General features: G+C 42.0%; 77 protein-coding genes and 1 riboswitch (1 of these 78 running past the window's edge). Of the genes, 8 read left to right on the plus strand and 69 right to left on the minus strand.

Annotated elements, in window-relative coordinates; genetic code table 11:
* The 13 genes from GOP56_RS04885 to GOP56_RS04945 form a co-directional block, all read right to left on the minus strand.
* Window positions 1-253, minus strand: partial view of a hypothetical protein gene (locus GOP56_RS04885; protein WP_163244697.1) — the 5' portion only. Its footprint begins 236 nt before the window's first position; only the first 253 of its 489 coding nucleotides appear in the window; it begins with the start codon at window positions 251-253; the stop codon falls past the left edge of the window.
* Window positions 254-287: 34 nt separating this feature from the next.
* Window positions 288-1,403 carry an N-acetylmuramoyl-L-alanine amidase gene (locus GOP56_RS04890; RefSeq protein WP_163244698.1) on the minus strand — a complete coding sequence of 372 codons (1,116 nt, stop codon included), beginning with the start codon at window positions 1,401-1,403 and terminating at the stop codon, window positions 288-290.
* A 1,454-nt stretch (window positions 1,404-2,857) separates the two neighbouring features.
* On the minus strand, window positions 2,858-3,187 hold the full coding sequence (locus GOP56_RS04895) for a thioredoxin family protein (protein WP_163244699.1): 330 nt from the start codon (window positions 3,185-3,187) through the stop codon (window positions 2,858-2,860).
* 525 nt (window positions 3,188-3,712) lie between these two features.
* On the minus strand, window positions 3,713-4,312 hold the full coding sequence (locus GOP56_RS04900) for a class I SAM-dependent methyltransferase (protein WP_163244700.1): 600 nt from the start codon (window positions 4,310-4,312) through the stop codon (window positions 3,713-3,715).
* Between the two features lie 29 nt (window positions 4,313-4,341).
* A complete protein-coding gene (locus GOP56_RS04905) occupies window positions 4,342-4,494 on the minus strand; it encodes a hypothetical protein (RefSeq protein ID WP_163244701.1) in 153 nt (50 codons plus the stop codon).
* 237 nt (window positions 4,495-4,731) lie between these two features.
* Window positions 4,732-5,130 (minus strand): Rrf2 family transcriptional regulator, encoded by a 399-nt coding sequence (locus GOP56_RS04910; RefSeq protein WP_003337668.1) that lies wholly within the window; start codon window positions 5,128-5,130, stop codon window positions 4,732-4,734.
* Window positions 5,131-5,500: 370 nt separating this feature from the next.
* Window positions 5,501-6,166 carry an MBL fold metallo-hydrolase gene (locus GOP56_RS04915; protein ID WP_163244702.1) on the minus strand — a complete coding sequence of 222 codons (666 nt, stop codon included), beginning with the start codon at window positions 6,164-6,166 and terminating at the stop codon, window positions 5,501-5,503.
* Between the two features lie 485 nt (window positions 6,167-6,651).
* A complete protein-coding gene (locus GOP56_RS04920; protein ID WP_254068697.1) occupies window positions 6,652-7,299 on the minus strand; it encodes a hypothetical protein in 648 nt (215 codons plus the stop codon).
* A gap of 117 nt (window positions 7,300-7,416) precedes the next feature.
* Window positions 7,417-8,052, minus strand: a complete 636-nt coding sequence (locus GOP56_RS04925) for a M23 family metallopeptidase (protein WP_003337672.1) — start codon at window positions 8,050-8,052, stop codon at window positions 7,417-7,419.
* 392 nt (window positions 8,053-8,444) lie between these two features.
* Entirely contained in the window at window positions 8,445-8,804 is a 360-nt protein-coding gene (locus GOP56_RS04930; RefSeq protein ID WP_254068619.1) for a PLAT/LH2 domain-containing protein, read from the minus strand.
* A gap of 603 nt (window positions 8,805-9,407) precedes the next feature.
* Window positions 9,408-10,529: a Ger(x)C family spore germination protein gene (locus GOP56_RS04935; RefSeq protein WP_163244705.1), complete on the minus strand. Its 1,122-nt coding sequence runs from the start codon at window positions 10,527-10,529 to the stop codon at window positions 9,408-9,410.
* On the minus strand, window positions 10,526-11,629 hold the full coding sequence (locus tag GOP56_RS04940; RefSeq protein WP_163244707.1) for a GerAB/ArcD/ProY family transporter: 1,104 nt from the start codon (window positions 11,627-11,629) through the stop codon (window positions 10,526-10,528). Before GOP56_RS04940 ends, GOP56_RS04935 begins: the two co-directional genes overlap by 4 nt.
* A complete protein-coding gene (locus GOP56_RS04945; RefSeq protein ID WP_163244709.1) occupies window positions 11,626-13,101 on the minus strand; it encodes a spore germination protein in 1,476 nt (491 codons plus the stop codon). Before GOP56_RS04945 ends, GOP56_RS04940 begins: the two co-directional genes overlap by 4 nt.
* A 93-nt stretch (window positions 13,102-13,194) precedes the next feature.
* Here GOP56_RS04945 and GOP56_RS04950 point away from each other — a divergent pair, with 93 nt between their 5' ends.
* Entirely contained in the window at window positions 13,195-13,506 is a 312-nt protein-coding gene (locus GOP56_RS04950; RefSeq protein ID WP_254068621.1) for an NAD-dependent epimerase/dehydratase family protein, read from the plus strand.
* Between the two features lie 70 nt (window positions 13,507-13,576).
* Window positions 13,577-14,173, plus strand: a complete 597-nt coding sequence (locus GOP56_RS04955) for a sigma factor (RefSeq protein ID WP_163244713.1) — start codon at window positions 13,577-13,579, stop codon at window positions 14,171-14,173.
* 62 nt (window positions 14,174-14,235) lie between these two features.
* Here GOP56_RS04955 and GOP56_RS04960 read toward each other — a convergent pair whose 3' ends face one another.
* From GOP56_RS04960 to nrdI, 5 genes are all read right to left on the minus strand, one after another.
* Window positions 14,236-15,192 (minus strand): bile acid:sodium symporter family protein, encoded by a 957-nt coding sequence (locus GOP56_RS04960; RefSeq protein WP_003339409.1) that lies wholly within the window; start codon window positions 15,190-15,192, stop codon window positions 14,236-14,238.
* 27 nt (window positions 15,193-15,219) lie between these two features.
* On the minus strand, window positions 15,220-15,894 hold the full coding sequence (locus GOP56_RS04965; protein WP_163244715.1) for a GntR family transcriptional regulator: 675 nt from the start codon (window positions 15,892-15,894) through the stop codon (window positions 15,220-15,222).
* A gap of 211 nt (window positions 15,895-16,105) precedes the next feature.
* Entirely contained in the window at window positions 16,106-17,098 is a 993-nt protein-coding gene (nrdF, locus tag GOP56_RS04970) for a class 1b ribonucleoside-diphosphate reductase subunit beta (RefSeq protein WP_003337681.1), read from the minus strand.
* 15 nt (window positions 17,099-17,113) lie between these two features.
* A complete protein-coding gene (nrdE, locus tag GOP56_RS04975) occupies window positions 17,114-19,168 on the minus strand; it encodes a class 1b ribonucleoside-diphosphate reductase subunit alpha (protein ID WP_051876157.1) in 2,055 nt (684 codons plus the stop codon).
* Window positions 19,134-19,559, minus strand: a complete 426-nt coding sequence (gene nrdI, locus GOP56_RS04980) for a class Ib ribonucleoside-diphosphate reductase assembly flavoprotein NrdI (RefSeq protein WP_003337683.1) — start codon at window positions 19,557-19,559, stop codon at window positions 19,134-19,136. Before nrdI ends, nrdE begins: the two co-directional genes overlap by 35 nt.
* A 198-nt stretch (window positions 19,560-19,757) precedes the next feature.
* Window positions 19,758-19,955, minus strand: a riboswitch (cobalamin riboswitch).
* A 490-nt stretch (window positions 19,956-20,445) separates the two neighbouring features.
* Between nrdI and xerS the strand changes: the two genes are divergently transcribed.
* Entirely contained in the window at window positions 20,446-21,567 is a 1,122-nt protein-coding gene (gene xerS / locus GOP56_RS04985) for a tyrosine recombinase XerS (RefSeq protein ID WP_163244717.1), read from the plus strand.
* A gap of 169 nt (window positions 21,568-21,736) precedes the next feature.
* On the opposite strand, the gene abc-f is transcribed toward xerS, so the two are convergent.
* The 5 genes from abc-f to GOP56_RS05005 form a co-directional block, all read right to left on the minus strand.
* Entirely contained in the window at window positions 21,737-23,788 is a 2,052-nt protein-coding gene (gene abc-f, locus GOP56_RS04990; protein ID WP_163244719.1) for a ribosomal protection-like ABC-F family protein, read from the minus strand.
* A gap of 194 nt (window positions 23,789-23,982) precedes the next feature.
* Window positions 23,983-24,126: a hypothetical protein gene (locus GOP56_RS23295; protein ID WP_003337687.1), complete on the minus strand. Its 144-nt coding sequence runs from the start codon at window positions 24,124-24,126 to the stop codon at window positions 23,983-23,985.
* Between the two features lie 109 nt (window positions 24,127-24,235).
* The gene (locus GOP56_RS04995) at window positions 24,236-25,033 is read right to left on the minus strand and encodes an EcsC family protein (protein WP_163244721.1); all 798 of its coding nucleotides are present in this window, start codon (window positions 25,031-25,033) and stop codon (window positions 24,236-24,238) included.
* A 46-nt stretch (window positions 25,034-25,079) separates the two neighbouring features.
* Window positions 25,080-26,354: a M20 family metallo-hydrolase gene (locus GOP56_RS05000; RefSeq protein WP_163244724.1), complete on the minus strand. Its 1,275-nt coding sequence runs from the start codon at window positions 26,352-26,354 to the stop codon at window positions 25,080-25,082.
* Between the two features lie 375 nt (window positions 26,355-26,729).
* The gene (locus tag GOP56_RS05005) at window positions 26,730-27,698 is read right to left on the minus strand and encodes a YbgA family protein (protein ID WP_163244726.1); all 969 of its coding nucleotides are present in this window, start codon (window positions 27,696-27,698) and stop codon (window positions 26,730-26,732) included.
* Between the two features lie 175 nt (window positions 27,699-27,873).
* Between GOP56_RS05005 and GOP56_RS05010 the strand changes: the two genes are divergently transcribed.
* The gene (locus tag GOP56_RS05010) at window positions 27,874-28,245 is read left to right on the plus strand and encodes a YxeA family protein (protein ID WP_163244728.1); all 372 of its coding nucleotides are present in this window, start codon (window positions 27,874-27,876) and stop codon (window positions 28,243-28,245) included.
* A 156-nt stretch (window positions 28,246-28,401) separates the two neighbouring features.
* Here the strand turns inward: GOP56_RS05010 and GOP56_RS05015 are convergent, their stop codons facing one another.
* Together GOP56_RS05015 and fni are read right to left on the minus strand one after the other, a co-directional pair.
* A complete protein-coding gene (locus GOP56_RS05015) occupies window positions 28,402-29,640 on the minus strand; it encodes an MDR family MFS transporter (RefSeq protein ID WP_163244730.1) in 1,239 nt (412 codons plus the stop codon).
* A 107-nt stretch (window positions 29,641-29,747) separates the two neighbouring features.
* The gene (gene fni, locus GOP56_RS05020; RefSeq protein WP_163244732.1) at window positions 29,748-30,803 is read right to left on the minus strand and encodes a type 2 isopentenyl-diphosphate Delta-isomerase; all 1,056 of its coding nucleotides are present in this window, start codon (window positions 30,801-30,803) and stop codon (window positions 29,748-29,750) included.
* A gap of 243 nt (window positions 30,804-31,046) precedes the next feature.
* On the opposite strand from fni, the gene GOP56_RS05025 reads away from it, so the two are divergent.
* Together GOP56_RS05025 and GOP56_RS05030 are read left to right on the plus strand one after the other, a co-directional pair.
* Window positions 31,047-31,229, plus strand: a complete 183-nt coding sequence (locus GOP56_RS05025; protein ID WP_003337697.1) for a cold-shock protein — start codon at window positions 31,047-31,049, stop codon at window positions 31,227-31,229.
* A 139-nt stretch (window positions 31,230-31,368) separates the two neighbouring features.
* Entirely contained in the window at window positions 31,369-31,848 is a 480-nt protein-coding gene (locus GOP56_RS05030; protein WP_003337698.1) for a hypothetical protein, read from the plus strand.
* A gap of 234 nt (window positions 31,849-32,082) precedes the next feature.
* Here GOP56_RS05030 and GOP56_RS05035 read toward each other — a convergent pair whose 3' ends face one another.
* The 3 genes from GOP56_RS05035 to GOP56_RS24335 form a co-directional block, all read right to left on the minus strand.
* Window positions 32,083-32,613, minus strand: a complete 531-nt coding sequence (locus GOP56_RS05035) for a FixH family protein (protein ID WP_163246809.1) — start codon at window positions 32,611-32,613, stop codon at window positions 32,083-32,085.
* 39 nt (window positions 32,614-32,652) lie between these two features.
* Complete coding sequence (locus GOP56_RS05040) at window positions 32,653-34,059, minus strand: PepSY-associated TM helix domain-containing protein (protein ID WP_163244734.1); 1,407 nt, start codon at window positions 34,057-34,059, stop codon at window positions 32,653-32,655.
* Between the two features lie 90 nt (window positions 34,060-34,149).
* On the minus strand, window positions 34,150-34,380 hold the full coding sequence (locus GOP56_RS24335) for an HTH domain-containing protein (protein WP_309303855.1): 231 nt from the start codon (window positions 34,378-34,380) through the stop codon (window positions 34,150-34,152).
* Window positions 34,381-34,780: 400 nt separating this feature from the next.
* Here GOP56_RS24335 and GOP56_RS05050 point away from each other — a divergent pair, with 400 nt between their 5' ends.
* Entirely contained in the window at window positions 34,781-35,959 is a 1,179-nt protein-coding gene (locus GOP56_RS05050; RefSeq protein WP_163244736.1) for an RCC1 domain-containing protein, read from the plus strand.
* 83 nt (window positions 35,960-36,042) lie between these two features.
* Here GOP56_RS05050 and GOP56_RS05055 read toward each other — a convergent pair whose 3' ends face one another.
* The 14 genes from GOP56_RS05055 to GOP56_RS05120 form a co-directional block, all read right to left on the minus strand.
* Window positions 36,043-36,582 carry a DUF3238 domain-containing protein gene (locus GOP56_RS05055; protein ID WP_003339428.1) on the minus strand — a complete coding sequence of 180 codons (540 nt, stop codon included), beginning with the start codon at window positions 36,580-36,582 and terminating at the stop codon, window positions 36,043-36,045.
* 126 nt (window positions 36,583-36,708) lie between these two features.
* The gene (locus tag GOP56_RS05060) at window positions 36,709-36,945 is read right to left on the minus strand and encodes a helix-turn-helix domain-containing protein (protein WP_163244738.1); all 237 of its coding nucleotides are present in this window, start codon (window positions 36,943-36,945) and stop codon (window positions 36,709-36,711) included.
* Window positions 36,908-37,456: a sigma-70 family RNA polymerase sigma factor gene (locus GOP56_RS05065; RefSeq protein ID WP_163244740.1), complete on the minus strand. Its 549-nt coding sequence runs from the start codon at window positions 37,454-37,456 to the stop codon at window positions 36,908-36,910. The genes GOP56_RS05060 and GOP56_RS05065 overlap by 38 nt, the downstream gene beginning before the upstream one ends.
* 1,003 nt (window positions 37,457-38,459) lie before the next feature.
* Window positions 38,460-39,860 carry a sensor histidine kinase gene (locus GOP56_RS05070; RefSeq protein ID WP_163244742.1) on the minus strand — a complete coding sequence of 467 codons (1,401 nt, stop codon included), beginning with the start codon at window positions 39,858-39,860 and terminating at the stop codon, window positions 38,460-38,462.
* A complete protein-coding gene (locus tag GOP56_RS05075; RefSeq protein WP_163244744.1) occupies window positions 39,857-40,618 on the minus strand; it encodes a response regulator transcription factor in 762 nt (253 codons plus the stop codon). Before GOP56_RS05075 ends, GOP56_RS05070 begins: the two co-directional genes overlap by 4 nt.
* Before the next feature lie 374 nt (window positions 40,619-40,992).
* Window positions 40,993-42,603: a multicopper oxidase family protein gene (locus GOP56_RS05080; RefSeq protein WP_163244746.1), complete on the minus strand. Its 1,611-nt coding sequence runs from the start codon at window positions 42,601-42,603 to the stop codon at window positions 40,993-40,995.
* A gap of 336 nt (window positions 42,604-42,939) precedes the next feature.
* A complete protein-coding gene (locus GOP56_RS05085) occupies window positions 42,940-44,325 on the minus strand; it encodes an APC family permease (RefSeq protein ID WP_121474306.1) in 1,386 nt (461 codons plus the stop codon).
* A 1,000-nt stretch (window positions 44,326-45,325) separates the two neighbouring features.
* On the minus strand, window positions 45,326-46,393 hold the full coding sequence (locus tag GOP56_RS05090) for a hypothetical protein (RefSeq protein ID WP_068793834.1): 1,068 nt from the start codon (window positions 46,391-46,393) through the stop codon (window positions 45,326-45,328).
* 112 nt (window positions 46,394-46,505) lie between these two features.
* Window positions 46,506-46,880 carry an S-adenosylmethionine decarboxylase gene (gene speD / locus GOP56_RS05095; protein ID WP_022585162.1) on the minus strand — a complete coding sequence of 125 codons (375 nt, stop codon included), beginning with the start codon at window positions 46,878-46,880 and terminating at the stop codon, window positions 46,506-46,508.
* Window positions 46,881-46,957: 77 nt separating this feature from the next.
* On the minus strand, window positions 46,958-61,258 hold the full coding sequence (locus GOP56_RS05100; protein WP_163244748.1) for a non-ribosomal peptide synthetase: 14,301 nt from the start codon (window positions 61,256-61,258) through the stop codon (window positions 46,958-46,960).
* Between the two features lie 137 nt (window positions 61,259-61,395).
* Window positions 61,396-69,051, minus strand: coding sequence for a non-ribosomal peptide synthetase (locus GOP56_RS05105; RefSeq protein WP_163244749.1), 7,656 nt, complete (start codon window positions 69,049-69,051; stop codon window positions 61,396-61,398).
* A gap of 18 nt (window positions 69,052-69,069) precedes the next feature.
* Window positions 69,070-76,719, minus strand: a complete 7,650-nt coding sequence (locus tag GOP56_RS05110) for a non-ribosomal peptide synthetase (protein WP_163244751.1) — start codon at window positions 76,717-76,719, stop codon at window positions 69,070-69,072.
* A gap of 140 nt (window positions 76,720-76,859) precedes the next feature.
* Window positions 76,860-88,565, minus strand: coding sequence for a non-ribosomal peptide synthetase (locus GOP56_RS05115; RefSeq protein WP_163244752.1), 11,706 nt, complete (start codon window positions 88,563-88,565; stop codon window positions 76,860-76,862).
* Between the two features lie 1,515 nt (window positions 88,566-90,080).
* The gene (locus tag GOP56_RS05120) at window positions 90,081-90,521 is read right to left on the minus strand and encodes a hypothetical protein (protein ID WP_254068622.1); all 441 of its coding nucleotides are present in this window, start codon (window positions 90,519-90,521) and stop codon (window positions 90,081-90,083) included.
* 68 nt (window positions 90,522-90,589) lie between these two features.
* Here GOP56_RS05120 and GOP56_RS05125 point away from each other — a divergent pair.
* A protein-coding gene (locus GOP56_RS05125; RefSeq protein WP_163244340.1) for an IS3 family transposase occupies window positions 90,590-91,734 on the plus strand; the annotation gives its coding sequence in 2 pieces (ribosomal slippage) (window positions 90,590-90,863 and window positions 90,863-91,734; 1,146 coding nt in all).
* Between the two features lie 170 nt (window positions 91,735-91,904).
* On the opposite strand, the gene GOP56_RS05130 is transcribed toward GOP56_RS05125, so the two are convergent.
* From GOP56_RS05130 to GOP56_RS05260, 27 genes are all read right to left on the minus strand, one after another.
* A complete protein-coding gene (locus GOP56_RS05130; RefSeq protein ID WP_163244754.1) occupies window positions 91,905-92,828 on the minus strand; it encodes a DUF7638 domain-containing protein in 924 nt (307 codons plus the stop codon).
* A 36-nt stretch (window positions 92,829-92,864) separates the two neighbouring features.
* The gene (locus tag GOP56_RS05135) at window positions 92,865-93,413 is read right to left on the minus strand and encodes a riboflavin biosynthesis intermediates N-glycosidase (protein WP_163244756.1); all 549 of its coding nucleotides are present in this window, start codon (window positions 93,411-93,413) and stop codon (window positions 92,865-92,867) included.
* Between the two features lie 122 nt (window positions 93,414-93,535).
* Complete coding sequence (locus tag GOP56_RS05140) at window positions 93,536-94,732, minus strand: DUF4272 domain-containing protein (protein ID WP_163244758.1); 1,197 nt, start codon at window positions 94,730-94,732, stop codon at window positions 93,536-93,538.
* A 12-nt stretch (window positions 94,733-94,744) separates the two neighbouring features.
* Window positions 94,745-95,473 (minus strand): YwiC-like family protein, encoded by a 729-nt coding sequence (locus GOP56_RS05145; protein ID WP_163244760.1) that lies wholly within the window; start codon window positions 95,471-95,473, stop codon window positions 94,745-94,747.
* Between the two features lie 322 nt (window positions 95,474-95,795).
* The gene (locus GOP56_RS05150) at window positions 95,796-96,992 is read right to left on the minus strand and encodes an MFS transporter (protein ID WP_163244761.1); all 1,197 of its coding nucleotides are present in this window, start codon (window positions 96,990-96,992) and stop codon (window positions 95,796-95,798) included.
* A 445-nt stretch (window positions 96,993-97,437) separates the two neighbouring features.
* On the minus strand, window positions 97,438-99,261 hold the full coding sequence (locus tag GOP56_RS05155; RefSeq protein WP_254068623.1) for an ABC transporter ATP-binding protein: 1,824 nt from the start codon (window positions 99,259-99,261) through the stop codon (window positions 97,438-97,440).
* 77 nt (window positions 99,262-99,338) lie between these two features.
* Window positions 99,339-99,521, minus strand: coding sequence for a hypothetical protein (locus GOP56_RS05160; RefSeq protein WP_163244763.1), 183 nt, complete (start codon window positions 99,519-99,521; stop codon window positions 99,339-99,341).
* 191 nt (window positions 99,522-99,712) lie between these two features.
* Entirely contained in the window at window positions 99,713-99,862 is a 150-nt protein-coding gene (locus GOP56_RS05165) for a hypothetical protein (RefSeq protein ID WP_163244765.1), read from the minus strand.
* Window positions 99,863-100,137: 275 nt separating this feature from the next.
* A complete protein-coding gene (locus GOP56_RS05170; RefSeq protein WP_003336358.1) occupies window positions 100,138-100,542 on the minus strand; it encodes a hypothetical protein in 405 nt (134 codons plus the stop codon).
* 411 nt (window positions 100,543-100,953) lie between these two features.
* Window positions 100,954-101,481, minus strand: a complete 528-nt coding sequence (locus GOP56_RS05175) for a MauE/DoxX family redox-associated membrane protein (RefSeq protein ID WP_163244766.1) — start codon at window positions 101,479-101,481, stop codon at window positions 100,954-100,956.
* 15 nt (window positions 101,482-101,496) lie between these two features.
* Window positions 101,497-101,940: a TlpA family protein disulfide reductase gene (locus GOP56_RS05180; RefSeq protein WP_163244768.1), complete on the minus strand. Its 444-nt coding sequence runs from the start codon at window positions 101,938-101,940 to the stop codon at window positions 101,497-101,499.
* A 13-nt stretch (window positions 101,941-101,953) separates the two neighbouring features.
* Window positions 101,954-102,433: a TlpA family protein disulfide reductase gene (locus tag GOP56_RS05185; RefSeq protein WP_022584774.1), complete on the minus strand. Its 480-nt coding sequence runs from the start codon at window positions 102,431-102,433 to the stop codon at window positions 101,954-101,956.
* A 286-nt stretch (window positions 102,434-102,719) separates the two neighbouring features.
* Entirely contained in the window at window positions 102,720-103,943 is a 1,224-nt protein-coding gene (locus tag GOP56_RS05190) for a M20 metallopeptidase family protein (RefSeq protein ID WP_163244770.1), read from the minus strand.
* 208 nt (window positions 103,944-104,151) lie between these two features.
* On the minus strand, window positions 104,152-104,610 hold the full coding sequence (locus tag GOP56_RS05195; protein ID WP_003336351.1) for a cupin domain-containing protein: 459 nt from the start codon (window positions 104,608-104,610) through the stop codon (window positions 104,152-104,154).
* Window positions 104,611-105,711 carry an ethanolamine utilization protein EutH gene (eutH, locus tag GOP56_RS05200; protein ID WP_003336350.1) on the minus strand — a complete coding sequence of 367 codons (1,101 nt, stop codon included), beginning with the start codon at window positions 105,709-105,711 and terminating at the stop codon, window positions 104,611-104,613.
* The gene (locus GOP56_RS05205; RefSeq protein WP_003336349.1) at window positions 105,708-105,998 is read right to left on the minus strand and encodes a EutN/CcmL family microcompartment protein; all 291 of its coding nucleotides are present in this window, start codon (window positions 105,996-105,998) and stop codon (window positions 105,708-105,710) included. The genes eutH and GOP56_RS05205 overlap by 4 nt, the downstream gene beginning before the upstream one ends.
* Window positions 105,995-106,798, minus strand: coding sequence for a hypothetical protein (locus GOP56_RS05210; protein WP_163244772.1), 804 nt, complete (start codon window positions 106,796-106,798; stop codon window positions 105,995-105,997). Before GOP56_RS05210 ends, GOP56_RS05205 begins: the two co-directional genes overlap by 4 nt.
* A 5-nt stretch (window positions 106,799-106,803) precedes the next feature.
* A complete protein-coding gene (gene pduL / locus GOP56_RS05215) occupies window positions 106,804-107,430 on the minus strand; it encodes a phosphate propanoyltransferase (protein ID WP_003336347.1) in 627 nt (208 codons plus the stop codon).
* A 121-nt stretch (window positions 107,431-107,551) separates the two neighbouring features.
* Entirely contained in the window at window positions 107,552-107,845 is a 294-nt protein-coding gene (eutM, locus tag GOP56_RS05220; protein WP_003336346.1) for an ethanolamine utilization microcompartment protein EutM, read from the minus strand.
* 43 nt (window positions 107,846-107,888) lie between these two features.
* Entirely contained in the window at window positions 107,889-109,370 is a 1,482-nt protein-coding gene (locus tag GOP56_RS05225; protein ID WP_003336345.1) for an acetaldehyde dehydrogenase (acetylating), read from the minus strand.
* On the minus strand, window positions 109,367-110,020 hold the full coding sequence (locus GOP56_RS24240) for a BMC domain-containing protein (protein ID WP_121474321.1): 654 nt from the start codon (window positions 110,018-110,020) through the stop codon (window positions 109,367-109,369). Before GOP56_RS24240 ends, GOP56_RS05225 begins: the two co-directional genes overlap by 4 nt.
* 16 nt (window positions 110,021-110,036) lie before the next feature.
* Complete coding sequence (gene eutL, locus GOP56_RS05235; protein ID WP_003336343.1) at window positions 110,037-110,690, minus strand: ethanolamine utilization microcompartment protein EutL; 654 nt, start codon at window positions 110,688-110,690, stop codon at window positions 110,037-110,039.
* Window positions 110,691-110,721: 31 nt separating this feature from the next.
* Window positions 110,722-111,495: an ethanolamine ammonia-lyase subunit EutC gene (gene eutC / locus GOP56_RS05240; RefSeq protein ID WP_238547475.1), complete on the minus strand. Its 774-nt coding sequence runs from the start codon at window positions 111,493-111,495 to the stop codon at window positions 110,722-110,724.
* A gap of 176 nt (window positions 111,496-111,671) precedes the next feature.
* Window positions 111,672-113,036: an ethanolamine ammonia-lyase subunit EutB gene (locus tag GOP56_RS05245; protein WP_163244776.1), complete on the minus strand. Its 1,365-nt coding sequence runs from the start codon at window positions 113,034-113,036 to the stop codon at window positions 111,672-111,674.
* 19 nt (window positions 113,037-113,055) lie between these two features.
* Window positions 113,056-114,489, minus strand: coding sequence for an ethanolamine ammonia-lyase reactivating factor EutA (gene eutA, locus GOP56_RS05250; protein ID WP_121474322.1), 1,434 nt, complete (start codon window positions 114,487-114,489; stop codon window positions 113,056-113,058).
* Window positions 114,490-114,501: 12 nt separating this feature from the next.
* Entirely contained in the window at window positions 114,502-114,942 is a 441-nt protein-coding gene (locus GOP56_RS05255) for a EutP/PduV family microcompartment system protein (protein WP_031415199.1), read from the minus strand.
* A 2-nt stretch (window positions 114,943-114,944) separates the two neighbouring features.
* Window positions 114,945-115,298, minus strand: a complete 354-nt coding sequence (locus GOP56_RS05260) for a BMC domain-containing protein (protein ID WP_003339475.1) — start codon at window positions 115,296-115,298, stop codon at window positions 114,945-114,947.
* Window positions 115,299-115,343: the final 45 nt, after the last annotated feature.

Genomic DNA, 115,343 nt, shown 5'->3' on the forward strand with positions numbered 1-115,343 from the left:
TTTTTATTACCTTCTCGTTTTGCAAAATCAGAGTATGTGACAATCCCTTTTGACTTCGATATGCCAGTAATTTTGTTTCTCCCTTGTTATCCTCTGACTCTGGCTTTCCGTATTGCTGCAACACTTTATGATATGAATCTCCTACTGATACTCCATGATATTGTACTTTGTGCTCCTGTTGAGATGTTTTCGTATCCTGTGCACAGCCTGAAAGAAACATTACTACTGCCAGCAAATAAAACAAATTCTTCAATTTGTAAGCCTCCTTATTTAATGGCAGTTATATTTCATTTCCGGCCATCATTTACAAATTTATCATGATACACCTTTATATTTTTCATATAGTAATCCCAATCCCAATATCCCCCTGGATCCGTATGTGTTTGATTTGGATACTCGCTATGTCCCTTAATGTGTCTTCTGCTTATGGGGATATCATAAGTATAGGCTAATTTTGCTGCCAACTTTGCAGATTCTCTATACATAATATTGGTAAACCATTTTGGATCATCAATATATCCTTCATGTTCAATGCCAATTGTGTAGGGATTTGCACTTCTTGCATGATAAGCTACATTTCTGTCATCGACCATTTGGGTGATATCGCCATCATCACTCACATAATAATGAGCAGAAGAAGCACCCATACTACCATGATCTCTTTGTGCCCAATCAATGGAGCCAGCATATGTGCCTTGCATTACGTGAATCACTAGATGCGTAATATCTTTTGCAGATCGTCTTGTAGAATCATAATTAGATTCGTGGGCTGAAATCCATTTAATATCAAGTTGAGGCAGGACTTTTTTTTCTTTATATTCTTTTGAATTTTCTGATGGCAACTTGATTAATTTTTCACTGGATAAATCAATGAAACCATTTTCAATTAAACTAAAAACATCTTCAGCATAATGCGTCCTTACCTCATCAGAATCAGCACCACTATATAACTTTACTGCTTCAACCCAATCTTTATAATCCTTTGAATGATTCTTGTTCTTTGTAATATCTTGCTGATATTTTGCTAATATGGCGGCTCCGCCTTTAATATTTGATTGAGTTGATGTTTTTAATTCGTCTGTACTAATTCCAGTTATTTCTGAAGCCTCTTCAAGTGTTTTTCTTTTTGGATTTGACATTAAATTCATAAATCCATATCCATTCATATTATTAGGCTCTCCGTCGTGATCATCTAGCATCGACTCAATCCAGCCTATGGAAATAAGTAATGTAATAGGAACATTGTATTCATCTGCGGCTTCTTTAAACCACTTAACTAATTCCTGTTGGCTTTGTGGAGAAGCATATACTACCGTTGGATTTGTGATAAATGAAGGTATGCTCGATAATAACGTAGATAATAGGGTACATAAAATAGTGAGATTAATAGCTTGCCTTTTCAAAAACGAAACATCCTTTCTCGTATTCCAAAGAAAAAAACCTTCATCTTTTCAACGAGCAGACCTTCATTTTGGAGTTACACAGCCTTGATTTTCTTGTTATAAGTTGCACTATGACTCTTGAATTCGTAAAGCTCTCTGATTTTGACATTTTTACTGTAAGCAGAGTGTGGGATGATTAACTTTTGGAATATTGCTAAAATACATGCGAATATTCCGTTTATAAAGCGAAGATAAACCTATTTGCTCCCCTCAAAAACTAGTCTGGTAGCCATTAAAAACGATAGGAAATCTCATGTTTCCCATATAAATTGACAGTATCTTCTTATTTGGAAAAACGCAATCTTTTTTAATTTTTGGTTAACAACATCGTCATTGTCTACTTCAAAATATCCCATGGCTTTTCATTCAACAGATACAAACTTAGCAATGGGCTTAAACCCCCGTCTATATCAAAAGCTTTTCAGGTTTTAGATTATGTCCTGATCGCTGTAACCTTGTTCTTGTACCTTTCATGATGATACGTCGATTACAGTTATATCTCCTTGAATATCTGTTCTTTAATGATGGTTTTCACATTTGGACCTTGTATTACAATATGAAACACAGAGTCGAACTCTTCCTCGTCACCGCTTTTCACTAGTAACTAGTGCTTGATAGAATTATTTTTATTCACTTACTACCCATCCAAAATTCCGTATGAAAGCTTTTCTTATTTATATATGCCTTCGTAAATCTTTGTAGCTCTTCGTAAATCTACATGTGTTTTTTTATTTTTAGCATGAATTTTTCGCCAAGATCCATTATCACTTCACTTCTTTTTTCATCTTTTACATGCTGAATAATTACCGGTAATGTTTTAACCATAACTACTTAGAGTTAAGTTCTGAAGCTGTTTGTTTAGGGATGTCTAGATCATCGCCATCAAATGTAATATAGATTTTCAGAAATAGAAATATTAAATAATGCCGTTATCAACGGTAATTTTTAATATTTCTACTGAGTGCCATATAAATAAAAGCTTATTTCCATATAACCCCATACGGCCTGGATGCCACTTGTAACAGGGATGATTCCAACCTTGCTTTCTTTAAATGAGATTTTGTTACTAAGAATCCCATTACAAACAATTTCCAGTAAAGGATGCTGTATTTCATCTTTTCATGTAGCTTGTTCTACCAATACTTACTTGTTCATCTGGCACAATGTAACAAATGTGGTTAAAGTTAGATACACGTAAACCAAAAATTCTTCATTACAAGAGTCGCCACCATGGCTGAACATTTTGTTTTGCTCAAACGTGATAAGAAGATTTTACCTCCATAACGCAACGAAAGCCGCCTCATCATAAATCGGCGGCTTTCGTTAGAAGCGTTTCTGTTTACAGAAACCTTATTTAATCCAACATGTTGGTTTGATATTGATTAATTTGTGCCAGCACAGAACATTTTTTGCACTTACGTCGTGCTACCTTTTTTATCTGCGATGAATTGTTTTAATCTTTCGACCGAAACAGTTCCATCTATTTTGTCGATTGGCTCACCATTTTTAAACAAGATAGTAGTAGGTATGCTCATAATTCCAAAATGACTGGCAGTATTAGTTTCTTCTTCTACGTTGATTTTGAGGAGCCTCACTTCGTTGCAAGCTTCCTGATCAAATGCTTCAAGCACAGAACCAAAAAAGTCGCAGGGTCCGCACCAAGGTGCCCAAAAATTAACCAATGTAAAGCCCTCGCTCTTTATGTCTTCTTTAAAGGTAAGATCCATTGAATGACAAATGGTCATTTGCAGCTTCCTCCATTTCATAGTGTTTTTACAGATGTATAACACCTTAAACAATCGATTGGTATAGTGGATAGCCTGCAATGTTTCAATGCTGCAATGCCGCATGCTTCAAGTCTTCAAGCATTGCAACCGTACGATCTCTACCATTACTTGTGCTTCATACCCATCCGACAATGATGAACCGGCGTATATCTCATCACCTCCCTATAAGCAATGCAGGATACGAATAAGTAGCAAGCTTTCCCGGTAAACGTATAGCTACAGCATCCAGTCTTCTCGCCCATAGGACTGATATGCACGTCTACTTCGGACAATGTCGAGACCCTCTCGTTTTCCCCCTTCATAGATGAAAGCACATCGATTATACTTTTCGAATTATGCTGGTGACAGTGATTCACTCCTGCTGTTCACTCCTGCTGACATCATATTTCAAGTCATTTATCGAGAATCCCCCATTCATCTACTTTAGAGAGACTTTTGCACCATAACATGTAGTTGGCAATAGGGCTATTTTGTTCCCCTCATCTACTTTTTTCTTGCTACAAGCTGAATGACATGGGCCAATCCAGTGTGCAATTTTCCTTCCACTCTCTCTTGTTCTCCATAGAAGAAATGAATCACCTCATGACCTTCACACCAAGACAGAACTTCCTGTGGCTCATACAGCATAGCAACGTCTGCGGGCCCACCTGTTCCATAATGTAATTGGTCCTTGGAGTACACCTCAAGCATAATAATTCCACCAGGCTTACTAGCATTTTTCATTTTTTGAAAGATCATTTCCTGCGCATCTTTATGAAAATGTCCAAATACCATGATTGCGGCATCATATTCCTCGTTTGGTACGTTATCTACCAGCAAGTCTACCTTTTTTGTCTGAACATCAACAGCATACTTCTGAGCTAGTTTTCTTGTTTTTTGCAGACCACTCTCCGCATAATCAATGGCGGTCACTTCATGACCTCTGCTTGCTAGAAAAACAGCATTCCTACCTTCGCCCTCTGCAAAGGCTACGACCCTTGGGCATTCTTTTAATCGAAAGGCTTGTTGATAAATAAACACGTTCGGTTCTTCTCCATAGATATATTCCTCTGAACGAAACCGCTCATTCCATGTACTTTCCATATTAATTAGCCTCCTGTGATTCCTTTATGTTAGCGATATATTTTTCGCTGCCTAAGACTTCTGTCAAGGGTTTCTTGGAATGAAATATCCGTGGTAAGATGATCGGTATGTTCCAATGCCGAACAAGCATATCCTCCTTGCCGATCAGGTAGATTTTCTACCAGAACCCCTCTCATTCTCATTCATTGGTTCTCCCTCTTGTTGCTATTTTTTTGCCGGAAAAGCCTTTAAGTCACAACAACGTTCTGCATCTTAGTCATGTGGAAAAAATTCATCGCAAGTAATTGTGAAATTATAAAGCAAAACGTTCATCTGTATATAACTAGACATTACAGACTCGTAATGTCTATAATTAAGTTAAAAAAAGCTCTTTTATAAGTGGCCAACTGTTCGCCTCCTTTCATTGTAAAGTGACTTGCTTACACCTGCGTTTGCTTTTTAGCTAGGTCTGACAATTTCATTTTTTTGAGGTGCGACTCCATTTTCTGTTCCGCTTCCATCATAACAGCTTGAATCAGGCATTCGTCACCGTGGAGAAAGTCACATTCAAATAAAGAACTGGTGCCTTCAATAGCATGGATAATATCCAAAAAGGTAATATCGTCTTTTTTGCGAGATAACCGATACCCTCCGTTAGCTCCCGAAACTGATTCGATCATCCCTGCTTTCACGAGCCTTGTTAAAATTTTGGAAAGATAGGTTGGTGAGACGCCTTGGGCTTCCGCCAACTGCTGAACTCCTACCGGCTTTACCGGAGAATCGGAAACGAGCGCAAGCATCGTGTGCAGAGCATAGTTTGTTGCTTTCGTGAATCTCATGAACGCACCTCAATTACGGATTTATTGTATCCATAATATCCTTGAAATCAATGGTGTGTCAAGCTGTACCTTTTCATCAATTCATATTGTCTAGCATTGATGGCTTGGAGGCACTACAGTACTCTGTTTAGCTAATAAGCTCGTAATTATAGGGACTAATTCTTTGAAGCCACCTATTACTGCAATGAGAGTACAAGCCTGCGACACCTTCCATGTGGGCTACGTCCTCCAAAATGCCTAGCTCACACGAAAGGGGCATCTGAACCACGTGTTCGTTGAAAAAAAAGTTGATTGTCTACCATTATTCAAGTATTGAACCCGTTAGCGTAACAAAGTCGTTTCACCAAAGATCATCGCTGAAACCTTACCCTTAGAATCCTTGGCTAAGTCCTACTAACTGATCTTTAACATTTACATTACTTAATCCCCCGTGGTAACAAACCACGGATCCAATGTCGAGGTCTACATACTTTTTTAAAGAGAGACGAGCTGCATTCATATCCGGTGTGGTCGGGACATGAATTCCTGCGAGAATCCCATTTACACTGTACATCGAATCCCCGGCGATGAGAGTCTTACTTTGCCTTAAATAAAGGCTGATATGCCCGGGAGTATGCCCAGGAGTATGAATGACGCGAATCCTGCCACAAAACGGCAGTTCCTGACCGTCAATCAAGATATCGTCCACTCTGCCTTTCGGGGGATTATCAAGGTGCCCGTCTTTTAAAAGTGGTATTTCCCCCTGAATATACGGCTTATCCAGTTCGTGCGCATAAACTTTAACATTAGTACCACACTCCTGCAAAATCTCAGGAAGACTGCCTATATGATCCACATCCTGATGCGTCAAAATCACAACTTTTAGTTTGTCGAACGACACTCCTATCTTTTCCATAGCCACGCGTAAATCTTCAATTTGCCCAGGGAATCCTGTGTCTATTAAAACAGCCATTTCTCGATCCCACAAAAGAATTGGGTGAATAATATTCCCATGAAAATCTAGATGAAGCATTTCTACTCCCTTTGAAATTTCCATAATATCGGGCCTCCGTAAAATTAAATTTTTACGCAAAAATGCAATACTATTTTGTAGGTTTAGTAGTTGTCAACATCTTCTCTATAAATCGCTCGACATAACAGAACGGTTCCCTGCCGCTTACTTGATGTCTATTGATTTGCACGATACTGCCCGTTAGTTGAATAACTTACCTTTTTACAACGAACACCATGTATGAATGACCTTACGCGTATAGCATGTAATCTATTAATTGAAAGACAGAATGAATCAAAGCCTTACAGTAATAATTAATATGTAAAGTTTAATGGTTTCGCTGACTATTTTTACTAATTTTCCTAATCAAGATTCTATTCTTAGAACCTTTACTCATTCCCTAATTGAATTGATTCTTTAGAAAACGCCCGAATCCAAAAATTCAGGCGTTTCGTTCTATATTAGAAATAAAGACAATCTGGGACACTATTTATATACCTATCCTCCCTAAATAAGGGATGTTGTATGAATCAGTGGTGTTCAATTCCAGTAATTAAAAAGTGATTATCCTTTTCAACTAAACTAAATTCTACATCCACCTTATTTTTCTGTTTCGATTTGGGATCTAGGTAATCATATTCTGTGCCCGTTACCCTTACAATCATTTTAGAGTCCTTTTTGTCCAATATAACTTTTAAATCTTCATCGATGCTACTTGTCCCACTTCCGAATCTTTCTGTGGGGATTGAAGCATAGGTCCCATCAGACTCCTTGCTAAAGAAGGTTGCAAAAATAGCCTCCGATTCTTCTGGTACAAAGTATTTATTGAGTCGGGCAATAATGATTTCCTTCGCTGTTTCGTCAAGCTTGGTGTTCGAGCTAAGCAGTCTAGTAAGATCATCTGTCCATGTTTGTAATTTATTAAACCAGATCCACTTGGAGATATCATCCTTCGTTTTTAGCACATGATCATCTAGTATTGGTGGGGAATACGGTTCTAATAAGGATATGACTAAGCTAACATTGTCCTTTGTTAAAAATCCCTCTTTAGACTCAGGGGTAGGATTTGTTGCGGAAGGGACAGGCTGTGCGTCCTTCCCTTCTGGCTTGGCAGCAGGTTGACTAGAACCGCATCCACTAATTGGTATTGATAGGCAAAGGAAAAGCGTCAAAAACATTTTTTTCACAAAAGTTATCCTCCTTACTTCTTGTTATGGAAAAACTCAGGTTAATCCTAACCTGAGTTTCATACACCACTTATTATATTACAAAAATTCAAAAAATACATTTTTTAACTATTCAAGAGGAATCCCTAGTTCTTCACGTTGTTCAGGGGTCATTTCTCTAATCTCCTCAATGCTGTAAAAAGTTCCTTCACTTAAATCAAGTTCACCATGATCTTCTATTTCTTCAAAATCTCCAATAAGGCTTTTCTTTACTTTATATTCTGGGAAATAATCAGATGGGTTCAAACGCTCATTTGAATGATTAAAACCAGAACCACTTCTCACTTCAAAATGTAAATGAACGCCTGTTGAATCACCAGTAGTCCCCATTACTCCAATTTGATCACCTTCTTTAAGCTTGTCGTTAGTAGAAACTAGTGGTTCTTTATCTAGATGAGCATACCATGTTTGGATTTTCTTTTTGTCAACAGTATGATCAATGACAACTAGATATCCATAGCTTGCACCCTTTGTCTTACTACTATGGAAGCCTGCTTGAACTACTTTTCCATCATAGGCTGCCATAATTTTATCTCCAGCCTTTGTACCACTCTTAGGAATAATATCGAGTGCTTTATGCTTGTCACTATAGCCCCGGGATAGTGTTTTTGATTCTGTTGGCAACGTTTTGGCATATGCAGAACTTACTCCAACTACTAGTGATAGAATTGTAACCAGTGCTATTGCTTGCTTTTTCAAATTCATCTACTCCTTAACTCTATTTTTCAAATCATAAGTTCATTATATATTAAATTACCATTATATCAATAATTTTCCAATAAACTATTTATTTAATTTAGACTATTTAAAATATTATAAATTTAAATATTTTATCCTACTTATGTCATAAACAACAATAAAATATTCTATGATGCGTGTATATTTATACTCCTCAAAAATTCTCTACTTTACTTGTCTTTAGTACGATCCTCGTATCCATAAACTTTTCAAATAAGAAATGGCACTGAAGAATTATGATTAGAAAGTATACTCTGACAGAAGGGCACCCTTTAAGAACCAGGACGGTAATATTACTTCGCTACATACTCATCTTACAATCAACTCTTGTCCTTTATCATTTACACTCATCCATGCATTTATCTTGTAATCGAATCGTGTGAACCTTTTAAACCCATCCATTCATCTATCTTGTAGTACGTGCCATTAATAGTGACAGACTTGATTTTCCAAGCTGGCTTCCATTCGTCTTTCTCCCAAGATAATCCATACCCCTTTCCATCCATTGGTTTCTCTGTAAATAGATAAAACGTTTCCTTATCTCCCGCTTCGAAATTACCTTGAAGTGCTATAGCATCAGTACGATATTTATTCCCATACAGTGCGATACTAATATTGGCATCAGTGTCAGAATCCGCTTCTGAATCGGTTTCTATAATGAAAGTATTTTTATACCCATCATCGTATGAAATACTAATTTTTTCAGAAAAGGCTGCCACTTTTGCTTGAACTTCGATAGGTGCAGCAAGTGATGCCATGGGGAAATAGAGTGTAAAAACAGATAGAGAAACTACTGAGACTAATTTTTCATTTTTTATCTTCCTTTCATATGGAATGAACTAGTTCGATACCAAAATATCACATATTTGTAAAATGATCTATGAATTATTTACTATTTTCAATATTTTTTCATTTTTGTAAAAACATTTCACGCATTAGTTATCTACTAGTGAAATGAAAATTTAGAATAATATAAAATTTAGGGTTGCAATCATCAATCGTCTTGATTGTTACTCTTTCTGCTCATGACAGGTGCTAAAACAATCCATAACGTATCTACCTTTTTTCAATAGGCAATCACCCTAGTCACTCACTTAAAAGGATAAAAAAGAAGCCCTCTTCAAAAAAAGAGCTTCTTTTTCTTTATAGTAGCTAGTCTGGACTCTTCCATTTTCATAGACATTGATTAGCTCAGCGGTTTATTGTTCCACTCCAACTTATAGGAGCAAATTCCCGCTTGTCCCCCTGCCATTACATACGGCCCCATAATAGTATTCAAGCGAATCGTCTACAGTACGATTATTTATATAATCTAGCGTTGCTCATTTGACAGACCCCATACCAATGATTTTTACTTTCACCTTAATATTTACTCTCGATTTCTGGAAGTTGTCCAGCCAGTTCTCTTTCACCTTTTTCCATTGGGGGTAGGTATAAGCTCGTGCGTACATACCGAATCCGACTGGATCAATTTTCGCTTTTTGCAGTTTGCGAATCATTTTGGAGAATTTTTGTTCCAGATTTTCTTCGATCATTTTCTCCAATTCCTCTGGTGATTCCATCACATTGAATGGGAATAGACGCTCTGAAATAGTAGCAGTGGAATGAACATTCACATCAAATATGAAGCGGTCCCTTTCATATCGAGCTTGCGTTGTTGTCTTGATGCTATGGAGATTGACGCTAATTCGTTTCGTATCCACTTTATCAATGGCTTGTCCTGGAGCATTCGGCAGGTGTAACGTAAAAGGAAATTCTCCCCTTGTTTTTTTTCGCAAGATATAAATCATCTTTCCTTCATCTGAATCAACTAACATTTTGACGCGGGAAGCTTTGTCCAATAACGCCGTACCGGCCAAGAGAAGCTCCTGTTCCTTGCGAAGTGCCGTAATGCTTGGTGTAATGCCATCGTCCTTCAATTGACGATGGAATTCCTGTATGGTGGTTTTGGTCGTCTCATTTCGAAACAGACCTGTCTCCACAAGGTTTGACAAATACAATGGTAAACGGGGCTTGTCTTTAGGCGTATAGCGCATTATTTCGTCAATGGAACCGTCATAATAGACAACACGGGCCGTGGCCGTGCTTTTGGGGTCTCGATAGAACGGATCAAGTAGTATTGACCAATCCTTTTGCTTGGCGAGTTTTTTTCCAATAATCACGATCTGTGTCTTGCCTGCCGTAGTCAAGCCCAAAGCCCGCTTATCGAAGCCTTCGCGTGAATGTCGCAAGGTAGTTGCACGGACCTCGAACTCTTCTTCCTTATCTTTCGCTTCTTTCGAGAAGACCGGACTTGAGATCCCGAATACCAAATTCCCTTCATCATCCAGATCAATCCCAATAACCAGTGTCAATGTCATATTCTCGATCGTCGTATAGCCACAGCCCGAGATGGGAGAAAGGGCGAACAGCATCATTACGATTATCAATATCTGGCGCATCATCGACTCGCCTCCCTCGGTGTCCGCTTCTGGTAAACCTTGATGTATAGATAAAGTAGAACGGGCAGGAGATAAGAAACGATCAGGCCGAGATAGCTTGCCCACTGATTCCAGCGCAACGATTCAATCCAAGATGGCTTCAGCCACGAGGTAATCAAGACTGTTCCGATGCAGATTGCGAGTGCATACGGGCCGTGGTTTTTTGTACCAAATAGACTTGCTCCGCTGACGGAGGCGCAATAGATAAATGGAATTAACGATGTCGAAATAACAAATAGATAGATCGCCAGGAAAATGATGTCAAATCTCTCCAAGAAGCGGAATTCGATGAGCTTCAGCAGGTTCAAAACAGGTTGATTGTAATCCAGAATCTCCTCTGGACTGAAAAAAATAAAGCAAACAAGTGTACTGAACACATAAATAAGCATTGTCAAGGTATTGCCCAGCACGATCCCGTGGACTGCCAGATCCTTGCGGCGAAGATACGGATAGATGATGAATAAAATCTCAAATCCAAGATAGGCTTTCGTCGTTGTCGGCATCGCCTGCAGGATCGGTTCCCAGCCTTCCTTGATAACAGGAAGCAGGTGAATGAAATATCCCTCACGCAGTGGTATCAGCAATACAGGAGCCATCCATATTGTTAGGAAGAACACAACTTCACAATATCTAGCAATAGCAAGAATATGCTTCCTCGCTGTTATGTAGGCAGGAATAACGAGCAGTAGCATAATAAACGGAATCGACGTCATGGGCAAGAACCATGCCCTTGTATACAGCATAGTTGAGATAAATGTAGACCATGCCGAAAATGTGAAATGTAAAGTAACCAGCGCAATAAGTAGCTTGCTGATGATTTTTCCAAAGAGTCGTTCCAACAATTGAAAAAAAGTATCTTCCGGGTATTGCGCCATTACAGCAACCATAATGATGCTTAATACCAGATTAACCAGCCAAGACAGCACCAGCGCAATCCAGCCATCCGTCGAGGCTATCTCCGCAAGCTGACGTGGCAAGGACAGGACGCTGGTTGCCACTTGAATACCGTGAATCAACAAGGTGTACTGCATAAAGCTGATGCGGTATTTCCTATGTCCACTCAAGATGAATTGCCTCCTCCCGGCTTATTATTAGCTTGCCGTCGAAGCTGTTTAGGGTGAGATCCAGCTGGACGTCTTTTCATCAACCACAATGGGAAGCGTACGAATGTATCCTTCAGATCGGGAAAACGGATAGGAGCTAACGGGGTACCATATGAGACTCCAAGTGATGTTAGCGAAGTCAAATGTGAGACAAGAAGCATGCCACCGCTTACAATGCCAATAAAGCCATATAAAAAAGCAATCAGCATCATCGGAAAACGCAGGAAGCGAATCGCAGTTCCCATATCATAATTAGGCATAATGAAGGATGCAATTGCCGTAGACGCAACAACGATAACCATGATGTTGCTGACAATTCCCGCCTGTACGGCTGTCTGCCCGATAATTATACCGCCAACAAGTCCGACGGTCTGTCCGATCGGAGCCGGTAGCCGAATTCCTGCCTCTCGCATCATTTCCAGTGTTACTTCCATAATGAATGCCTCTAGAAGCGGATGGAACGGAACTCTTTCTCTGGATTCTGCGACTGACAGAATTAACTTAATAGGAATGACCTCATAATTAAAAGTAATGAAAGATATGTAGATCGCCGGTAAAAATAGTGCGACAAAAAAAGCAAAGAAACGGAGCAAGCGAATGAAGGAAGCATAGATCCACCGCATGCTATAATCATCTACGCTTTGAAAGAATGATACAAACGACACCGGTCCGACAAGCACACTCGGCGAACGGTCAACAATGACGACATATCGGCCTTGCAAAATATGAGAAGCAGCAGAGTCAGCTCGCTCTGTCACCAATAGCTGAGGGAACGGAGAAAATGCACTATCCTCGATTAGCTCTATCAGTTCACCTGTATTGATAATGCAGTCGATATCCAGTCCTTCGATGCGTTGAACAAGCTCCTGTAAAACCTCTGGAGCGGCCACATCCTGTAGATACATAATAGATAAGTTTACCGGACAACGCGCCCCTGCTTTAACCTGCTTAATTTTAAGTTCACGGTTAGGAATATAACGCCGAATTAGGGCGATATTCTGTGAGCCCGTTTCGACGAATCCCTGATGTGAGCCTAGAATAGACGTTTCGATCGATGGGTCGGCAATCGATCGCTGCGGCCATCCGCTTGTATCAAGGATGTAAGCTTCCGTAGAACCAGAAAGAAACAGCACACTCTTGCCATCAAGGAGTAGCTTTTCAATTTGTACCATATCGGACTCTGTTTCGATTTTGCCCACGCTAATAGGAAGGGAACCCTCCGTCATTGACAGTGATTCGATAAGTGGACGAAGGACATCATTATTGATTGAGTTCATATCGATTAAGCCTTCGAAATAGACGAGCATAGTTTCATCTGCGTGCGGCGACTCGATACTCCGGTAGACCAGATCAGGAGCGTCAGAGAAAATGGATTTCAGCCGTTGAATATTATCTGACAGCTGTTCACTTACTTTACCGTACTGTTCTGGCATTCTGTTCACCCTCACGATTGTTCATATGAGTGAAGTCTGCCTCACAAGTTTCCATTTTATTCTTTATAAATGGGAATGTATGATGTAGATGGAATGATTACCGAGCGGGTACATAAAAAAGAAATGATGGGAACTGAGGGAATAAGCTCCTTCCTTCATGTTGAAGATGCGGCTAGAGCGGCTTTCCTAGCACTTGATTGGCCATCTGGTCCAGTTAACGAACCAGTTGCAGGATCTGTGTGGCTCCCCGCTTATGCCTCTATAATAGGCGCACCTCAGCCCACAATCCTAGCAGAGAGCAATCGCGGAGAACGCGGTGCATCAAATGCTAAAGCACGTACGCATTATGACTGGACACCTCTTCATCCAACTTGGCGTGAGGGTTTCAAAAAAGCTTTAAAATAAATACCTTTATGTATAAAGAGATTCCCTAGATCATGTATCTAGGGTATTTTTCAGCATAGGAGGAGTTTTTGTGGAGTATCATTCACACTTACAGAACGGAATGGTAGAAGAATTTTATTTATCCTTTAAGCCCTATTTACTTTCTATCGCGTATCGGATGCTTGGTTCTTTAACTGATGCTGAGGATATTGTTCAAGATACCTTTCTTCAATTACAGCGAACCGACATTTCTTATATTACCAATGCAAAATCTTATTTAAGCAAAATGGTGACAAATCGTTGCATAAATGAAATGAAATCAGCTAGAAAAAAAAGAGAAGCTTACCAAGGCGCTTGGTTACCTGAGCCCATTATCCATGGTCAAATCCTAGACCCTTCTGAAAAAGTGATCCAAGATGATTCTCTCAGTTATGCCCTTCTTAGATTAATGGAAGAATTGTCTGCAATGGAGCGAGCAGTCTATGTTCTAAGAACAGCACACGTCGTACATGTAAATAATCAAAAAGGCATTCTGATTGTAAAGGATGACAAGCCAATCGGGGTATTTAGTTTTGTTTGGCATCCAAGTACGCATAAAATCCGCCAGTTGTTTTATGTGGTAAATCCTGATAAACTCCAAAAGATCGATCTATCTCTACTCTCTGCCCCTCTATTCACCATCAATTGAAAAATAACAAAAAAAGAGCCTGATCGATCCTTTTTGAGGTAACAATCGGCTCTTCTTTTCCCTTATGTCATTTGGTCCATATCCTCTTCATGCTTCTCTCTCATTCTACTAAAAATAGACGCCAATACAGACCCAGAAATATTATGCCAAACACTAAAAATAGCACTTGGTACTGCTGCTAAAGGAGAAAAATGTGCGGTTGCAATTGCGACTCCCAGCCCAGAGTTCTGCATACCTACCTCCATAGCGACAGCCTTTTGTTTGGCTAGATCCATTCCGCAAAGACGGGCAAACAGGAAGCCCAACAGAAAACCAAGGACATTATGAAGGACGACGACAGCAAAAATCATCAATCCCGCTGAAGCTAGTTTCTCCTGATTCCCAGCTACTACACCGCAGATAATCATCACTATGGCAACTACCGATACTAGCGGTAATGCTTTCACGCTTGCGGCTGCCTGTCTTGCAAAACACTTTTTCACCAAGAGCCCTAGAATGAGTGGAATGATAACCACCTGAATGATGGAATAAAATAAGGACCAGATATTTATATCGACCCATTTACTTGCAAGTAGCAAAATTAAAAACGGTGTAACAATAGGTGCAAGTAGCGTAGATACAGAAGCGATCGCTACAGCAAGAGCTACGTCTCCTTTTGATAAAAATACCATCACATTAGAAGCAGTACCGCTTGGACAGCACCCTACCAGAATAACACCAACTGCAATTTCTGGTGGCAAATCTAAGACATAAGCTAAGATAAATGCCAATAGCGGCATCACAAGATAATGGCCAATGACACCTAACGTCACATCTTTTGGACGGCGAAATACCTCTTTAAAATCTGACGCTGAAATCGTTAAGCCCATACCGAACATCACGATGCCAAGCAATGGTATTATATAAGCCCCAATCCATGTAAAATGCTTAGGAAATATATAAGCAATTACAGAAAATAACAGAACCCACACGGTAAATGTCTTGCCTGCAAACGAACTGACTCTCTCCACAAATCCCATCATAAAGCCCCCCTGTGATTTCTCTATCTATATTTGCTGCATAAGTGCATATATTTCTCGCATAGGCCTGAGTATATTTTGCTTAATGCTTGTTTCAAGCTTTTCTTTATCCCCAGTTTGTATCGCAAGAATAATGTCCTCATGTTCATGAATGGAAGCCTGATTCATTTCACACGGCTGCTTCAAAAATACATATTTAAAGCGACGAATATGATTTTGCAAAGAAACATGAAACTTGCTCAAATACGGATTATCGGCAACATCTGTTATTAGATTATGGAATTGCTCGTCATACTCCATCGCTTGGAAAGGCTGTTCTCTGGCAATCGCTCCTGCAAATTTTTCGTTCCATTCTTGCAATTGTTCGATATGCTGAGGCAAGATGTGCACAGAAGCAAATTCGGCTGCCAGTGCATGTAATGTTGCAAGTGTAGGATAAATTTTTAAGATATCTTCCTTCTCAAGACTGGTCACTCTCGTCTCTTTCCCTGGTTGCATATGGACCAATCCCTGTACTTCAAGTAATTGAAGAGCTTCTCTTACAGGTGTTCTACTCACGTTTAATGCTTCCGCCAGTTGAATGTCCACCAATTTTTCTCCTGGCTCTAGTGTCCCATCTATGATCCATCTTTGAATGTGAGAGAAGGCATGGTCTTTGGCTGACACTCGAATAGGTGCTACGTAATTACTAGGAATTGGCATGTCTTCCCTCCTTATTCAATATGTAATATATCGCATACAGCTTGTACATTCAACCGAATTTTCAATCTATTTACACTTCCAAATTATACAAAAGGACCGTAGCTGGGCTTTATCCCAACCACGGTCCTTTTCGTTAGCTTTCCTTTTACAAACTACATAATTTGGTTGTCGCTTGTATGCAGGGCTCGCTGGCCGCTATTAGCATCTCTTATTAGAATGAGGTATCCTTTACGCGCTCGTTCAAGAAATCAAAGTCTTGATCATGGAGCGGCTCCACTTTCCCTTTTTGATAACCGCTTCCTTTTGTGGAAAAGAAGTCATGCGTGCTCGTTTCTGTACGAATCCCGTTTAATACAACAGGGTGAACTTCTTCCTCATCAAAAATCGGTTCGAGCCCTAGGTTCATTAGAGCTTTATTTGCATTATAACGAATATACTTTTTCACTTCATGTGTTAACCCAATGGAATCATAGAGTGTCTCGGTATATTCTAATTCATTTTTGTATAGAGCTTGGAGAAGTTCATCAACAAACACTGTTGCTTGCTCCTGCTCAGCCTCTGTTAATCTAGCAAAAACCTCTTGGGCTAGCAAGCCGACAAATACACCATGCACACTTTCATCACGGATAATTAGCTTGATAATTTCACCGCTGGCAACCATTTTCCCTTGACCTGCTAAAAATAGTGGATAGAAGAATCCGGAATAAAACAGGAAGCTCTCTAAAAATACGGAAGCTACCATCGCTTTATACAGGCTCATATCGTCGCCATCTTTGATACCTCTGTAGATTTCATCAATAACTTCTGTTTTATACTGCAGATGTTTATCTTCTTTTACCCACTGGAAAATTTCATGAATCCGCTCAGAACTTGCTACTGTTGTAAAAATAGTGCTGTAGCTCTTCGCGTGAATCTCTTCCATCGCTGCCTGGAAAATTAGAATTGCTTTCTTTTGCTTCTCTTTAACATGCTGGGCAATCATGGGCATGCCAACATTTCCTTGTTCTGTATCAAGCAAGGTTAGCCCACCTAATACCTTCATGTACGTATCCCGTTCATTGTCCGTTAGATTCGTCCATGACTTTAAATCCTTCGAAATTGGAATCTCTGTATCTAGCCAGAACTGAGATGTATTTTGCGTCCATAGCATCTCGGTATACTGGGTTTCCGGTTCATTCCAGTTGACTGCTTCAAATTTAGACATTGCGATGCTCCTCTCTTATACGCTGCAACTAACGCATTCCTCAATGGTTTTTTTCTTTGTACGGGTATAATACAGCGTCTTTAAGCCCTTTTTCTGAGCATAGATATAATACATAGCCAAATCCCGTGTGGTTGCGTCATCTTTTACATACAGAATAGTAGAAATCGCCTGGTCGATATGCACCTGAACTTCTGCTACGAGATCAATCACATTAAACATGTTCATGTCATATGCTTCTTTGTAGTAGAAGAAATTGTCATCATCTAAGAACGGCATCGGATAAATCGTTTTGGAATCACCATATTCGCGTTCCTCGATACGCTGTGTAATAGGTGCAATAGATGCCGTAGAGGACTGTAGATAAGAGATCGAGCCCGTTGGAGCAATTGCCAAACGATAGGCATGGTAAAGTCCGTGGGTTTGTACCTCATCCTGCAAGCGAGCCCAATCTTCCTTCGTAGGAATATGGTGACCTTCGAACAATTGCTGAACCTTTTCGGTTTTTGGTGAATAATCGTGCTGCTGATAACGTTCGAAATAGCTACCGGATGCATATTCACTGTGCTCGAAATCTTGGAAAGTAATTCCTCGCTCTTTTGCAATTAGCATAGAACGTTCTAATGAATAAAAATTTAAGATCATAAAGAATGTACGCGAGAAGTCAATCGCTTCTTTTGACTCATAAGGAATCTTATTTTTAGCCAAGTATCCGTGTAGATTCATAGCTCCCAAGCCAACAGAATGAAGCTCTCGGTTTGCCTTTGCCACAGATGGAACGATCGAAATATTTGTACGGTCACTCACCTCTGTCAGAGCATCCATTGCTAGATGAATCGTGTCTCGCATTCTCTTATTCGCCATTACATTTACAATGTTAAGCGAGCCAAGGTTGCACGAGATATCGCGGTTAATAACATCCTCCACCCCATAATCATTAATGGTGGAAACTTCACTAAGCTGAGCGATTTCACTGCACAGATTAGAAAATTTAACTCGGCCAATCTCTTTTAATGCGTGATATTCATTAACATTATCAACATACATAATATATGGGTAACCAGATTCCATCTGGATTTGAGCTAATTTCATGATCAGATCACGTGCGCCGATTTTTTTCTTACGTACACGCGGGTTATTGACCAGCTCGTCGTACATGCTGGTGATGTCCATATCGTCTAAGTGCTGCCCGTACTCTTTGAACACAGTATGAGGATAGAATAAGTACATGTCTTTATCTTTTTCTACTAGCTCAAAGAATTTATTAGGTGTAACAACGCCAAGTGATAAGGTTTTAATTCTGATTTTCTCATCGCTGTTTATTTTTTTGGTATCTAAAAATTCTTGAATGTCGGCATGGAAAATATTGAGATAAACAACCCCACTACCATCGCGTTGACCAAGCTGATTTGCATATGAGAACGCATCCTCAAACAGCTTCATTACAGGAAGAACCCCACTTGCTTTACCATCTAGTCCTTTGATTTGCTCGCCAGCGGCACGGATTTTGCTCAGGTTCAAGCTTACACCGCCGCCAATTTTGCTTAGTTGCAAAGCGGAATTAATAGAGAACCCAATCGAATTCATTGAATCATCTACCTCAAGCAAGAAACAGCTAACTAGCTCCCCGCGACGTTTTTTACCTGCATTCAAGAAGGTAGGAGTAGCAGGCTGATATTCTTGTGAGATTAACAGGTCTGCATATTGCAATGCTTTTTCGCTATCCCCTTTTGCTAGGAACAAGGAAACTACAGCAATTCGATCCTCGTAACGTTCAAGGAATTTGCTTCCATCGTTCGTTTTCATCGCATAATTATTATAAAACTTGAATGCACTCATGAAGGATGGGAAGCGGAATTTTTTATCATATACATAGCGATAGACCCGTTCGATATCGGCAAATTCATAGCCTTCAAACACTTCAGCTTCATAGTAGTCATTTTCAATTAAGTAGTTAATCTTCTCACGTAAGTTATGGAAAAAGACCGTATTCTGATTTACGAAATCAACGAAATAGCTCTTCGCTGCCTCTAAATCTTTATGAAACTGAAATTTCCCGTCTTTCTTCACCATAATTTCGTTGTTCAACGTGATCCATTGTGGTAGTTGCGTGGACAAAGTGAAATACCTCCTGCTTAAAAGTTTCTACATCTCGTTTGGTACCGCTCAATTCAAATTTCATGACCAATGGTACATTGTATTGTTCGGCTATCTGGTCAGCTGCAAGTCCGTAGCGAGTCCCCCAATTCATGTTCCCGCTAGTTGCAACTCCCTTCATCCATTGAGAGTGTTGCGTTAGAAATTGTCGTGTCGTTTCAGGAACTTGTCCAAATCCCGTTGTATATGTAATCAGAATGAAAGGTTCGTTTATGACGATATCATCGGAAATTTGTATACAGCGAAAATCTAGTTTTTGGACAAAGCGTTTCACATTTCCTGTTTTGGAATCATATACGATCAGCATCGATACACCCCCCTTTCATGTATAAAGGACATAAGATGGTAGCCAAGCTGACTGCTGATAAATGCCGCTTTTTGCCAACATAAAAAGCTCATCCCTTCATGGGTGAGCTTTAAAACGGCACAACAAAGAAAAAATAGCAAAGCAAATAGCCGCTACTATTTAATCCCCGTACCGTTTCAACTTCCCACTCCCCGAAGATGCGAAACTAAGAGAATGGGCAGGTCTACTGACTTGTGTTTCACTTTACTTTGAGCCCTTCCCATATAAGTCGCCTGAGACATGCTTATACAGTGGTTTTGCTCATTTCATCCACACTTACAGTTGCGGGGACAGCTCTGGAATTTCACCAGATTCCCTATTAAGTCGCAAAATGACACCTAATTCTCGGCGGTAAAGTAACTTTTTATCAGTATGTAGTATATAACATTCATATGAGACACTAAATGTAGTCTTGTCACCTAGCATACAATGTTTCTATCAAAAGAGCAAGATACAAAATGCCTACGAGTTAAAAATACAACTCGACTCATAAATAGACAGAAAAACAAGCTAGATTTCATGCAAAACTGCCTCTTTTATATGTTTTTCCTGCTCATAATTACACTCCTATTCTTGTATAACAGAGCATCAGCTTAGACTGTTACCGCATTCCTAGTAACGTAACTATTACTGGGAAACTCATAACTAGACCTCGACAACCAGGCGTAGCGGCTAACACAATTAACCATATTTAGCTTGTTTCATAAGAACGAATGTTCTATACTTAAGTAAGCTATCTACATCCCTTACAGATATATCATTGTACCAGTATAAAGTCATTTTGATAACATGTTTATATGTATTTATTTTAATAGACGAAGTTGAGCAAAGGATGGTGGTCATTCTCATGTCTATTACAAAACAACGGGATTCCTTGCAACTCCTTGAGAAAATCCCTTCTTTTCCTTGGTTTGTTGAAAAATATGTGGATCACAAAAGATCAAAGCGCGCTTCGGTCTCCACTTTACTCGGCTACCTACGTGATTTTGAGTTCTTTTTTCGTTGGCTAATGGCAGAGGGACTTTCCACCGCCCAGGAAATGAGCGAAATTACACTCGATGAATTAGGGGGACTACGTAAAGAAACCGTCGAAGCCTATCTTCTCTACTTACAGGACTCTCACTTATTTGAGCGTTCGCTGCTATTAACAAAACCCACTAAAAGTGCAAAAAAGGAATACAGTGATTTGACAATATCTCGCAAGCTTTCAAGTTTAAAATCCCTGTTTTACTATTTATCTGCCCTCTCAGAGGATGAACACGGCGAATCTTACTTGAAGCGAAACGTCATGGCAAAAATTGAGTTACATGTAGAAGAGGTTACACCGCTTGCTCGTGCAAACGCTATCCGCTCTAAGATTTTAATAGATGACCAAATCCAAAAGTTTGTCGATTTTGTATATCATGGCTACTTAGATTTTTGTGATACCAAGAAAAAGCTACATTTTCACTATCGAAATCGGGATCGCGATGTAGCCATTATCGCACTAATCCTTTCTGGCGGATTCCGTGTCTCTGAAATTGTTAATTTGAACCTTCAAAATGTGGTCTTGGAAAAAAATCAGGTCTTAATGATTCGAAAAGGCAAAAAAGAGGATGCTCCATTCTTCAGTGATTGGGGTAAGGAATATTTGCTTCGTTATTTGAATACACGCCAAAAGTATCAGCCGCCTGCTCATGAGGACGCTTTATTTCTCACGGTATCGCCTACGAATCCAATCGGACACCGCATCGATCTACGTTCCGTTCAAAAATTAGTAAAAAAATATGGAAGTGCATTCGGAATGCCAGACATCTCTGTACATAAATTACGTCACAGCTTTGCTACCCAATTTTTGCGCTTAAACCCTGATCCTCATCAGCTTCAAGCTCAATTAGGACATTCCAAAATAGATACGACGATGCAATACGCCCATGTACTCGATGATGCGTTGAGTCAAGCAGTCAATCGAACAACCAGTAAATTGTAAGGAAACGCCCTTCTTCGTTACATGGAAATACCTACAACATCAAAGCTACACCCAATCTTATTCGTTACACGATCCTCCCGTTATGCTAAGACATACAAAAAAACAGGCAGCATCCTTCTCATTGAAAGATAGCTGCCTACTCCTATTTACGTACTATGCTGGGTTCAATCTATTCTTCCCCTTGCATGGCGTACCACGTTTCATAGAGCTGTTTGATCTCTTGTTCTTGTGCTTCTAGTTGATTCTGGTAGTGAACTAACTGAACATAGTCATCCTTAGCTTGCTCCATTTCTCGCTGCCACTCCATACATTGCTCCTCTTTTCGAGCGATCTCTGCTTCCAATTGCTGAAGCTTATATGCATTCACTTTAGAAACTTTCGCTTTAGGGAGAGAATTGCATTGTACCAACTTCTCATTCTCTGTTTGATTTGTTTGAAGTACCATATCTACCGTTTCAGTCTGGTCACATCGTCCCTTTTGTTCCCGATCAGTATGACTCTGCGTTTTGTCTTGTATCCCTTTTACAATCCTGTCTTTTTGCTTATCCACTCCTATTGTATGATTGTGAACGAATTGGTGCTTTCTGCGCTTTTCTCTCGCTTCCTCATAAGTTCCTTCATAATGGATTAGACGCTGATTATCAATCCAGCAGACGCCATCTACCATTTTTTGCAAGAAATACCGATCATGAGATACGACGAGAAGTGAACCTTGATAATGAAGCAGGGCCGCCTCTACTGTTTCTCTCGCTTCAATATCTAAATGGTTTGTAGGCTCATCTAGTATAAATAAATTGATGTCTTGATGCATTAACTGTGCCAGCCTTAGTCGCATCCTCTCCCCACCACTGAGCTGACCCACTTTTTTAAAAACTTGCTCTCCATAAAACAAAAAACCTGCCAGAATATGCCGTGCTTGTGCTTCTGTTACAATGGCGATCTCTCGAAACGCATCAATCACACGCCGATTGGGATCTCCTTCTAAAGCCTGTTGTGATAAATAACCGATCTTTACTTGGCTTCCAAGTGCTATCGTACCTGCATCCGGTTCTAGCTCCCCTAAAATCATTTTAAGGAGCGTAGATTTTCCGCTGCCATTGGAACCAAGCAAAGCTTTCCGCTCCCCATATCGCAAAGTAAAATCCGCTTCTTGTAAGAGACACACATTCCCAAAGGATTTCGTCACATCATTCATTCTTATTACGTCTTGACCGCTTCTATCTGCCCTGCGAAAAAACAAATCCATTTTGTCAGCTTCAAGACGCGGACGTTCGATTTTTTCCATACGTTCCAAAGCCTTCTCCATACTTTTGGCTCGGCGATGAAAGGAATCATTGGGAGGATTCGCTTGGTTTCCCCATTCTCTTAGCCGCTTAATTGCTTCTTTCATTTTCTTGATTTTCTTTTGCTGTTCTTGATAATCCGCGAATTGCCGTAGGAGACGCTCCTCCTTTTCCTGTACATATTGACTATAATTCCCTTGATATGTTTGCAACTCTCCACTATCCACTTCCCATATACTTTTGGCCACTGCATCCAAGAAATAACGATCATGAGAAATGAGTAAAATAGTCCCAGGATATTCACGTAAGAATTGCTCTAACCATTCCATTGATTCTACATCCAAATGGTTCGTAGGTTCATCTAGAAGGAGAACATCACTTTTTTCGCATAACATTTTTGCCAAGCCAATCTTGGTTTTTTCTCCCCCACTAAGCAAAGAAAAAGGAGTCTCAAGTAGCGACGAGGACAATCGCAGACCATCTACTACCTTTTGAATCCTCGCTTCCACCATATAACCGTCTAATTGCTCAAAGCTATCCTGCAATTGTTGATAACGAAATAATAACTTTTCCTGTTCCTCAGTTGATAATTTTTGATATTCATCGATATTCGACATAAGCTCTTGGCACGCTTGTATAGATATTTCTATTTCCTGCACCTTAGCAAAGGCACTTTCAATAACATGACGCCCCGTCCACTCCAGCGGATACACAGGTTGTTGTGGTAAATAGGCAAATGTAGCATCCTTCGCTCGAAAAACAGTTCCTGAATCTGGAGAATCCAAGCCTAGTAATAAGTTGCAAAGTGTGCTTTTTCCAGCACCATTTGGGCCTACAATCCCTATTCTTGACATACGGTTCACTTCGCAAGTAATCTCGGTTATTACCATAGTAGCTCCGAATGATTTTGAAAGAGAGTTAGCAGCAAGAACGATCATGATCTCATTTCCTCCTTGGAAATCAGTCCCTCTCATGCGTTACACAAGCGATAGCATACCCCATGAATCATTTCATGCCATTTGGCCCCTACACATTTTTTTGAAAACACAAAAAGCCACAGGCACCTACCACCTGCAGCATCGTTTTTCCTTCTACTAAATCCAATCAGGATTATGAAAAAGTGAAAGAGAGGTTATGTATGCATGGTACGCGTTAAAGGAAACTGTTCGGTTTTATTAGTAGATTGAAAAATGGACAGACTTCTCCCGTTGTTAACGAAATCATGTGTTTGACTGGACATTTCTACCACAAACCACGCTTGAACAGCTCCTGACATGTACCTGCACCTCCTTTAGTAAACTTTTCCATAGTATAACGAACGTTTTATCACTTGTAAAGCTGATTTTCGATGACTTACCTGCTGCTTGATATCATTCTTTCATTGATTATAGCTTCTCGCCGTTTTGTTCTGCTAGTCTCTGTAGGATTCTTCTTTTCTTGTAGAGCATCTGCCCCGTCATTGCTATGTCCGCAATCTGTGTACGATTCGTAAATGCACCAAAAAACATGCCTACGATCGGGATTAGCTGAAATAGCTTCTTCCACGCCATACTATCCATGTATGTCAAGCTCACCTCACGCCAGCCTTGTAGCTGAGCAATGATTTCTTGATGTTTTTCTCCCTCATCAAAGGCGGATAGCTCTGCTAAAATAGCCTTTTTGCCAACAACATCTGCCGAGGTAAATTGCAAACATTTGATGATAAAAATACGCTCCACCTTATCATGCGGATCAAAACCATATGTAAGTGCCATCTCCTGCAATACTTTTAAGGAGAGCCCTATGATAACTGGTATATCTATCGCAAGTGTAAACATACCGCCAAAGCCTGTGGTAGCCCCTTGAAGCATTGCAACATTCGTACGCGATTCCGCTAATTGAAGCGCTACCTGATCCATCTCCTGCAACGATCTCATTTGCACTTGTTCAAGTGTATGTGGTGGGTTGCTAAAACGGCTCCAAACATCTTGATTCCTGATTAGATATTTCCCGCCTGTCTGGATATAGGCCCCCAATTCGTTTAACAAATCACCCACCTTTTCTTTTAAAGACTTCGGGACAGCTCGATCTAAGTATACAAACGGAAGGCGACCTATTTTTTCCCAGAACCATAGATCTTTCTGCTCTTGTTCCCATATCTCAATGCTCCGAAACTGCTGTTGCAATTCCTCTACGCTTTCCATGAATTATGCCCCTTTCACCACTACACCTCTTGTCTCGCATTCATGATTAGGTAGCTAATCGACAAACCGCCTCGTACAGATACTCTACGCCAATACAAATATCTGAAGCATGGGACCACTCGTCAGGATGATGACTAATCCCATCCTTACAACGAACAAATAGCATCCCCATTTGCGTTACCTCAGACAAAATCATCGCATCATGACCTGCCCCACTATGCATCAGCGGCAATTCGTTCTGTCTTCTCAGGCCGATTTGACGAAACATCTGTACAAGTTCAGTCGCAGCATCTGCCTTTTTGATCGCCAGCGTATTCTCTAGCTGATACGTTAGCCCGCGTCGCAAGGATATTTCTGAGAGAAGGGCATCTATATCTGTTAAGATCTGCAACAACCGTGTTTCATCTATATCTCGAATATCAACTGTAAATGAAACAGAACCCGGAATAACATTGCAAGCACCAGGTTCTACCTCAAAAGTACCCACAGTACCCACCGTAGGCTTGCTACGATCAGAGCCACATATTTTTTCTATTCCTAAAATGGCTTCGGCCGCTGCCATGATCGGGTCGTTGCGCATGCTCATCGGTACTGTACCTGCATGACCTGACTTCCCTATTAATTTGATGGTCAATAATTTCACACCCATGATACTGGTAACAATTCCAACCGGCTCGTTCACTGCTTGTAAATATGGACCCTGTTCAATATGTAGCTCTAAATATGCCTTGATCTCCTCAGAATTCCGTATATTTGATGCATCTGTTACAGGAGGAAAGCCACACTGCTGGAGAGCTTCTATTCTAGTTACACCCCGATTATCGCGTCTCACCATATCCTCTGGGATAAGCTTACCGCACATCCCTCTACTCCCAAAAAAACCATCTGAAAAACGAACTCCTTCTTCGTCGCAAAAAGCAACTACTTCAATCGGGTGTTCATGCAAAATATTATTTTCATGTAAAACCTGAACAACCTCTATTCCCCCAATGACTCCAACCGTGCCATCGAATCTACCACCATTAGGAACCGAATCGATATGAGAACCAAGCATTACAACAGGCGCATATGGATTATTTCCTTCTTTCCTTCCAATTACATTCCCGAAGCAATCCTTGCGAACGCACATTCCCGCTTCTTTCATCCAGCCGGAAACCATACGTTGTGCCACCATATCCTCAGCCGTCAATGCTAATCTAGTAACACCCTGTTCCGGTGTCATACCAATCTCACCTAATTGTCGCAACCTACTGTCAATTCTCTGCTCTTTTATCTGTACGTGTAAGTCAGCAACCTGTTTCTGTTTTTTATAACTGTCCATAACACCAAATCTCCTCTATTTAGATGAAATCGTATGCAGTAGTTAGTAATCTATTATTTCATGGAATTGATTTTTTTACTATCCAGAAAAAGGCGAAAAGCCGATTCTCCTTATAGAACAGGAAAACGGCTTTTTGCATTGATATATTGTTTATTCTCTGTACCTACAAAGGCAGGCATGCTATGTTTGCTTGTTCATATGTAATTTCAATAGCAATACCTTCCTTGACATTCTTGGCGGCAGCTTCATTACTTTCATCAAACACCATGGCATATCCTCGGTTTGCTGTCCGTTTATTTGTCAGTGCAAAAATTGTTTGAAATTCCTTATCCTATGGCTTTACCACCTGTTGAGCGCCTTGCAAAAGCATTCTTCCTAATAATCTCGTCCCTTCCCGGAATCCCCCAAATCAATTAACTCCTCAGGATAAGGTTCAAAAAAGCGTTGCTGTAACAAATATTCTTGTTCATATCGAAATACCCACGATTTCAACAGACTGGTCATACTACTCAGCGGCAATTTTCGTTCTCGATACCGATGCAATAAATGCTTAAAGTGATCCTTTTCCCTTGTAGAAAGCCTTGTACTAAAATGGCCCATAATATGTTCACAAACATTAATATTGGAGGTATATCGGGCTGCACGCTTAAACATGTTAGGTAAAAGGGCAGCATACTCGTTCCAGACCTGTTGCTTCTCTTTTTTCTCATGATTTGCAACAATCTTACCTAATTCTTTTGTAAGCTTTTGATTGTATGCCATAAATAAATATTTATTCTCAGCATGAAATTGAATTAGATTTCGGATAGTAGGGTCCGAGCTCAATTGGCGAAAATACGCTAGTGTGAACAGCTTTGTAAAGAAATGCTCTCGAATGGTAAAGTTCTTTAGCCTGCCCTCTTCTTCTATAGCCGCATAAGGAAAATACGTGTTTACCTTCGCACCAAAGAAACCAGGAGCGCTTTCTACAACGGGTGCTTTTTCCCATCCACTATATACTTTGACATCTTTTACACTGCAGCTTGGAGAGCGACTTTTCAGAATAAAACCATCCACTTCTCCTACATTTTGTAAAAAAGCATCGGCAAAACTATTCATCTGCTGACTAAGATCTGCTCGTGTTGAAGGCTGGACGAGCAGATGCTGTTCGCCTTCTTTGATGATTCGAATCGTTTCACGGGGGATACCCAGGCCAATCTCTATTTCGGGACATACAGGTATAAAGGTTACAAAGGGAGTCAAGCTTCGAACGGTTTGATCTGAAAGCACATCTCCATTGTACCGGCACTCTGCAAACTCTAAACATTTACTTACAACAACAATAGGCTTGGTTGTTATCTCCACACTTGCCCCTCCACTTATTGGAAATCTTCTTTATTTTATCCATTTACTTCTACACTATACGAACAGCTCTTTCTTACAGAAGTGTAAGCTGCTTGTAAGCTTGATGCATTTTGTTATATTCATTAACCTAGTAGACTTGTACGCAACACTACTAGGAAAGCTTAGGAGGTATTTTGTGTCTATCAACAAATTTGCAATCATTCTAGCAGCCATTGTAGCTGGTATACTCTTCGTTCTATTTGCCTTGAAAGGTCAATCGGTTATGCTTGATCGCCTCAACCCTATTATTCCAGTCAAGCCTTACTATACGATAGTGCAAACGGACGGTAAAAAACTAAGCGATACACAGTGGGAATATCAATTTGTAGGGTATGATGATGAAGGTCACCAAAATACCTTTATTATGATTGCTTCTAAAAACCTGCGTAAAGGTGCATATTTAGAGGTTTATGCGAAGGGGTTAAATGGAAAAGGCTGGACGGAGATAACTCCAGCGGGCATTCCTGAAAAAGCACAGATAAAATTAAGTTCCCCTCAAGAGTCCTGAGCATATCGTTCACACAATGTAGAAAACTCTTAGAAGCATTTGCTCTATCCGTAATTTTGGTCTCTATCCTAATGATATAAAAACAGGCTGCTTCCTGCCGGGTTCTTCCTAGCACGAAACAGCCTATTTTCGTCATATTCATGTTTCCTTTATTGATTATATTCGATCTCTAAGACTGCCGTATAACGGGCGATCATAACATACATAACAAAGCAGAGGTAATACACAAATAGCAATCATCACGTACAGCATAAAGACTGGTGAAAAGCTTTCGTATAAAAGCCCCCCGATGAATGGACCAATCATCCGCCCGGCAGTCGCAGCGCCACTCACAGCCCCTTGGAATAATCCCTCTTTACCGGTAATCGAAAGCTCTGCCGCCGCGGCTGGCACTGCTGGCCATAAGAGCATTTCTCCTAAAGTCACAATTATCATACCGCACACAAAATGACTATACGCCTGATCAAATGCTAAAACACCCATTCCACAAACAAAGATAAACAATCCACCGATCATTTGAGAACAAAGATTAGATAAATAATGACGTGTGACGTAAGCGCACAACGGCTGGGCTAAAATGATCAATGCTCCGTTAATCGTCCACAATAAACTATATTGAGATAATGAGTATCCTAATTTTGTCATGTAAGAGGATAGATTGGTTGACCATTGCACATAAGGAATCCAGGTTATCGCAAAGCCTAAACACAGAATTAATAAGGATAGACCTGATGGTGTTTTCCAGATAGAGGTCTCATTCTTGGAAGCCTTATTAGTAGCTTTCTCAGTCTTTCTTTGCAGATTTCTAGCAGCAGTCTCTGCCGCAATCTTCTTTAAATCTAGGCCGAAGCCAATAACAGCTAAAAAGATCAAATTAGTTGCACCATTTACTAAAAAAACAAACATAAACGATACACTAGCAACCACTCCACCCAGCGCAGAGCCAACCGCTACACCTAAATTTTGCGACAAATATAACAAGTTAAATGCGCGTCGTCCCCCCTCAGGCCAAATACTTCCGGCCATTGCATTGAGGACCGGGAACACCATGCTATTGCTAAAGCCAAGTACGCCCATCATACAAACATAAAATGGCCATACGCGAAAAAAAGCGAGTGAGGTAACACAGGCAGCCGAGATAAGCACCCCAGCAAAAATGGTTTTTATGCCGCCTATCTTGTCATGCAGAATGCCACCTGCCATACTCCCGATAATTCCCATGCCAGCATGGAGCATCAGGACGAGTCCAGCTACCGTTGCTGGTTTACCCAATATTTGAGTGATATAAATATTATTTAGCGGCCATATAAAAGACATCCCCGTTACATTAATAATGGCCCCAATCGCCAAAATCCATAAGGTTCGAGGATAGGTGGATAACATTTTGGATAACACGGTCGTACTCCCCTCTCATGCTGTCACAATCTGCCGAAACAAGTTAAATGAATACAACCAAATAAAATAACAGAAGACCTCGTCTTGGTCAATTCATTTTTCATCGTTTAACTTCGATTTATTTTTGCTTCAGCCTTTGACAAGAGGCGATCTGTAGCTGACAGACCTTCAATTGTTGCTACACCTATTCCAAACATCGCTGCACGGCACTCAAACTCTACTCGCTCCATAAGTGCTACAACCTCCTCAACTGATGTTGTAGCCGCTTCAAGTAACGCACGACCCAATCCAACCAAATCTGCTCCCAAAGCAATCGCTTTCGCCGCTTCGACTCCGTTATAAATTCCTCCACTTCCGATTAAAGGGAAGAAAGGAAGCTCTTCTCGAATGGTTTGTAAAGAAATAGATGTTGGAATCCCCCAATCTCGAAATGCTTCTGCGGCCATTTGCTTCATGGGTTCATGAGATCGATGCTTTTCCACCTCAATCCAAGAGGTTCCACCTGCTCCTGCTACATCAATAAAGGAAACTCCAGCATCCACAAGCCGTCTAGCTGTTTGTGAATCGATCCCAAAGCCTACTTCTTTTACTCCGATGGGAATTTGACTTGCCTTACAAACCTGCTCAATTTTGGGCAAAAGATGCCTAAAATCCTGATCACCCTCAGGTTGAAAAATCTCCTGCATACTATTTACGTGTAATACCAGTGCATCAGCTTCAACAAGCTCTACACAGCGAAGACATTCCTTTACGGTATAGCCATAATTTAGTTGAACAGCCCCTAGATTTGCGATGATTGGAATAGACGGGGCATATTCTCTGACTTTAAAAGTTCGAGCAAGCTCTTCGCTTTCTAATGCCGCACGTACAGAGCCAAGCCCCATAGCCCAGCCTCTAGCCTCTGCCGCAATCGCAAGCTTGGTATTTATTTGCTGAGCATTCTTCGTCCCACCTGTCATAGAGCTTACAAGGAAAGGGGTTCCCATATGTTTTCCTAAAAAAGTCGTATGTAACGAAACATCAGCAAAATGAATCTCTGGAAGGGCCGCATGTAAAAAATGATATTGCTCTAGACCTGTGGTCAGTCGATTAGATACCTCTTTATGTAAACAAATCTCAATATGCTCTGATTTACGTTTTTCAATCTCTGACGGATACGTCACTAACAATCACCTTCCTGCATGTCATTCTATGTCTAATCCTGCATTGCCATACTCCATTCTACTACTCTAATTCTATCTTGTAAAAAAATAAGCTTCCTGTCAGAAAAAACGTTTTGCCTTGTTGCCTAACTTTTCAACGTAGTAAGACTTGTACTTCTTTCTTCATTTCTGAATAAAAAGACCTCTGGAAGGTTTAGGATAAACAGCATAGAGTTTCGAAATGAAGCTTGGAGGTGTTTTGCAATGTACTATTCTCGCAAACAAGAAGAGCCGGTAGAAGATGTGGAAACCTCAATCTGGGCATGTACCAAAGATGATTGCATCTGCTGGATGAGAGAAAATTTATCCTTTGACGAAATACCGGTTTGTCCGATCTGCAGCTCCTCTATGGTTAAGGATTCTAAAATGCTCCCCCCTATTGCTTAAGCGTTGTTCATGGGAAGCGTGTCTCATCAAAGAGAGGCAGGCTTCCTTTTCTCTATGATTTCATCCACAGGAAGCTTATGGTATACTTTTTCTTGATATGTATAGTATATCTTGAAGATATAGAACCACGGAGGATTGCATGCTAACTTTTGAACAAAAAAAAGCGATTATTGAATCGTTCCCAGAACTAACAAAAAAAGAGGTCTCATTAGGACGCTTAAACTATCATTTTGAGGGAAGTCTACATGACAAAAAGATTGTGGTAAATCACCTTCACCCAAATGGAAATGGCTTTGTCTATGCGGGGCACCTGCCGAAAAAAAAGACTGGCCCAAAAGGTATGGTCAATATCCGCGATTATTCCGAGGAGCAATTGCGCAGCTTAATCGCTGACTCCATCGCGTATCTATCAACAGAACAGGAAGCAAACGACAACACCTTGGATTCAGTCGATCCTATTGAAGAGATTTGGGTAAACCAAAAAGGCGATACGTTACGATTGGTACAGGAGGATGAATTGTTTAACATCTATACAGGAAACAATCTGGAGGATTCCTATAACTCCTATAAAGGTGCCGTAACGTATTTGCAAAGTGAAGACTTTACACGCCAAGAATAGGGTTGAAGACTCTTAATGAAGGACTTGTTCTTCCATTCAACGTCTTGATCAGATTCGATTTTTTTAAGAGCAAAAAAGCTTTCCTTGAAGGATATTTGGAAAGCCTTTTTGCTCTTTACTCTTTACTGTCTTCGCATTTCGTTACATTCATAGCTACGGACATTAATTAACCTGTTTATTCGGCAAACGCCTCTTCAATTGCTTCTATTCGTAAGTACTACCTCAGCATTTGTATCAATGGTGGTGCGAATGATCATGCTGATCTTGATTTCCCTGCTGTCCCTTTTCTTTTTCAAAGTCTTGTAGCTCTTTTTTTGACGGGCTACCCACAAGGACACGCTTAGTAGGAAGTAAGTCTACCCCATGTGCTTTGACATAGGTTTGTACGTAATATACGCCGTCCTCTTGAAAGATTACGTTACTTTCATAGACACCATTCGAATCTTCTTGATGATCTACCTTTCCTTCTCTATGGTTATGGTCTGTTTTTTCTCCCTTTAATACCGCTTTATATTGCTTGCTCTCTTGCTCTTGATTCGCCCTCCAGATTTTTAAATGTACATCTTCTGCATCCGATATGGGCTGGTTATTTTGTGTTAGCTTCACTTGTAGCAAGCTTACTTGCTCTGATTTCACATGTTCAGGAATGGCAACGTCTACATTGATGTTCGCTGGTTTTAGTGTGTTTTCCGCTTGGGTAATCGTTGTAGCAGAACATGCAGGTAATAAAAGGAAGCCACTACTAATGATGCAGATGGTAATCATATTGCGCACGCTTAAACTCTCCTCTCTGCTTGCTGTCAGCTATTCGGAATGCAGATTCTTTGCTATTCCCGTAACCCGAGGGAAAATGAAACGATCAAACAAGAATACTACAATCAGAGAAATTCCTACTAGTGGCATGCAAAGTCCCATAATGACTATCAGGAAGAATATCATTTTTGTTACTTTTGCTTGTTTAGGCTTCGAGGGTGCCCCCCATTTCCCTTCAGGCTTGCGTTTCCACCACATGATAAAGGAACTAACCACAATTCCGATCAATCCTAGACAGCCCACTAAACCAATGAATTGATTTGCCACACCAAATAATCGCCCTTCATGTAATGCAATGCCTAACGTAATTCCTTTGGCCAACAAGCCATAGTCACTATAACGAACCTCGCTTAAAACCATTCCCGTATATTGATCAATATGCAGGGTTGCTTCCTGCCCTGGTATTGAATGTGCTGTTGTTAACGTGTATACACCCTTTTCACCTTGAGGCAATGAAATGGTGTATGGTTTTGTTATCTTCTGTTGCTCGGCCACCCACACAATATCCTCTAGTGACAACGGTATATATTGATTATGCAAGGATTGCGGTACTGGCAAATTTTCTGTAGCCCAAGGGACATCCTTTGCTACGTCCTTTGTTTTCACTATAGATTCAGGCTTCTCCCCAAAGCTGAATGCATAGGAAGGATAACCAGTCTTCGTAGAGGTAGCAAGCTGATTGATCCCTTCCCCCATTACACCTGACCAAGGAAGTCCAGTAACAATGAGCATAAGAATTAGAATCGATAGCCAAAAGGCTGGAACGGCATGCAAGTCTCGCCAAAACAGCCTCCCCTTCTTATGAATACGCGGTAGAATCGTCCCCCATATTGATGCTTTATTTCTCGGCCACCACAGATACAACCCTGTTACCAATAAGATCACTGCCCAGCATGCCGCCAACTCCACTATCCGATTGGCAATCGTTCCACCGACAATTAGCTCAGTATGCAGCTTTTTGATTATTTCCATAAACGTTTCATCAGCTTGAAGCGTCCCTTGTATCTCTCCTCGATAGGGATCAATAAAAATACTGGTCATCTGATTATTTCCCATTGTCATTACTTCGGTAGTCCTTGCAGGATCATCATACAGTGTTAAAGAGGTGATATGCTGATCGGGATACTGCTCTTTAATGATTGCCGCTTGCTTAGAAACAGATAACGCCTGTTTCCCCACTTCTTGCACCTGATACAAATGTTGGTATAAATATGCTTCTATTTGCGGCTTAAATAAATAAATGGCCCCACTACATGCTAAAATAATTAAAAAGGGAGAAAAAAGAATACCTGCATAAAAATGCCATCTCCACACCATTTGATAAAGCCCCGTAGATTTATGATTTTTTGTTCTAAGAGTCCCCTGTGATACTGATTGTTCTAACGTGCTATGGTTCATGTTCGTTACTCCTTTAGGTTTCCTTGTAACAACAAGGACTTCCAGTCATGTCAGTCCGGATTGCTTGGATGGCACCTTCAAAATCATAAATCACTCCACCAAACCCATTTTGAAGTTGCTTTGCCTGATGAATGGATTCAAAAGGAAGAGCCTGAGGTTGGCAACAAGTAGATTGATATCTGCATGCAACAAAAAGCAAGCCATTTTGGCGTTTATAGTCGTGTCTGTTAAAAAATCACGGCAAATGATTAATGGCTTAATATCCTGATAGATCGTCATTTCAGAAATTTCCAATCGTTGGCTGATTTCTGAAATCCGCAAGCATTCCTCCTGTTCTAGCCACAGCAAAAGTTGTTGTCTTCTCTCAATTGATAATAATGAAATCCCACCATTCGATAGTATAGGGATTGCTTTCATATCCTATTTGATTTGAACGGTGTCGACAAGCAATATTTGATATAAAATGTGAAAAAATGTTGAAAAAAACAGGGCTGCCATTGCTTGTTGTATTTCATCTTTTTATTACGTTTCTTATTCCATCGCCCCTTGTATGATCGCTTTACCAGAAGCCAAAACAGTCTGGCCTCGAATCTATAAAGGAATATGTTTATTAAAAATGAACAAAAGTTCAAAAATTCATAAAATAGTTTACACAATTATTGTAAAATGTTAGGTTAAATACTGGTAGCATATTACATAAATAGAAAGGTTGAGTTAGTCTATGCAAAAAAAATTTAGCGCCCTCATACTTTCCTCGGTTTTATTTGCAAGTTTGTTTAGCCCTGTTGCATCTCATGCTCAAGATTCATTTAATTATGATCATTTACTTTCAGCAGACAATAATAGAACCTTTATGGTGAAAAAAGATGGTTCTGTCATATACGGAACAGGAAGTGATGCTAATGGCGGATTAGGCAGCTCTTCTGTAAAAGGAAAAACTACGAGCCCCGTTCCTGTTGATGATCTATCAGATGTTTTGATGGTTGATACTGGGACATCTCATACTGTCGCTCTACAAAAAGACGGGACTGTTTGGACTTGGGGATGGAGTGCTTATGGTGAACTAGGAAATGAAAAAGCAAAGTCTACTGAAAAGACTCCTCACCATGTGAAATGGCTTTCTGATGTAAAACAAGTACGTGCTGGAGAAAACTTTACATTAGCATTAAAAGAAGATGGGACTGTCTGGGCTTTCGGTAAAAACCGCTCTGGACAACTTGGAGATGGCACTACTGAGACCAGAGTAAAGCCTGTTCAGGTTTCAGGGTTAACGGATATCGTAGCTATTGATGCTGGTGAAGAATTTTCTTTAGCACTTTCAGAAGATGGCACTGTTTGGGCTTGGGGTAATAACAGCATAGGTCAATTGGGAAATGGGACAAGAGAAAAAGCTTTACAACCCGTTCAGGTCTCGGAACTAACAGATGTAATAGCTATTTCTACTGGTGAAAAACAAGGTTTCGCAGTTACATCAAATGGAGATGTATATGGATGGGGTTACAATCAGGGTAAACTTGGGGATGGAACAAAGAAAAGCAGTAATTCACCAGTATTAATCGACGGAATCTATGATGTAATTGCGGTGGATTCAGGAAAACAACATACTTTAGCATTAAAAGAAGATGGGACTGTTTGGGCTTGGGGAACTAATACACATGGTCAGTTAGGATATGGTACTCCTGTCAATTATTCAATGACTCCGAATCAAGTATTTTTAGAGTCAACAGAACCACTCAACCAAATTGTTGCAATTGATGCAGGTGGATTTCACTCACATGCAATCAAAAAAGATGGGACAGTCTGGTCTTGGGGCTTTAATTCAAATGGTGAACTAGGTCTAGGTCATTCCAAAAAACAAATGTATCCTGCTAAAATAGAAACTATTAATCTCTTCGATTAATCCTCGTGTTATCCAAGACTATAGGTGAAATATAAAACGAACCAGTTCTAATTAGCTAACTGGTTCGTTTTCTTCATCAAACGTTAAAAGCATCTAAGACTTACACTCGTATCCATTGGCGGAAATAGGCTTAATAGAGTATTATCCCCATGATCAAAGAAGTAAAATGGCATCGGCGCCTCATCCCCCACCTTTTTCCAGATTTCATAATTGGGAAAACCATCGTGAAGGCCACTAATACACACTTTTCCGTCCTTTTTATAGGCTGTAATTTTAAACTCATAATCGATCGCTGGAGCATTACTACTAAGGGGATTACTGACTCCGCAACTTGCAGTGAATTTAACACTGTCTTTTTTCCAAGTAGGCTCGGACATTTTCAATTCACTATCACTTGCTCGTTTACAAACTGGGTCTTCATCAGGATTAATTCGACAAGTTTTACCTACACGTTTCGTATGCTTGACTGTTTTCTTTTTAAAATCAATTGCAAATTCCTGTAATGTTCTGTAATTACCTGAAAAATGAAATCCTCGATTATCGCCCTCATAAACATCTCCATAAGGATCTTTTACATTCTCTTCAGGAATAAACGTTTTAATCTTTACTAGTATATCTGACATATACATCCTTCTCTCTTTACTTTTTTCGAAACGAAAATGTAGAATTCTCTCCCGTTTTCACGCTTGATTTTCGCTTCATAAAGTAAAGTGATGAAGGGCTTAATAAATACAACCTGCCTTTTCATTTTATTTTTGTAAAGGGTCACCTTTTGAAAAAATATATTTATTTCCTAGTTTCTCAGAATCATAGTCTTTTATCACCTTTATTACTCGTAGTGCTATCTCCTGACGTACATCATCTCGAATGGCTTTATCTGTACATCTCAGAGATTTTCTAATCTTCGGTTCAAACCTTTGGATAATTTCTTGCATAGCGTCTGCATCATTATTTTTTGCTTTTCTTACAAGAGCGAGCAGGCTCATGGAATCCCCCCTGTGACAACTCTTTTTTTAATTTTTCTAATGCCTTTCTTTTCGTTTTAGAAACAGCCTGTTGAGTGATATCTAAGAGACGAGCTATCTCTTTTTCCTTCCATTCATGCAAATAATAATATGTAATAATTCCCCTTTCATTTTCTGTCAATTTCATTATGGAATGTAGTAATTTCTCATCACTAATGGCCTCTTTCCAATCCTTGTCATGAAAATTAGTGATATTTTCTGCTACACCTTCACTCTCATACTTTAATGGCTGGATTACCTTGTCTAGCTTTTTTTTTCGAATAGAAAGTTCAATCGCCGTGTAGTGTATCGTTGAAGAAATATATTTGATAAGTAGAACCTCTTCATAGAATTCATTAAATTGTTTTTTTAGTTTCTGGGACATCCCTCTATGTTCTGGATGAGCTATCACTTTCTGATAAAGGTTATAGTTGTCTTCTTGTTTGAGAAAAGCTTTGAATAATTTTGTACCTGCTAGATCAATAGAATTCACTAAAGATGCCTCCCCTTCAAGCAGGATCATACATTTTTACTTCCAAATAGCAACATCATCTGCCAGCTACAGCACGAGTTGAATCTTACCTATAAAATCATGTGATCCATCTACACACCCTCCCTTCTAAAATTTTTTACTCCTGATTACATCAAAAAAAGTCGTTTTCTCCTCAATAAATATGATCTTCTGCTTGTTGTAGTTCGCCTTCGTTCAGCAAGGCGGTAATTGCATTATAGGCTACTATCATTACAGCGATAGCGAGTGGAATGTAATTTGAAGAAACGATACCATTGTTTTTCAAACAGGCTGCTTACGGCATTCCTACTGCATCACTGAACCCAGTTTTTTATCTTCAATTACCTACTTTTTCTTTTCGTACTTAAATATCATTCACTAGGCGATATAAAATACACTCAATCTGTTGCTGAGTAGCTACATGACTTTCCACTTACATTATCTTTCGCTCTTTTTGTTCTATATGAGCTTCTCTTCACGTGCCGGATCTACTCAACCATTTGGATCTCTCAGTCTTTTCCCTCTTTTTTGATGAAAATAATGAAGGGCGTTTCTGAATTTATGAAAAATTGTGAGACACGTAGATTTTGGAAACCACCAATAAAGGTAACCTTGTCTTGCTTATTCGTTTTATTTCCTCTCCTTTTCGTTAGCCATATTCTTTTAAATCCAAGCCATAGCTCCTCATCAATAACAACTGATAACTTGAAAAAAATAAAGTAAACCTTTTATTTTCTAAATAACAAAAAAAGTGACTCCACACCGCGAAGTCACCCTTTCATTCCTTTCCCTTATTTGAAACGAACAAACCGATATATGAGATAAATGATTATCCCCATAATGGCCATCCAAAAACACGCTGAGTTAAAAATACTGAATGCACTCGAAAACAAGTTAGTTCGATAGTAAAATGCTGAAACAAATAAACATATTAACCCAACTACCATAAAAAACAAAGCAATGAGCCAGTCCGATTTTTTCATGTCTATTCCTCCTGCATCGTCGGAAGAACGAATTGAACCGTAAAACAAGTACCAATGTCCCTCGTACTGCTAACCTCAATAGATCCACCATGCAGTTCAACTAATTTCTTCACGATTGACAAACCGAGTCCAGTACCCCCCGTTGTCCGTGATCTTGATTTCTCTATCCGATAAAAACGGTCAAAGATATAAGGTAGCTCATCCTCTGGTATCCCAATGCCTGTGTCCTTAATCGAAAGAGAGAGAGTACTAGATGTACAATGAAGATGAACATCAATGTGACCATTCTCGGTATAGCGGATCGCATTCTCCAACAGATTGAGAATAATTTGTTCCATGCGCTTTCCATCCGCACGAATCAACGGTATAGATTCAGAGGGATGAACAATCAACTCTAAACCTTTTTCCTTCGCTTTTAGCGAAACCGTCTGTACTGCTTGATCTACAACATCCTTCAAATCCACCCATTCCATGGACAGACTAACCTTACCTTCTTCCATCTTGGCAAGTTCAAATAAATCATCCACCAGGTGCTGAATTCGTACACCTTCTTGATAAATAATGTCCAGATAGCGATCCTTCTCTTCCTCGGTCGTATACAAACGATTCTTCACGACCCTCGCATAACCTTCCAAGTATGTGATTGGCGTTCGTAGCTCATGAGAGATATTTGCGAAAAACTCTTGTCGTGTATCTCGATACCGCTTTAGGTCAGCGGCTAAATTATTGATCGCTGCTGCCAAATCACCAATTTCATCTTTACTGCGGATGTCTAGTCGGGTTTCTAACTCTCCTCTAGCAATTTTCTTCGTCGCTAGTTGCATCATGATAAGCGGTCGAGATAAAAGTAATGCTATAATCCAGGTGATCCCCATTGCAAGCAAAAAAGCTCCTACTCCAGAGAGAATCAACAGATTTCGCACTGCAGCAAGGGACTTATCCATGCTTTGCGTAGATGCCATCACATAAATGGCAGAAGATATCTGATTATCTTGGTAGATCGGTTGACCAATCACCATATAGCGATTACCTAATGGATCTTCATGTTCTAAGTGAATGGTCTTTCCAGAAAAGATCTGTTTTAGATCTTCTGGCCGGATAAACGACTGATCCGTAGCGTTGTGCCTACCTGAATGAAGCGTAATCTCACCTGTCGCATTGATATAAAACATGCTTACATTTGAAAAATCTGCGAAAGTCAGGATCATTTCCTCCGAAGATGTCTTGGCAGTCTCTGCCATGGTAGTAAAATGAGAGGTCATCTCTTCAACCTCGGTTCCCATTTCCGCATGATAAAAGCTTGAAAACATCTGATAAAGGCCTACACCAAGAAAGAGAAGGACGATAAAAAAAATCGAAGCGATGACTAATCCTAATTTCATCCCAATCCGATTGTGTCTCATTCTTCTCCTCCTGGTGCTGAAAATTTATACCCTACTCCCCAAACGGTTTGAATCGGATCATAGCCAAGTCTTGCGCGGTGTAATTTTTCGCGAATATTCTTGATGTGGGTATCAACGACACGGGCATCACCCATATACTCATATCCCCATAATCGTTCAACCAATTCCTCTCGAGTAAACGTGCGCTGACTATTTTTTGCTAGATAGAGAAACAAATCAAACTCTTTCGGTGTAAAATCAATGCTTACTTCATGGATATGAACTTCACGAGCGTCTGCATGTATTTTAAGGTGTTGAAATACCATGATCGTTTCTTGAAGCTTTTGTGCTTGATTGATCATGGAGCGTCTTAGCAACGAAAATACACGTGCCAGCAATTCTTCAGGTTCAAAAGGTTTCGTCAAGTAATCATCGGCTCCAATGCCAAGCCCGTGTACTTTATCCTTGGTTTCCGAACGGGCTGTAAGCATAAGGATCGGCATGGTTTCTGTTTTTCGAATGGTCTTACAAGCCTGCCAACCATCCATCCCTGGCATCATTACATCTAATATCAGGAGATCAAACGTATGCTGTTTTATCATCGATAACGCCTCATAACCAGACGAAGCCTCCTTGACGTTAAATCCTTCTTTCATCAGATAAATGCGAAGCAAATTCCGCATATTCCATTCATCATCAACCACAAGCACCTGAATCTTCGCTATCGTAATCACCTTCTTTATGTGTAAATCTACCCCAAATCTAAAAGCTACAACCATTTCATTTAAGGTTTCGCGTTTATACTTTCGATAACTCTCTTTTACCTGACCTGATTTAAGAGTTACTCATAGTATAGGTTCGATATTTTAAACATTTTGAGTTGCATTTTCATTTTTGCCTGCAACTCATCCTGCGGACATAAGAGGGCAAACCAATAATATTAACCATGTCTAATCCATTTCCAACAACGTTTGTTTATTTGTATTGTAGATCAAAAATGTGTGGAAACCATGTAGGAACTATGTGTCTTGATCAGATTACAACACAAACAAGATTTCCTAGAATTGAGGCAATCAATTACTACGCCCTTAAATAGTTTCTAAAAGGATAAACTCCTGAAGGCTTATGAAACACCCACAGGAGTTTATTCATGTTATTCTGGTTTATTGTCAACGCTCGGGTCAGGGGTATAATTGGTTTTATAATCATTATACATAACCTCGGTAACCATACCAGCAGACGCATGGTGCAGATCGTGACAATGGAACATCCAATCTCCTGGATTATCCGCTTCAAATGCAACCACATATTCTTCTCCTGGCTTCACGTTGAGGGTATCCTTAATAACAGGCGCTCCATCCAGCGGCTGTCCATTTTTGCTTAAAACTTGGAAAAAGTGTCCATGTAGGTGCATCGGGTGATCATCGGTTTTCGATTGGTTCACAAAGGTGACCTTTACCTTTTCCCCTTTATCAACCTTAATAGAATCAGTATTTGGGAATACCTTTCCGTTTATAGTATAAACCATCTCTCCGTCCTTCATTTCGGTATTCAGATTTAGCTGAACATCCTGATCAAAGGATTGATTCAAAGAAAATTTAGTATCAACTTGTTTCCCGTATTTCAAGAGATTGAATTGTGGTAATTGCTCAGATGCATTGGATGAGTCAGTCTGTAGGGTAGACCCTTCGTATGAAATAACAACTCTCATGTTTTTCACTCTGTCTTCACGTCCATGCTCTTCAAGCAACCATGAACCAGGATTGTTTGCTGTAAACTCTATGTCATAACGTTCGCCTGGAGCGATGGCAATCCCTTGATCTGTAATAACAGCAGGGCTATTTACAGATTGACCATCGGAGGCAACCACTTTAAATTCATGTCCGTGCAAATGCATTGTATGCGTTAGATAACCCGCATTAATCAAGCGAATTCGAACCTTTTCCCCTTCTTTAACTACTAGCTTATCAATAGCATCTCCCGTCTTTCCGTTAATGGTATATAGATCATACATGCTCATATCGTGATCTTTCATACCACTCATGCTCATTTGACTGTGATCCATTCCCTTCATGTTCATCTTGCTATGATCCATGCCTTGCATACTTTTATTCGATTGGCTGGAATCACTCGTATTTGTTTCCATATCCCTGCTGCCAGAGCTCATCCATTCGTCTAGTACAAGCGTGTAATCTCGATCATAACTATCTTTTGGATCTTCCACAATCAATGAACCATAGAGCCCTTTATCGAGTTGATTAACACTATCTTGATGAGAATGATACCAGTACGTCCCTGGAACCGTTGCCTTAAACTGGTACATAAACATTTTGCCTGGAACGACAGCATCTTGTGTGACCCCTGGGATACCATCCATATCGTTGGGGACTGGGTAACCATGCCAATGAATCGAGACAGGTTCTTCGAGTTCATTCTTTAAGTTAATCTTGACCGTATCTCCAACTTTGACACGAATCTCTGGACCGGGTACAGAATTGTTAAATGTCCATACGGGCAAAGTCAAGTCATTAGACACCTTCAAATTACTCGCTTTTGCCGTGATGGTAAATTCTTTTCCATCCACTCTTTGTGTTTCTTCTGTGAGAACAATATTATTACTTGATTGATTGGTTTTAGAAGACATCTCTGTGGTCTTCTGGGTGTTATCCATATTCAACTCGTCTTTACCACTGGAATTAGAACAACCTACTACTATGATTCCTAACAAACCAATCGCAAGTAATAGCTTGATTTTTCCTTTCATTTACTATCCCCCACTTCATTTTCTGATGCCTATAAGATTAAACAAAAAATGTGTGGAAACGATGAAGAAATTTAAATTTTCAACTATTTACATCTGAAAATTTCATTTCAACACACTTAGTCACTGTCTTTCTTCATCCTTAGTAATTTTCGCATCTAATTATTAATTCTTCGTTTTAGTACTTAAAAATCATAATGTAATGGCAATCAAGAACTATCAATTGAGGCAAAAAAAAGTCCGTTTTCAAACCTTTTCGGATTTTGAACGGACTTTTTTGTAATAAATGGAAATTTAATGATCGTAAGAGATACAACCGTATATTCTATTATGAATTATTTACTCCCGATGCTTTAGTACACTTTTATTACGGGAATAACCAAAATAAATACTGAAACCTACTGCTGAATAAGAAAGATAATACATCCATATTTTTGCTGATAAATTAAAAGCTAAAAATAAGCAAAAAATGATTGCCAGGATTGGAAGAATAGGTACAAGAGGCATTCTGAAATTACGTTTTAAATTTGGCTGCGTTTTTCTTAAAACAATGAGTGACAGTGATACGAGTGCAAAGTTCAAAATGGCGGACATATTCGCAATATCTGCTAATTCTTTTAAATCAATTAATCCAGCCACGATAGCCCCTAATACACAAATGATCCATGTAGAGAACGTCGGAACGTGAGTTTTACTATTAACTGTCGAGAATAATTTAGGTAATAATCCATCACGACTCATTGACAGTAGAATACGTGGCACTGCAAACATGTAAGCAAATAAAACAGCTATAATTCCAATTACTGCGCCAACAGATAAAATAACTGCCGCCCACCCTTGCCCTACACTTTCAAGTGCATAAGCCAAAGCGTCTCCAACATTTAATTCTTTATAGGATACCATTCCTGTTAAAATAGTTCCTAAAATAACGTAAATAGTAGTGCAAGCTAGTAAAGATCCTAAAATACCCCGAGGCAAGTTTCTCTGAGGGTCTTTCACTTCCTCAGCAGATGTTGAAATAGCGTCAAAACCAGTGAATGCGAAAAATACTGAGGCTGCTCCAGCAAATACACCACTTATTCCAAATGGCATAAAAGGTTGCCAATTTTCAGGTTCGATGAAAAATGCACCTATAATAATAAACAGTAAAACAATAGAAATTTTGATAGCCACTGTGATATTATTGACTTTTTTACTTTGCGTTAGACCTCTTGTTAATAAATAAGACATACAAATTACGATAAATACTGCGGGTAAATTTATAATCCCACCTTGGCTAGGAATAGTGACTAGACTACTCGGAAGGTGAATTCCAACCAGTGATAATGCACTATTAAAATATGCTGACCATCCCCCGGCAACAGATGCTATCGAAACTGTATATCCTCCTACAATAGACCATCCTACCAAGAAAGCTACTATCTCTCCTAATGCTACATAGGTATAGGCGTAGGCACTTCCCGAACTTGGAATCGCTGATGAAAACTCCGCATAACATAACGCTACCAGACCACATACAATTGCAGAGAGAATAAAAGAAAGAGATATAGCGGGACCTGAGTTTCTTGCAGCTACTAACCCTGTAATAACTAAGACACCTGTTCCAATGGTTGCTCCCATCCCCATTAGTATTAAATCCAAGGCGCCAAGTGACCTTTTTAATTTTTTTGATTGGTTTGAATCTGAGATATCCTTAATATCTTTTTTTCTAAATAAATAGCTCATCATTTGTCTCTCTTTCTTTTAATAGGTACGATTTGAGTAATGGTGTTGAAATGAACTTCATTTTGAAACCTATCTTTAAAGATCCCCCATCTTACTTTCTGACAAAAAACTGAATATTGTATTAAGTTTTTTAACTTATGTTAACAATAATACTAGTTTTTAATTATATATTATATATTATTTTTTAGACTGTAGCAAAAATAACATTAGGTCAATAAAAACGTAGAATTATATCTGTATCATCGCTGTAACAGGATATCTCTCCTAATAATGAAATAATCGGGTATGAATCTTACAATTATTTCTACTAAAATAGGCCACTTTTAGCTACTCTAAGTGTTCACAGGGTTTGTGCCATGAGTTGAGTTGGTATAGTTGCGAAATCTTACTATTTCATTTTTGTATATAATAATATCAACTTAATAAAATTTTCTAAATATTAGTAAAGACAATAATCTCACTATACGTCAGACTTCATAATCGTTTTTACCAAGTACTCATTGAATTGGCTATATTCAAATTCCGAAATTCTTCTTGGAAAACTCATGATGACAAGTTCATGTGGTACATTCTGTTTTCGAAACGCAGGATGTTTATGTTGGTAATGATTTTCCATAAAGCCAAGCCTCATATAAAAGTTCTTGCGTCTAATAGAAATAGACTCTACTGGTGGATCAATTTCTAAAATGACAAGATTGTGCAAATCACAAAACTTTTGTAAGCAGCGAGAACCTACATGATTTCCTCGCATACCAGGATCAATCGCAAAATGCTCAATATAAGTATATAGTTTAACGATAAAAATCCATAATTCGTTTTGCTCTCTTTCTTGATGTTTACTTACTCTTTATAGTTGTATGTATTCTATATGAATATGACTAGAACTACATGCTGCTATTCGATTGTCTTTCTTCGACATGAATACAAAAAAACGACTCCCTTCATCGAGAGCCGTCTTTTTGTTGTCTACCTATGTCTATTCCTGCTGTTTCCCAGGCAATTACATATTCGTGTTTTCTTTATCGTGTTGCTCTTGGAGCTTTTCCATCCTTGAACGAATAGCTTGGGCAAAAGACTCTGGTTCGTCTACTTTGAACATGATGCGTTTAAACTCCTTTTTCATCCCAAAGACACCATAATGAATGGCTGATTCTTTTACTTTGATCTCGAATGATGGAGAGTCCATCATTAGTGTCGTATTGACCACATCAGAATCTCCTTTTTCAAACGGATTGAGTGCAACATTGCTCATGTTTGGAGATTGAATTGCTTCAATATTAGCAATGTCGATTACAGCAATACTCTGATAACCGGCGTAGAGTGTGACTTTATCCTCAGTAACGGTGCAAGGCAGGTATTTAACAGAGTTATAGAAGGCGACGATGTACAAAGCTGCGTAGATACTGATCGCTGTTGCAATCCACGCAGCGATGATGCTCCACTTTGCGAGTAGCCAGTGAAGCAATACGGTCTCAGCTATGAGCAACAGACCGAAAACAATCATCATCGTTTTAATAATGGTGGTCTTATGGTAGCTATATGAGATATCTTTTCGAATGTCCGGTTTTTTGAACAGAACACCGAAAGAATAGTAGAAAAGCTTAATCTCAGCGAGGAAAACATTTTTGAGCGGCGTATCGCCGAACAGCTTGGTCAGTGCCACTTCCATCGCCTCATAGAAGCTTAATTCTCGATCCGCGTGCTTTTTGCTATCCCGGTATAGACGGATAATTTGAAAAAAGATAAAGCAAAGAAAAAAGATTTCAACCAGAGGTGCAACATAGAAAATCACGTAATCCAAGTAACGCTGATGGGAAGCTGCTATCAAATATTTCGAGACGAATATCTCAATAAAAAAGGCAAAAAACAATGAAATTTTATTGGGAATAACCAGTAGATTGACTAGGAATGGTATCACAAACATCAGCGCTACTGTAACGAATAGATCGACTATATCACTTTTGGCTGTATGTACGTGCATGTAATAATAGCTGCCTCCATAGATGATTCCCGCCAAAATCAGGAAGGCTATCAGTGCCACAGAGCGGTTCTTTTTTGTGGTTGTCATATGAACACCTCATCGTAACTTTTACGTAGGGGAACAAAAGGAAGAAAAGGGTGGTACCGCCATAAACGATACCACTTTCCTCCCCTCCCCTGTTTAAGCCGATATCATCCATTTATTCACGGATGATCACTTGGTACTGAACATTTTCAGGCCCAAATACATCAATGATGCTTTGTTTGACTTGCTCTTCAGAAAAGTCTTTGCAAGAGAAAACATCTAGGTACCCCTCACGATGCAGATCATTGGTGTGAAGAGTGATACTGCTGGTGTAGATCAATTGTACTGCCGAAAGACCGATTTCTTCACCGTCTCCAAAGCGATAGCAGTGGCACTCCCCGAAGGCAACCATGTCAATGTCTTTAACGAGTTTCGTAATGAAATCCTTTACCACTTCAATGCTGAGAATGTTTTCGTTGCATCTTTCCATGTGAACCAATACATGTTTTCCATAGCAAGCTTTTCCTTCGTGCATGATACGTTTATACATCCTGTAACATCTCCTTGTGTTTTCTATTTTTCGATAAAAGAATGAATAGTGACGATAACCAATTTTTCAAGCTTCAATTAATTTCTGGCCCTCATGAATCGACCTGTGATGATCTTTCTGCATTTGCTTGCACCACATCCGCATTCGAATTGGCGGTACAGTTCGTCTTCAGTGGTTTCATAGTCCATGGTTATGTAGTCACCAGGCTTGATTTCTTTGACAGCAGTGAAAACCTGAGTGTCCATGTCAACCACGGTGTTAGGATCGCACGAGTGAAGTACTTTTCCCATGCAGTATGGGTCTTCCACAAAAAGTCCCGAATGTTTTTGTAAGGTGTACAGCGTTTGATACGGAAGCTGTGGGCCATCAAAACGGAAGACGATTTCACCCGGTTGAATGATTGTTTTGGAGATCACTCCGTCGCCAAATTCTGCTCTATTAATTACCTCTACTCTATCCTTCGTTGGTTCAAAGGGATGGTACGGCACTGTCTCAGGATAGATACGATTTGTGGATGGAGGTGAGAGTTCCGGTGCCATCGCTATTGCTACTTCGGAGGTTGCCAGCCTTACTTCATTTTTAACTGCCTGTTTGTCTTTAATGGTAATCCCCACCTCTGCAAGTTTTGCTTGTGCATTGTTCAAGAGCTCATCAAGTAACGACAAGTAATCCTGTGCCATCTCTTCAATAGTCGACTGTTTGAACAGCTCGACGCTGTAGCCAAGGGAGAAATGGATAAAATCGTGCTTTTCAATCGCTTCTAAATAGATGTCGTATTCGCAAATTTTGAACTCAAATGGATGAGGAACGACGTGAAGACTGTCGAATTCGATATCGTTCATCTCATAGTTGAGCATTGAGAATACTGCATCAAAGAGCGGTGTACGGTTTTCAACGGTAGGAATCGCTAGTTTTTCCGTTATCATTTCAAATGGATAGAGCTGGTTCTCATAGCAATGAACGATGTTCTCTTTGACATCGGTGAGGAATTCCTGAAAATTCAAATCCCCTCTTGGATTAGCCCGGAAAGCCAGCGTATTGATGAATAAACCAATTACCCTGTTGAATTCTTCACGTGGTCGTCCTGCTTGCCAGGTCCCAACTATGATATCTTCTTGGTCGGTGTACTTCTGCAAAAGTACGTAGAAAGCGGACAAAAGGGTAATGTAAATTGTGACGCTATGTGCTTCAGAAAATTCATGAAGTAGCTTGGTACGTTTGGCATCGACTTGGAAGAAGATTTTTTCTCCATCGAATTTCTTTTGGTCAGGACGCGGGAAGTCAGTTGGGAGTTCCAACTGTGGGATATCTCCATCAAAATACTTCAGCCAGAACTGCTCTTGTCTTTTCCCCTCTTCGCTAGTTAGCCATTGATCGAGCCAATAGGTGTATTCCTTGTATTGCACGGTCAATTCGGGTAGCTCATGGCCAGCATAAAGCTGCATCAGTTCATCCATAAAAACGCTAAGCGAAGTTCCGTCGGAAATAATGTGGTTCATGTCAACAAACAATGTGTGTTTTTCTTCTTCACTACGAATCAAAACGGCACGGAGCAGTGGGGCTTCATGGAAATCAAACGGCTGAACCTGAGCCTGTACCAATTCTGACACCTGCTCCTCCTCTGCTTCCATTACAGGAAGGTCAAAACAAAGCTCGTCATGAACTACGAGTACTACTTCATCATCGACTACATCAAAGGAGCTGCGCAGCGACTCATGACGGTTGATCATCGTCTGGAATGAATCGCGTAACCGCTCTACATTCAGCTTACCTTCTAACGTTATCGCGAAAGGAATATTGTAGCTGATTTCCCCTGCGGCACGCTCGTAAGTGTAACGCTGATACGGAGAGGCTTTATAGTACGGACGTTTTTCCAGTAGCTCAAGCGCGATGTAGGTTCCTGCATCTTGTTTTTTGATGTACTCCGCTACTTCCCATAGGATTGGAGTCTGGAACAGAACCTTCAGTGGTACCTTCACACCCATTTCTTTGTGCATCAGGGAGATTAGGGATGCCGCTTTGAGAGAATGTCCACCTAGCTCAAAGAAATTTCCTTCCCGTCCAACGCGGCTTCTGCCAAGCACTTCGCTCCAAATCATATCCAGCTTCTCTTCCAATTCACCCTGCGGCTCCACATAACGGTTAAGAGTGAGTGTGGAGGCATCCGGTTTCGGTAGGGCTTTGCGATCTACTTTGCCATTGACAGTCATCGGGAATGTATCGAGTCCGATAAAGTAGGCTGGGATCATGAAGCTCGGCAACGTTTCACCAATGTGTCTTCGCAATTCGCTGATACTAAGCTCGTGGGTTGCACTATAGTAGGCGCAAAGTGCAGTGCTGCCACCATCGTCGATAGCTATCACAAGGGCTTCGTTGATGGCATCATGTTGCAGAAGGCAAGTCTCAATCTCCCCTAGCTCGATGCGGAAGCCACGCACTTTTACCTGGTGGTCGAGTCGACCCAAATACTCCAGTGTACCGTCATCTAGCCAGCGTGCCAGATCACCTGCACGATACATTTTTTGATCAGGTATAAATGGATTAGGTACAAAACGCTCCGCAGTCAAATCAGGTTGATGAAGGTATCCACGTGCCACTCCCTCTCCACCGACGTATATCTCACCTTTTACCCCAATTGGGACAGGTTGCTGGAATTCATCCAAGATGTAAACAGTCAGCGTTGGAATCGGAGTGCCGATGTTTGGCTGATTCTTGTTCATCTCGGCCTGCGCAATTTCTTTAAACGTTACATGTACAGTGGTCTCGGTAATGCCGTACATGTTAATGAGTTGAGTTGCCGGGTAGCTTTCATGGAACTTGTGAAGCTGGATTGGTGCTAGGGCTTCACCGCCGAAAATCACGTAACGGACAGCCAATTCCTTCTCTTTTCCTTTCGCCTCTTCCTGTATCAGCGCGTAGAAGGCAGTAGGGGTCTGATTAAGAACAGTCACCCGCTCCTGCTTAAGAAGTTGGAGGAAATCCTTCGGCACACGAGCAATCTCTTTTGGTACGATCACAACACGGCCACCGTAGAAAAGAGCGCCATACATCTCCCAAACAGAGAAGTCGAAGCAGTAAGAATGGAACATTGTCCAGACATCGTTTTCGGTAAAATCAAACCTCATGCGATCATTCGTCATCAAGCGGATCACATTGCGATGTTCGATCATAACACCCTTAGGCTTACCGGTAGAGCCTGAGGTGAAGATGATGTATGCGAGGTCATCTTGTGTTCCAATTGGCTTTGTTAGCAATTCGGCTGGCTGCTTTGCCCACTCATCTAGCTGATCGATATTGATCGGATGGACTTCGGCAAAAGCCTCATAGATTTCGGCATGTTGTGTCTCTGTGATGAGCATGTTCATGCCTGTATCCTCAACAATTGCTGCTATACGCTCTACCGGGTATTCCGGATCAATTGGCACATAGGCTCCCCCAGCTTTCAAAATAGCCAGAATGGAAATAATCATGCGTTCGGATCGGTCCAAAAGCATTCCGATCAACGGATTACGCTGATGCTGACTCTGCTGTAACAGGCGATTAGCAAGACGATTAGCCTGCTCGTCCAATTCCCGGTAGGTAAGGTGTTTGTCGCCGTATGTGACTGCAACACGGTCTGGTGTTAAACGCACCTGCTTTTCAATCCATGCATGAATGGTAGTTTCACGCGGGTAATTCGCATCAGTTTGGTTGAAGTCATAAATCAACTGTTGCTTCTCAGCTTCGTTTACCATGATGAGTTGTCCCATCGAAAGATCAGGCTGTGTAATTGCACCCATCAGCAATGTGAGAAAATGCTTGGCCATACGTTCCATAGTAGTACGCTTGTATAGGCTGGTCCGGTATTCCCATTCAAAATAAAGCTTACCGTCTCGCTCCAGCACCGATAATGTCAGATCGAACTTAGCTGCGTTGTGCGTATACTCGTACGGTGTCATCTTGAGGCCAGAAATCGTATTATCAGCAAACTCTATGTTCTGCACGGTCAGCATTGTATCAAAGAGCGGATTGCGACTACGGTCACGTTGAATGTCGAGTTTTTCGATCAGCTCTTCTAGTGGATACGTCTGGTATTCATAAGCATGTAGCACATTCGCTTTCACTTCACCTAGAAACTCACGGAACGATTTAGACATCACAGGGGAGTTTCGCATTGCAAGTGTGTTAACAAACATCCCGATCACATGCTCTACATCTGCTTTGAGGCGTCCTGCTGTCGGGGTTCCCACAATGATGTCGTCTTGGCCAGTATAGCGAGCAAGGAACAGATTATAGGCCGCCAGTACGTTCATATAAAGAGTGGTATTCGTCTCATGGACAAACGTGAGTAATTGGGCTGTTTGTTGCTTGTCCAGCTCAAAGCTAATCACGTCACCAGCATAATCAGTAATCGTCGGTCGGCTGTGATCGGTCGGCATTTCAAGAACAGGGAGCTCTCCTGCAAAGGTATCCAGCCAAAAACGTTCCTCCTCGCCGCTAACCTGACATTGCTCACGTTGCCATACAGCATAATCCTTGTACTGGATCGTAAGTGATGACAGTTCGTTCCCCAGATATAATTGATTGAGCTCATGCAAAAACAAAGTAAGCGATGTCCCGTCAGAGATAATGTGATGCATATCAATCAGAAGTACGTGCTGCTTACTAGTCACGCGGAAAATCATAGCGCGGATGAGCGGTGCTTTGCTCAGATCGAATGGTTGAATATAGTCAGACAACGTTCTGCGTAGTGTTTCTTCATCTATTTCGACCAACGTCAGCGGGAGGCTCACCTGATCGTGAATCAGTTGGATCACCTCTTCTCCTCTCATTTCAAAAGAGGTGCGGAATGCCTCATGTCGCTGTATGAGCATATCAAGTGCATTTTGTAGCTTTGATAGATCAAGCTCTCCATCTAAACGCACGAGCAATGGCATATTATAGCTGATGCTTGCTCCCTCAAACTGATTGATGAAATAAAGTCTTCGTTGCGATGGCGATGTCGGATAATACGCTCGCTTCGCTACTGGTTGAATTGCGTGATACGCTTTCCGATCGGATATGCTGATTGCGTTTGCCATCTCTTTGACTGTCTGATGAAGAAAAACCTGCTGAATACTAAACTCTACTTCTAATTGCTTTTCAATGCTTGCCGAAAGCATCGTGGCACGTAAGGAATGACCACCTCGTTCAAAGAAGTTATCATGGACACCGATTTTTTCTACTCCAAGTACCTCGGACCAAATCTGGCAAAGTCGTTCTTCGGTCGGGGTGGTAGGTGGTACGTACTGGCTAGCATACAGCTCCAAACTAGGTTCTGGTAGCGCGCGGCGGTCTAGTTTACCGTTCGGAGTGAAAGGAATCATCTCAAGCTCCATAAAAACGGCTGGAATCATATACTCTGGCATTCGATTAGAAAGGTGATCCCGCAGCTCAGCAATACCAATTTCAGAATGTGCAGAGAAATAGGCACACAAGTAAGCCTGATTGGTTTGATCGTGTTTAACAAGCACAACCGCTTCTTTGACCTGAGGATGCTCCTTCATCTGTACAGCGATCTCGTCTGGCTCAATGCGGAACCCACGGATTTTTACAAGGTTATCAGCACGGTCAAGGTACTCAATATTACCGTCAGGAAGCCATCTCACAAGATCTCCTGTTTTGTACAAGCGTTCCTCTGGGTTAAACGGACTTGGAATAAACTTCTCATCAGTCAGGTCTTGTCGGTTTAGATACCCTCGGATCAGTCCTTCTCCACCAATGTATAGCTCGCCAGGTACACCGATTGGTACAAGATGGAGATGCTTGTTTAACACATATAATTGGGTACGACTGAGTGGTTTCCCGATCGGTATGGAACTCATGTCCTCCTTGATTTCAAAGATGTGATAATAGGTAGCAAATACAGTGCTTTCTGTCGGGCCATATATGTTGTAAAAACAGTCCGGACTAAGATAAGCCAGTGCTTTCCTCGCTTGTTTTGGCGACATCTTTTCACCGCCGACAAACAGCTTACGTACGTTACCTAAGCACTCTAAATTCACGTCTACTAAAGTGTGGAACAGTGCTGTCGTCATAAATATCACACTAATTCGATGAGTCGTGATTAGATCGGAAAGGGCATGAACATCAAGCATTTCATGGCGATTCATCATGACCAGCTTCGCCCCGTTCAAGAGCGCACCATAGATATCGAAGGTAGAACCATCAAATACATAGTTAGAAATTTGCAAAAGCGTATCTGTACGATTCAAGTCGACATAGTTCGTATCCTTAACGACCCGGATAATGTTCGCATGCGTAGTAAGCGTTCCTTTTGGTTGACCAGTAGTTCCCGAGGTAAACATCACGTAGGCGAGATGCTGTGAATGGAGGTCAACTGCTTCGGGATTGCTTACATCACCTTGGTGAAGCAATGTCGGATCATCAAGATTAATCAACTCTTGGTCCAGAGTGTAGTTTTTGATCAAATGGGACTGGGACAATACCAGACGAGTCTTGGTGTCTGCAAGCATAAAGCGAATGCGCTCGATTGGGTATTCTGGGTCAATTGGTACATAGGCCCCCCCAGCTTTTAGTACCGCTAGCATAGCAACGATCATCATCGGCGATCTGTCGATAATCAAACCAATTTTTTCTTCTCTTCCTACTCCTCTTGCCTGAAGTGCATGCGCAAGGAGGTTTGCTTGTTCGTTAAGCTGTCGATAGCTCCACTCCTGTTTCTCAAATACCAGCGCAATCTTATCTGGATACAGCGAGGCCTGCTGTTCAAACAATTGCGGAATGGTAGCTGTGATCGGTGCTTGCCCTTGCTCTGAATTAAACCCTTTTAAAAGCTGATTCTCCTCCTCTGCCGTCATCATCTGGATGTCTGAGATTGGACTATTCGGATGTTTTAAGGCATGGATGATCAGTTGGTTAAGGTGGTTAGCCATTCGTTCAATTGTTTCGCGTTTAAATAAGTGACTGCTGTATTCCCAGTTGAAGTATATCTTGCCATCCGTTTCGATGGCGAGTAACGTCAGATCGAACTTGGCCTTCTTCATCTCATAAGGAAGGGCAGTAATAGCCACGTCCGTAAGCTGAACAGATGCTAGTTCGAGGTTTTGCAGGGTAAACATTGTATCAAATAGAGGATTACGACTCGTGTCACGGGCAAGTCCGAGCTTTTCAATTAGTTCTTCGAGCGGATAATCCTGATGCTCATAGGCTAATAGGACGCTTTCACGTACTTCGGCAATAAACTGGCGGAAGCTCTTCGCAGCTTCTGGCTGATTACGCAATGCCAACGTGTTAACGAACATTCCCATCACCCGATCTACGTCGGCAGTTGGACGTCCCGCAATCGGTGTTCCGACACAAATATCTTCTTGATCAGTATATTTAGCCAGCAACATTTGATATAGCGCAAGTAAGGTCATAAAAAGAGTGACCTGTTCATTTTGGTTGAACGAGTGTAGTTTGGCTGTCCACTCGGCAGGCAGCTCAGTCTGAAGTATCTCTCCAGCAAACTGTTTAACCACAGAACGTGGATAGTCGGTTTGAAGCTCCAACACCGGAATTTCATCAGCGAACTGATTTAGCCAGTAAGATTCCTTGGTAGCAAATGATTGTAACTGGTTACGTTGCTGCTGCCAGACGGCATAATCCTTGTACTGAATCTGATGCTCTGGCAATGTTTCACCAGCATAAAGTTTGCTGAATTCGTCCATAAACAGGCTCATCGAGACACCGTCGGAAATGATATGGTGCATGTCAATTACAGCCACATAGGACTGTTCATCCAGTTGAATCAGACGAGAACGCATCAGAGGCGCCTGCCCTAGATCAAATGGCTGAATCGCCTGCTTAATCATCTCATCTCGCTTTGCCTTGCTGGTCTGAATAAGTTCAAAGGGTAGCTTTACTCTTGGATGAATTCGTTGCACCACTTCTCCATCCACGACAGCAAAAGAGGTGCGTAGCGCTTCGTGTCGTTCGATCAGTTTTTCAATCACACCTGTAAAGCGCGGGATGTTAAGCGGACCGTTAATTTCCAGCACAAGTGGCATGTTATAGGCCGTTTCTACACCAGCGAACTGGTTGACGACATACATACGTTTTTGTGCAGAAGAAGCAGGGTAATAATCGCTTGTCCCGACAGGTAGGATCGTTAACTCGTCTGAGCTGTTCTCTTCCTTCTGCTGTTGCAGGATTTGCTCTAGGCAGTCCGCCAGCTCTTGAAGTGTTGGTTTTTGAAAGAATGCGGAGAGCGGAACCTTCACCCCGAATTCCTTTTGAATGCGAGAGATTACGGTAGTCGCTCTAATCGAGTGTCCCCCACGCTCGAAGAAATGGTCGTTTCGGCCGATACGCTCAACTTGTAAGACGCTACCCCAAATATCCGCCAGCCTCTGCTCCAATTCGCTAATCGGCGGTTCGAAAGGACGATCTGGTACGTGTACACTGTCTGGTTCCGGTAAGGCACGGCGGTCTACTTTTCCATTTGCGGTAAGCGGCAGACTGTCGAGTTGGATGAAGAACGTTGGAACCATGAACGGTGGCAACTGGTTATTCAGGTATTGACGAAGACCTACATCACTCAGCTCCTCTGTAGCCACGTAATAGGCACAAAGGTTGGTGTTAAAGGCTGTCACAACAGCTCCTTTCAACCCGGGATACTGGAGCATTCTGGTCTCAATTTCTCCAAGTTCGATGCGATAGCCTCGTATTTTTACCTGTTGATCAATTCGTCCAAGGTATTCAAGCTGTCCATCTTGGCTTATCCTTACAAAGTCTCCGGTACGATAAATGGTCTGCTCTGGGAGAAGCGGATGTGAGACGAATTTTTCCGCAGTCAAGTCCGGTCGATTGAGATAGCCACGCGCAAGTCCTGCTCCGGCAATGCAGAGTTCGCCTGGTACCCCGATTGGTTGTAGCTGTCCGTTTGAGCTGAGCACGAGCGCTTGTACATTCTGAATAGGACGTCCTATCGGCAGGTTATTGGATGCCTGAGTCAGCAAAGTAGATGTAGCGACGACGGTGTTTTCAGTTGGTCCATAGTTGTTGATAAGCTGATATGACCTTGGAATAAAGGTCTTTAGCTTGTCGCCACCAGTCAACAGTACACGCAATGAGCGGTTATCCAGCTCTTGGAATAATTCACACATTTGAGTTGGTAAGAAACTTACGGTAATTCCGTGTACTTCAAAATAGTGATTAAGCAACTCTGCATCGAGACGGATATCATCAGGAATGATGTGCAGAGTGGCACCTGTGATCAGCGTAGGGAAAATTTCCCAAACCGAAGCATCAAAGCCGAAACCTGCATATTTGGTTGTATGATCGGCTGCTGTGAGATCGAAGGACGTTTGATGCCACAAGCACAGATTAACAAGTGAATGGTGCTCGATCATCACCCCTTTTGGTTGTCCTGTAGAGCCTGAAGTATAGATGACGTAGGCAAGACTATCTGGCTGAACAATCGCATCAAGCGGTTCGTCGGTCACTACTTGATACAGTCTGTCATCTGTAAGCAACAGAGTCTCGCAGATGTCAGTCCACCCCTCTGATGCAACAGCAATGTCCCTATTACGGTGAACAAGCAAGATTTTGGCTTTACTATCGGATAGCATGTACTCAATACGTTCTGTTGGATACTCAGGGTCAATTGGCAAAAAGGCTGCTCCCGCCTTAACGATCGCAATCAATCCGATGATCATTTCCAAGGAACGGTCACTGAGAATGGCAACAATATCTTCCTGTCCCACTCCTTTTGTTCGCAAGGTCTGTGCTAAAAGGCTAGCTTTTTCATCTAATTCACGATAGGTCAGCTGTTGCGCACCAAATACCACGGCAATCTGCTCTGGCATCGCAACCGCTACTTGTTCGAATAAGGTCAGTGCAGTGACGTCCTGCGGGATGCTCTTGAATGTGTTGTTTATCTCTGTGAGCAAATGTTCTTTTTCAGCATCTGTCATCATGTCAATGTCTCTTAGTTTGATGTTTGGGTCAGCAATCACTTGATTGAGGATACTCAGATAATGCTGAATCATCCGCTCTATTGTTTCCTGACAAAACAGTTGGGTCCGATATTCCCAGTCAAACACAATTTTGCCTTCACGTTCCGCCGCTACCACTGTCATGTCGAATTTGGCTATTTCGTGCGTGAATTCATAGGAACTCATTTCGAGGTTAGCCATCGCAAACGTGGAAACCTCAATGTTCTGTAAGGAGAACATAATGTCAAACAATGGATTGCGGCTCATATCACGCTGTACATCCAGCTTTTCAATCAAAGTTTCAAGCGGGTAGTCCTGATTTTCAAACGCTTTGAGGCTATTAGCTTGGACTACACCTAGGAATTGGTTGAACGTCTCATCAGACTCAAGCTGGTTGCGCATTGCAAGCGTATTAACAAACATTCCCATCACATGTTCAAGTTCAGCTAGCTGACGTCCGGCAATCGGTGTTCCGATGACAATATCATTTTGACCCGTGTACTTATGAAGCAGGACATTTAGTGCGGCTAGCAGGGTCATATACAAGGTACTGCCCTGTTCGTTGCAATAGGTCAGCAAACGTTCACTTTGGCTTTCGGTTAGCTCGAACTGAATGCGCGATCCAGCGAAGTCCTGTACAGTCGGACGCGGGAAGTCAGTCGCAATCTCAAGGACAGGAATGTCACCGCTAAAGGTGTCGAGCCAATATTTCTCTTGTACCTTTGCCGCACCACTTTCCATGATTGCTTGCTGCCACACGGCATAGTCCTTATATTGAATCGAAAGAGGCGACAACTCTTTACGGGCGTAGAGTTGCGTCAGCTCATGTAAGAAAATGTTCATGGAAACACCGTCAGAAATGATGTGATGCATATCGAGTACGAGTAAATGCTCTTGCTTGCCAATTTGGAAAAGTCCAACTCGTGACAGTGGAGCCTGACTTAGGTCAAAAGGCTGAATAAATGTCTGGACCTCTTCTTGCAATAAATCCTCAGTGGTTTCGATATAAGAAAACGGCATTTCTACATCTTTATGAATCTGTTGCATCAGCTTATCTTCCACGGTGACGAAAGAAGTACGAAGCGATTCATGGCGCCGGGTCAATGCACGAACAGCATCTTGTAGAGATTCGACATCAAGCAATCCATTAAGACGTACCATCAACGGCATATTATAAGTTAATTCCGCGCCATCGAATTGGATACTCACATACAGACGTTTCTGTGCAGAGGTCGCCGGATAAAAATCACGGGCTTCTGCTGGAATAAGCGGCGGTAAGGTATCCTTATCGGCCTGTGTGATGTAAGCCGCCATCTTCTCGATGGTTGGACGGTTAAACACTTCTTTGAGCGGATACACGATACCGAATTGTTTGTGGATTCGAGCAACCAGTAACGTTGCTTTGATTGAATGGCCACCCCGTTCGAAAAAGTTATCAGTAATCCCCACTTGTGTCAGTCCGAGCACATCGGCCCATATTTTTGCTAGTTGGTCCTGCGTTTGATTCTTCGGTGCAACATATTCACTTTCACTAAAAATGTTCTCCGGCATCGGGAGTGATTTATGATCAACTTTGCCGTTAACAGTAAGTGGTAGAGATTGGAGTTCTATAAAATAAGCTGGCATCATGTAATCTGGCAACTCTGTTGACATATAATCACGCAGTAAGTTGATACTTACTTCATCAGCCGGCACGTAGTACGCACAAAGAACTGCATCGTCAACGATCTCCTGCACAGTTATGACCGCTTCATTTATCGCAGGGTGCTTCCGTAGCAAGGTCTCGATTTCCCCAGTCTCGATACGGTGACCGCGTATTTTGACCTGATTGTCGATGCGACCGTGAAAAATTAAATTCCCATCTTCCGTCCAACTCACAATGTCTCCTGTACGGTACATACGCTCATCTGGTTCAAATGGACTTGCTACAAACTTTTTGGCTGTAAGTTCAGGAAGATTGTGGTAGCCACGAGCAAGACCTACACCACTAACACACAGTTCACCAGGTATTCCAATAGGCTGAAGCTGATCATGAGCAGTTAACACGTAAGCACGGGTATTCGCAATCGGACCGCCAATCGTAATCGGCTTATCTACTCGCATGTTGCGAGAAAAGGTAGAAACGATCGCGTTCTCTGTTGGACCGTATTCATTAATTAGCTCGATACGAGCGTTAAGGTTTTTACTCTGACGGATGACGTTCTCTGTCAGTTTATCTGCCCCCAAGCAGATCAAGCGTAACGACTGAGTCTCTTCAGCAGTCATGGTATCGATGATTGCACTGTACATGACAGGTACGGTAATAAAACTTGTTACGTTCCAGCGCAGGATATGACGTTTAATCGCCACTGGATCTTTAGCATCCTCAGTCGGTAGAATGACCGCTTTCGCACCGGCGATCAGTGGTGAGAACAAGCTAATGACGAAACCGTCAAATGCGAAGGAAAAGAGCTGCAACACACTGTCTGTCTCACAAAATTGATACTCACGGCTACGCCAATAGATTGTATTAACCACATTTCGGTGTTCAATCATGACCCCTTTTGGTTTACCGGTGGTGCCAGACGTGTAGATCATATAAGCCAGATCAGAAGGTCTATTTACCGACTCAAGCGGGCTATTGTCAGTGTCGTCGTTTCCAGTAGTTATCGGAATCAGTCTATAGGATGAAACATTCTCCCCAAGAGTAGAAGTAATGGTTTTATTCAGATGCTCTTGGATCAAAACCAATTCAATATGGCTATCCGTTAAGATGTACTCGATACGCTCTTTGGGATATTCTGGATCGATCGGTACATACGCGCCCCCTGCTTTGAGGATCGCAAAAAGTCCTACAACCATCTCAATAGAGCGTTCAGCTACAATACCGACTAATTGATTGGGTCCAACACCCTGTCTTCGCAATACACGAGCTAGCTGGTTGGCTTTCTCGTCTAGTTGTTGATAGGTCAGACTATGTTCATTGTATGCGATCGCGATGGCATTCGGCGTGCGAGCAACCTGTTCCTCAAACAATTGATGCAACGTTTTCTCGTTCGGAAAGTCTACTGCCGTGCTGTTAAATGTAGCAAGAAGCTGTTGTTTTTCCTCATCTGTGACTAACTCATAGCCATGGACAGCTTGATGAGGTTCTGCAATGACTTGCTTCATCAGCTTTATTAGATGTGCACCTATACGCTCGATAAATGCTTGGTCATACTTGTTTGCATTGTAGCTTAAGCGAATCGTGAAAAAATCTCCAGGAATGACAACGAGATGAAAGTCATAGTTCGTCATCTCATGGGCATCCACGCTGACTACAGTAAAATTCAGTTCTTTGTCCCATTCAGTCTGATATAGTCCCTGATTATCTACATGATTTTGAAAACCTATAATATGATTAAACAGATCGCTTCCAAGTCCAGACCGGGACTGAATATCGGCAAGCGAGACATATTCATAGGACTTAGCTTCCAAAGAGTTCTGCTTCATCGCATTTAGCAGCTGGCTAAATGTCTGCTCATTTCCACTTTTAATTCGTACAGGTACGGTATTGATAAATAGGCCGACAATTTGCTCCACATCCTCAATTTCTGAGGGACGGCCTGAGACAACCGAACCAAATACGACATCTGAGGTGTTATTGTAACGCTGGAGCAAAAGACCCCAGATCGCTTGAAATACATTGTTTGACGTGGTCTGATGCTCGCGGGCGATGCGGTGAATTCCCTCGCTTCGTTCTTTATCTACAGGAACAGTTACTTCCCCATAGGCAAAACCATCAGAATGTGTAAACTGATGTGCCATAACCGCAGGCTTTTCATAAGCAGAGAGGTAGTTTTCCCAGTAGGTAATGGCCTCAGTCTGATCTTGCTTTTGCAACCAATGAATATAGCTGCTATAGGGTGTTGGCTTTTCCTTGACTAGGGTCTGATTCATGACTAGCATTTTGTAGTAACGGAAAAAATCCTGCATGACAATGCCAAAGCACCAACCATCCATCAAGATATGATGATGACTCCAAACCAATTGATACTCCTTTTCTTTGGTCAAAATAATGCTTATACGCATTAGGAGATCTTTGGAGAGATCAAAGCCTCTTTCTCGATCAGCTTGGAGTAAAGCCTCGATATGTGCCGTTTGTTCGTCGCAAGAAAGGTTTGCAATATTATGAAAGGCAACAGTGGTCTTGCGTTCTTTTAACACAACTTGGCGTGGTCGCTGTAGCTTTTCGTGAAGAAACAGCGTACGGAAAATATCATATTTGCTGATTAAATGGTTTAGGCTTTGTTCCACATAACTAACGTTGAGGTCACCTTGAATGGTCAGCCTCATCTGTTCAAAGTAAGCATGCTGGGTGTCACCAAGTAAGGAGTGGAAAAGCATTCCCTCCTGCATGGGTGATAAAGGATACACCTTTTCGATTTGATTATTTTTCATGTCGGTTACTCCCTATTTTTTTCTCCCTAGGTATGTATGAGTGAACATAACAAGGAAGAGATATGTGAGCCGTAAGTCGTTTTTGAGCATAACAGCTCACATTCCCTTTTAACCCTTGTTAACAGGACGGCAGTAGACTAGAGATTATTGATAAAGTCAGCAATGTCGTCCAGTTCTTCGAAGGTTAGCTCCTCGTCACCTACGTCACTTGGGGTGATATCAGGGCCTTCTTTTTGCAAGCAGTGATTGATAATCAAGCGTAAATGGTGCATGTAACGATCTACTAATTTGGCGATTGTGCTGTCTTGATAATGCTTTTGACTATACAAGATTTGAATGTGCAGCTGTTTCTCACTTACACTCCCGATCACATCCAACTGATAACTGCGATTGCTATTGGGACTAAACAGTGGACCTTTAGGCATGTCAGAGGGTTGCAACAGTCCCTCTCCTTTCGCCTGCTCGAATTGCCCCAGATAATTGAAACTAATTTCAGACTTTCTAGTGAGTTGGCAGCCTTCACGCTGGTCTGAGCCGGCGAGATAGGTAAGGATTCCGTACCCAATCCCCTTTTGTGGAACTGATCGTAGGGATTCCTTAGTCGCCTTAATTTGATAAGAGAGATCATGCTCAGAGCTGATAGTCAGATTGACAGGATACAGGGAAGTAAACCAACCGATCGTTCGACTGATGTTGATTTCTTTGATGATATTTTCACGTCCGTGCCCTTCTAAATCGACAAGTATGTTGCTCTCCCCTGTCCACTCGTGAATCGTCCGGGCAAGCGCTGTGAGCAACAAGTCGTTAATCTCTGTATGATAGGCTTGAGTAGCATGCTTGAGTAGGTTATCTGTCTCTTCACTTGTCAAATGAGCCACTTCGCTTTGAAGGTCCTGCCATGTATTCGTTCCATCCATATGATCTTGTGGCAACGGTTGTATCTGGATTGTTTCGAGCTTTTTCCAATAGTCCCATTCTTTAGCGATCGTTTTACTGTCAGCATACTCCTTCAGAGCCCGTGCCCAATCCTGATACGAATGCGTTTTGTCAGGTAGCTGAATCACTTCTCCTCTTTGTGCTTGGTCGTAGGCAGTCTGTAAATCTTCTAATAAGATTCGCCAGGATACACCGTCTACGACCAAATGGTGGATGGTAAGCAACAGATGATCGCCCCAAGCTGTTTGAAATACGGTTGCTTTGAACAGCGGGCCTTGAGTCAAGTCTAGACTTTCTTGGATGCGAGTGGCCTCCGCCTCGATTCGTGAGGTCAAAACGGCTGAGTCGTACTCGTTACGTAAGTCGATGATCGCAAGGCTGAATGCTTTCTCGCCTGCCTCTTTGACCCCTCGATTGATCTGTATGACATGACCGTCCGATTCCATGGAATAGATCATTCTCAATGCGTCATGATGTCTGATTAATTCTGTCAGGACAGCCCGAAGAATCTCCACTTCTAAACCAGTTGGAGCATGCAACATCACCGATTGATTCCAGTGATGCTGGTCAGTCATTTGTTGAGCAAAAAACCAGTGTTGGATGGGTGTCAGCGGAACCTCTCCCACGATTTCCTCTTGAGTCGCTACACTTTTCATCTGTTTGACATAGAGACTGAGCTCTTCGATGGTCGGATACAGGAAAATCTGATTAATGTCTGCCTTCAATTGATATTTGCCCAAACGAGCCACGATCTGGATTGCGTTAATCGAATCACCACCGAGTTCAAAGAAGTTATCCTGAATCCCAATACGATCAATCCCTAGTACCTCAGCAAATATCTTTGCTAGCAGCTCTTGCGTTTCGTTGGTTGGAGCGACATATTGTTTCCCGTATTGCTCATCGGTGCTGGGCAATGGTAAGGCTTTTCGGTCGACTTTACCATTAGTTGTCAACGGTAGCTTCGGCAAGGTCATGTAGAACGTCGGAATCATATAGTCCGGTAGGTGTACGGCAAGGTATTTGCGTAGTTCACCATAATCAGGAGCTTCATCTGCGACGATATAAGCGCATAGGACTTTTTTGGATTCTAATTCCTTAGGCTCCACAACAGCCCTCTGAATTGTCTCGAAAGCATTCAAACGACTTTCTATCTCCCCAAGCTCGATGCGATAGCCACGAATTTTGACTTGTTGATCTTTACGGCCGAGAAATTCAAGATTACCGTCTGGGAGCCAGCGGGCGATGTCACCCGTGCGGTACATCCTTTCTCCCTCAACAAATGGATTAGGGGTAAATGCCGTATTAGTAAGATCGTCCCGATTGAGATAACCACGTGCCAAACCAGCCCCGGAAATGCATAGCTCACCTGGTACCCCGATTGGTTGAAGCTGTCCATGATGGTTTATCACATGTATGAATACATTATTAGCGGGTTTGCCAATCGGGATATTTGGCAGAGCCTTGGTCACTTCATAGGACGTTGCTAATACCGTGTTTTCTGACGGACCATAGTTGTTAATAAATCGGCATAGCTGTGGAATAAAGCGATTCAGCTTGTCACCGCCTGTGTTCAAGATGCGCAGGCTCTGTGTCGGCCATTCCATGAATAATTCAAACATTTGGGTCGGTAGATAACTCACCGTAATCTGATGTTGTTGATAGTAGCGGTGCAAACGCTCGATATCATAGCGCACCTCGTCACTAAGTAGATGAAGAGTGGCCCCTGAAGTCAAGCAAGGGAAAATCTCCCAAATGGTTGCATCGAAACTGAATCCAGCGTATTTGGTCATTCGATCTTGCGAGGTCAGCTCATATTTCTCCTTAACTTCACAGCAGAGATTAATGAGTGAACGGTGTTCAATCATCACACCTTTTGGCTGCCCCGTAGAGCCGGAAGTAAAGATGACATATGCCAAATTACTGGAGGTATTGACCGGCTCTACATTATCGGTCTCACCCTGATACAGGGAAGCATCGGAGAGAGCCAAAATTTCTCCGTCAAAAGCCAATGTGATTGGTAATTTGGTATGGATTAACAGCCACTTACTACCTGCCTCTTTAAGCATATAGTCCATCCGCTCAACAGGATAATCTGGAGCAATCGGCAGGAATGCACCACCGGCTTTGAGCACTGCGAGTACAGCAATCGCCATTTCCACTGAATGGTCTGCGATGATGGCTACGATGCTTTCCGAACCAACGCCTTTGGATCGCAGCTTGCGGGCTAATTGATTCGCTTTTTCGTTGAACTGCTGGTAAGTCAATTGTTGCCAATCATCTATGAGTGCAATGTGATTTGGACGTTTTTTAGCATGGTGTTCGATTAGCTCATGCACCAGTTGATGAACAGGGTAATCCACTTGCGTATCGTTAAAAGTAGTGAGTAATTGTTTTTTCTCCCCTGGCGTTACCATGTCAATTTGAGCAAGCAATTGATCCGAGTCTAATATCACTGCGCTAATGATTTGAATCAAATGCCTCGCCATACGCTCGATGGTTTCTCGTTTATACAGAGAGGTACTGTACTCCCAATCAAACATCAGTTTGCCATCCATTTCTGCGACCTGAACTGTCATATCAAACTTCGCTACCTTGTATGGATAGGCGTAGTTGTCAATTGTTAAAGCCGGCAGATTTTGATCGGTAAACGTTATATTTTGTACGGCAAATGTCATGTCAAACAATGGATTACGACTAAGGTCCCGACGCAGGCTAAGCTTGTCTATCAGTTCCTCAAGTGGGTAATCCTGATGCTCATAGGCATTTAGCAGGTTCTCTTTTACTTCACTTAGAAACTCTCGGAAGCTCTTGTTAGCAGTCGGTTTGTTACGCAGTGCCAAGGTGTTGACGAACATCCCAACCAACGGCTCCAACTCAGCATGTTGACGCCCAGCGATAGGTGAGCCGACTATAATATCCTCCTGACCGGTATATTTAGAAAGCAACACATTATACGCCGCGATCAGAGTCATAAATAATGTCACCTGATTGTGCTCGCAGAAACGGTTAATCATCGCTGTCTGCTTCTCATCCAAGGTAAAGGTGTATCGATCCCCCTTAAACTGTTGAACAGAACCACGCGCATAGTCTGTAGGCATATCAAGCACTGGTAACTCACCTGAAAAGGTATGAAGCCAAAACTCTTCCTGTCGCGCAGCCTCTCCGCCTTGCATCCGAGTTTGCAGCCAGGCAGCATAATCCTTGTATTGAATACGCAGCTCTGGTAATTCTTTTCCAAGGTAGAGTTGGTTAAACTCTTCGACCAAAAGCTTCATGGATACACCGTCAGAGATGATGTGATGCATATCCACAACAAGAACAAAGCGTGTGTCGCTAACACGGATGATTAGGCCGCGTACAAGTGGCGCTTGGCTCAAATCAAATGGTTGAATGAATTGTTCGATCATCTTATTCAATTCTGCTTCGCTCGCCTCTGCTGCTTCCCTCACCTCGAAGGGCACTTCCAAATTTTCATGTACCTGTTGCATGAGAACACCATCTACCAATGCAAAAGAGGTTCGTAGCGATTCATGACGATCCATCAAGCTTCTCCATACAGAGCATGTACGCTGTATATCGAGAGATCCCTGAATAGAGAGCATCAAAGGCATGTTGTAGCTGGTTTCTGCTCCTTCGAACTGTTGGATAACATAGAGACGTTTCTGCGCAGAAGTGGTAACATAATATTTTTTATGGTCAATTTTTTCGATTGTTTCATATTCGCACGTGGTAGCATTGCGGATAAAATCAGCCATTCCGCGAATCGTCGGACATTGAAACACTGCCTTGAGCGGAAAAGTAATTTCTAGCTGCATACTGATGCGTGATGCAAGCATGGTCGCTTTGATTGAATGACCGCCGATACTGAAAAAATTGTCCTTCACTCCAACCCTCGACTGGCCCAGCACTTCTTCCCAGATCTGGGCAAGTGCAGTCTCCAACTCATCTGACGGTGCGATATATTCGAAGCCCTGTTGGAGTTGTTCGCTAACCTCAGGAAGCTGGTTGCGATCAACCTTACCGTTTGGTGTAAGTGGGAGTTTTTCCATTCCAACAAAGTAGCCTGGAATCATATAGTCTGGTAAGCTTTGGCCAAGTGCCTGTCGGAGTTCATCTGGCTCAACCCCGTTGCCTACGTAATAGGCGACGAGGTAGACAAGTCCGCTAGAGTCTTTGCGATCAACCACAATAGCGTCCTGCACCTTTGGATGTTGCAGCAAAACATGTGTAACCTCGCCGGGCTCAATACGATAACCGCGGATTTTCACCAAATGATCGAGACGTGAAACGTATTCTAGGTTTCCATCCGAAAGCCACTTAACCACGTCACCAGTACGGTAGATACGCTCACCGGGTAGGAAGGGATGTGGAATGAATTTTTCTTCGGTCAGCTCATCGCGATCCAAATAACCTCGTACTAAGCCTCCCCCTCCGATGCACAGCTCTCCTGGAACGCCGATTGGCTGGAGATTTTGCTTTTGATCAAGGACAAAAAGTTGAGTTTGGTTTACTGGTTTGCCGATAGGAATTGTGTATGCATCTGCTGAAACCTGTTCAACCGAATAATATGTCGAATAGACCGTATTTTCCGACGGACCGTATAGATGAATAAGTCGGTTCGGACCAAGATATCGCATCGCTTTACGGACGTGGTGAACCGAGACCTTTTCCCCACCAAATAAAATCTTGTGCAACGGAGCTAAACAGCGTAAGTCTGCGTCCACCACCGCGTTGAATAAAGCCGTTGTCATCAGTGTCATGGTGACGCCATTCTTCGTGATTACCCGGGCCAGTTGAGTCATGTCGAGCATCTCTTCACGTTTGATCAGCACCAATCTAGCGCCATTGAGCAATGCTCCATAAATATCAAAGATAGAGCCGTCAAAAATATAGTTCGACAACTGCAAAATCCGGTCTTGTTCACGGATATTGACATAATTAGGCTTAACCACAGTCCTTAACACGTTGGCATGAGTAGTCAGATTCCCTTTTGGATTGCCTGTTGAGCCGGAAGTATATTGAATGAGCGCAAGTGTTTGTCCGTCGCTCTGAGGCGGCAGGTTGCTCGCATCACCTTGGTAGAGAGAGCTGTCATCAACAGGAATGGCTTCGACCCGCCATGGATACACATTCATTAACTGTGCTTGGGTCAATACAAGTTGAACACCAGCATCCTTTAGCAGGAACCCTATGCGCTCAGCCGGAAACTGAGGGTCAATGGGTAGATAGGCTCCTCCTGCTTTGAGTACGGCCAGCATGGCCACAATCATCTCAATGGACCGGTCTAATACCAACGCAACCGTACGCTCTTCCCGAATTCCCTTCGCTTGCAGATGGCGGGCCAACTGATTGGCTTTCTCATTTAATTGCTTATAAGTTAACTGATCGTCTCCGAACACGATGGCGATGCTATCTTTTTGACATTCGGCCCAGGATTCGAATACCTCGGCAATGCTTTGAGTGTATGGTTTATGACATTGCTCTGGGTTAAATTGGTTGAGTAGCCGCTGTTTTTCCTCATCGGTGACGATTTCGAGCTGATTGACTACAATTCCAGGGTCAGCTGATATCTGCTCCATCACCTTAATCAGATGTCCGCTTATCCCTTGAATAAAATCTGACGTAAATCTTTGCCCGTTATAAATAAACTTAATTAGCATTTGGTCGTCAGATTGGGCGGCTAGGATATTAAAATCATAGTTGGTTTGCTCAAATACCTCGATATTCGATATGTGAAGACCAATTCGCTGCTCCAATTCGTCCGCACTGATTCGTGATGGATAATTTTGGTACGCCAGCAGATGGTCAAACAGATTTTGCTGAAGGCTAGACTGCTGTTGAATATCGGCAAGCGACACATAGTCATATGCTTCACAATGAAGTGCTGCACTTTTTACCTGTTGAAGCAGGTTCTCAAAGGTCAATCCGTCTTGTATCTGAACACGAACTGGGATCGAGTTGATAAACAGCCCGACAATTCTCTCCACATCCGGGATATCAGATGGACGGCCGGAAACAACTGCGCCGAACACAACATCATCAGTGTTGTTATAGCGTTGAAGCAGGATACTCCACACTGCCTGAAATACATGGTTCATCGTAACCTGATACTGGCGTGCAAGTCTGCTTAGCTTAGCAGTGAGCTCTGTCGATAAGGTCACGAGATATTCCTGCGGTTGATAGCCATTCTCTGACGGAGATGGTGATAGCTGAGCCGGTACGCTTACCCGTTCCTCGTAGCCTAAGAGATACTGTTTCCAGTAGGCCAATGCCTCTTCTCGATCCTGTTTTTCCAGCCATTGAATATAGTGACTGTACGGCACCACAGCATCTAATGTAAGAGGAAGATTGTTACTCACCTGCTTATAAAACTCGAAAAACTCTCCAAGAATGATTCCAAAGCACCAACCATCCATTAAGATATGATGATAGCTCCAGATGACTTGATAGGTAGCCTCCCCTGTCTTGAGTACAGCCATACGAGTGAGCAAGTCACTGGTCAAATCGAATCCTTTTGCTTTATCCTGCTGGCAGAAAGCTTCCACTTGGTTCCTTTTTTCTGCATCGGGAAGAGACGAGATGTCCTCATAATGTATGGTCGTACTACGCTGCTTCAAAACAATCTGAATCGGTTCATCTAAATCCTCGTACATGAAAACCGTACGCAGAATATCGTAACGATCAATAAGCAGGTTAAGACTTTTTTGGAGGGCCTCAAGATTTAGCGGCCCTTCCAGCTTGAAACGCATCTGCTCAAAGTAAGCGTTATGCTTACGATCCAGTATGTGATGAAATAGCATCCCTTCCTGGAGAGGGGACAGCCGTTGGATTAGCTTAATCTCTGCATGTTCTCCCATTTGGTTTACTACCTCTCCTTAGATTTTGATAGATTTGAGTTTCCCTGATATTTTAGTAAGCTTGTCGATAGAAAGCTTGTTGTAGCCTACATCACTTGGGGTCAGATCGGTACCTTCTTTCGTAAGACAGTGGTCGATGCAGCGAATCAATTGGGAACGGTACATCTCAGCAAGACGTTCAATCGTTGCTGAATTGTATTGCTGGGAGCTATACATCCAGTGCAGGGTCAATTGGTCGTCTGCAACACTGCCCGTAATGTCGATCAAATTACTGCGGTTACTTGACGGGCTAAATAAGGAGCCCGTCGGCATCTCAGCTCGTTGGAAACCAGTTGAGGATTTTCCATGGCCGAATTGCCCCAGATAGTTGAAGCTGATTTCAGGCTTGATCATGGTCAGAGCCTCTTTTTCCAGCGAATTGTTCATGTACCGTAAAATCCCGTATCCGATCCCCTTATTCGGAATTTGACGAATGGATTCTTTGATCATCTTAATTTGATAGGATAGATCTGAAATATAGGACATATCTAGCACAAACGGATACATACTGGTAAACCATCCGACGGTACGGCTAATGTCGACAGTATGGATGATATCCTCGCGACCATGACCTTCAAGCTCGACGGCAAAGCAATTCTCACCTGTCCACTCATGCAAGGACAATCCCAATGCGGTCAAGAGCAGATCATTCATTTCGGTCTGATATGCATGATGAACGCTCGTGAGCAGGTTCTTTGTCGCATCTTTGGATAGTGCTGATGTGATCACCTGCATGTCGCCCCATGTATTTCCACCAGCTAAGTAATCTGCCGGAATACTTGCCACCTTGCTCTTTTCTAGCTGAACCCAATAATCTAGTTCCTTATGCACTGTTTTTCCTGAAGCATAATCCGCCAACTCGTTTGCCCAATGTTGATAGGAATGCGTCTTCTGCGGTAGGTTGATGGGTTGCTTGGAAAGGGCTTGTTGATAGGCATTTTCCAAATCCTCAAGGATAATGCGCCAGGATACACCATCAACCACAAGGTGATGAATCGCGATCAACAAATAGTCAACTTGTTTCGTACGGAAAAGACTTGCTTGGACGAGTGGCCCCTCCTGCAAATTAATGCCAGATTGAATACGCGTTCCCTCTTGCTCAAGGCGGACCCTCACGTCCGATTCATCACACAAATTAAGTACTTCTAGAGTAAACAACTCTCCTGTGTTGCTTCGATTTATCTGACAAACCTCAGCGATAGCATCTTCCTTGGTTATATACACCATCCGCAATGCATCATGATGTTCCACCAGTTTTTGCAGGGCTTGGCGTAGAGCTGCTTCGTCTATACCCGCTGGATGAGTTAACATCATCGCCTGATTCCAATGATGTGCATCAGTGAGATCTTGAGTAAAGAACCACCTTTGAATTGGCGTCAATCTGACTTCACCCTCAACTGCTCCTTGCTCAATTACGATGCTGGTAGCACTGATATAGGGTGTCAACTGCTCAATTGTCGGATTTTGAAACAAATCTCGGATTGTCAGTTTAAGGTTTTGACTGTTCAGACGAGCCACAATCTGAATTGCCTTGATCGAGTCACCACCAAGGTCAAAGAAGTTATCCTTCACCCCGACACGTTCAACGCTTAGTACATCGGCCCAGATGTTTGCCAGTGTTTCTTCGATGCTGGTGGTAGCCGCAATATATTCGGTTTGAGCAAGCATTGTAGCATCCGGCTTCGGTAAAGCCTTGTAATCAACCTTGCCATTAGCAGTTAATGGAAATTTTTCCATGTCGGCAAAGTGGCTGGGAATCATATAATCTGGCAAAATGCGAGCCAGATGTTGGCGTAGTTCGTCCGTGCCAATCGATTTAGATGCGATATAGTAAGCACAAATCATGTCGTTGTGTATAGTAACCGCTGAGGCAGTAATTTCTGGATAGGTTAAGAGTTGGGCTTCAATCTCACCCAATTCCACGCGATAACCTCTTACTTTTACCTGTTGATCTATGCGGCCCAGATAGATCAGATTACCGTCTTTGCTCCATGAGACCAAATCCCCGGTGCGATACATTCGTCCGCCAGGCACAAACAGATCATCAACGAATTTTTCAGCAGTCAGGTCGGGACGGTTCAAGTAGCCACGCGCCAAACTGTCACCTGCCACGCATAACTCCCCTGGCACACCGATTGGCTGAAGCTGTGATGCTTGGTTTAGTACATAGACTCGGACATTGTGAATCGGCTGACCGATTGGTATGTGCGGCATCTCTGACTCGATACGATATCGAGTTGTAACAACTGTATTTTCTGTCGGGCCATAATTGTTGACCAACTGATAACGCTGAGGGGTATACGATTTGAGCTTGTCTCCACCAGTCAGCAACAGACGAAGTGATTGGTTTGATTCAGGCAAATTCATGAACGCTTCGCATATCTGTGTTGGCAAAAAGCTTACTGTTATGCAGTTTTTTTCGAAATATTCGTTCAGCTGATCAATACTGAGACGGATATCAGGGCTTATTACGTGCAACGATGCTCCCGCAACTAAAGTAGGGAAAATTTCCCATACAGATGCATCAAAGCCAAAGCCTGCATATTTAGTAGTGATATCGTTTGCTGAAAGCTGATATTCACATTGGTGCCATAAAGTCAGATTAACGAGGGAACGATGCTCCACCATAACCCCTTTTGGTTGTCCCGTAGAACCAGACGTATAGATGACATAGGCCAGATGATTTTCGTTGGTTTCTGTAGGCTGCAATGCTTGCCCTTCTTGATATAGCTCTGCATCAGTTAGGTCAAGTATATCTCCAGCAAAGTCAAAAGCCTCCAGATTCGTACCACAGTTGGTCAGCATCCATTTCGTGCCACTGTCAGATAACATATACTGCACACGATCGCCCGGATACGTCGGGTCAATAGGAAAGAAGGCTCCTCCCGCTTTAAGGATAGCGAGGACACCAACAATCATTTCTAAAGACGGATCAGCCATGATTGCTACGATGCTTTCTGCCCCCACTCCTTTTTTCTGAAGGAAAGCAGCTAGATTGTTAGCTCGGCGATTCAATTCGCTGTAGCTGAGGCGTTGATCCTGATATACCACCGCAGTTTGCTCTGGGTGTTTATGCACTTGCGCTTCAATTAATGCATGGATTGTTTGGTTCAGCTCATGATCACGACTTGTCCGATTAAATCCATCGAGTAGTTGCTCTTTTTCCGCATCTGTCACTAACTCAATCTGTTCAATTGATAGATCAATCTTTTCTACCACTTGGGCGAGGATGTGGACATAATGCTTTGCCATCCTCTGTAGGGTCTCACGCTTGAAAAGCTTAGTGGCATATTCCCAATCAAATACCAGCTTATCGTTCATCTCTCGCCCTTGCAGAGTAAGATCGAACTTGGCGACTTGATAGTTATATGTATACGGTTTGGTTTGTAATCCCGTGAACCCATCGAATCCCAGCTCGATATTTTGCAAGGTAAACATGGTGTCAAACAACGGATTGCGACTTAAATCACGGCGTAATCCAAGTTGTTCTAGCAATAATTCGAGCGGATAATCCTGATGCTCGTAGGCTTTCAGCAGATTCTCCTTGACCTCATGTAGAAACATCCGAAACGTTTTATCTGCGTTTGGCTTATTCCGAAGTGGGATCGTATTGACAAACATCCCGATAATCGACTCCAGATCGGCATGTTGTCGACCGGCGATGGCTGAACCGACGATCATATCCTGCTGACCCGTATATTTGGCAAGTAATACGTTGTAGGCAGCCAAAAGGGTCATGAACAGCGTAGAACCATTTTGTGCCGACAGCTCTTTAAGTTTGTTTGTCAAATCGGTATCTATTTCAAAACCAATTCGGTCACCTTCAAAGCTTTGCATAGCCGGTCGCGGGTAATCAGTCGGCATTTGAAGCACTGGTAATTCACCTTTACATTGTTCTTGCCAGAAAGATGCCTGCTCATCGGCTTCACGATCGTTCAGCCGTTCTTGTTGCCAAACAGCATAATCCTTATATTGAAGGTAGGGCATTGGCAGGTCTTGACCACTATACAGCTTCCCTAATTCTTGGAAAAATAAATGAATAGAAACACCATCTGCAATTATGTGATGCAGGTCGATCAGGAGAACTGAGCGTCTCGCATGTAATCGTACGAGTGCAGCCCGTGCCAATGGTGCAAGTCCTAGATCAAATGGCTGGATCAACGATGTGATCACATCATCCACATTTTCTTCCATCGCTTCCTTCACGATCAGCGGAATTTCTGCGTTTGGCTGGATGCGTTGTACCAGATGATCCTTTTTCATAGCAAAAGAGGTACGCAATGCCCCATGTCGGCGAGTCATCTCATCCAATGCATCACGCAGACGATTAAGGTCTATCTCTCCCTCGATATCAATCATCATCGGCATGTTATAGCTGGTCTCCACACCCTCGAACTGACTGATGACAAATATCCGTTTTTGGGCAGGTGTGGCTGTATACTCATTATCCTCAGTCGGCGCTGCTAGCTGAATCGATACGTAGTTCCCCATCTCCTTTTGGGTAACATAAGCAGCCAGTTCACGTACGGTAGGACGCTGGAAAATTACCTTGAGCGGCACATCGACATTGAACTGCTTATAAATACGTGATACCAGCATGGTTGCCTTAAGCGAATGACCGCCCAAGTCAAAGAAATTATCGGTCACCCCTAGCCGCAATACCCCCAGAATTTCCGACCAAATCACTGTCAAAGTCTCTTCTGTAGGATTAGAAGGAGCTACATAGATACGCCACGATTGCATGTCTGGCTTAGGCAAAGCGCGACGATCAATCTTATTGTTGGGTGTGAGCGGCATATCTTCTAGTTCAATAAACACCGAAGGAATCATATAATCTGGAAGGATTACTCCCAAATCACTGCGAAGCTCCTCCTGTGTAATTGGCTCGGCTGGAACATAGTAGGCGCACAAACCTGGGGTACCCCCCTGTTCGTAGACTGTGACGAATCCTTTTTGTACCGCACGATGGTTAAGTAATTGCGCCTCAATCTCTCCTAGTTCGATTCGGTAGCCACGTATTTTTACCTGATGGTCAATCCGTCCCTGAAACTCAATCATGCCATCTGCTAGATATCGCCCCACGTCACCAGTGCGATACATCTTATAACCAGGACGGAATGGGTCATCGACGAACTTCTCTGTCGTTAGCTCTGGCTGGTTTAGATATCCTGCTCCCACATTCTCGCCAGCGATATAGATTTCTCCACTAATCCCCACTGGTTGCAATTGATTGAAGCGATTCAAGATGTGGATTTGGTTATTGGCGATCGGACGACCAATTGGTACAAGCTCTAAAAGGCTGTCTCCTGCTTTCATGGTCAGTGTGGTGACGACATGCGTTTCAGACGGACCGTAGTGATTGTGTAGTTGAAGCTCATGCTTTTGAAGATAATCGATGAACGAAGCTGGAATAACCAATTGCTCACCTGCTGTAACGATATGCTTGAGATTCACAGGCAATTTCTCCACATAAAGCGGCTCTGCGATGATAAATTTAACTAGTGCAGTCGGTAAAAAAGCTGTTTCAATCTGATGTTTCTTCACAAACTGAAGCAGACGAAGCACATCTCGTTTTTCATCACTAGCGATGATGTGTAGCTCTCCACCTTTGAGCAAGGTTGAAAAAATCTCCTGCGCACAAACATCGAAACTAATCGTTGTAAATTGCATCACTCGATCGAATGTAAGTGAGGTGTTCGCGTATTCAAAGCTGATCAGGTTTACAAGATTGCGATGCTTAACCAGAGTACATTTTGGCTTTCCCGTTGTCCCTGAAGTATAAATGGCATACAAAATATCCTGTGAGGTATTGATTCGCTCCGGATTTTGGTTATTACGATTGTTTAAATCCGGTATTTCGGAGAGCTGTAGCACCTCACCGCTAAAGAACTGATCAACTTCTGACTTTTTGTCAGTTAACAGCAGGCGCGCTCCACTGTCCTTCAACATATACGTAATCCGTTCCGCTGGATATTCAGGATCGATTGGTAGATAGGCTCCTCCTGCTTTTACAATAGCAAGCAAACCAATCACCATTGGAATCGAACGTTCCGCCAGAATTCCAATGATCTCGGATGGTTGTATCCCGCGATCACGCAAGCGATGAGCCAGTTGATTTGCTCTACGGTTCAGCTCCGCATACGTAATCGACTCCCCATCATGAACCAAAGCCACTTGATCAGGTGTCCGAGCCACCTGTTCCTCGAACAATTGATGAATCGTTTTGTCTAGTGGATAATCGGCTGTAGTATCGTTACATCTTGCCAGCGTGTTTACATCGTCTTCCGTAACGATATTGATCTTTTGAGCAGCAATCTCTGGGTCGTGTGTGATCTGTTGAATAATCACTTGAAGATGCCGTCCGAGCCGGTGGATAAACTCCTTCGTATATTTATTGGCGTTGTAATTGAATGTAAGTGTCAATTGTTTACCAGGAACGACAATCACGTTGATCCCGTAGTTGGTTTGTTCAAACGCCTCTAGCTTTCCAAGTGTAAAGCCTAAGTCGCGACCACTGCCGTAGTGTCCTAATTCTGATTTAAGCGGGTAATTCTGAAAAACAATGATATTGTCAAACATTTCTTGCTGCCCACCGTCAGAGGCCGCTTGGATATCAGCGAGAGACACATAGGCGTACTTTTCTGAGGAGAGAGCTTGCTTTTTAATCTCCTGCACGAGTTGTTCAAATGTAATCCCACTCCCACCATTGACACGGACTGGGATCGTATTGATGCAGACTCCTACAATTTTATCAATGCCCTCAATCTCTGACGGACGACCGTTTACTACCGCACCGAATACTACGTCGTCATTGTTATTGTAGCGTTGCAACAAAATGCCCCAGACTGCTTGAAAAAGATGGTTGATTGTCACCTGATATTTCTTCGCTAGTTTGGAAAGCTCTGAAGTAGCTGCTTCATCAAACTTGAAGAAAAGTTCCTCTTGACGGTAACCCGATTCGATTTTGACACCATTTGGATAAGGTGATGGTAAAGTGGTCTGCTGGTCGTAGTTTTGCAAGCAGGTTTTCCAATAATCAAGCGCCTCTTCTTGATCCTGTTGCTCCAACCATTTGATGTAGCGGCTGTAGGGTACGACTCTATCCATTGGAAGCTGCTTATTCGTGCGAGCCTGTTCATACAATCTGAAAAAATCATCCATCACAATCCCGAAACACCAACCATCCATTAAAATATGATGGTAGCTCCAGATCAGATTCCAGCTTTCGTCCCCTCTCTGTACGACGGTGTATCGAGTCAATGAATCGCCTGACAGGGAAAAACCCTTCGCTTTATCAGCATTTTTCAGATCAGTCAGGTAGGTATGCTGCTGTTGTTCATTCAGATGGCGTATATCGCGATAATCCACCTTGATCGGACGTTGTTTGAGTACCACTTGTAATGGCTTGCTTACATTTTTATAAAGAAAAGCAGTGCGCAGAATGCTGTAACGACTAATCAAGTGATTGGCTGCCTGTTCCACAAGCTCGACACTTAATTCGCCTTGTATGGGAAAATCGAGCTGTTCAAAGTATGTATGTTGCTCCGTGTCTTTTAAGGAATGAAACAGCATCCCTGCTTGCATGGGAGATAAAAAGTAAATATCTTCTACATTTTGCTTGTCAAACATGCTTATACATACACCCCTCATTCCAATAATTGGTAGGTTCTTCCATTGGTAGAAAAAGTGTCTCCAGCGCACACAGCAACAAGACCGTATCTGTGTGCGCCAGAGTAATTTTGCTGGTTTTCGGGGATGATTGAATTACTTCATCTGTTAAAAAGATCCAGCGCTGCTTCTAGGTCATCAAAGCTCAAACCGCTTGAGGTAAAATCGCTTGGGGTTAACTCATTAGTTTGCTTACTTACACAGTGCAAAATACAACCCAGCAAGTTCTCTTTGAACCGCTCCAACAGGCTTGCGATAGTTTTTGCTTGATGGATCTGGGTGTTATATAGGACAGAAAGCTTTAATCTACCGTCTGTTACCATGCCAAGGAAATCAAGCAAATAGGTTCGCTCGGCTCTTGGACTGAACATTTCACCGACAGACTTGTCAGATGCTTGGAATAATCCCACCTGTTGACTGTTGTCAAATTGACCAAGATAGTTAAAGCTAACTTCTGCCTGTTTGCCGGTAAGCGGTGTTTCGCCGAGGTAATTCAGGATGCCATAGCCAACGCCTTTGTTGGGAATTTGGCGAAGAGATTCTTTCATCTGTTTGATTTGTTCACCTATGTCTTGCAGTGAATTCATCTTCAGTACCACAGGATAGATAGAAGTAAACCAGCCAACTGTTCGTGCGACGCTGATATCCGCTATAATCTCTTCACGGCCATGACCTTCTAAATCAACGCGGATCTGCGTCTGTCCACTCCATTCGCTTAGTGTTAATCCTAGTGCAGTCAGCAGAATATCGTTAATCTCGGTGTTATAAGTGTGATGAGCGTGTTTTAACAAATCTTCCGTTTCTTTTGTACTCAGCCAGATCGTTTCTTCCGTTGTTTCAGCCCAACTGTTGCATGACGATGTTGCATCCTTTGGTATTGGTTCGGTTGTAGTTTGCAGCACAGATTGCCAGTAGCTCATTTCTCTTTGTCCCATACGGGTGCTGGCGTATCTAGTAAGCGCCTCTGCCCAGTCTTGGTAGGAGTGTGTTTTTTCAGCAAAGTGAATCAACTGATCACCTATAGCCTGCTCGTAGCCACGGGCCAAATCTTCAAGCAGGATGCGCCACGAGACACCATCTACTACTAAATGATGGATCGCCAGCAATAGATGGTCACCTTCCGCCGTATGGAATAAGCCGGCATGGATAAGCGGCCCACAAGTCAGGTCGAGACTTTGTTGAATGCGGGAAGCCTCCGTTTGGATGGCTAAATCAAGCTCTTTCTCAGCACTCAGATGGCTCAGGTCAATCACCTCAAAGCCATACAAACACCCTTCTTCCCCACGGTTTACTTGCTTGATATCAAGCTCGGATATTTCATAGGACATACGCAGAGCATCATGGTGTAACACCAGTTCGTGCAAGACACGACAAAGGGCTTGTTCGTCAAAGCCTTCACGACGATAGACCATCATTGCTTGGTTCCAATGATGAGAATCAGTGAATTTCTGAGCGAAGAACCATCGTTGAATTGGTGTCAATTCCACCGCCCCTGTAACCATGCCCTGATCAGCCTTGGCTTCTAGCGGTTTGACATACATGCTGAGTTCCTCAATGGTTGGATTCATGAAGATGTCTTTAATCTCTACTTTCAATTGATGCTTGTTCAACAGGGCAATTACTTGGATAGCCTTGATCGAGTCTCCTCCCAGATCATAGAAGTTGCTTTGAATACCGATTCGTTCTTCTCCTAATACTTCTTGCCAGATCGTGGCGAGTATAGCATCTGTCTCGTTTTGCGGTGCTTTATAGGAGATAGCGACCTCAGCGGACTTGTCAACTGGAGGCAATGCCTTTCGATCTACCTTGCCGTTAGCGGTCAGTGGTAGCCGCTCTACCTCAATAAAATAGGCGGGCACCATGTAATCCGGGAGTGATTGAGCAAGCCATTTGCGCAATTCATTCGTAGTTACCACCGAATCAACCGTAAAGTATGCTACTAGCATGTTACTGTTACTATCTTGCCAAGCGACGACAGCAACCTCCTTGACAGATGGATGCTGCATGAGTGTTGTTTCAATCTCGCCCAGTTCAATTCGGTGTCCACGGATTTTTACTTGGGCATCCATTCGGCCTACATATTCGAGATTACCGTCTGGAAGCCAACGCACTAGATCGCCTGTGCGATACATACGCTCGCCCGTAGCAAACGGATTGGCAACGAACTTTTCATAGGTCAGCTCCTGCTTATTCCAGTAGCCGCGTGCTAAATTAATTCCTGATACACATAACTCGCCTGGCACACCGATTGGCTGAAGCTGATTGTAAGAATTAAGCACATATGCCTTGACGTTGTGGATCGGCTTACCAATTGGAATGCTACTACCTGCCCCTGTGATGAAGCAATTGGTGGCAACGACCGTATTTTCAGTTGGCCCATAGTTGTTTACCAGCTGATAGCTTTGCGATTCATAGGTTCTAAGCTTATCGCCACCCGTAAGCAGATAACGAAGCGATCGGTTACAAAGACTCATGAAGGTCTCACATAGTTGGGTTGGCAAAAAGCTGATCGTGATACGATTTTGTTCATAATACTCATTAAGTTTGTGAATATCGTATCGAAGTTCGTCTCCGATTACATGGATAGTGGCCCCACTAATCAGGTACGGGAATATCTCCCAAACCGAGGCATCGAAGCCGAATCCAGCGTATTTAGTCGTAGCATCATCGGCAGTGATACCATACTCACTCCGATGCCAGAAGCACAGATTAACAAGGGAACGGTGCTCGATCATAACACCTTTGGGCTTCCCTGTTGAACCCGATGTGTAGATGATATATGCCAAATTCGATGGCTGTGTCATCTCTGGAAGGTTGGCTACGTCTCTCTGATAGGAAGCCTGATCAGAGATTCGAATAACCTTCCTTGCGTAAGCATCGAGCTTTACGTCTTGATTCGTGTGATGGAGTAACAGCTTCGCCTGGCTATCGTCAAGCATATATTGGATGCGTTCAGCAGGGTATTCTGGATCAATTGGCACGAATGCAGCTCCTGCCTTTAGTATGGCAAGTAAGCCGATGAACATCTCTAAGGAACGATCCGCCATGATGGCGATGACCTGCTCAGGACCTGCTCCCTTTTCACGCAGGGTATGTGCAAGTTGATTCGCTTTCTCATTGAGCTGCTGATAGGTCAATGCCTCTGAGCGAAATACAACTGCGGTCTGATCAGGTGCTAGCACTGCTTGCCTTTCGATCAAAGCATGAATCGTCTGTTCAACCGGATGCTCCCATTCCGTACGGTTAAAATCATGCAATAGTTGTGTTTTTTCTGCTTCTGTTATTAGCTCGATGTCAACAATAGAGAGCTGGGGCTGTTCTATGATTTGCTCCAACAGATGGATCAGATGTTTAGACATCCGCACAATCGTCTCGCGAGTAAACAGCTTTGTGCTGTATTCCCACTCAAAACGGAGTCGGCCGTCTTTCTCCACGCACAATAAGGTCAAATCAAACTTGGAAATCGGGTATTGGTAATCATATGCGCTGACTTGGACATCTTGCATCACGTTGTAATCAATATCCACATTTTGCAAGGTAAACATCGTGTCAAATAACGGGTTACGGCTTAAGTCGCGGCGTATGCCCAGCTTTTCGATCAATTCTTCTAGTGGATAATCTTGGTGTTCGTGGGCTTGAAGCACGTGTTCCTTTACTTCTGCAACGAACTGACTGAATGACTTATTGGCTTCAGGGTAATTACGCAGCGCGAGCGTGTTGACAAACATACCCATTATCGGCTCTACATCGGCATGTGGGCGACCTGCAATCGGTGATCCTACGATAATATCTTCCTGATTCGTCCATTTAGCCAAAAAGACATTGTACGCAGCAAGCAATAGCATATAAAGCGTAGTATCAAGACTTGTAGCCAAAGCTTTCAGTTTTGCGGTCCAGTCTTCGTCCTGATCGATCCAAATACGATCTCCCTCGAAACTTTGGACAGATGGGCGCTGGAAATCAGTTGGTAGCTCTAGCACAGGTGGCTCGTTCGTAAATATGTCAAGCCAATACGCCTCATGCTGTTGATTCTCTTCACTGCCAAGGTAAGATTGCTTCCAAACTGCATAATCCTTGTATTGTATGTGAAGCGGCGGCAGTGACTTACCTTGGTAGTACGTCCCAAGATCGTTCATAAAAATATTCAACGACACCCCGTCTGCGGCGATGTGGTGCATATCGACCACGAGGATAGCATGCTCTGGAGCTAGTTCAATCAGGGTGGCCCGCAGTTGTGGAGCTATACGCAAGTGAAACGGTCGTATTGCATTACTAATCCAGTCGTGTATCTTCCTATCAGCAGAAGATATGGCTTCGGTGGTCTGAAGCTGTACAATCTCCAAAGATACATCAGCGCTCTCATGAATCCGTTGCACGAGTACGCCATCCATCATTTCATAGCTGGTACGGAGCGTGTCATGGCGAAGAACAACAGCTTCGAGAGCTTGTCGTAAGCGTTCTTTATCCAGGTTGCCGCGTAATTCTGCGATGACTGGCATGTTATACCCTGTCTTCACACCATCAAACTGACTAATAACATAGAGACGTTTTTGTGCGGAGGTAACAGGATAGTGAGTCATGGCTGGCGCAGACTCTATCGTAGTAAAGGATCGAACAGCCGCTTGCTCGATATAGCCTGCCATCTGTTGAATCGTCGGTTTGTGAAAAACCTCTTTGAGCGGGAATTCGATACCAAAATGCTTATGAATCCGCGCTACCAGCATTGTTGCTTTGAGAGAATGACCCCCTATTTTGAAAAAATTGCTGGTTACACTCACATTCTCGACTCCCAAAACCTCCGACCAAATGTCGGCCAATGTTTCCTCTGTTTCATTACTCGGGTCCATATACTCTTCCATTGTCATAGACGAGTCGGGAATCGGTAGAGCGCGACGGTCAATTTTGCCATTGTGATTGAGTGGCAATTCATTCAGTGGAATCAGGTAAGCTGGCACCATATAGTCAGGTAATGATTCAGTTAAATAGCTATGGACAGCCTCTGGTGACAAGGCTTCCTCCGCCACATAGTATCCACACAGACTGGCATTCGACCCATTTTGATACACCATGACAAATGCTTTGCTAATCATCGGATGGTTCAACAATTGAATTTCGATCTCTCCCGGCTCAATTCGATAGCCCCGGATTTTTATTTGATGGTCAATACGCCCTAAGTATTCGATCGTGCCGTCTGGTAACCATCGGGCTATGTCACCTGTGCGATACATAATCTCATCTGGCGCAAACGGATTTATCACAAATTTTTCAGCAGTTAATTCTTTCCGGTTAAGATATCCTAGTCCAACCGTGTCACCTGAGACACAAAGTTCCCCCGGTACACCAACAGGTTGAAGCTGCATTTCTTCACTAACAATGAAAATTCGTGTATTGGCTAGTGGGCGTCCAATCGGTGGAATCCCCATGATCGACTCTTTTGCCTTCATCGTTAGGCTGGTAATAACGTGCGTTTCTGACGGTCCATAATGGTTGTGCAACTGGATATCATGCTGATGCAGATAGGCGATGAACGATTCTGGCAGGACTAGCTGCTCACCTGCAACGACCAAATGCTTCAACGTTTTCGGTAATTTTTCCACATAATACGATTCATTAATGATGAATTTAAACAATGAGGTCGGCAGAAATGCTGTCTCCAACCTGTATTCTTCAATAAATGCTAAAAGCTTTAGGATATCGCGCTTGTCATCATTTCCGATGATATGAAGCTCCCCACCCGCCAACAGCGTTGAGAAAATTTCCTGATAGCACACGTCAAAGCTCATAGTGGTAAACTGCAAAACTCGTCTAAAATCAAGCGTGGTCCGGTTATATTCAAAATGAACAATATTAGATAAATTGCGATGTGTAAGCATAATTCCTTTTGGATGACCCGTTGTACCAGACGTATATATGGCATACAACAAATCGGACGAAGTGTTGATACAATCTAGATTATCTGCATTGTTATGCTGGTATATGGTGTTATCTAGCTTGATCACGTCGCCATTGAAGGGTAGATCTGCCATATCACGATCTGTTAGTAACAGGGTACTACCACTGTTTTCTAGCATGTAGCTGATTCGCTCTTTCGGTAGCGCCGGATCAATTGGCAGGAAAGCCCCTCCCGCCTTGAGAATAGCAAGTAAACCGGTTAACATCTTAATGGAACGATCTGCCATAAGCCCTACAACCTGATTTGCTTTGACCCCTCTTGTTCTTAAGTGAACGGCAAGTTGGTTTGCACGTCTGTTCAGTTCCTTATAGGTGATCGTCTGAAGTCCGTCCCCTTCAACAACCGCCATAGCATCTGGGCTACGATCTACCTGCTGTTCAAATTGTTGATGCAACGTCAGGTCTCGTGGATAATTCATCTCTGTTTGATTAAATGCCGAGAGCAGATGGATGTCTGCGTCAGAGAGGAACGTTACCTGAGAAAGAGGCTGAGCTACATCTTCACTTATTGCCGTAAGAAGCCGTTCAAAGTGTGACAGCATTCGTTCCATCGTATCATCGCGGTACAGCTCCGTATCATATTCAAGCATAACCTGTAAGTCTTCTCCCGCTTCAAAGACCTGAACGGTAATATCAAACTTAGATGTTTCGCTGTTCTCGATATGCATCGTCATCGTAGCATCTGCCAGGTCAATCGCACGCATTTTGGCATTTTGAACAATAAACAACACTTGAGAAAGAGGATGAAGATGTGGCCTACGTTCAAGAGAAAGCTCGTCTACTACCATCTCAAACGGAACGTCCTGATTATCGAACGCTTCCAGTGTAGCTGCTTTTACTTTTTGTAAAAGATCAGCAAAGCTTTCGGTCATATCGATATCTGCACGAATAGCCAATGTGTTCACGAAAAATCCTATCAAACGCTCGATCTCGACTTGATTCCGGTTAGCTGTAACGGATGAGACTATAACATCACGCTGGCCAGAATAACGGGACAGCAGGGTTAAAAAGGAGGATAACAGGGTCATGTACAGTGTTGCGCCCTCTTGTTGACTTAACTTCTCCAGTTTTTTTCGTAGATGTGAACTGAAATTTCGTTCAATAGTTTTACCCACACGTTTTGAATGAACGGGACGCGGATAATCAGTTGGCAGTTGTAATTCAGTTGCATCCGCAAGCTTATTTTTCCAATAGGTTAATTGATGGACGATCAGTTCATCTGAGAGCAGGTTTTGCTGCCAAAGTGTATAATCTGCATATTGAATCGGCAATTCTGGCAATTCTACGCGCTTTCCAGCTCTCATTTGGTCATAGGCATTAGCTAATTCCTCAATGAATACCCCTACAGACCACCCATCAGAGACAATATGATGAATCGAGACCACCATGACATGATCATCGTCTCCGGCCCGGATCAACACCGCACGAATAAGTTGATCCTTTTCTAAATGAAATGGTGTAGTCGCTTCTTGACGGATGTGTGCTTGTACTGCCTGCTCACGTTCACTGAGGGGTAGATGAGTCAAATCTACCAACGGCACTTCCATTACCTGTTTTGGATCAATAATCTGTACCGCCTCGTCCTCCTGTAAAGCAAATCGGGTTCGCAGTATTTTATGTCGGTCCACAATTAGTTGCACCGCTTGTGAAAGCAGATGAACTTGAAGCTTTTCTCCTTTCAGATGAAGGCTGACGGTGTTGTTGTAGTATGGGCTTTCTGGGTTTAATTGATATAGGTACCATTGACGTTTTTGTGCGTTAGACATTGGGAGAGTGTTTCCGTACACAGCTTTTGTGATCTTACGCTGCTCTTCTGTGTTACATGGACTTGCCCCCATTTGATGTTCAAGCTCTTTGGCAAGCTCCTCAATCGTTGGATTAGCAAACAATACACGTAATGGAAGGTCCACCTGACACATTTCTCGAACCTGTGTTAGCAGTTGTGTCGCCTTAATTGATTGTCCACCTAGAGCAAAAAAGTTATCATGGACTCCAAAATCATCTGTTCCAAGTAAGCTTGACCAAATGCCGAACAGAGCATTTTCTAAGGGAGACCTAGGTTTGATACGTTCGACGTCTCCTGCTTTTTTAGCCAATGCCACAAGCATTGCTTCACTATCGGGTTCCCCTGTCTCGGTGTACAACCATTCATCTGTTTCATGCAACGCCACCAGGATTGGCTCACCAGAGTTTTTGGTCAGAAGAATTTGCTCTGTCTTTTCTCTCAATGTTTGATTCGTCAGATCCATGGTTTGATCCAATTGGAAAAAGAGATGAAGGATTTTTTGTCTCTTAGGCTCGACAGCCAGAAGCTTGGACATGTCCGGTTTGGATTCGTCAATCCCTACATAAAGGAAGGCATCATTGGCCATCAAGCCTATCAGCCAGGAATAAAGACCTTTAACAGAGCGGATCGCTTGATGCCCCCGGCTTTGCAGGATCTTTTTCATCACCAGCAGGTCACGTCCCATCCCGATGTCATCCCATAAGCTCCAGGCAAAGCAATATGTTTTCACATCACCACTCGCCTGCATATACTGGCTGAAGCTTTCCACGAACTGATTTGCCGCCGCATAGGCACCCGCCATATAGCCAGAAGACAATGTAGTCGTTGAGGATGACGTGATATAAATGCTGTTAGGCCGATTTTTCATAAGCTGATAAAGCGCAAACGTACCATACACCTTTGCCTCGAACATTTCATCTAATGTGGACATGGTTTCATCCTTGAGCAATGTCTCTCGGTAGACACCCGCCAGATGAATCACTCCATTCAGAGCTTGGCCAAAACGTTCCTCCCACTCAGCAACGATAGCTTCGAGCTGCACAGGATCAGCGATATTACATGCAACATAGTGAACTTCTCCACCATTTTGTGCCAAGCTTTTAAGCTCGTTGAGACATTTCACTTTTTCTTTCGTACTAGTTGATCTGTCAAAATAGCCTTCCTCTACATTGTCTGGAAGCGTTGTTCGACCAACAAGAAGCACTTTTGCCTGGCAGTGACGCAATAGATGCTCGGTAAAAAGCTTCGCTACTCCACCAAGACCACCAGTAATTAAATAAAAACCGTTTTGTGTCAGCGGGCTATCCGAAAGCGCTTTATTTTCCAATTCCACACGGGTTATTCTTGGGCTATAGCGCTTATTTCCACGATAAGCAACGATAGCTGTTTTGGAATAATCCGTTTCATCTTTTTCCTGAGCTAATTTGGCGAGGGCTAGAAGATTGTTTAGCTCTTTTTTTATGTATAGACTGTAGTTCTCATGTACGTCATCAGAAAAATCGATATGAAGAAATGTTGTCTCTGGGAATTCATGCGGTAATGTTTTGAAAAAACCAATCAACGGAGAATATGCATAGGAAATCATTTCCATGTCGTTCGTCTGGTAGAGATTATGTGTAACCAAGCTAAACGTTGATGGTTGTAAATTGCGATCAGCCATGACTTTTGCTAGGTGGACGATCGCATAGTTGTGTTCTTGAATGGCTTTCAACTCGTCTATCGTCTGTGGCTGACTCCCCGCGACATTATTACTCATCCCATGCAAATAGAACACATGCGAAACGTCAAGCTGCTCTTCTTTCAGGGCGCCGAATAATTGATCGAGGTCATGAGGTTTATTGAAATTAGCGACATAGTGAAGTCGACTAATTTTGGAGAATTCGTTTCCGTTTGTAACGCTAATACATTCTCCTTCATCCATTTCCCCTACAACAAACTTACTCGCGAGATCCATCGAATCAATCATGAGTAGACAATGGCCAGCCAGTTGCACATCCTCGATATTCGTCATATTCACAGAAGAAGTCTCTTCCGCTGGAGATTCGACCCATACCGGCTTGTAGAACCAGCTCGGAAGCGTGTTGTCATTTTCCAGCTTTAGATCAATTTGCTTGAGAATCTCGTCAAACTCTCCCTTAGCCAAACGTCTGGAAAGCTCGGGACGCTGGATTTTTCCAGAGTTCGTTTTCGGGAACTCCTCCTGTGTAATTGGAACGATTAACGTTGGATTTAGACCCATCTTGACGTTCAGATGACGGCGAATTTCTTTGATTACACCTAAGCAGGATTCCAGATCAGGTTCTTCAGGAACGAAGAAAATTGCCAGTTCATCGCTACCGCTAGACACCTTGGGAATGGAGACAGCCGCGGAGAACGTGACCTTTACGCCTTTTACCTCTTCCACGAACGATTCTATTTCATAATTATGAATATTATTTCCGTTGATGATAATTACGTCTTTTTCACGACCGGTGATTGTTAGCCTGCCTTGATGCAGGAAGCCAAGGTCGCCTGTGATAAACCAGCCATCCTCGACGAATACTTCTGCATTCGCTTCCGGGTTTTGGTAATAGCCCTCCATGATGTTGTTACCTTTAACCTGCAAGCGTCCAATTTGGTTTTCTCGAATTACGTTGTTGTTGGAATCGACAATACGAATGGATACACCTGGGATCGGCCCGCCTACCTCGGTAAACATTACATGGTTTGGATGATCTACAGGGACACTACGAACCGTTCCCCCAAGCGATGCCTTATCCAAAATCTGATACCCACTGGTCGGAGATAGTCGATTGAGAAGCTTATTAAAAACGATTCCTGAAGAAGTCTCAGACATCCCAAAGGAAGGAGCCATCGTATCATCAGGCAGTCCGTGAGGTTGAAGCAGGCTGAGGAATTGCTGTACAACCTTAGAGACGACCGGCTCTCCCCCATTCAGAATATGCCGCATGCAGGAGAGATCCCAGTTGTTTTGCTTGATTTTTTCGGCTTGATCGTTCACCAGCGCAAATGCGAAATTCGGTGCCCAGGTCATTGTTGCGCGATAGTGGTTAATCCAGTTAAACCAATTTAGTGGATTTGCAATAAAGCTGTCGATTTTGGGCAAAATCTGTTCACTTGCCAGATAGACACCAAGCACATGAAACATCACGATTCCGCCCACGTGATCCAATGGCATCCAATTCAGAATGATTTCATCCGATGTAAAGTTATGGCATGCAACGGTGCCGCGTGCACGAGCGAGAATACTTTCGTTGCAATGCTGCACACATTTCGGGATTCCAGTGCTGCCTGATGTCAAAAGATGAAGGACAAGTGAATCTGGTGAAGCCTCGTAATACTGCTGATCTGGCTCGTTTTGTAATAAAGGCTCCAATGCTACATAGCGTAGTTCGTCGGTCTCCCAAAGGTTTTTCAGTTGATCAATCGATTCAATCAATGCCTCGTCCGCTAGCACCAATGGCTTTTGTAATAGCTTCCAAGCGTTATAGATACGGCTGATTCCAGAATTCCAGTCTGTATAAGTCGGTGCAATGGCGATCGGTGTCGGCAAAAAGCCACCCAGTACACAGGCCCAAAACGCAGTGACGAAATTTTTATTATCATCGAGCTGGAAGATCACTGGATCACCTGGTTGAAGTCCTTGTTGCCGTAACCCCCACAGGATCGACTCTGCCTCTTGCAATAATTGGGCATACGTCATTGTGACTTCGCTACCATCTAGTTGAACAAAAACCAGCTTTTTGTCGTGGGCGATACGAGCCGCCCGCAAGAGAACCTCGACTAGCGTACCCGGCTCATCCACCGCCAGTTGTAGCTCTCCCCCAAAGCTGTAAGCAAGAGGCAAGGTTTCATCCCTCTCGTCATGGTGCGATGTAGATGCAGAAGTTTGGCTCCCGGTCAATAATTGTTCTGATTTCCAGTCTGAGAAAAAGTGACTCAGATGAACGGCTGGCACTGTAACAGGGTCCTCTGTCGCCAGCACAGCTATTTGTCCAATCCCTTTCAGCGTCTTCAGCTCTTTTTCCAAGTCGATTGGAATCGTCCGAGAATCAACAGATTGTGACATATTCTGAAACTCCCTTCGTTACGATGGATAGTGAAAGACTGGGTAATCTTGTCTAAAACAAATTGTTCTAAATTTTTTGAAACTGCAAATTTCAACCTGACTAAAAATATGTATGCAGAAAATATTAATCCAAAACATAAATAAATGCAATTTTTATTATGTAAAAAAATATAAGCTAATCTTTAAACAAGTATAAATAGCATTTATTTACATGAAAGAAAATGACATGTGAACTAGTAAAAAGCGCAGCTTATCCACCCTCTAAATAAAGGCCCCGTTCTTGATATACCAGGCTTTATCTACTGAACCTTAGTAACCACACTGTTTTATCACTTATGTCCAACATTGTAACTGCTTAGGTACCAAGAGCTTACCTGAAATCATCAAATGGGTTCAGTCTGTTCTGTTTACAGTCTATGCTAGGAAAGAATACATGTAAAAAAGTCATTTTAGTGAAATTTAAAATAGGTGTGTCAGATGTTATATCAGATAGGACTAACGAGGTACTTTACTCAATATTTCCGTGGAGCGATCAATCGAAATTTACTTGCATAAAAAATCTCTCAAAAATCAAGAATCGCCTTCTCAGTTCAAATCGCGGACAATCAAAATCAATTAACTCTGCTAACAAAAAAGCGCATTACTAATTGGTATTGTAAGTATTAGGAAGTATTTACAAATCATATTATAAATAATTTTTACAAAAAAATAAATAGATTCATCTTTTGTAAAAGAATTCTTTTTCACAATCCTCCTCTTAGAATTTTCAATTTGTTAGTTAAATAAAAATGTCACTTTCCTGTAAAAAGGGAGCAAATTTGTCCATTTCGGTTGATGAGGGGAGCATTTTACGTAAAAAAAGAAGGGGTTCTTTGATGCACCTCACATCAAAGAGTAAATTGTTACTTTTTATTATCTCACTAACATGTACATGTATGGGCTAGTTGATCTTTGAAGCATTTTTACATACAATCGCACTTCCTATCCCTTTAATAAGCCAATTCGATCACGTTTCTCACCTCCGAGATCGAGATCGATATCCATTTCACAAAACAAATCTATCTTATCTCATCGTTTGGGCAATGAAATAAGATAGATTTGTTATTTTTCTAGAATCCTATTCACTTTTTCTCAATCGGCGTCGAGTTTCCCTAGCTCCTGATCGAGTGGTACCCTTTCCCCTCTTTTTGCCTTCTACTGTTAGATCAAGTACCACAAGTAGCTGAACAAAAGATATCAGCAGAATGCATAATCCAATAGCTTCTTCATTTGACTGTTTCAAGCTCTGCTTGCTGACGTTTGGGTATGCTTTCGCTATCGTATTCCTAATTATCAAAATCGCCATCATCTGGTCATCTGTTCTTTCTGACAAGTTCGGGGATTAGCTAGTTCTCTTTGTCTTCTAGTTTGCTGGAGTCTGCTATCGTCGTGTGTTAAAAATTTATTTATAACAAAATCTTCATTCCTAGGTGATTCTTACAGATTACTTCTTCCTTTCCATACATCAAAGCCATCTTACAAAACGATTTGACGCTTAGATTGCTGCAATTCCCCGTGGGGAATTCTCTTCTCCTGATACTCATTGTATAGTCCGTTTAACCATTCATCGCTATATGTAAACATCACACTATCAAAAATCAGACCAAAATCATCAGAAATATATGCTGCCAAATCTTCTTGTGAGCTTATCTTGAGCACCTGCAAAAAGATGTTTTTACGTAGCTCTTCATCCGTTGATACATATAAGGAAGAGAGGCTTTCATTTTTCTTGAGGGTAGATAGTTCAGTGTAAACCCGCATCCATTCCTTTGCAAAGACAGGATCATCACGTTTATCAAGGAGGTTCTCAATGCTAGCTTCATCCCATTTTTCTAATACAGGCGCCACATAAATCTGAAAAAAGTCCAATAGTTTTTGTTGAACCGTATTTGGGACTGACCCCATAACGTGAGACAAATCAAAACACCTTCAAGAGAATGCAACCATGTCGTAAGATATGGAAGTAACCTGGAGGTGTTTTTTCTTTGGCAACGAGAGTGAGTTACCCTATGGAAATTAAGATGAAGGCTGTTGAGATGAGATTGGCTGGTATCCCCGTGAAAGAAGTGATGGATCAGCTTTGTATTAAAAACAAAACACAACTTAAAACATGGATGCGATGGTACAGAAATGGCGAGACACATCGTTTTGAGCAACCTGTAGGTAAACAGTACACGTATGGGAAAGGGGCGGAATTTACATCAGAGTTGGAGAAATTGAAACAAGAAAATAGGTTCTTAAAACAACAACTTGATGTTTTAAAAAAGTACAGGGAGTGGGAAAGGAGGTGTCACCAGAAGTAGTAGTTCAATGGATGAACGAGATAAAGGGAGAAGTATCTACGCAATTAGCATGCCAGTGGCTCGGAATTTCTCGCTCTACGTACTATCGATGGAGAAAACAAGTAGACGTACAGGTTCTGAATCCTTTGGTTTCCCATATCCGAAGATTGTGTCAGGAACATCGCTTTCGTTATGGATACCGTAAAATCACTGCACTTTTGCGACGAGTGATGCAAATTAATCATAAGCGAGTGCAACGTATTATGAGGGAGGAAGGATTGCAATGTCGAGTCAAAGTAAAAAAGCGTAAGAGAATCGGACAACCGATACAGGTTGCGGATCATCTTCTAAAACGGGATTTTCAGGCGAATCATCCGCTACAGAAGCTCGTTACAGACATTACTTACCTGCCTTACGGCGGAAAAATGTTGTACTTATCCAGTATCATGGACTTATACAATGGCGAGATCATCGCCTACAATATTGGAGACACGCAAGATACTACCTTTGTTTTAGATACGTTGCAACAACTTCCACCACTGGAGCAATGCATGTTGCATAGTGATCAAGGGTCAGTCTATACATCGTCGGCTTATCAATTAGCTGTAAAGGAAAGAGGCATTACCATGAGTATGTCCCGGAAGGGAACACCTGCTGATAATGCCCCGATTGAATCGTTTCACGCCTGCCTCAAGTCGGAAACGTTCATCCTCGAAGGGTTAACCTGTACAACGACGGCAATCGTTGAACAGACCGTTCGAGAATATATCTCTTACTATAACTCAATTCGCATTCAAACAAAACTAAGCAACCAGTCGCCGGTTGAATTCCGACGACTGGCTGCTTAAACATGTAAGGTGTTTTGATCCCTGTCCTACAAACGGGGGTCAGTCCCTTTATATTGCTCATAGCTTTTTTCTCCTTGCTTGCTTTTTCACCTATTCCTATTCAAATGTGGAAGTACATGAGCATCTCTTTCATCTTTACCATGTCTCTATCCCATTATTATGAATACTGCCTAGACTTCTCTTTTCTCATCAGGATAATAGATAATTCGAACATAATCAGAATCCTTTGAATCCATATCCCCTAGAAACATTCGCTCATGCTCGGGTACAAGCTCATACTTTTCCTTAAGTCTAGCTCGATTAAACTCGGATGGATCTTCTAAATACTCATAATAGACCTGTCTGCATAGTTCTAAAGAAGCTGTTTCTCCCTTAAGCTTTTTAAGCATATCCTGTAATTCATCATACTTATCATTGATTTCGCTTGCATACTGAGCTACTGAGAATGTTACCTCGCCTAAATGATCAAGTACGATAGCAGTAGGTTCTTCAAATGAAGTAAATAAGACTTTATTGTCCCACAATTCCTTAACACTCTCGATACTATATTCAAATGTAAAAAATGAATTGTAACAAACCACAGCATCATCCTTATAAACAACAATTCGCACAAGATAATTTTTCCCCTCATGCTTCATAAAGGCTGTGAATCCTTGACCCGCTACAGTGTCATATCCAATTTCCTGAGTAACACGGAAGTCTTCGGGGGTTGGAGAATGCAGAATCCTTCTGGCATTCCATAGCTCCTTCTCTTCCTCAGAAATACGATAGATATTACGGAGTGAGGGATTTAGTTGTGTAACAGTGTCGCGGATCAAATTCATATATTGGCCTTGGTCAAAATTCCACTGTGCATCCGATATCTCATACGATCCCAATCCAAATATAGAGATCGCTTCACCTTGAGGGACACTAGGGACGAGCCAATTCTTATTGAGCTTTTCAACTAATCCATCTAAATCGACTAGCTCCCAGCAATTAACCATCCCATCCTCATAAACGTCTACATAAATAAAAAAATAACTCCCGCCATTGCAAATAAAACCAGGTATCTTCGTTCCTTCTATCGTTTTCGTTCTGCGAATTTTTTGCATATGGTTCTCCCCTTTGTCATTTATTAATCGACTCGATTACCGAAATTGCTCTCGCACCCTCATAAGGGCAAAGCCTAATAGATTCTCTCCCCTCCAGTGCTGTGGCCGTTCAGCATCAGGATGATCTTGCGCTAGTCCAATCCCCCATACTTTGTCATAAGGACTAGCTTCCACCAGAACTCGATTCCCAGTCTGGAGTAAATAGGATTTTAACTGAGGATGTTGATCGAATTTTAGTAGATTCGCTTGTTGAACAATTTCGAGCTTATGTGCATTCCACACTTCCTCGTCAAAAGCTTGAACCCTGCGTCCCAGTGCTTTTGCTTGATTTGGATGCTTCTGCTGCAAAATCTGATCACGAATCGCAGCATCGCCAAACAATTCCGCTTTTTTCGCCATCATATAATGCTCTGCGGTAGGGTATGTAATGCCATCCTCTACAAAAGGAGCTGGATACCACTGGCTGAAGCAGGATTTATCTACAATTCCCTCTCTCTTCGGGGTATTTCCCCAGAAAAACAAATATTTCAACTGTTTTTTATGCGATTCCCTGATCAATGTCTGTACATCTTGTATCAGTTCCATCTATTCCACCCCTTGCAAATAATCCTAACAATCATGCACATAAAATGACTACTCTATGCACGATCTATTTATTTTTTGCTTCACCATTGTCCGTACAAATTCTATGTAATAAGCTAGCGTAATTAGGTATGTGGTATACTATCATCCCATTCTGCTTGACCATTTCCGCCAACAAGCCAATTAAGTGCATAATGTCTTTCCAACACGACGCCCGCGTCTAATTCAGCCGGAGCATTTCGCTGGTTAATGCGGGCATCCACACATGCCCAGTCATAACGCATAATTAGATCTGCTGCATCTAGTAATTCTTTTTGAGACCTCGGTTCACAATGTTGTATTAAATCGTCCAAGCTTTGATATTGAATGAGTAATTCGGAAATTCGTGGGACATGACACGTGCTATCTGGGTATGTTAATTCATCTATCAATCCAAGCGCCCATAGTAAGACCTCGCAGCACTCATACCTCCACACAAACTGAATACATTCGATCTCCTTACATTCTGCTTTTTCTATATATGCTCTTTCCTTTGGCGTCAGCCAATCTCTAACTTGATATACCTCGTCTACCCTCTCAAAATAAGACAAGGCTTCCTCCCGATTTCCCTCTGGAGACAATAGTACTTCCGAATATAGCGCTACGGCGAACAGGGCACTAACTCTTTTCGCGATAGATGTAAGGTCTCTAATGGCTGCATCCTCTTCCACCAACGCTACTCTCAAATGAGAAATATATGGAATATTTCTTGCTTCTAATAAAGCAATAGAGCGATTCATTCGATCGCGATCTGCCTCTGATTCCTCCCCCTTATCACGGTCTAACAGGTCAGAATTCGCTATTGGAATGAGTTGCTCCAGCTCACTTTTTCCCTCTAATGAGAACACAAGCCTTCCTTCACTGTTAAATATCTCCATGCTTGGATACAGTAAATAAGCATTTATCTCGCTGGCAACAGCATAAATAGCATCCATTAAAAAATGGGTCCGATTCGTATCATTGGTAAGCTCAAATCGAATTCCAACGATGCAGGTAAAGCACAAAATCTGTTGAATAACACTTTGCTGTAGATCAAGTCGTTCGGTTTTTACCTGGGAATAGTAAGCAGCCATCCCGTTTATTTGCCGTTCCACTTCTTCTTGATTCGCAATATAATCAATGCGATTTATTTTCATGAAAGTATCATCTTGCAAGGTAATCGTTAACTGCCCACCATCTACCTGATGTGATTTGCTAACTTGCTCAAAATTACTGATAATTGAATTAAAAACTCGATCTGGGGTACCTATCCCTGTATATAGCGTAATAACGGCCTCTTCCATGTGTTCGCTCCTTTACAGATAAAAGCTACTAGACAGTATCAAAAACTGTACCGCACCTATAATTTCAATGATTCCAGCCTTCCATGGACGCATCGCTTTTCCAGCATAGACAAAAGCTCTCACAGTTGAATAGACATAAGCAATTGCCATCCAAGGAAAGCCTATTAGCCACGGAACAACCAGTAATAGTCCATGATAAATATGAGCATACATGATCCAACGCTTGTTGTCTCGTTCCCGAAAAACTGACTTTACAAAAAATGCACTACCCATAAAATGCAACCAACTGAACAATACAATAGCAGCCATCGTTACATCAAACTCTCCACCAGCCAAAAGGTAAGAAGCAGCACCTCCAATGGAAAAAATAAGAATGGCACATAAATCGTTAACGATCGCCCTCTCTTTTTTACGTTTTGCATGCCATACATTTACCAAAAGAAGAATAAGTAGCGGTAGTGCAAAAGCACAAAGGAATGGATTGCTTACAAGCGGTGGTATTAAGCAAATAAGGGCAAGTAAACCGTACAATAATCCCCATTTCAGCAAGTGCTCAGCTCGTGTGGTTCGTTTCATATATTGAAGAAACGGATAAGATGACAAATAGAGAAATAGCCAAGCTAGAAATAAGAGGATATGCATCCATTGAGGTTTTCCAGCCAGCATTCCGAACAGAAACGGGACGCTAACCATTGCCCATCCCCCGTGTTCATGGGGTATTACAATACTACTTTTTTTCACAGAATTTCACTCCTTTCAAAAGGGACTCAATCGTAAATCAATTCTTACAATTCGTTTTTTAAAGCTCTTTTCATTCGAAACGTTCTACGCAATAAAAAAAGCCTTCTGCCTCTTTACAGACCTGACTACAGAGCGAAGTATAGCATTACAACGAGTAGTTTGCCATTCCTTCGATCAATCTGCCACAAGAAAGCCAAACATCCTAAAGCATCCGCAAGTAAATCTATCGAAATCGAGAACACTGTCCATACAAAAAATGGTGGAAATTGTAGGTAAAGAAATAACTACAATTCCACCATTTCTCTTTGACTTGCCGATATCACTAGTTGTTCTTGATCGCGATTTGTTCGACCACAAGTCCACGATGCGTACTCCAGACATAAATCGTCAACAACGCAACTACAAAGAACCCTACCCAATAAGGAGCTTCCGGCTGAATTCGGTATAATGCCGTTCCAGCAATCGGTGCTACAAAAGAGCCCACCCCTGTTGCCGCCGTAGTCAAGCCTGCTGCTGCTCCCTGTTCCTCTTCTCCTGATGCCAACGAAACACCTGCTGTATAACCTGGCATGGCGAATCCGCCTCCAACACCCAGTAGTAAAAAAGCGAGGACGAAACTAAATAAATTGTTAATAAAAACAAGAAGCAGCAGGCCTCCCCCCAGTATCGGCAGACCGATACGAAGCAAGGTACGCGGCATGAAGGAGCGTTTCCGAATGACTACCATTTGGACCAATGCCATCATAAATCCGACGCAAAACAAACTGATTCCAACCCACAGCGCCGTATCTTTGGAGTTTAATCCAAATTTATCTTGGACATAAAAGCCTGCTGTCACCTGTAGCATCACAATGGCGCTCATCATACACAAGGCAATCAATAAATAAGGCCGTATACCTGGCTTTCGTAGATTAAGCTTGTTTCTTTTACCAGATGACTTTGGTATAAAACGCGGAATACGCACATACACCATAAGAGCAGCAAATAATGATAGAACAGCAACAACAACAATAGGAAACAGGAGGTGAATCCCTGATAATGCTGCCCCCATAGCAGGACCGATCAGAAAACCAATACCACTCGCCGCACCAATCATCGCCATTCCCGCTGAGCGTTCATTCAACGAAGTTAAATCGGCCATCAGTGCCTGCCCAGAGGAAGTCATTGCAGGGAAAAACAGACCGAACAGCATCCGTGAAAGCAACAATAGGATAAAAAGCAAAGTCAGCTCTGTTCTCCCCTGTAAACCAATCCAAGAGAGCCAAGCAAATAGCACCAAACTAAACGTAAACCCAACCAAACCAATAATCATAATCGGTTTTCGACCGAATCGATCACTTTGTTTCCCCCAGATGGGAGCACCAAGTAACAAGATGAGGGCGGAAGCTGAAATGATCCAGCCTGCATGCATTTCATCGAGGCCCATCTCTCGAATTAATGGAGCCAGCACCGGATTAATGACTCCTAGGCCGATATAACAAATCATTAATGACAAGAAAATAACACGTTTCGGTTCCATATAACCACCTCCATTAGTACTTGTAATTCTTGCGGTATTCCGTTCGTTGCAATTGCTTCAAAAAACTCGACAGCAAAAGAGAATGCCCCCTTTTGCTGTTACCTTTTTGTGCATTTAAGAGCAACTTCTGCCCCATTAAGCTCTGACCGCCTCCCTATTACTTCAAATCTGTATTTATTATCAATAAAATGTAAATGCTGTTCCGCCAATAAACGGATGAATCCTAACGTTTAACGGATTATTTTCTATCAGAAAACAAAAATTTGATTTAACTCACACTAGCTATGCCCTTTTCGTATAAAAAGTCCTACCGCGTTTACTTTTGTTATTGCATAGAAAAAAGCCCATTTGTTACACAAAAGCCACCTCATGTAAGGAGCTAATGTCAAACAAATGAGCTAATCAGGAATTTAGGTTACATTTTTAACCTTGAGAAAATAACATCTTACACTGTCGCATGCTCAGCTTCCGCATACCATTGTGCTTGCGACCGGAACATCTCTGCATACTCCCCATTTCTTTGCATCAGCTCCTCATGATTGCCTTCTTCAACGAGTTTGCCGTCCTTAAGAACTAAAATCCGATCAACATTTTTACAGCTTCCAAGCCTGTGAGTGATGAAAATAGCGGTTTTATTGTCTGTAATCTCAATAAATTTTTCTAGAAGCTGTGCTTCAGCAATCGGATCTAATGCAGCTGTTGGCTCATCGAGAATAATAACCTCAGCTGGCTTAAACAATGCTCTGCTCAAAGCAATTTTTTGCCACTGGCCTCCTGAAATATCTTGTCCTCCAGCAAAGGATGTACCCAATTCAGTCTCGTAGCCTTTTGACAGTTGATTAATGACTTCATCGGCGCCTGTTTGATTGGTTGCACTCCTTAACCGCTCTTGATTATTAATATGTTGCACATCAGCTATCCCAATATTTTCTTTAACTGTTAGGTTATAGGTTACGAAATCTTGGAAAATAGCACTAATAATGTGTCTCATAGATACATGCTTAATATTGTGCTGATCATAATAAATATTGCCTCCAGATACTTTATAGAGTCCGATTAAACATTTGATTAACGTACTCTTACCCGCACCATTTTTACCTACAATAGCAATCTTTTCGCCTTTATTAATCTGAAACGAAATATTATGTAACGCTGGTTTTGTACGATTAGGAAAAGTAAAAGTCAGATTCTCGACCCAGATCCTTTCCTTTAGAGAAAATGTATGATCAATCGCCAGCTCCTGCTCTTCCTCTTCTAGTTCCATAAAATCAAAGAAATCCTTAATATAAAGAGTTTCGTTATATAGCTGCCCTAAATTATAGGCAATGAATTGAATAAGTGATATGGCTGAGCTAATCGCCTGTGATATTGATACATAGTCACCAATGGTTAGTTTCCCTTGACTTCCGAACCAAAGGAGCACAGCTATAAAAGCTGTTTCTGCAAAGCTATTTATCCCGCCTTTCCCAAGTTCAGCCGAAACACTTTTTTTACGAAGCTGGTAAACTGAATCCTCATATTTCCAATAGGTATTTCCCCATTTTTCTTGTAAATACTTCGTATGACCAAAGATACGTAATTCCTTAGCCGTATCACGTTCAATTAACAGGCGATACAAATAGAAAATTAAACGATTGGTGCTTGTGAAATCTCGTGCTTGCGTGTATTGCTTTTTGCCAAGCCATGTAGTAATGATGATTGGTGGAAATACTAGCAATAGAATGCAAGCAAATAGAAGCCAATGTAGCTGAACTAATATATACAAATACCCAATTAAGGTAATCAAATTTTTTACTATATCTAGTATGGAAAAGCTCATTTTAAGACCTCGGGCGCCTATGCCAGTTGAAGCCCTATGAAGATAATTGTGATTTTCCGGATTTTCAAAGAAAATCAACGGAAGCTTAGATGATTTCTCAATGATGAGCTGATCAAAATAATAGCTTACCCTTTGGGACATACGTAATCGTATCAAATCATCCAGATTATTTATTAATAGCCCTACGACAACCAATACCATTTGTAAAACAAGAAAAAACACTCCATCTACAAAGCTTGTGTTCTTGTTAATGATATCCATCGTAGTGTTAATTAGTGTTTTGGTTAGATAGATTTGTAAAAGAGGGATGACTGCCTTTATTACAGCTATTGAGACCGTTGCAATCATCAAAAAAGAGGTACACTTCCAAATTAAAGGAAAAACCTTCTTGGTACACTGCAACGAAAATAGTATGCTCCACTCTTTTTTCTCATGATGTGAAGAAAACATTTTACCCCTCCCTCCTATTTTTTATGGAAATGAAACTCCCTATCAAGAATGATAGGGAGTTTCCCACTATAAGATTGCTACTTAGCAGCAACCTTCATAAAAACTTTCTTGCCAGAAGCAATCTGTTGTACTGCCTTTTTCACAACGTACGTATACATGGCTCCATTTATTTGTAGTGTTACCGCATTTTCTTGAGTCACAACTGTATTTATCATTGCACCTTCCAATTCCAGTCCATCCTGCAGGGCATCCCATATCATTTACCTCCTTTTAATTTACGCTTCATATTTTGCAATCGAATTTCATTTCCCTTATAAAGCTGGTATGTACATCCCTTTTTCACTGCAGGAAATCGAATATTGGTAAATACCATTTCTATTCCTGAAAATCTATTTTTATCATAGAAAATTCTGAACAAAAGGGATGATTGCTACAACCCAGCATTACTTTGCTACTTAGCAGCAGCCTTCATAAAAGCTTTTTTGCCAGAAGCAATCTGTTGTACTTCCATTTTGGCAACGTTCATATACATGGCTCCATTTATTTGTAGTGTTACCGCATTTTCTTGAGTCGCAACTGTATTTATCATTGCACCTTCCAATTCCAGTCCATCCTGTAGGGCATCCCATATCTCTCACCTCCTTTCAAATTATCTATGCCTCAATCACGTTACTACTTAGCAGCAGCCTGATTTGTACTGGTCATAATCGTGGCATTCTGTTGTACTACCTTTTTGGCAACGTACGTATATTTCTCTATATTCAGTTTTCGGTTCAGTACCGCATTTTACAGAGACGCAACTGTATTTATCATTGCAACTTCCAATTGCAATCCATCCTGCAGGGCATCCCATATCTTTCACCTCCTTTCTATTTCCTATTCCTCACAGAATACGCTTACATAGCTTTCAGCCATTAATTCATTATCAATATAGAGCCGGTATGTATACACCCCTTCTTCCACTACAGGAAATCGAATATTTACACGTATGTCGATCCCTGGAACCATCCCTTCTTTTCTAAAATTTTTGAGTGGGGGAAGTTCTTCATGACAAACCAATCGATTCTCTTGATCCAAAACTTGAATAGATGGTTGCAGTGGCGGTGTATCCTCCTCAAAAAACACTTTCACAAGTACATCTGTGATAACGGCCGCTGGGAGTATTGGAACTGTAATAGCGTTTAGTACTTTTTCAACAGAGTGCATTTTTTCATACTCATGAAAATGGACCTTCTCAGCAATAATCATTTGTATTTTGAATGTGTCAAGCATAGTTTGCATCAGCTTATTAATTCCTCCTTTTCTGTCATAACAAACCGTACGTACTCGTACGAATCCGAAAAATGAAATATCTTATGATGTCTCTGTACAAGTACAGGATTATTGTGTAGCAGAGGTGTAAACCAAGAAAACGAACTACTGTTTACAACAAGATGATTTTTCCATAATTTCGCTTTGATAGTAATAAGCCAATCCGGAGCAGAAAAAAATATGATAATATTTTTATTTTCACCTTGAGCCAGCAAATGATCTATGCTCTTAAAATTAGGAGAAGCATAGTCTACAAGGATTATAGTAGAAAAGCTTGTCCTTAGCTGCTTTTGTAATGTGTGGATCAATCTCACTTCATGAACGAGGCGTTTCTTTGCTAACCAGACCCTAATGGCGATCATGAGTAGCACAATAATCCCGCTAAAAATGATAAGGACGTTTATCATCGGTCGTAAGCTCCCTTACTTGTTTAGCTTCACTCCAAATATCGTAGGCGATTACAAAACAGACGATCATAGCTCCAGAGACTATCGATTCATCTAATGAAAAGATACGGATGGGGAGAAACAATTTCCCTATCAACAAGGCAATCAGAACAAGATTTCGAATAATCGGATATTTATTCAAGGAATCCGCCTTACCAAAGCACCCACAATCAGCCGCTTCACTAATCTTACGTTTTCGTTTAATAAACAGGATAAAGAAAGACAGCATAAGAATAACCAAAATTTCTTTCCATATGTATGCGATACCAATTACGAAAAGTAAGAAAATAGAAATTTCGGATATCAGCAAAAGACAAGCTGAAATAGCTGTAAGCTGATAAGGGATTATTTGATAAGAGTGTATTTGTAACCTTAGATCATGAAAATGATAAACCTTCATGTAAAAGGATAGAAAAAAGACTACAGCTATTATCATGTCTATAACATAGGACAATACGGTCATACTCCAACCTTCCTATCATGTAATAAGTTGAAATAAACTATCTGTATCAGTTGAATGTATTCCTTTGATAACCTTTCCGTTTTTATCAATAAAGTACGAAAAAGGTGTAAACGGTATCCGTAAATCATCATAACTGCCAGCATACGATAGAATTGGAAAATGAAATTCATGATATTTTGCTATCTCATCATTGTCTTCTGGTGTACCATCGCTTACAAGTATAAAATGATCTGTATATCCTTTGAGAAACGCTGGAATTTGAGGTAATAAATCGATACAAAGAATGCAGCTCAAAGAGATAAAACAAAATACACAGTTCGCCGAAGAATCATACTCCATTCCCAGCTTCTCAATAGGAAAATCTTCTCCTACACGGAAAGGTACAATCTCTCCACTACTGCTTTCATTGCCAATGCTTTTCTTCTTAGTAAATAAATCTTTAAAATTTATACGACTCACAAAAGTTCCCCTCCTATGCCAATATCCGACGTAATGGTTCCATTAATTTGTTAAACCAATATAAGTCGGAGCACCCATTTGTAGAAAGAACTTGTCCAAGCTTGTTGATCGCATAACCCCTTGGCATGAAATAAACATTTAGCTTTCGCGTAATCAATTCTTTTGGAACCAAGTAAATGTGTTCAATGCGATCCGTGAAGGCCGCCTTCATTAATTCAAAATTTTCCGGACTGGTATGAAGTAACACAGCAATATTGATTCCAGGATTCTCCTGAGTAAATTCATCCAAGGCTTCCATCGAAGCTAAGCAGGATTCACAATCCGTGCTATAACACATCAACAGCAGGTAATCTGAAACAAGATCATACAGTTTTAGCTCTTTCGCTTGGTCTTCATAAATCTTAACATTCGGGATATAATCCCCGACTTTTAGCATTTCAAGTTTTTTATCCTTATAAAATTTTCTGTGGGCTGGTGTTTCTACGACACTCACAATATTCCTCCTTTTATTATGTATGGATCAGATTCGTATGTAGGAAAATTAAATTGGATATATTTTCCTCTTATGTATTAATATTACATTGAATATAAATAAATGTAAACTATTTTTCTCATTTTACTACTTTATTTTTCTTTATGTTATATAGATTCCTTTATTTAGATAAGGGAAACTCTGCTTCTTTCAAAACAAAAATAAAAAAAGAGAAGCCTCTTTTCACTCCGTTCTATCAAACAGAATGCCTACAAAGCCTCTCTTTTTATGATTTTTATTCAAGACCCTATGTCTCTAATCCCACCTTCGCATTCTGTGACTTCGGTAGTACCCTCCCCTCAGTCAGATAATTCATAACCGCAGAAATAAAGAGCTTGCCAGCCACAAGCATAGAGCGTTCATCTACGTCAAACATTGGGTGGTGATGTGGATAAGTCGCCTGAATTTCTGGGTTTCGTCCTCCTACATAAAAGAATGTACCAGGTATTTTTTGGAGATAATAAGCAAAATCCTCCGCACCCATTCGAGCCTCTAGTATCTCTGTATGATCCTCACCTACTAAAAGCTTGGCAAGCTGATAAATACGCTCTGTCTCTGTCTCATCGTTACATAAGGCTGGATAGCCCCGTTCATAGTCGATTGTGAACGTTGCCCCCAACCCTTCACAGGTCGTTTTGGTAATTTGTTCAAGTGAGGTTTCAATCTTTTGGCGAACATTTTCATCAAAGGTACGTACCGTTCCTGATAAAGTAACACTTTGCGGGATGACATTAAACGCTTTCCCCGCGTGAAAGCTACCCACTGTTAACACGGCCGCTTGAAGAGGATCAATCCGTCTACTAACAATTTGCTGTAGGTTTAATACCAGTTGGCTTCCAATCACTAGCGGATCAATCGCTTTATGTGGATACGCGCCATGCCCTCCCTTACCCGTTATCTCCATATAAAATGAATCTGCCGCTGCCAACATATAACCCGATTTTACTCCAACAACTCCTACAGGCTGATCTGATGAGACGTGGGCACCGTAAATAACATCTACACCATCAAGGCATCCCGCTTCAATCATGGAAACCGCACCACCCGGCAATAATTCTTCTGCAAACTGGTGAATAAAAATTACAGTCCCGGGTAACTCGTCACGATACTCACTCAAAACCTTCGCAACACCAAGTAAACCCGCTGTGTGAATATCATGACCGCATGCATGCATCACCCCAGGTACTCGTGATTTATATATCACTTCCTTTTCATCCTGAATGGGTAGAGCGTCAAAATCAGCACGCAAAGCAACTGTTTTTCCTGGCTTTCCACCTTTTAGAACTCCAAGTACCCCATTGCCACCTACTCCCGTTTTTACCTCAAGTCCAATTTTGCGTAAATAATCGGCTATTTTTATAGGCGTATTCACTTCTTGGAAGGAAAGCTCCGGATACATGTGTAAATCTCGGCGAAATTCAACTAATTCAGGATAAAGCTGTTCCAAGCGTTCTAGCATTGGCTGTATCATAAAAACTGACCTCCTTTGGAAATTGAGAAAACTAATGCTCACAGAAGTATTCTAGCCAACGGATTCCCGCTTCGGCACATTATGTCTATTCCTGGCTTTTGTATAACTATACGTTTTGTATCATGAACAATCAACCGAAAATTCAGTCTTTTAAAATCAAAGAAAGATCGATGCCTTGACTAAAGGGCTACCGATCCTCTTCTTTACATCATTCAAGCTGCTGCCAATTTGCTGGATACGTAACATATAAAAACTTTGCATAGGCTGGTACGGAGAATTGAATGCTCGTATTCCGTGGAATGAGAATAATATCACCTGCATGTCCGATAATGCGACGACCATTTATTACAATTTCTAGGGTTCCTTCTATGATATAATCAATTTCATCATATTTTAAAGTCCAATCAAATGTCGTTTCTTTCATTTCCATCAATCCACAGCCAAGCCGAGGGCTCTCCTGTAAATCTAACGCATCTTTTAAATATACGCGATCGCCTGCTTTTCCCGTATCAAAAGGCTCTAATTTCAACGAGTTCAATTTAACAGACATTACACCGCTTGGATCAATCTTCTTATCTATCTTATCAGGTGATTGGTTAAGCTGCGTAAGCTTTTCCAAAACAATTTTACGAATTAACGCTTCAAGAGATGCTGGATCAAGTTGCATTTATTTTACCTCACTTTCCGCAGTTAGCTTTGATTTGGAAGCAATCAGAATAGCTACTAGCACTGCGGTGATTCCACCCACTAGTTTCCCTACGATCATTGGAAAAATAAGGTCTTTTTCTATACCAGCCGTAAATCCTAAATGATCTCCAAAGGTAAAAGAAGCACTAACTGCAAAGGCGATATTTATGATCTTTCCCCTTGAATCCATTTCTTTTAGCATGCCAAACATCGGTATGTTGTTGGCTAAAGATGCTACTAGTCCTGCGGCCGCTTTATCATTCATACCAAGTAATGAGCCTAGCTTAAGTAATGGTTTTTGGAAAACTTTCGTAATGACATATACCATGGGAAATGCACCCGCAAGTACGATAGCAATAGAACCTACGATTTCAATGCCATCCCAAATACGAGTCATCCCAGGAATAATAACCACTCCTGTTAAGGTCTCAATAATGATAGCCGCTAGTGCCAGTGTAATAATAATAACGACTCCTTTGCCAAAAACACTAAAGCCCTTGATCATCCCATTCGGGACCAGCCATAGCCCAACTCCAATAATTAATGCTACTAGTATGATAGGAACTAAATTACGCAAAATCATTCCAATATCATAGCCAGCAACCAATCCACCTACTAAGCAACCAATCGGAATGGTCATGATTCCAGCTAGCACCCCGGTAGCAAGGTATTTACGATCCTCTCTTTCAATAATGCCAAGTGCAACAGGAATGGTAAATACAATAGTTGGGCCAAGCATGGAGCCAAGAATAATACCGGCAAAGCGTCCTGCTTCTGGGTTGCTAGCCATCTGCATTGCTAGCGGATATCCTCCCATGTCATTAGCGAGCAAGGTGGTGGCAAACATGGCTGGATCAGCACCTAATGCCGTATAGAGTGGCACAACGATCGGCTTTAACAACGTCGCTAATACAGGTGCCAGCGAAATAACACCCACCATGGCAAGTGTGAGCGATCCCATCGCCATAATTCCTTCCTCGAATTTATCTCCTAAATTAAATTTATTATCCAAGCATTTATCAATTGCCCCCAAGACCATGAAGATTACCATTATGTAAATGATAATTTCATTAATACTCATACACTGTCCTCCTTACCCGAGTCTCTTAGCTCATAGCTATCAATAATACCAACGATCGTCGCATCAATGGGTGCTTTGACTTGATCAAAAGCCGCTCTTGCCGAACCGCCCTTCGTTACCAATACCAAATCACCAATACCAGAGCCTGCACCATCCGCAGCTACAAAGGTCTTTGCTGGTTCACCACCAAAAATTTCGGTGGGAGAGACAATCATCAGTTTCAGACTATCTAATTTTGCATCTTTTCTTGTGGCCCAAACGTTACCAATGACTTTTCCGATAATCATACAGGTTTGCCCTCCTGCTTTGTTTTCTTGACAGTAAGCTGATTCATACGTACAAAATCTTTAGCCAGTGGAGTTAAGATGGCATTGGGTAAAATGGTAAACGATTGAGCCCCTAATAAGCATAGCTTTTTTAATACGGATTCAGATACGACCCTCTGCTCGATATGCCATACTTTTTCTGCGGCATCTGCTAAATTACTTGCCTCATTCACATGTAAATCATGCTTTCGCTCACAATTTGAATCCAAGTGTTCAGAGGACCTTTGGCATATGGACTGCGTTAGGGGTCTTTCCAGATGGCGCTGTTCCTGACCTAGCAGATGAATGTCTGCTTTTTTGATCAAAGTCACTCCATAGGAAACAAGCTTCTGCTCGTATGATTGATACAGATCATATAAATGAGCTGGAGCTGTACGGTGGAATTGCCGATGCTCAAGACCTTCTTGTAACAGGTACACCTTTTTCCCTTGAAGTAATGCTTGGGTAATAAGATTCTTTGAAGATATGAGCCCCAATGCTAGTGAAGCTAATGCGCAGCAATGTAATCCAGTTATCAAAATGAAGGCAAAGGATTGAACGTTACATTCCAAGAGGTCATCAGGCCACTTTTGTGAGCAGGTTACATCATTGATTACAACAGAATGAACGTCAAATTTCTTATTGAGGGCCGACTTTATGGCAAGCCACTCGCTTTCATGTGTAGAGATGACGATTATTTTTTGCTTGTTCTCTAAAGAAAGCGTGTCCAATCGAGATATAACCTCATTAGTAACGGCTTCTATTAGCTGCTGTATCTCCAAACCGGTCACTTCCTAACAAGTCTAGCAACTGTCCCTTTTTGATACCCGCAAGCGTTCGCCTCATCATAATCGAGATGCATAAACGTACGAAAATGTGGACTTACTCGAATGGTTACTTCTTGAAAGATAACCGGTCTCGTTCCAAGGACTTCCACACACACATTTTGCTTATCCGAAAGACCAAACCATTGAGCATCCTCAGCTGACATATGAATATGGCGTTTCGCAATGATTGCCGCTTTGACCGGAACTGATGCAAGCTGGGTAGCCAACGTAACTTCTGCACTTTCTGCTAAATTTCCAGATTCACGAAGAGGCGGTCTAATTCCCAGGGCAACTGCATCCGTTAAGGAAACCTCCACCTGTGTGTTTTGCCTTTCCGGCCCCAGAACAGCCACATTCTTAATCGTTCCTTTTGGGCCAATCAAATCAACCCGTTCCACGCAGCTAAATTGCCCTGGTTGGGATAATTCCTTAGCTTTCGTAAGTTGGTATCCCTCTCCAAATAAGATATCAATGATCTTGCGAGATAAATGCACATGCCTTCCTGAAGCTTCAACGGGAATAAACAGTTTTTGCTTAATTCCAGCCACTACTTTTTCCGCAATTTGATCAACCTGATCTTGTATCAACTCCACACCTCTTTTCAGTCATATGCTTGTTTATGTAAAGAGGGCATACTATCCGCTATTTAGCCTTCAGAAAACCATTTTTATCAAAAGAAAGCTTGTAAGGGATAGTATGTTCCTGTATTTAGACTGGTTGTTGCTTGGACTTAGGAAGAATGCTATCCACCTCAGTATGAGGGCGTGGAATAACGTGTACAGAAATCAGTTCGCCAATTCGTTCTGCCGCCGCTGCACCAGCATCGGTTGCCGCTTTTACTGCCCCGACATCCCCACGTACCATTACGGTTACCAAGCCGCCGCCTACCTGCTCTTTACCAACCAGCTCAACATTAGCTGCTTTCACCATGGCATCTGCTGCTTCAATCGCGCTCACAAGTCCTTTTGTCTCAATCATACCTAACGCATTTGTACTTGCCATTTCAATTCCTCCGTTTTTCATGTCATCTATTTACAACAAAATGCTAAGAGATGCAGTTGCTCTGCTTCAATTCGAGTAGGACTTTTTGGATAATGGAATTCACTAAATCATCATGAACTCCAAACCCTCCCCGCGTGTTACAAGCCACTTGGTGTGGACGTAGTGCCTCTAGTTCCCTAACCCCATAAGCAATGCGTCGAATATTAATTAAGTTCATAGGTCCTACGTTATCTGAAGTAGAATTGTTACCCACTGCTCCACAGCCCAATGTTAAAGCAGGTACTAAATTGGTTGTTCCCCCGATTCCACCCAATGCTGCTGGTGTATTTACTAAAAAGCGAGATACAGGCTGACGTAGACCAAAGTAACGAATAACCTTCTCATCCTGTGCATGAATAATACAAGTATGGCCTGCTCCCTCATGTAGCAAAATTTCTTCACATAAATCACATGCTTTCTCCATACTTTCGGCTGTGTAGAATCCTAAAATAGGAGCCAGTTTTTCCCTTGAGAAAGCTACTTTATAGCCCACCTCTGTTTCCTCTGCAATTAAAAGTCTTGCGTTAGCGGGAACTGTGATCTTAGCTAAATTGGCAATATGTTGTACACTCTTCCCTACGATTTGCGGATTCATTGAACCATTTTCTCGCATAATCAATCGTCCAACTTTTTCCTTTTCATCTGGGGTTAGAAAATAAGCTCCCTGCTTTTTAAATTCTGCTATTACCTTCTCTTTCATGCATCTTTCCACGACGACTGACTGTTCGGAAGCACAAATTGTTCCATTATCAAAGGTTGAGCTATCAAAAATACGCTTGACTGCATTCTGCAAATCAGCAGATTTATCAATGAAAGCAGGCCCATTCCCCGATCCGACACCGATTGCCGGCGTTCCCGAACTGTAGGCTGCTTTTACCATTGCTGAGCCGCCTGTTGCTAAAATCAGCTGAACATCTTTGTGTTTCATCAATTCGTTGGTTCCTTGAATGGTAGGCATCTCCATACAAGTCACAATATCTTCAGGACCACTTGCTGAGGCAATTGCTTCCCTTATGATCTTTATCGTTTCCAAAATACATTTTTTCGCATTTGGATGAGGGGAAAAAATAATGGAATTACCGGCTTTCATGGAAATAAGGGATTTATATAAGACAGTAGAGGTTGGATTCGTTGATGGGATTAATCCAGCGATTACTCCTACTGGCACTCCTACCTCGATGACTTTTTTCACTGTATCCTCGTTTAAAATCCCAATCGTTTTTAGTTCCTTAATATGCTCATAAACGACCTGACTGCCAAACAGGTTTTTGATTACCTTATCCTCCCAGATGCCAAAGCCAGTCTCTTCTACCGCTAGCTTTGCCAATCGTTCGGCATGTGCGACACCAGCATTTGCCACTGCTTTAACAATGGTATCAATCTGCTCCTGGGACATTTTACTCAAAGTCCTTTGAGCCGTATTCGATCTCTTTATCAGATTTCTTACTTCTTGTACGGAAAGTAAGTCTTTATCAGAAAGCATCATGTAGTTACCCCTTCTTTATGCATTTTGGTAATCTCCTGAACAAGCTGAGCTTTTTTGGCTTGTCTCACTTGCCTATTGTTAATCGTCACGATTCCTAATCGTTTCGCTTCCTCTCTTAGCTCACCAACTGTCATTTTCTCTAGCTGCTCCGCCTGACTTTCAGGTAGTGGAATGGTGGCGTTATCCGAGTTAGCCAACGGTGGCGATGCTGTATCCGCAAGAGCCTCCCCTTGATCGGGTAGCAATTCACTATCAAGGTCTTGTAGCTCTTCGGTTGTTTTTGATTTGCCCGATTCTCCAAGCTCCTTCGGCTGAGGAGGTGTTTGGGTAATTTGTGTGGGCAGCCTGCGGTCTCTTGGTTGGAATGGTAAGCTATTCGGCTGTTCCACCATTCGATATAAGTTATCATCTGGATTTGAGATCACATGCTTAGAAATTAGTGTGCCAACTCTATTCACTGCTTCTGCCCCTGCTTCCACAGCGGCAGTAATTGCTGACACATCTCCTGTAATTTTTACGGTAACAAAGCCATTTTTTATTTTCTCCAACCCAATCAAGGTAACATTAGCTGCCTTCATGGCCGCATCCGCTGCTTCTATAGACGCCAACAGCCCTTTTACCTCAATGAGTCCTAAAGCATTTTTTCTCATAGGATCACCTTATTACTTAATAACTTTGTGGATTTTCTGCAACATATTGGACGGCATCGGCAAATGCATCACATGCTGCCTTACAAGCGGATTGACTTCCTGTTAGCAATGCACCACCGAAGTTGGTCTCCGAGGGTGGACCGTAGAATGTCGCCAGCTTAACATCGGCTGCTTTCAAGGCAGCATCAAGGGCATACATTGCTTCTAAAGGAGGTGCAATCAGGTAGGCAATAGCTTCTGCATCCTCTAAATTTGCCATCTTGGACAAATATGTTCCTGGTCGAGAAACACAATGAGCAAAGTAAGCGATAGAATCATCATCATTAGCACTGACAAAATGAGCTCCATTATGAATGAAATCGACCGCTGTATGTAAGCCACTTCGAATTTCTGCTGGATTTGGACCAGCCAATATTCCTATTACTTCTCCCGCCAGCTTCGAATTGGCATTGGCAGCTCCTGCATACATTGATTTGGCATATACGACATCAACGGCTGCCTCTTTTGTCGCTTCATCCAAAGCAGTATAGGTTACATCGTCGCTGTCAGCCGTTATAATCCCTAAGCTTTTTTGGTTCGGTTGTAGCTGAAATGCTTTTACCATATCGGGAGCCACATTTGGGATGATTTTTACACTCAACACATTCGCCCGAAGTGCATCATTCTTCATTCAAAATTCCCTCCTAAGGACAATGGGGAGTTTATAGTTTTAAATCGATTCCGCTCGCTTTTTTCTCCAGCATAGTCTTAATCAGCTCTGCAATATGGGCACCTGCTTCAACAGGAGGTGTTCCGCCCTTATGGATATTGGAGATAACTGTGCGGCGTGCTTCTGGCATATTAATCGTCGCCTTGTAGGCGATATAAGCACTCATCGACTCTGCTGTGACCAGACCTGGACGCTCACCAATTAATACACAGGTTACGTCTGCTCCAAGTATCTCGGAGATTTGATCCATAGCGCCAACACGGCCTAATTTTACAAAAAATGGTGTTCCTACCTGAATTTTATACCCCTCTAATCCTTGTATGATCGCTGGTAAAATATCCTTTGCATTCGCTTCTACCGCAGCAGAGCTTAACCCATCAGACACATAGATTTGAACTTGGGGCTGCTTCTGACAGTTTTCCTTAATCTTTTGCAAGCCCTCTTCAGATATTTTTCGTCCCAAATCCGGCCTGGTTAAATATTCATCCTTATCCTTACAAAGAGTCTGTACGCTAAAGAGATTCATCTCTTGTAAGAACTGTTCATCTACATGTGAAAACACAGCGTCCTGTGCCGCAGCATGGTCCGCCCGAAAGCGAAGCGTGGTTTCTGTCTTATACCGAGGACCTGCACGCCAAATTCCCAGACGGGCGGGGGTGCGTTCTTTCATTTTCAAATAGCCTTTTGCATCTACTGGATCAGGCACTAACAATTGGCTTTTTAGATCAATTTTCGTAATATCATCAATAGCTCCATCGGAAGGCATCTGCGGTTGGACAACCCATCCACCACCGACATTAGATTCAGGTCGAGGCTTGGCGGATTTCATTTCAATTTTTCCCTCCGTTCTCACTGCCCCTTCATTGGAGGTTAATTCCAATAAAACCTGTTCTACTACTTTTCTGATGTCATTTTCTTGAAGCATGCTCTAGCCTCCATTCCTTACGCTAGGAAAACAGATGCATCCCCAGCACGTTTTGTTAGCTTACCATTCTCGATGAATCCCATTTTTTCCATCCATTTTTCAAACTCAGATATCGGCCTTAAATGAAGCAGTTCACGCAAAGTTGCTGTTTCATGATAACCAGTTGTTTGATAGTTCAGCATCACATCGTCTCCATGGGGAATACCCATGAAATAGTTACAGCCAGCCGTGGATAAAAGAACCGCCAAATTCTCGATATCGTTTTGATCCGCTTTCATATGGTTCGTATAGCAAGCATCACAGCCCATGGAAATACCGGTTAATTTCCCCATGAAATGATCTTCCAAACCTGCGCGAATGACCTGCTTACTGTTGTACAGATACTCAGGTCCAATGAATCCCACTACGGTATTTACCAGAAACGGGTCGTACTTCTTAGCAAAACCATAGCAACGTGCTTCCAGCGTTACCTGATCCACACCATGATGAGCCTCAGAAGATAGCTCAGAGCCTTGTCCTGTCTCAAAATACATGACATTTGGCCCGGTTGCCGTTCCGTCTCTGTGTGCCAATTGACGTGCCTCTTCAATCATGTCCCCTGAAATTCCGAAGGCTTCATTTCCTTTTTGAGTACCAGCAATACTTTGGAAAATAAGGTCGGCTGGAGCTCCCTTACGGATTGCCTCCATCTGGGTAGTCACATGAGCTAACACACAGTTTTGCGTAGGAATTGACCATTTTTGCTTGAAATCCTCAAATCTCTTCAATACCCGACTTACGCTTTCAACGGAATCATCTACGGGATTTAATCCAATAACAGCATCACCAATGCCAAAGGTAAGCCCCTCCATTAAGGAAGCTGTAATTCCGTCTGGATCATCTGTGGGATGGTTGGGCTGCAATCGAGCTGACAGTGTGCCCTCATAGCCAATTGTTGTATTACAGTGGGCTTGAATACGGATTTTTTTTGCTCCATAAATAAGGTCCAAATTCGACATAAGCTTCGTGACCGCGGCAACCATTTCACTGGTTAGCCCCCTGCTAATTCTTTTAATATTTTCCTCTGTTGTATTTTCATCAAGAATCCATTCACGTAGCTCAGAGACTGTCCAGTTCTTTATTTCGTTATAAATTTTTTCGTTGATCCCATCTTGAATGATCCGTGTCACTTCATCTTCTTCATAAGGAATAGCTGGATTATTCCGCAGATCAGCCATTGTAAATTCACTCAGCACAATTTTAGCTGCTACCCTCTCTTCTGAGTTTTCCGCCGCGAGGCCAGCCAATTTATCTCCTGATTTTTCTTCGTTTGCTTTTGCCATGACGTCCATCACATTTTTAAATTGATATGCATTTCCGAAAAGGGTTGTTTTAAGTTTCAACGCCGTCACCTCATAACTGTTAGGAATGAAATACTAGAGTTTTAATGATTACAGGTAATACACGGCCGTTTGCCAGTGGTTTTCCTATATCGATGTAATCGCCGTTTTCTAAGCGGATGCTATCAATGCATACAACCTCTTTCGAAAATTGCAGTTGCCTATGCATCGTCTGACCTAACACTTTGGCAAAATCCATTTCAACAATGACCACCAAGGGCAAATCTGCTTTTATTAACGCCTCCATACCACCGATTAAAGCTTTGGCAAGCTCCTGAATTTCTGTAAAGCTTGGGCTTTTTTTCCCACGAATAGCAATGGCAACAGGCTGCCATTCGTTTTCTAATATGAACCAACGTAATTTTTCCTGTAGGACATTTTGTAAATGAGCAAAGCCTTGTGATTCATCCTCATCTGTTAGCTTTAAAATAGGCAGATTTTTCATAGGAAAGTTTTCCTCTGTGTATGTAATCGTGCTCCCACTTATCTCGGTTGTATGCGTCCCTGCTCCAACGACAGTTGCCCGAATCGTCTCTGCGGCTTGCACCAATTTCAGTTTTTCGCAAAGAGATGATTGGCGAATCGCTTGTCCTAGCAAAATTCCTATATCCCCGTAAGCTAGTACATCATCAGCTTGCGGATGATAGACATAATCTGCCACTCCGCCAGAGAAAGAGATGTATTGCGGGTGAATCCGATCATCAATCCCATGATGGGTTACAATGGTTGAATAAAATGGGGTACGCTGTGTCAGATTGACGGACTGCTCCAGCAGGCTCACCATTTCCACTACTACTTTTCGCAACTGTTCGATATCAGCTATATCCCCCTCTTTTACCTGTAAATTCCGCTCGTTGATAAGCTGCTTGATTTTATCAGCAATGTAGGTAATTTTACGTGTAGAGGGTTCGATTTTTATGAGCCTGCCTCCAATATCCAAACATCCTGTATTCACCAATTCCCCGTCGTTAAATACAGCTAAATTGGTTGTGCCACCACCAATATCTAAATTGACAACACTAGCCCCCTTCTCTTCTGATACCTTGTCTATTCCAGCTCCCTTTGCCGAAATAATGGATTCAAGATCAGGACCGGCCGTTGCCACAACAAAATCTCCGGCAAAACCACTCAAACTCTGCAATACATCCCTTGCATTTTGCTTTCGAGCAGTCTCGCCAGTGATAATGACAGCACCTGTTTGCACGTCACTAGGCCGAACATGTGCTTGTTGATACTCTTTTTCTACAATCCTGCGAACCGCGTCACTATCAATCTCGGTCTGGGAAAGTAACGGAGTAAAATGAATGTCGCTTCGATAGATAATCTCTTTATCCACGATCGTAATGCGCGGAACTCCAAAAGCAGATGCTGTATTTTCGATGCCAATCTTGCTAAATACGAGTTGTGTGGTTGATGTACCAATGTCTATTCCGACACTAAGCACTTCCTCTTTCATTCTGTTACCACCTCAAGTGTTTCCTGCGAGCAATTCCTTGATTTTCTCAAGACCTTGTTTTTCATAGCTACTCACATGAAAAATTTGTTGTGCTCCTGCTTCACGTAAAAACTGTTCGGCACGCTCCAGCTCTTCCTTTTGATTACACCGATCTACTTTAGTAACAATCCCAATCACTGGTTTAGCAAAGGCGCTAGCAAATTGAACGGGGAACAAACTAGCTTGATCCGTGCAAGCTTGTACGAATCCAATCAAATCACACTCTGCTGAGGTTACGATAAGTGCACGGTAATAATTACGGTTCTCAATATACTCACCAGGCGTATCAATAATATTTTCTACAGTTTCAATCATCTGTGTTTTATGGTAGCTGAGTTTTGTATTCATAAGGGCTTGTGTCAGAGTTGTTTTTCCACAGCCCGTTCTACCCACTAGCATTATGATTTTTCCCATAGCTATGACCTCGTTATCGATGTAGCTGAAAAATGTAAGACTTCAGAGAGCATTTTCAGAACTTCTCGTAGCGCAGATTCCACACTTGAGATATCACCGGTAATGACAAGTGAACCACTGAATCTATCTACGAAACCAATGGAAACATCCGCAGATTTGGTGGCAACATCTGCTGCAATGATGGAAGCCTCGCTTGGCGTGATCGTTAGGATTCCAATCGCTTTGATATTTTCAGAGAGAAGACCCAGCTTTTTATATAGATCGGGATTGGGATTTGCAATCAAGTGGGCTAGAGTCACCTGCTTTCCTGGAACATATTCTTGAATGACACGTTGTTTCTCTTCCATATGCTTCATCACCACACTTCATAGTTATTATGATTGTTAGCTAGACAAAGTATG

Origin of the sequence: Brevibacillus sp. 7WMA2, from assembly GCF_010748895.1 — a bacterium.
GTDB lineage: Bacteria > Bacillota > Bacilli > Brevibacillales > Brevibacillaceae > Brevibacillus_B > Brevibacillus_B halotolerans.

Bases quoted from the DNA above. Each gene is read 5' to 3' on its own strand.
- GOP56_RS04895 (WP_163244699.1), bottom strand. From the start codon at position 3,187: ATGACCATTTGTCATTCAATGGATCTTACCTTTAAAGAAGACATAAAG.
- GOP56_RS04900 (WP_163244700.1), bottom strand. From the start codon at position 4,312: ATGGAAAGTACATGGAATGAGCGGTTTCGTTCAGAGGAATATATCTAT.
- GOP56_RS04905 (WP_163244701.1), bottom strand. From the start codon at position 4,494: ATGAGAATGAGAGGGGTTCTGGTAGAAAATCTACCTGATCGGCAAGGA.
- GOP56_RS04910 (WP_003337668.1), bottom strand. From the start codon at position 5,130: ATGAGATTCACGAAAGCAACAAACTATGCTCTGCACACGATGCTTGCG.
- GOP56_RS04915 (WP_163244702.1), bottom strand. From the start codon at position 6,166: ATGGAAATTTCAAAGGGAGTAGAAATGCTTCATCTAGATTTTCATGGG.
- GOP56_RS04920 (WP_254068697.1), bottom strand. From the start codon at position 7,299: ATGTTTTTGACGCTTTTCCTTTGCCTATCAATACCAATTAGTGGATGC.
- GOP56_RS04925 (WP_003337672.1), bottom strand. From the start codon at position 8,052: ATGAATTTGAAAAAGCAAGCAATAGCACTGGTTACAATTCTATCACTA.
- GOP56_RS04935 (WP_163244705.1), bottom strand. From the start codon at position 10,529: ATGATGCGCCAGATATTGATAATCGTAATGATGCTGTTCGCCCTTTCT.
- GOP56_RS04945 (WP_163244709.1), bottom strand. From the start codon at position 13,101: ATGCCAGAACAGTACGGTAAAGTAAGTGAACAGCTGTCAGATAATATT.
- GOP56_RS04950 (WP_254068621.1), top strand. From the start codon at position 13,195: ATGATTACCGAGCGGGTACATAAAAAAGAAATGATGGGAACTGAGGGA.
- GOP56_RS04960 (WP_003339409.1), bottom strand. From the start codon at position 15,192: ATGGGATTTGTGGAGAGAGTCAGTTCGTTTGCAGGCAAGACATTTACC.
- GOP56_RS04965 (WP_163244715.1), bottom strand. From the start codon at position 15,894: ATGCCAATTCCTAGTAATTACGTAGCACCTATTCGAGTGTCAGCCAAA.
- nrdF (WP_003337681.1), bottom strand. From the start codon at position 17,098: ATGTCTAAATTTGAAGCAGTCAACTGGAATGAACCGGAAACCCAGTAT.
- nrdE (WP_051876157.1), bottom strand. From the start codon at position 19,168: ATGGTGAAGAAAGACGGGAAATTTCAGTTTCATAAAGATTTAGAGGCA.
- nrdI (WP_003337683.1), bottom strand. From the start codon at position 19,559: ATGCTGATCGTATATGATTCCAAAACAGGAAATGTGAAACGCTTTGTC.
- xerS (WP_163244717.1), top strand. From the start codon at position 20,446: ATGTCTATTACAAAACAACGGGATTCCTTGCAACTCCTTGAGAAAATC.
- abc-f (WP_163244719.1), bottom strand. From the start codon at position 23,788: ATGATCGTTCTTGCTGCTAACTCTCTTTCAAAATCATTCGGAGCTACT.
- GOP56_RS23295 (WP_003337687.1), bottom strand. From the start codon at position 24,126: ATGTCAGGAGCTGTTCAAGCGTGGTTTGTGGTAGAAATGTCCAGTCAA.
- GOP56_RS04995 (WP_163244721.1), bottom strand. From the start codon at position 25,033: ATGGAAAGCGTAGAGGAATTGCAACAGCAGTTTCGGAGCATTGAGATA.
- GOP56_RS05000 (WP_163244724.1), bottom strand. From the start codon at position 26,354: ATGGACAGTTATAAAAAACAGAAACAGGTTGCTGACTTACACGTACAG.
- GOP56_RS05025 (WP_003337697.1), top strand. From the start codon at position 31,047: ATGTACTATTCTCGCAAACAAGAAGAGCCGGTAGAAGATGTGGAAACC.
- GOP56_RS05030 (WP_003337698.1), top strand. From the start codon at position 31,369: ATGCTAACTTTTGAACAAAAAAAAGCGATTATTGAATCGTTCCCAGAA.
- GOP56_RS05035 (WP_163246809.1), bottom strand. From the start codon at position 32,613: ATGATTACCATCTGCATCATTAGTAGTGGCTTCCTTTTATTACCTGCA.
- GOP56_RS05040 (WP_163244734.1), bottom strand. From the start codon at position 34,059: ATGAACCATAGCACGTTAGAACAATCAGTATCACAGGGGACTCTTAGA.
- GOP56_RS05050 (WP_163244736.1), top strand. From the start codon at position 34,781: ATGCAAAAAAAATTTAGCGCCCTCATACTTTCCTCGGTTTTATTTGCA.
- GOP56_RS05055 (WP_003339428.1), bottom strand. From the start codon at position 36,582: ATGTCAGATATACTAGTAAAGATTAAAACGTTTATTCCTGAAGAGAAT.
- GOP56_RS05060 (WP_163244738.1), bottom strand. From the start codon at position 36,945: ATGAGCCTGCTCGCTCTTGTAAGAAAAGCAAAAAATAATGATGCAGAC.
- GOP56_RS05070 (WP_163244742.1), bottom strand. From the start codon at position 39,860: ATGAGACACAATCGGATTGGGATGAAATTAGGATTAGTCATCGCTTCG.
- GOP56_RS05075 (WP_163244744.1), bottom strand. From the start codon at position 40,618: ATGGTTGTAGCTTTTAGATTTGGGGTAGATTTACACATAAAGAAGGTG.
- GOP56_RS05080 (WP_163244746.1), bottom strand. From the start codon at position 42,603: ATGAAAGGAAAAATCAAGCTATTACTTGCGATTGGTTTGTTAGGAATC.
- GOP56_RS05085 (WP_121474306.1), bottom strand. From the start codon at position 44,325: ATGAGCTATTTATTTAGAAAAAAAGATATTAAGGATATCTCAGATTCA.
- GOP56_RS05090 (WP_068793834.1), bottom strand. From the start codon at position 46,393: ATGACAACCACAAAAAAGAACCGCTCTGTGGCACTGATAGCCTTCCTG.
- speD (WP_022585162.1), bottom strand. From the start codon at position 46,880: ATGTATAAACGTATCATGCACGAAGGAAAAGCTTGCTATGGAAAACAT.
- GOP56_RS05100 (WP_163244748.1), bottom strand. From the start codon at position 61,258: ATGAAAAATAATCAAATCGAAAAGGTGTATCCTTTATCACCCATGCAG.
- GOP56_RS05105 (WP_163244749.1), bottom strand. From the start codon at position 69,051: ATGGGAGAACATGCAGAGATTAAGCTAATCCAACGGCTGTCCCCTCTC.
- GOP56_RS05110 (WP_163244751.1), bottom strand. From the start codon at position 76,719: ATGTTTGACAAGCAAAATGTAGAAGATATTTACTTTTTATCTCCCATG.
- GOP56_RS05115 (WP_163244752.1), bottom strand. From the start codon at position 88,565: ATGTCACAATCTGTTGATTCTCGGACGATTCCAATCGACTTGGAAAAA.
- GOP56_RS05130 (WP_163244754.1), bottom strand. From the start codon at position 92,828: ATGCAAAAAATTCGCAGAACGAAAACGATAGAAGGAACGAAGATACCT.
- GOP56_RS05135 (WP_163244756.1), bottom strand. From the start codon at position 93,413: ATGGAACTGATACAAGATGTACAGACATTGATCAGGGAATCGCATAAA.
- GOP56_RS05140 (WP_163244758.1), bottom strand. From the start codon at position 94,732: ATGGAAGAGGCCGTTATTACGCTATATACAGGGATAGGTACCCCAGAT.
- GOP56_RS05150 (WP_163244761.1), bottom strand. From the start codon at position 96,992: ATGGAACCGAAACGTGTTATTTTCTTGTCATTAATGATTTGTTATATC.
- GOP56_RS05155 (WP_254068623.1), bottom strand. From the start codon at position 99,261: ATGTTTTCTTCACATCATGAGAAAAAAGAGTGGAGCATACTATTTTCG.
- GOP56_RS05160 (WP_163244763.1), bottom strand. From the start codon at position 99,521: ATGATATGGGATGCCCTGCAGGATGGACTGGAATTGGAAGGTGCAATG.
- GOP56_RS05170 (WP_003336358.1), bottom strand. From the start codon at position 100,542: ATGCAAACTATGCTTGACACATTCAAAATACAAATGATTATTGCTGAG.
- GOP56_RS05175 (WP_163244766.1), bottom strand. From the start codon at position 101,481: ATGACCGTATTGTCCTATGTTATAGACATGATAATAGCTGTAGTCTTT.
- GOP56_RS05190 (WP_163244770.1), bottom strand. From the start codon at position 103,943: ATGATACAGCCAATGCTAGAACGCTTGGAACAGCTTTATCCTGAATTA.
- GOP56_RS05195 (WP_003336351.1), bottom strand. From the start codon at position 104,610: ATGCAACTTGATCCAGCATCTCTTGAAGCGTTAATTCGTAAAATTGTT.
- eutH (WP_003336350.1), bottom strand. From the start codon at position 105,711: ATGAGTATTAATGAAATTATCATTTACATAATGGTAATCTTCATGGTC.
- GOP56_RS05205 (WP_003336349.1), bottom strand. From the start codon at position 105,998: ATGATTATCGGAAAAGTCATTGGTAACGTTTGGGCCACAAGAAAAGAT.
- eutM (WP_003336346.1), bottom strand. From the start codon at position 107,845: ATGGCAAGTACAAATGCGTTAGGTATGATTGAGACAAAAGGACTTGTG.
- GOP56_RS05225 (WP_003336345.1), bottom strand. From the start codon at position 109,370: ATGATGCTTTCTGATAAAGACTTACTTTCCGTACAAGAAGTAAGAAAT.
- GOP56_RS24240 (WP_121474321.1), bottom strand. From the start codon at position 110,020: ATGAGAAAAAATGCTTTAGGACTCATTGAGGTAAAAGGGCTGTTGGCG.
- eutL (WP_003336343.1), bottom strand. From the start codon at position 110,690: ATGAAGAATGATGCACTTCGGGCGAATGTGTTGAGTGTAAAAATCATC.
- eutC (WP_238547475.1), bottom strand. From the start codon at position 111,495: ATGCCTTCCGATGGAGCTATTGATGATATTACGAAAATTGATCTAAAA.
- eutA (WP_121474322.1), bottom strand. From the start codon at position 114,489: ATGAAAGAGGAAGTGCTTAGTGTCGGAATAGACATTGGTACATCAACC.
- GOP56_RS05255 (WP_031415199.1), bottom strand. From the start codon at position 114,942: ATGGGAAAAATCATAATGCTAGTGGGTAGAACGGGCTGTGGAAAAACA.
- GOP56_RS05260 (WP_003339475.1), bottom strand. From the start codon at position 115,298: ATGAAGCATATGGAAGAGAAACAACGTGTCATTCAAGAATATGTTCCA.